The 115343-nt window shown below is 71.8% G+C and carries 82 protein-coding genes and 1 riboswitch (2 of these 83 cut by a window edge); of the genes, 39 read left to right on the forward strand and 43 right to left on the reverse strand.

The genetic code is table 11. The features are described from left to right. The 4 genes from WME82_RS31415 to WME82_RS31430 all read right to left on the reverse strand — a co-directional run. On the reverse strand, window positions 1-975 hold the 5' portion of the coding sequence (locus tag WME82_RS31415; protein ID WP_438038320.1) for an ATP-binding protein. Its footprint begins 777 nt before the window's first position; only the first 975 of its 1752 coding nucleotides appear in the window; it begins with the start codon at window positions 973-975; its stop codon lies beyond the left edge, outside the window. 173 nt (window positions 976-1148) lie between these two features. Continuing rightward, a complete protein-coding gene (locus WME82_RS31420; RefSeq protein ID WP_437740171.1) occupies window positions 1149-1592 on the reverse strand; it encodes a gamma-glutamylcyclotransferase family protein in 444 nt (147 codons plus the stop codon). Window positions 1593-2411: 819 nt separating this feature from the next. Continuing rightward, window positions 2412-2996 (reverse strand): DUF2378 family protein, encoded by a 585-nt coding sequence (locus WME82_RS31425; RefSeq protein WP_231864307.1) that lies wholly within the window; start codon window positions 2994-2996, stop codon window positions 2412-2414. Between the two features lie 587 nt (window positions 2997-3583). Then, window positions 3584-3829 carry a hypothetical protein gene (locus tag WME82_RS31430; protein ID WP_437740172.1) on the reverse strand — a complete coding sequence of 82 codons (246 nt, stop codon included), beginning with the start codon at window positions 3827-3829 and terminating at the stop codon, window positions 3584-3586. A 146-nt stretch (window positions 3830-3975) separates the two neighbouring features. Between WME82_RS31430 and WME82_RS31435 the strand changes: the two genes are divergently transcribed. Together WME82_RS31435 and WME82_RS31440 are read left to right on the forward strand one after the other, a co-directional pair. Then, window positions 3976-4371 (forward strand): VOC family protein, encoded by a 396-nt coding sequence (locus WME82_RS31435; RefSeq protein WP_438038321.1) that lies wholly within the window; start codon window positions 3976-3978, stop codon window positions 4369-4371. A gap of 188 nt (window positions 4372-4559) precedes the next feature. Beyond that, complete coding sequence (locus WME82_RS31440) at window positions 4560-5297, forward strand: M15 family metallopeptidase (RefSeq protein ID WP_438038322.1); 738 nt, start codon at window positions 4560-4562, stop codon at window positions 5295-5297. 16 nt (window positions 5298-5313) lie between these two features. On the opposite strand, the gene WME82_RS31445 is transcribed toward WME82_RS31440, so the two are convergent. After that, the gene (locus tag WME82_RS31445; RefSeq protein WP_438038323.1) at window positions 5314-5802 is read right to left on the reverse strand and encodes an acyl-CoA thioesterase; all 489 of its coding nucleotides are present in this window, start codon (window positions 5800-5802) and stop codon (window positions 5314-5316) included. Between the two features lie 55 nt (window positions 5803-5857). Next, window positions 5858-8746, reverse strand: coding sequence for an ATP-binding protein (locus WME82_RS31450; RefSeq protein ID WP_438038324.1), 2889 nt, complete (start codon window positions 8744-8746; stop codon window positions 5858-5860). Between the two features lie 42 nt (window positions 8747-8788). Between WME82_RS31450 and WME82_RS31455 the strand changes: the two genes are divergently transcribed. Continuing rightward, on the forward strand, window positions 8789-9964 hold the full coding sequence (locus WME82_RS31455) for a hypothetical protein (protein ID WP_438038325.1): 1176 nt from the start codon (window positions 8789-8791) through the stop codon (window positions 9962-9964). Window positions 9965-9980: 16 nt separating this feature from the next. Here WME82_RS31455 and WME82_RS31460 read toward each other — a convergent pair whose 3' ends face one another. Both WME82_RS31460 and WME82_RS31465 read right to left on the reverse strand, forming a co-directional pair. Next, window positions 9981-10607 carry a hypothetical protein gene (locus WME82_RS31460; protein WP_438038326.1) on the reverse strand — a complete coding sequence of 209 codons (627 nt, stop codon included), beginning with the start codon at window positions 10605-10607 and terminating at the stop codon, window positions 9981-9983. Between the two features lie 150 nt (window positions 10608-10757). Beyond that, entirely contained in the window at window positions 10758-12083 is a 1326-nt protein-coding gene (locus WME82_RS31465) for a penicillin-insensitive murein endopeptidase (protein ID WP_437851056.1), read from the reverse strand. A gap of 353 nt (window positions 12084-12436) precedes the next feature. Between WME82_RS31465 and WME82_RS31470 the strand changes: the two genes are divergently transcribed. The 6 genes from WME82_RS31470 to glmM all read left to right on the forward strand — a co-directional run bounded on the left by WME82_RS31470 (window position 12437) and on the right by glmM (window position 18925). Continuing rightward, window positions 12437-13195, forward strand: a complete 759-nt coding sequence (locus WME82_RS31470) for a CoA transferase subunit A (protein WP_437740179.1) — start codon at window positions 12437-12439, stop codon at window positions 13193-13195. Window positions 13196-13218: 23 nt separating this feature from the next. Beyond that, complete coding sequence (locus tag WME82_RS31475) at window positions 13219-13884, forward strand: CoA transferase subunit B (RefSeq protein WP_012238413.1); 666 nt, start codon at window positions 13219-13221, stop codon at window positions 13882-13884. Window positions 13885-13894: 10 nt separating this feature from the next. After that, window positions 13895-14752 carry an acetyl-CoA carboxylase, carboxyltransferase subunit beta gene (gene accD, locus WME82_RS31480; RefSeq protein WP_437740180.1) on the forward strand — a complete coding sequence of 286 codons (858 nt, stop codon included), beginning with the start codon at window positions 13895-13897 and terminating at the stop codon, window positions 14750-14752. After that, window positions 14749-16071, forward strand: a complete 1323-nt coding sequence (locus WME82_RS31485) for a bifunctional folylpolyglutamate synthase/dihydrofolate synthase (RefSeq protein ID WP_438038327.1) — start codon at window positions 14749-14751, stop codon at window positions 16069-16071. Before accD ends, WME82_RS31485 begins: the two co-directional genes overlap by 4 nt. Window positions 16072-16183: 112 nt before the next feature. After that, window positions 16184-17209, forward strand: a complete 1026-nt coding sequence (locus WME82_RS31490) for an SDR family NAD(P)-dependent oxidoreductase (protein ID WP_438038328.1) — start codon at window positions 16184-16186, stop codon at window positions 17207-17209. Window positions 17210-17482: 273 nt separating this feature from the next. Then, complete coding sequence (glmM, locus tag WME82_RS31495) at window positions 17483-18925, forward strand: phosphoglucosamine mutase (protein ID WP_012238417.1); 1443 nt, start codon at window positions 17483-17485, stop codon at window positions 18923-18925. 73 nt (window positions 18926-18998) lie between these two features. On the opposite strand, the gene WME82_RS31500 is transcribed toward glmM, so the two are convergent. Beyond that, on the reverse strand, window positions 18999-20006 hold the full coding sequence (locus WME82_RS31500; protein WP_437851064.1) for an ABC transporter ATP-binding protein: 1008 nt from the start codon (window positions 20004-20006) through the stop codon (window positions 18999-19001). Continuing rightward, complete coding sequence (locus WME82_RS31505) at window positions 20003-21430, reverse strand: sigma-54-dependent transcriptional regulator (RefSeq protein ID WP_437293693.1); 1428 nt, start codon at window positions 21428-21430, stop codon at window positions 20003-20005. Before WME82_RS31505 ends, WME82_RS31500 begins: the two co-directional genes overlap by 4 nt. 342 nt (window positions 21431-21772) lie before the next feature. Here WME82_RS31505 and WME82_RS31510 point away from each other — a divergent pair, with 342 nt between their 5' ends. The 4 genes from WME82_RS31510 (at window position 21773) to aat (ending at window position 27403) form a co-directional block, all read left to right on the forward strand. Continuing rightward, the gene (locus WME82_RS31510) at window positions 21773-24715 is read left to right on the forward strand and encodes a carboxypeptidase regulatory-like domain-containing protein (protein WP_438038329.1); all 2943 of its coding nucleotides are present in this window, start codon (window positions 21773-21775) and stop codon (window positions 24713-24715) included. Between the two features lie 86 nt (window positions 24716-24801). Continuing rightward, window positions 24802-25563 carry a hypothetical protein gene (locus WME82_RS31515; RefSeq protein WP_438038330.1) on the forward strand — a complete coding sequence of 254 codons (762 nt, stop codon included), beginning with the start codon at window positions 24802-24804 and terminating at the stop codon, window positions 25561-25563. A gap of 54 nt (window positions 25564-25617) precedes the next feature. Beyond that, the gene (locus WME82_RS31520; RefSeq protein WP_438038331.1) at window positions 25618-26619 is read left to right on the forward strand and encodes a glycosyltransferase; all 1002 of its coding nucleotides are present in this window, start codon (window positions 25618-25620) and stop codon (window positions 26617-26619) included. A gap of 61 nt (window positions 26620-26680) precedes the next feature. Beyond that, window positions 26681-27403: a leucyl/phenylalanyl-tRNA--protein transferase gene (aat, locus tag WME82_RS31525; RefSeq protein ID WP_437912025.1), complete on the forward strand. Its 723-nt coding sequence runs from the start codon at window positions 26681-26683 to the stop codon at window positions 27401-27403. A 184-nt stretch (window positions 27404-27587) separates the two neighbouring features. On the opposite strand, the gene rbfA is transcribed toward aat, so the two are convergent. The 7 genes from rbfA to WME82_RS31560 form a co-directional block, all read right to left on the reverse strand. Further along, window positions 27588-27962 (reverse strand): 30S ribosome-binding factor RbfA, encoded by a 375-nt coding sequence (gene rbfA / locus WME82_RS31530; RefSeq protein ID WP_437740188.1) that lies wholly within the window; start codon window positions 27960-27962, stop codon window positions 27588-27590. Further along, window positions 27959-28354, reverse strand: a complete 396-nt coding sequence (locus WME82_RS31535; RefSeq protein WP_437851074.1) for a DUF503 domain-containing protein — start codon at window positions 28352-28354, stop codon at window positions 27959-27961. The genes rbfA and WME82_RS31535 overlap by 4 nt, the downstream gene beginning before the upstream one ends. Window positions 28355-28364: 10 nt before the next feature. Next, window positions 28365-31487, reverse strand: a complete 3123-nt coding sequence (gene infB / locus WME82_RS31540) for a translation initiation factor IF-2 (protein WP_438038332.1) — start codon at window positions 31485-31487, stop codon at window positions 28365-28367. Between the two features lie 15 nt (window positions 31488-31502). Beyond that, a complete protein-coding gene (locus WME82_RS31545; RefSeq protein ID WP_438038333.1) occupies window positions 31503-32642 on the reverse strand; it encodes a YlxR family protein in 1140 nt (379 codons plus the stop codon). Between the two features lie 39 nt (window positions 32643-32681). Continuing rightward, window positions 32682-34325 (reverse strand): transcription termination factor NusA, encoded by a 1644-nt coding sequence (nusA, locus tag WME82_RS31550; RefSeq protein WP_437851079.1) that lies wholly within the window; start codon window positions 34323-34325, stop codon window positions 32682-32684. A 30-nt stretch (window positions 34326-34355) separates the two neighbouring features. Beyond that, the gene (gene rimP, locus WME82_RS31555; protein ID WP_438038334.1) at window positions 34356-34982 is read right to left on the reverse strand and encodes a ribosome maturation factor RimP; all 627 of its coding nucleotides are present in this window, start codon (window positions 34980-34982) and stop codon (window positions 34356-34358) included. A gap of 334 nt (window positions 34983-35316) precedes the next feature. Further along, window positions 35317-36606 (reverse strand): phosphoglycerate dehydrogenase, encoded by a 1290-nt coding sequence (locus WME82_RS31560; protein ID WP_438038335.1) that lies wholly within the window; start codon window positions 36604-36606, stop codon window positions 35317-35319. On the opposite strand from WME82_RS31560, the gene WME82_RS31565 reads away from it, so the two are divergent. Further along, a complete protein-coding gene (locus tag WME82_RS31565) occupies window positions 36563-37582 on the forward strand; it encodes an FG-GAP repeat domain-containing protein (protein WP_438038336.1) in 1020 nt (339 codons plus the stop codon). The two genes, WME82_RS31560 and WME82_RS31565, sit on opposite strands and share 44 nt — an antisense overlap. Here WME82_RS31565 and WME82_RS31570 read toward each other — a convergent pair. From WME82_RS31570 to WME82_RS31580, 3 genes are read right to left on the reverse strand one after another with little or no spacing between them, the layout of a single operon-like run. Beyond that, complete coding sequence (locus tag WME82_RS31570) at window positions 37539-39386, reverse strand: hypothetical protein (protein ID WP_437851085.1); 1848 nt, start codon at window positions 39384-39386, stop codon at window positions 37539-37541. The genes WME82_RS31565 and WME82_RS31570 overlap by 44 nt on opposite strands. A gap of 12 nt (window positions 39387-39398) precedes the next feature. Continuing rightward, complete coding sequence (locus tag WME82_RS31575; RefSeq protein WP_437912029.1) at window positions 39399-40043, reverse strand: hypothetical protein; 645 nt, start codon at window positions 40041-40043, stop codon at window positions 39399-39401. A gap of 15 nt (window positions 40044-40058) precedes the next feature. After that, complete coding sequence (locus WME82_RS31580) at window positions 40059-41744, reverse strand: FHA domain-containing serine/threonine-protein kinase (RefSeq protein ID WP_012238434.1); 1686 nt, start codon at window positions 41742-41744, stop codon at window positions 40059-40061. A 983-nt stretch (window positions 41745-42727) separates the two neighbouring features. On the opposite strand from WME82_RS31580, the gene WME82_RS31585 reads away from it, so the two are divergent. From WME82_RS31585 to WME82_RS31615, 7 genes are all read left to right on the forward strand, one after another. Continuing rightward, window positions 42728-44569, forward strand: a complete 1842-nt coding sequence (locus WME82_RS31585; RefSeq protein WP_438038337.1) for a protein kinase domain-containing protein — start codon at window positions 42728-42730, stop codon at window positions 44567-44569. Between the two features lie 237 nt (window positions 44570-44806). Beyond that, a complete protein-coding gene (locus WME82_RS31590; protein WP_437740199.1) occupies window positions 44807-47446 on the forward strand; it encodes a TonB-dependent receptor domain-containing protein in 2640 nt (879 codons plus the stop codon). Window positions 47447-47454: 8 nt separating this feature from the next. Next, window positions 47455-48981, forward strand: a complete 1527-nt coding sequence (locus WME82_RS31595; protein WP_438038338.1) for a hypothetical protein — start codon at window positions 47455-47457, stop codon at window positions 48979-48981. A 132-nt stretch (window positions 48982-49113) separates the two neighbouring features. After that, on the forward strand, window positions 49114-52749 hold the full coding sequence (locus WME82_RS31600; RefSeq protein WP_438038339.1) for an FG-GAP-like repeat-containing protein: 3636 nt from the start codon (window positions 49114-49116) through the stop codon (window positions 52747-52749). Between the two features lie 374 nt (window positions 52750-53123). Beyond that, window positions 53124-55835 (forward strand): vWA domain-containing protein, encoded by a 2712-nt coding sequence (locus WME82_RS31605; protein WP_438038340.1) that lies wholly within the window; start codon window positions 53124-53126, stop codon window positions 55833-55835. 154 nt (window positions 55836-55989) lie between these two features. Further along, entirely contained in the window at window positions 55990-56232 is a 243-nt protein-coding gene (locus tag WME82_RS31610) for a hypothetical protein (RefSeq protein ID WP_231864310.1), read from the forward strand. A 142-nt stretch (window positions 56233-56374) separates the two neighbouring features. Beyond that, the gene (locus WME82_RS31615; protein ID WP_438038341.1) at window positions 56375-57154 is read left to right on the forward strand and encodes a high-affinity nickel-transport family protein; all 780 of its coding nucleotides are present in this window, start codon (window positions 56375-56377) and stop codon (window positions 57152-57154) included. Window positions 57155-57200: 46 nt separating this feature from the next. On the opposite strand, the gene WME82_RS31620 is transcribed toward WME82_RS31615, so the two are convergent. The 5 genes from WME82_RS31620 to WME82_RS31640 are packed head-to-tail and all read right to left on the reverse strand — an operon-like array spanning window position 57201 to window position 62051. Further along, window positions 57201-57959 carry a response regulator gene (locus WME82_RS31620; protein WP_438038342.1) on the reverse strand — a complete coding sequence of 253 codons (759 nt, stop codon included), beginning with the start codon at window positions 57957-57959 and terminating at the stop codon, window positions 57201-57203. Window positions 57960-57963: 4 nt separating this feature from the next. Then, window positions 57964-59103, reverse strand: coding sequence for an ATP-binding protein (locus WME82_RS31625; RefSeq protein WP_438038343.1), 1140 nt, complete (start codon window positions 59101-59103; stop codon window positions 57964-57966). Further along, window positions 59103-59624 carry a Rab family GTPase gene (locus tag WME82_RS31630; RefSeq protein WP_438038344.1) on the reverse strand — a complete coding sequence of 174 codons (522 nt, stop codon included), beginning with the start codon at window positions 59622-59624 and terminating at the stop codon, window positions 59103-59105. Before WME82_RS31630 ends, WME82_RS31625 begins: the two co-directional genes overlap by 1 nt. Before the next feature lie 3 nt (window positions 59625-59627). Continuing rightward, window positions 59628-61406: an OmpA family protein gene (locus WME82_RS31635; RefSeq protein WP_438038345.1), complete on the reverse strand. Its 1779-nt coding sequence runs from the start codon at window positions 61404-61406 to the stop codon at window positions 59628-59630. A 54-nt stretch (window positions 61407-61460) separates the two neighbouring features. Further along, on the reverse strand, window positions 61461-62051 hold the full coding sequence (locus WME82_RS31640) for a hypothetical protein (RefSeq protein WP_438038346.1): 591 nt from the start codon (window positions 62049-62051) through the stop codon (window positions 61461-61463). A gap of 312 nt (window positions 62052-62363) precedes the next feature. On the opposite strand from WME82_RS31640, the gene WME82_RS31645 reads away from it, so the two are divergent. After that, window positions 62364-63320 carry a hypothetical protein gene (locus WME82_RS31645; protein ID WP_438038347.1) on the forward strand — a complete coding sequence of 319 codons (957 nt, stop codon included), beginning with the start codon at window positions 62364-62366 and terminating at the stop codon, window positions 63318-63320. Between the two features lie 28 nt (window positions 63321-63348). Here WME82_RS31645 and WME82_RS31650 read toward each other — a convergent pair whose 3' ends face one another. Genes WME82_RS31650 through WME82_RS31660 form a run of 3 tightly spaced genes read right to left on the reverse strand, consistent with a single transcriptional unit; the run spans window position 63349 to window position 66196 of the window. Beyond that, window positions 63349-64044 carry a hypothetical protein gene (locus tag WME82_RS31650; RefSeq protein WP_438038348.1) on the reverse strand — a complete coding sequence of 232 codons (696 nt, stop codon included), beginning with the start codon at window positions 64042-64044 and terminating at the stop codon, window positions 63349-63351. Further along, the gene (locus WME82_RS31655) at window positions 64041-65279 is read right to left on the reverse strand and encodes an MbnH family di-heme enzyme (RefSeq protein ID WP_438038349.1); all 1239 of its coding nucleotides are present in this window, start codon (window positions 65277-65279) and stop codon (window positions 64041-64043) included. The genes WME82_RS31650 and WME82_RS31655 overlap by 4 nt, the downstream gene beginning before the upstream one ends. 5 nt (window positions 65280-65284) lie before the next feature. Then, window positions 65285-66196 carry an MbnP family copper-binding protein gene (locus WME82_RS31660; RefSeq protein WP_438038350.1) on the reverse strand — a complete coding sequence of 304 codons (912 nt, stop codon included), beginning with the start codon at window positions 66194-66196 and terminating at the stop codon, window positions 65285-65287. Window positions 66197-66504: 308 nt separating this feature from the next. Between WME82_RS31660 and WME82_RS31665 the strand changes: the two genes are divergently transcribed. The 3 genes from WME82_RS31665 to WME82_RS31675 are packed head-to-tail and all read left to right on the forward strand — an operon-like array spanning window position 66505 to window position 70480. After that, entirely contained in the window at window positions 66505-68727 is a 2223-nt protein-coding gene (locus tag WME82_RS31665; RefSeq protein WP_438038351.1) for a TonB-dependent receptor, read from the forward strand. 8 nt (window positions 68728-68735) lie between these two features. Next, complete coding sequence (locus WME82_RS31670; protein ID WP_438038352.1) at window positions 68736-69620, forward strand: hypothetical protein; 885 nt, start codon at window positions 68736-68738, stop codon at window positions 69618-69620. Beyond that, window positions 69617-70480, forward strand: a complete 864-nt coding sequence (locus WME82_RS31675) for a hypothetical protein (RefSeq protein ID WP_438038353.1) — start codon at window positions 69617-69619, stop codon at window positions 70478-70480. The genes WME82_RS31670 and WME82_RS31675 overlap by 4 nt, the downstream gene beginning before the upstream one ends. Before the next feature lie 30 nt (window positions 70481-70510). Here the strand turns inward: WME82_RS31675 and WME82_RS31680 are convergent, their stop codons facing one another. The 7 genes from WME82_RS31680 to WME82_RS31710 all read right to left on the reverse strand — a co-directional run bounded on the left by WME82_RS31680 (window position 70511) and on the right by WME82_RS31710 (window position 80041). Then, window positions 70511-72271: a serine/threonine-protein kinase gene (locus WME82_RS31680; RefSeq protein WP_438038354.1), complete on the reverse strand. Its 1761-nt coding sequence runs from the start codon at window positions 72269-72271 to the stop codon at window positions 70511-70513. Window positions 72272-72375: 104 nt separating this feature from the next. Then, window positions 72376-73626: an NAD(P)/FAD-dependent oxidoreductase gene (locus WME82_RS31685; protein ID WP_438038355.1), complete on the reverse strand. Its 1251-nt coding sequence runs from the start codon at window positions 73624-73626 to the stop codon at window positions 72376-72378. 49 nt (window positions 73627-73675) lie between these two features. Continuing rightward, complete coding sequence (locus WME82_RS31690; RefSeq protein ID WP_437740223.1) at window positions 73676-74440, reverse strand: class I SAM-dependent methyltransferase; 765 nt, start codon at window positions 74438-74440, stop codon at window positions 73676-73678. Between the two features lie 80 nt (window positions 74441-74520). Further along, window positions 74521-75546 (reverse strand): dipeptidase, encoded by a 1026-nt coding sequence (locus WME82_RS31695; RefSeq protein WP_437740224.1) that lies wholly within the window; start codon window positions 75544-75546, stop codon window positions 74521-74523. Window positions 75547-75600: 54 nt separating this feature from the next. After that, window positions 75601-75918 carry a quaternary ammonium compound efflux SMR transporter SugE gene (sugE, locus tag WME82_RS31700; RefSeq protein WP_438038356.1) on the reverse strand — a complete coding sequence of 106 codons (318 nt, stop codon included), beginning with the start codon at window positions 75916-75918 and terminating at the stop codon, window positions 75601-75603. A 21-nt stretch (window positions 75919-75939) separates the two neighbouring features. Further along, window positions 75940-76008, reverse strand: a riboswitch (guanidine-III (ykkC-III) riboswitch). 162 nt (window positions 76009-76170) lie between these two features. Then, the gene (locus WME82_RS31705) at window positions 76171-77610 is read right to left on the reverse strand and encodes a pectate lyase family protein (RefSeq protein ID WP_438038357.1); all 1440 of its coding nucleotides are present in this window, start codon (window positions 77608-77610) and stop codon (window positions 76171-76173) included. 775 nt (window positions 77611-78385) lie between these two features. Then, window positions 78386-80041 (reverse strand): sigma 54-interacting transcriptional regulator, encoded by a 1656-nt coding sequence (locus tag WME82_RS31710; RefSeq protein ID WP_438038358.1) that lies wholly within the window; start codon window positions 80039-80041, stop codon window positions 78386-78388. 208 nt (window positions 80042-80249) lie between these two features. Between WME82_RS31710 and WME82_RS31715 the strand changes: the two genes are divergently transcribed. The 5 genes from WME82_RS31715 (at window position 80250) to WME82_RS31735 (ending at window position 91478) form a co-directional block, all read left to right on the forward strand. Next, window positions 80250-82190 (forward strand): protein kinase domain-containing protein, encoded by a 1941-nt coding sequence (locus WME82_RS31715; RefSeq protein ID WP_438038359.1) that lies wholly within the window; start codon window positions 80250-80252, stop codon window positions 82188-82190. Between the two features lie 447 nt (window positions 82191-82637). Then, window positions 82638-83174, forward strand: coding sequence for a hypothetical protein (locus WME82_RS31720; protein ID WP_438038360.1), 537 nt, complete (start codon window positions 82638-82640; stop codon window positions 83172-83174). 89 nt (window positions 83175-83263) lie between these two features. Continuing rightward, window positions 83264-84349 carry a hypothetical protein gene (locus WME82_RS31725; RefSeq protein WP_438038361.1) on the forward strand — a complete coding sequence of 362 codons (1086 nt, stop codon included), beginning with the start codon at window positions 83264-83266 and terminating at the stop codon, window positions 84347-84349. 169 nt (window positions 84350-84518) lie between these two features. Further along, window positions 84519-86006 (forward strand): hypothetical protein, encoded by a 1488-nt coding sequence (locus WME82_RS31730; protein ID WP_438038362.1) that lies wholly within the window; start codon window positions 84519-84521, stop codon window positions 86004-86006. 21 nt (window positions 86007-86027) lie between these two features. Continuing rightward, window positions 86028-91478 carry an AAA family ATPase gene (locus WME82_RS31735; protein WP_438038363.1) on the forward strand — a complete coding sequence of 1817 codons (5451 nt, stop codon included), beginning with the start codon at window positions 86028-86030 and terminating at the stop codon, window positions 91476-91478. Window positions 91479-91564: 86 nt separating this feature from the next. Here WME82_RS31735 and WME82_RS31740 read toward each other — a convergent pair whose 3' ends face one another. Both WME82_RS31740 and WME82_RS31745 read right to left on the reverse strand, forming a co-directional pair. Then, a complete protein-coding gene (locus WME82_RS31740; protein WP_438038364.1) occupies window positions 91565-92302 on the reverse strand; it encodes a pyridoxine 5'-phosphate synthase in 738 nt (245 codons plus the stop codon). A 140-nt stretch (window positions 92303-92442) separates the two neighbouring features. Continuing rightward, complete coding sequence (locus WME82_RS31745) at window positions 92443-92772, reverse strand: SPW repeat domain-containing protein (RefSeq protein WP_438038365.1); 330 nt, start codon at window positions 92770-92772, stop codon at window positions 92443-92445. A 321-nt stretch (window positions 92773-93093) separates the two neighbouring features. On the opposite strand from WME82_RS31745, the gene WME82_RS31750 reads away from it, so the two are divergent. Continuing rightward, window positions 93094-94203 (forward strand): THUMP domain-containing class I SAM-dependent RNA methyltransferase, encoded by a 1110-nt coding sequence (locus WME82_RS31750; RefSeq protein ID WP_438038366.1) that lies wholly within the window; start codon window positions 93094-93096, stop codon window positions 94201-94203. Window positions 94204-94257: 54 nt separating this feature from the next. On the opposite strand, the gene WME82_RS31755 is transcribed toward WME82_RS31750, so the two are convergent. Beyond that, window positions 94258-96336, reverse strand: coding sequence for a protein kinase domain-containing protein (locus tag WME82_RS31755; RefSeq protein ID WP_437912060.1), 2079 nt, complete (start codon window positions 96334-96336; stop codon window positions 94258-94260). Between the two features lie 532 nt (window positions 96337-96868). Here WME82_RS31755 and WME82_RS31760 point away from each other — a divergent pair. From WME82_RS31760 to WME82_RS31770, 3 genes are all read left to right on the forward strand, one after another. Beyond that, complete coding sequence (locus WME82_RS31760) at window positions 96869-101875, forward strand: hypothetical protein (protein ID WP_438038367.1); 5007 nt, start codon at window positions 96869-96871, stop codon at window positions 101873-101875. 353 nt (window positions 101876-102228) lie between these two features. Then, window positions 102229-102819: an N-acetyltransferase family protein gene (locus WME82_RS31765; protein WP_437740239.1), complete on the forward strand. Its 591-nt coding sequence runs from the start codon at window positions 102229-102231 to the stop codon at window positions 102817-102819. A 200-nt stretch (window positions 102820-103019) separates the two neighbouring features. Next, window positions 103020-104219, forward strand: coding sequence for an MFS transporter (locus WME82_RS31770; protein WP_438038368.1), 1200 nt, complete (start codon window positions 103020-103022; stop codon window positions 104217-104219). Between the two features lie 194 nt (window positions 104220-104413). On the opposite strand, the gene WME82_RS31775 is transcribed toward WME82_RS31770, so the two are convergent. Beyond that, window positions 104414-105646, reverse strand: a complete 1233-nt coding sequence (locus WME82_RS31775) for a M14 family metallopeptidase (protein WP_438038369.1) — start codon at window positions 105644-105646, stop codon at window positions 104414-104416. Window positions 105647-105754: 108 nt separating this feature from the next. Between WME82_RS31775 and WME82_RS31780 the strand changes: the two genes are divergently transcribed. Further along, window positions 105755-106306 carry a hypothetical protein gene (locus WME82_RS31780; protein ID WP_438038370.1) on the forward strand — a complete coding sequence of 184 codons (552 nt, stop codon included), beginning with the start codon at window positions 105755-105757 and terminating at the stop codon, window positions 106304-106306. 103 nt (window positions 106307-106409) lie between these two features. Then, window positions 106410-108806, forward strand: a complete 2397-nt coding sequence (locus WME82_RS31785) for a fused MFS/spermidine synthase (protein ID WP_438038371.1) — start codon at window positions 106410-106412, stop codon at window positions 108804-108806. An 80-nt stretch (window positions 108807-108886) separates the two neighbouring features. Here the strand turns inward: WME82_RS31785 and WME82_RS31790 are convergent, their stop codons facing one another. Further along, entirely contained in the window at window positions 108887-109705 is an 819-nt protein-coding gene (locus WME82_RS31790) for an OmpA family protein (protein WP_437851149.1), read from the reverse strand. Between the two features lie 100 nt (window positions 109706-109805). Here WME82_RS31790 and larE point away from each other — a divergent pair, with 100 nt between their 5' ends. Next, window positions 109806-110666, forward strand: coding sequence for an ATP-dependent sacrificial sulfur transferase LarE (gene larE, locus WME82_RS31795; protein WP_437740245.1), 861 nt, complete (start codon window positions 109806-109808; stop codon window positions 110664-110666). 19 nt (window positions 110667-110685) lie between these two features. Here the strand turns inward: larE and WME82_RS31800 are convergent, their stop codons facing one another. The 3 genes from WME82_RS31800 to WME82_RS31810 form a co-directional block, all read right to left on the reverse strand. After that, window positions 110686-111531: a pyruvate, water dikinase regulatory protein gene (locus WME82_RS31800; RefSeq protein WP_437740246.1), complete on the reverse strand. Its 846-nt coding sequence runs from the start codon at window positions 111529-111531 to the stop codon at window positions 110686-110688. Between the two features lie 101 nt (window positions 111532-111632). After that, entirely contained in the window at window positions 111633-112733 is a 1101-nt protein-coding gene (gene dnaJ / locus WME82_RS31805; RefSeq protein ID WP_438038372.1) for a molecular chaperone DnaJ, read from the reverse strand. Between the two features lie 52 nt (window positions 112734-112785). Further along, window positions 112786-114543 carry a class I adenylate-forming enzyme family protein gene (locus WME82_RS31810; RefSeq protein ID WP_438038373.1) on the reverse strand — a complete coding sequence of 586 codons (1758 nt, stop codon included), beginning with the start codon at window positions 114541-114543 and terminating at the stop codon, window positions 112786-112788. 59 nt (window positions 114544-114602) lie between these two features. Between WME82_RS31810 and WME82_RS31815 the strand changes: the two genes are divergently transcribed. Continuing rightward, window positions 114603-115007, forward strand: coding sequence for a PilZ domain-containing protein (locus tag WME82_RS31815; protein ID WP_437740249.1), 405 nt, complete (start codon window positions 114603-114605; stop codon window positions 115005-115007). Between the two features lie 48 nt (window positions 115008-115055). Continuing rightward, on the forward strand, window positions 115056-115343 hold the 5' portion of the coding sequence (locus WME82_RS31820; protein WP_438038374.1) for a hypothetical protein. Its footprint extends 1956 nt past the window's final position; 288 of the gene's 2244 nt are visible here — the first part of the coding sequence; its start codon is at window positions 115056-115058; the stop codon falls past the right edge of the window.

Here is a 115343-nt window from a genome sequence, read left to right on the forward strand (position 1 = left end):
GGGGATGTAGCTCCCGTCCGTCCTTCGAAACCACAGCTCTTTACACGTCGTCCCCTCGCCACGCGCCGCGCGAACGAGGGGCATTTCAGGCAGCATGAGCGGCCGTCCCCCTGGCTCGCACAAAAGCGCGCCTCGCCCCACATCCAGCGCCTCTAGCGGGTGCGGCCCGCCGCAGAGCTCCTGGCAGCGGCGGCTCGCGAGGAGCGAGGGGCCGCCGCGCTCGTCCAAGACGGCGATGGCGACGGGGAAGTCTTCGATCACGCTCCGCAGCCATCGCCGCTCCTCCGCGAGGCCCCACTCAACCTCACGGAACGCAGCTTCGGTGGGCTCCAGCGCGTCCGCGCCCCGGCCCCGTACGTAGTCGGCGCCCCCGGGGCGCGTTCGCGCGCTCGCAGTGGGCTCAGCGCTCGCGAGCGCGAGCGCGAACAGCGCGCAGAGGGCCCGTACGCGCGGGAGGATCTCCTGGAAAGATGCGCTGCGGCTCCCGAACGCGCAAAAGAGGACGCCGAAGAGCCGGTCTGCGCTGAGCAGGGGCGCAGACAGAGCCCAGTGGGGCCTCATGCTGGCCGCGAGCGCGCCGAGGTCGGAGAAACGCTCGCAGGCGGCCTGGTCGACCAAGGCATGCTCGATGCGGCGGCTCTCCGCGGCGCGCAGCACGAGGGACGACGTGCCCGTGAGGTCCGTGAGCTGCGCGGCGAACGCGCTCGGCAGGTTGGAGGAGGCGACCAGCCGGATCGGGCGCGCGTGTTCTTCCACTGCGGCGCCGTACAGGAGCGAGAGGTCTGCGCTGAGCAACCGGGCGGCTTGCTCGGCGACAACCTCGCGGAGCGCTTGCGGTTGAAATTTCCCAGAAAGCGCGGCGGCCGCCTCGACGACGACCTCGGCGAGCTGGGCAGCGGCGGATTCAGGCTTGCCGTCGTCGTGGCCGAGTTGGTCGTGCGCCGAGATTTCCGCCACGCTTTCCCCTGCGGCCATGCTCATAGCACCTGCGCTGGCGCGCGCCGTTCCACGAGCGACGCGCCATGCCTGCTCCGAGGGTACAGTATGCGCTGTGTGCCGAGGGAAGGCTTGTGCGCCTGCGCAGCGACGGCTCGCACGGCGCGGCGCGCGCTGAGCGCCATCGGGGTAGAGAGGAGCGCGCAGACTGGTCAGCGGGAGGTGTCGAAGCGGCGCTTCGCCCAGCTCACGAGCGGGCTGTTGTCCCGGGTCCGCACGGCGCCGGGCGCGCCGCGGCGTTTCCGCCAGTCGCCCTCGCGGACGCGCCGGCAGCCAGCGGCCTGCTCCATGGAGAGGAGGTAGGCCTGGGCTTCGCGGCCGTCGGCGAGGCGGATGGCTGCTCTCCGGTGCAAGACCGGGTGTCCGCGGTGCACGTCGAGCGCGGCCAGCGCAGCCGGAGCGATGGCATAGAGCTCGCCGGTCACGGCGATGAGCCCTCCCTGGACGAGGGCGCCGCTGGTGCCGAGATCGACGAGCGCGTACTGCGGTGTCGTGGTCGCCACACCGAGCGAGCGGGCTGACGCGAGCCATTCGTGTTGGTCCTCGCCCTTCATGAGGTTGTCGTAGACGAAGAGGACGATCTCGTGGGTAGTCATTGGCGTGGTCCTCGGGACGGCCTCTGCGGCCCGGCTCAGACGCTCGCAAAGGGAGGGCGCGAGCGCAAGGCTGGTCGGAGCGACGTCAGCGAAGCCGTGGAGAGCTGTAGCCCCAGAGGAATATTGCACCTGCGCGCCCATGGTAAGCCGCCGTTCTTGCGGAGGGCTCGCCAACTCCAAGGCACGTCCACCAGTGCCCACAGTGCCTCATGCTCGCTTGACGCCCGCGCTCGATAAAAGTTCGAGCGCAATTTTGCGCAGCAGGCCGATGTTCTCCTGCCCGGCGCGAGTGCGGCTTTCATCCAACCGAGCATTCACCTTCTCGGAAGGCGACCTCGATCCATCAACAGCGATTCTCGATCAACTCGTGTTGAAACGATGATCTCTATGGTCGCCAGGTTCGCTCAGAAGGCCGCAAGCCGACTCAAATCACCGCACTTCCATGGGTCTCGAATTGCCCGCCTTGATCCTGCACTCGCCTTACCGCAAGCGCGCACGGAAAACGCGCATCGACGTCGGCCCCCCTCGCTCCCCCCTCCCCCACCACCGTAGCGCCGGTGGGAGCGTCCACGCGGCGGGGGCGGGTGGGCGCGGCGAGCACCGACCGAGGTGCCATAAGGTCGCAGGGGGCTCCACGTCTCAGGCGCGCCTTGTGTGGCGCGCAACATAACGTCCCAGCAGGCATGGCCCGAAGGGAGACATGCCGGGCGGTGTTCTCAGCGCAAGCGCCTCGGTCCCCGTCTTGGCGGATGGCCGAGCGCCCACCCGCCCCCGCCGCGTGGACCCTCCCGCCGGCGCGGGCGACCCGCTTGCGGCGGGCTACCAGCTCACCAGGAACTGAAGCGTCTCCGCCCCTCGCACCTCGACCGAGATGGTCGGCTTGGCGCCGTACCCCATGACGAGCGCCTCGAAGTTCCCCAGCGGGTACTCCAGCGTACCGCGGTGGCTGCTGATGTCGATCTGCACCTCCGACGGCCCCAGCTGCCGCGCCCTGGCCAACGGCCCCTTCACGAGCGCGCCCAGGCTGCCCGTGTAGCGCATCAGCGCGGCGCCCGGGTCGGTCGCCAGGTGCATCGTGATCCGACCGAGCGCGCTTTCCCTGAAGGCCCCGACCTGCTGCCGCGCGAGGCGACGGTAGCCTTCCCGCGAGCTCCGGTTCGGGTGTGAGAGCCGCGCAGCCGCGTCGTAGAGGCGCAAGAAGTCGCGCGTCGGATAGTCCGAGAACGGCAGGTAGAGCCCACCCCTCGGCGGGCTCGACAACGTCGACACCACCTGCGCGAAACGCTCCCCGAGCGTCGCCGCCAGCGCGTTGAAGAACATCCCCTTCATCGCGTAGGACTCGGGGACCCCCGCCACAACGGCGTCGATGTCGATGTTGCCGAGGAGCGGATCGGAAGGACGCACCTCGAACGAAGCTCCGTTCGGCCCGACAAGCAGCCCCTCTGTGGACGGTGCGCTCGGCGGCGCGACGCTTCGGGGCACGGCGCGCATGACACCGCTCTTGGGGATGGGCGTCTCGTTCGCTTGCCGGCGCTGGTCGCTACGGACCTCTTTCATAGGGAGCTCGCCGCAAAAAAAGACTCAACACAAAGGCCGCTTGCGGCAACCACCGCAGCGAAGGGCACACGATCCACCTAGCAACGGCCATGCCGACCGCTCATTGAGCGAGTCACCGCGTGAACACGGGGTTCATGCCAGATTTCCCTTGCATGGATGAAACGCTGGTTCAGCGGTGCAACCGCGCGGAGACGACCGGGACGGTGTTCATCTCCGCTCAGGCCGGTCCACGCGTCTGCGGCGGCACACACCCGCCAGCGTCCCGAGCCGAAGGAACACCGCGTCAACGCGCCGTGAGGCCCGCGTCAATATGCCTCGCGGCTCGCCTCGATGTGCCTTGAGGTTCGCATCGATACGCCCCGAGACTCGCCTCGACGGGCCGTGAGGCTCGCCTTGACGCACCGGGAGTGCCGAGCTCGCGGAGAGCTCCGTTCTCACCACGGACGCTCCTCGGCCCAGAAGAACCGTCGAGCGGCGGCGAGCATCGCGTGCGCCTGCCCACGATGAATCGGGTGGGCGACGAGGTGGACCTGCGCGCTCCCCACGCGCTCGACCTGGACGTGGGACGCGTGCAGAAGCCGCACTTCGCCGCGCAGAAGCCGCACCTCGCCGCGCAGAAGCCGCACTTCGGCGTCGAGCGTGGGGAGCCTCTGGTTCGACCAAGCGTCGCGCTCTGCCATCGATCGAAACGTGGTGAGGGCGGTTCATGCGCGAGAGCTCCGCGCCTCGCTCGCGCCGTCCATCGAGCGAGGCTGCTGACCGGACGCTGTCAGCAGCTCCGCCCTAGGATGCCGGCGCGTGGGGCAGGACCCCCGAGGAGAACCTCATGAACACAGGACTGGGTGGCGTGATCATCTATGTGCCCGACGCGGTGGAAGCCGCGGCGTTCTACGAGCGCGCGTTCGGCTTCGAGCGCAGCTTCGTCTCCAGCGACAACGAATACTGCGAGCTGAAGGGCAGGGTGCCGCTCGGGTTCGTGCAGGAGGACTTCGCCCAGAAGGGCCTCCCGGAGCTCGCGAAGAACAGGCCAGGCGAGCGCCCCGCCGGGTTCGAGATCATCGTCACCAGCGAGGACGTCGACGCGGCGTTCGCGCGCGCCGTGAAGGCCGGCGCAGCCCCCGTGTCGGAACCCCACGACAAGCCGTGGGGCCAGCGCGTCTCCTACGTGCGCGACCTGAACGGCGTCCTCGTGGAGATCTGCTCGCCGTGGACCTCTCCATGAGCTCACCGCAGCTCACCTCATGAGCTCGCCGCAGCTCACCCCATGAGCTGACACCGACCGTGCGATCGCGAGCGATGCGGCGCGCCGTCCGCCGCGAGAATGCGCTCGTGCCCCTGACGGTGCTTCTCCTGACAGGCTTTTACGGCAAGTCCTTGCCGCGCCTGACGCGGCCTGCTTAACCTCCGGCCGTGAACGCGAACGGACGGACACGGGTGCACCTGCTCGTGGCAGCAGCGATCGCCCTGCTCGCGGCCGGCCCCTCGGGGCTCGGCGGCGGGCCCGTCGCGGAGGCCAAGGAGCCGGCCCGGGGAAAGAAGGCGAAGAGCTACGAGTGCCGCGTCCAGAGCCCGCAGAAGTTCCTGAAGCGGCGCACCTTCGTCCAGAAGGGGATGCTCAACCCGAAGAAGCACGCCAAAGCGGTCCGCTACCTCGCCGAGCACTACGGCCACGTCGAGACCGAGGAGACGCGGCGCCACAACTCCGAGAGCGCCCACTCCCAGGCGACGGGCGTGCAGTTCATGGGCCTCCCGCTCTCCGTCCACGAGAAGATCGCGCCCGCGCTCCACTGCGTCGAGAAGCGGATCCGCTCGACGTGCACCCGCAAGTCCCGCCGCTACACGCCGCGCGCGGTCGGCGGGTTCCGCACGGCGAACAGCTACCGCGGCGCCGAGATCTCGAACCACCTCTTCGGCATCGCCATCGACATCGATCCCGATCGGAACCCGTGCTGCGGCTGCGTCGACCCGTGGCCCACGAGCCCGCTGTGCCAGGAGAAGAAGCGCTCTGCCTACGAGCGCACGGCCCTGTCCCGCTGCTGGATCAAGGCGTTCGAGCGCTACGGCTTCGACTGGCTCGGCCACGACGACCTCGAGGACACGATGCACTTCGAGTTCCTCGGGGATCCCGACCGGATCAAGAAGAAGTAGCGCGCGGCGATCACGATCACGCGCCGCGGCCGCCCCCGCGCCGCGAGAGCCGCCGCGCGCGCCGCTCCGCCGCGGCCTCGGCGAGGCGGCGATCGTCGTCCGTCTCGAGGAGGATCGGCGGCACCGAGGTCGGCCTGAGCGACGCGTCGACGGCCACGAACGTCACGAAGGCCGTGACCATGGGCCAGATGGCGCCCGTCATCGCGTCCTCCCCCTCGACCGACACCAGGATCTCGAGCGACGTGCGGAAGGTCGCCGTCACCCGCGCGGCCAGACGGACGACCTGACCGACCTTGATCCCATGATCGAACGAGAGGTCGTCGATGCCCGCGGTGACGACCGCGCTGCCGGTGTGCCGCTGCGCGCAGATGGCAGCGCACAGGTCGATCCACGCGAGCACCTGCCCGCCGAAGATCGAGCCGAGCGCGTTCGCGTGCGTCGGCAGGACGTACTCGGTCATCGTCGTGAGCGACTCGGAGACGCGCTTCTCGTGCGGGGCCTTCACCCGGCATGCGTATCACGGGCGCCCCCCGCGCCAGAGCACGCCGGGTCGCCCGGCGTCAGCTGGAGGTCGAGGCCCTGCCCGGGTTCGGGAACGACGGCTCTTCGGGGGCCGGCGAGCGGCCAGGGCTCGCGCTGACCGACGACTTCGTGGGGACCGACTGGCCCGGCGGGCCCGTCGGGAGCGTGGGCTCGTCCTCCAGGCGCACCGACGTGACCTTCAGCCGCGCGAAGATCGCCTCGGCCTTCTCGTTCATCGCCACCGCCTCGCGCCGCGCCGCCATGTTCGCCACGAAGCTGCGATCGGTCGTCAGGAACCGCGCGTAGGCCTGGAACGTGCGCGCGAGCTCGAGCTCGTTCCCCGTCTCCTCGAAGATGCTCACCGAGCGCGCGAAATATGCGCGCGCGCTCTTCGTGTGCGCGCTGCCCCAGCCGCCCGCCGCCGTGATCTCGCCGAGCGTCCGTAGCGCGATGCCGAGGTGCACCTTGCTCCGGACCGAGGCGAACAGGTCCACCGCCCGGCTGATCGAGTCGCGCGCCTTCTCCAGATCGCCCCGGAGCATGTAGGCCTTCCCGAGGGCGCGCCGCGCCTCGGCCAGGCCGAGCCGGTCGCCGAGCTCGTCGCAGAGCTCCTCGGCCTGCTGCAGCACGCGCACCGCCTCGTCGGGATCGCCGCTCCGGTAGAGCGTCCCGCCGATGTTCGTCAGGATCAGCGCCGTCCGGTTGCGATCGCCGACCTGCCGCGCCACCTCCAGCGCCTCCTCGAAGAGCTCGAGGGCGTGGCGGTGATCGCGCTGGTCCTGCGCGATCATGCCGAGGTTGTTCAGGCTCATCACGACGCCGAGAAGGTCCGAGATCTCGCGCCGGATCGCGAGCGACCGCTCGAACGTGTTGAGCGCCTGCTTGAACTCGCCCGAGTCCTGCAGGGCGAGGCCGAGGTTGTTCAGCGACAGCGCGATCGAGCGGCGATCCCCCATCCGCTCGCGGCGGGCGAGCGCGTCGCGCAGCCATTTCAGCGCCTCCTGGTACTCGCCCCGGAGCCAGTGCAGCTTGCCGATGTCGTCGATCGTCGAGGCGATCCCCCGCTCGTCCCGCGCGCCCTCGAAGAGGCGGAGCGCGGTCGTGAGGTGCTTGCCGGCCTCGTCGAGCGAGCCGCTGTCGCGGTAGAGCCGCCCGATGCGGTTGTGCGCGGCCCCGCCCTTGCGCCGGTTGTCGAGCCGGTAGGCGAGCGTCAGCATCTCGCGGAACGCGGCGAGCGCGTCGTCGATGCGCCCGGCGAGCTGGAGGACGTCGCCGTAGTCGTGGAGCGCGTCGATGCGCCGGGCGACGTGCGCGTCGCCGAGCAGCGAGAGCCCGCGCGCGTAGTACTCCGCCGCCTTCGCGTTCGAGTAGCGCCCGCGCGCCACGTCCCCGGCGTCGAGCAGCGAGAGCCCCGCCCGGACCGCGTCGCCGATGCGCTCGCGGTGCGTCGCGAGCTCGGCGAGGAGCTCCTCGCTCGCGCGCACCGCCACCTGCTGCTCCAGCCACTCGGCGATCGCGTGGTGGTACCGCCGCTGGGCCGCGGCGCTCATCCGCTTCTGGAGCGCCTCGCGCTCCTTGGCGTGCACGAACACGTACTCGTCCGAGCCCGCGAAGCTCGACTCGCTCTGCTTGCGCAGGTAGCCGCGGTCGCACAGCGAGCGCAGCGCGGCGTTGATCCGGTCGAGATCCTTGTCGCTCTGCTCCTCCCCCCACAGGTCGGGGGCCTGGCTGCCGGCCCTGCCGAGGACGAACAGCGCGCCGCTCCAGAACACCGGGCCGATCGTCGCGGCCTGCTCGAGCAGCTGCCGGCCGTCGTGATCGAGCGCGGCGAGGCGGACGTTCACGGCGTCCTCGACCGTCATCGGCAGGCGCGCCGTCGACAGCTTCCCGAGGTGCACGCGCCAGCGCGGCCCGCCCGCGGAGTCGGGCGAGAGCTCCTCGATCACGCCCTGCTCGTGGCAGATGCGGACCATCTGCTCGAGCAGCGCCGGGTTGCCGTTCGCGAAGGAGCAGGCCGCCTCGACGAGCTCCGCCGGCACGCCCGGCTGGAACTGCGACTCGGGGCGCTTCACGTCCACGCCGTCGACGCCGTCGGCGACGTCGGCGACGTCGACGACGTCGACGACGTCGATGATGACGACATCGTCGCTCCCGCGCGGCGCGCAGGGCGCGAGCAGCGCCCTCGCCATCTCGGCCGCGGCGGCCTCGCCGAGCGGCGTGAGCTCCAGGAGCACGTGGCGCCGGTCGCCGACCTTGCCCCAGTCGTCCTGGCGGGTGAGCAGCTCCGGGCGGGCGGCGCAGACGATCAGGACCGGGCCCGTGAGGTACTCGATGAGGTAGCGCAGGAGCGCGAGGGAATCGTCGTGGGCCGCGTGGAGGTCCTCGAAGATGAGGCACAGGGGGCCGTGGACGGCGTCCGCCTCGAGGAACGCCTTCAGGACGGCGCGGCGGATGAGGTCGGCCTGCGCAGGATCGTCCTGCACCGCGCGGGTGAGCGGGCTGTCGCCGAACGCGAGCCCGATGAACTGGCCGAGGAAGTAGATGACGTCGCCGACCTTGCGGTCGCCCATCACGTGCGCGACCTGCGAGCGGACCTCGGCGCGGGCCGCGTCCTTGTCCATGCCGTCGGAGAGGCCGAAGCGGGCGCGCAGGAGCCGCGTGAAGACGCCGTACGCGGACGCCATGTCGCCGGTGCTGCCCGAGGTGACGCGCAGCGCGGCGGAGCCCTGGCGCCGCCGCTCGAGGAACTCGCGCACGAGCCTGCTCTTGCCGATGCCCGGCGGGCCGACGAGCGTCACGGTCCGCGTGGAGCGCTCCCGCTCCACCGCGTCGAGCGCGCGGGCCAGGGCCGACAGCTCCGCCTCGCGCCCGATCAGCGGCGCGAGCGCGGGCGGCGCCGCGCCAATTGCACTGTCCTCTCGGCTCATCTCCTGGCCTCCACGTCCCCGGGTGCCGCAGCGCCGGACACGATGTCCGGAGCCTATACCAGGTTCGGCTTCGGTGGCGTGTGCGGTAAGCTGCCGGGCGTGGACGGCGAGGGCACGGGGACGTCGGGGAGCACGGCGCATAGCGCCGCGGAGATCCGCGGGCGCATCACGGCTTGCTTCAGCATGGCCGAGCTGCGCCGCTTCGCGGAGGAGCTCGGCGTGCCGGACATCCCCTGGGAGCGGGGGATCCAGGGAGCGGCGTACGAGCTCGTCCGCCGCTTCGAGCAGCGGCGCGAGCTCGGGCCGCTCGTCGAGCGCCTCCGCGCGGCGAGGCCGCTCGTGGAGTGGCCCGACACGCCGACGGTGCCGTCCGCCGCGTCGAGCGAACCTGCGCACACCGATATCCCCAGGCCGGCGCCGCTGCCGAACCTCTCGCCGATGGTGGCCCCATCACCTCCCCTGGAGGTCGCGACGCTGGCGCCGCCGGCGATCTCGCCTACCCCGCGGACACCGAACGTCACCGGGCCGCAGCCCGCGAATGCGCGGCCGCCCGGCGCCGCGGGGCCGGCTCAGCTCCCGGCCGGCTCGCCGCGCGCCGGCGCGCCGGCGCGCCGGCCGCGCCGCATCGACTCGCGGCTCGCGCTCGCCGCCCTGGGGCTCGTGGCGGTAAGCCTCATCGTTGCCTTCCTCATCGGCAGGGCGTCGAGCGCGCCGGGCGACGACGCGGCGCGCGGGAGCGCCGCGTCCGCGAGCGCCGCGCAGAAGGGCGCCCCACCGCCAGCGGCGCGGCCAGACGGGGTCGCGTCACGCGCTGCCGCCGCGATCGACCGCAGGCTCGAGAGCCTGGCGCGGGCGTGCGAGATCCCGCCTGGCTCGGCGGAGGACGTGATGCGCCGCGCCTTCGAGCGCTGCGGGCCGCCGCCCGCCTCGGCGGGGCACCGGACGACGCCGGCGCAGCGGATCGATCCGCCTGCCGCACAGGCGCCGGGCGCGCTGCCGGCGTCTCCAGGGGCGGGGCCGCGTGCGGCGGCCGCGACCGGCCTTGCGCCCGCCGGCGGCAATGCCGGGTGCGTCGGGGCGTGCGAGCGGCGACACCAGGCGTGCAGGGCGACGCAGTGCGGTAAAGAGCCCACGCAGAGCACGCAGTACCAGCGTTACCAGGGCTGCCTGTCGGATTGTCTGGAGCAGGCGTCCAAGTGCCGCCTCGGCTGCCTCTGAGCCTCAGGGCGACGCGTCAGGGCGACGGCCGGCTGCGGCGCATCACGTTGACCGTGACGGTCGGCTCGTGCTCGGGGCAGCCGGTGCGACCGGCCTGGCTCGGGTCGAAGTCGATGCGAAAGCAGGTCTTGCAGACGCAGAGATAGGCGTCGTGGAACGCGCGGAAGTTGAGGATGTCCGCGGCGAAGAGGCTGAGGACGATGTCGCTGAGCAGGTCTTCCTCGCGCGGGCACGGCTCCCACGGCCCGAGGCCTCCGGCGCGGCGCACGCGCCCGCTGTCGATGGCCGCTGCGAGGAAGCGATCGTCCGCGGCGGGCGGCATGAAGGCGCGAAGCGAGGCGAGCACCCGGAGCCGCGCCGCGTCGACGAGCTGCTCGATCTCGGACGCATCCGGGGCCGTCGGGGCCTGATGGCCGAGCGCCACCTGCTTGGAGAAGCCCTCGGTCACGTAGCCCGGTCGCTGCATCCTCCCGGCGGCCACGAGGTGCTTCTCGAACCAGATCCCGAGCGCCGCCGCGCTCCGGGGAGGCCTGCCGACGAACGTGAGCGCCGCGAGCAGCGCGCGGCGCTCGTGATCGCTGGCGACGAGCGATACTGCGGACGGCAGCGTGGGAATCGAGGTGTGGGAGTCCTCTTGCGGCATGAACACCCCTTTGCTCTGCCCCAGTCTGCCCGAGGTCTTCTCTCGGGGTCCAGGCGTGATGGCGCCCCGGTCGGAGATTGCGGAACTTCCTGCAATGCGTCGCGTTACCGGCTCTTTGCCGCTTTTGTAGTGAACGGCGCGCAACGGATCTCAGTCCGTGATCTTGAGCACTCCGCTGTCGTCGAGCGCGCCGCTCGCGTCGGCGCCGTCCGAATCTGCCTCGATCTCCGCCTCGGACGCAGCGGGACGCAGGAACGACAGATCGAGGCCGCCCATGGGCTGCTGCGCCGCCGCGCGCGTGGCAGCGAGTGGCAGCGCCTCGGCGTCGGCAGCGGCGTGCGGGGCGGCGCGGCGCGCTTCCCGCTCAGGTCGCTTGTCGTCGCGGCGCGAGGGCTGCGCTGGGTCGCGCCGGCCGGCGCCGGGCTCGCGGGGCCGCTCCGGCGCTGGCGCCGCGGCGGCCTTCGGCGGGCGCGCGGCCTCCGCGCGCGCGGACGGCGGCGGTGTCCGGAGCGCCCTGTCCGTCTTCCTCGCCATGCGCGCGCGGGCGCGGGAGGGGGCGTTCTTCGCGAGCTCGATGCAGCTGCCGCGCATGGCCGCCGGGCAGGAGATGCGCACGTGCATGTGGTCGTCGTGCGCCTCGGCGCCCGTGGGCTGCATCATCGCGAGCTGCGCGCGGACGAGCAGCGCGCGGGAGACGCCGATCCGCTTGGCGTGCGCGATCAGCGCGGACCGGAGCGGATCGGCGATGAAGATGTGGCTCACGCGGGCGCGAGGATCGGTGAGCAGGTGCTGGACGAGCAGCCAGTTGCGCGGCAGGTCGAAGCGCGCCCCGGGCACGTTGGTCGAGGCGAGCCGGGCGTCGAACCGGAGGAAGATCGGCGCGTGGACCTGCTTGCCGCGCGCGTCGAGCGCGTAGAAGCCGAGGTCGACGTCGCGGCCGCTCTCGTGGGAGTTGTGGCGGTGGACCTCGCCGCCGCGCTGGCGCGACAGGTCGCCGACGTCGAGCACGGCGCCCGGGAAGCGCTTGGCCACGCCGCGCGCCGCGCGCTCGATCATGCCCACGAGCGCCGGTAGCCCCCAGCGGACGTCGGCGCCGGCATAGGCGGGCACGACGCGCACGTCCTTGCGCGAGGTGTCGAGCCGCACGCCGCCATCGAGGCGCCCTTCGTTGGGATGGCCGACCGACGAGGCGGGCGCCTGGGGCGCGGCCTTCTCTCTGGCCGGCTCGGACGATCGCGGGCCCGCGTCGCCGGCGCGGGGGCGGTGGCCCTTGCTGTCGTCCTTCGCGAGCCGCGCGCGCGGCGCGCGCTTCGTCGTCCCGCGCGCCCTGGCGGCAGCCGCGGCGTCCCGCGGCTTTGCTTCCGCGGTGGAGCGCGCGTGCGAGCGCGCCGGCGCATCCGGCGCCGCGGCGGCCGCCCGGGAGCCGGACAGGGAGAGCGCCAGGATCGTGAACAGCACGGAGAGCGGTCGAGGCACACCGGTGCGTTACGGGGTTTCCGCGGGCCGGGCCAAGAAGCCGGCGCCGCCAGGCCGCGCCCTCCGAGGGCCGCTCCCGAGACCTGCGCCGAGAGCGTGCGCCGAATGTGCGCTGGCAGGTGCGGTGAACGAGCGCAGGCGGACGCGACGAGCGCCTCATGCACCCCGGACACACGCGAGGTTCCCGTCGCCCGCCGGAAGCGCGGCCGAGAAGCGCGGATCACCTCGCAGCGCCGCGCCGCGGCCGGCGCCGCCCGGCCCCTGTGCCGCGCTGCGGCGCCGGCGCCACGGCATGTCGCAGCGGCAGCGGAGGCTTTTGCCTCGCGGCCAGTTGGGCTACCTCTCGGTCGGCCATGGACAAGGTCTACAAGAGCGCGCTGGATGCCGTGAGGGACATCCCGGGCGGCGCCACGATCCTCTCGGGCGGCTTCGGCCTCTGCGGCATCCCGGAGAACTGCATCGCGGCGCTCCGGGAGCTCGGCACGAAGGATCTCGTGGTCGTGTCCAACAACTGCGGAGTCGACGCCTTCGGCCTGGGGATCCTCCTTCAGAACCGGCAGATCCGGAAGATGATCTCGTCGTACGTCGGCGAGAACAAGGAGTTCGAGCGCCAGTACCTGAGCGGCGAGCTCGAGGTCGAGCTCACGCCGCAGGGCACGCTGGCCGAGCGCATCCGCGCCGGAGGCGCCGGGATCCCTGCGTTCTACACCCCGACCGGGGCGGGCACGGCCATCAGCGAGGGCGGGCTGCCCGTGCTCTATGGCCCGGACGGCGCAGTGAAGAGGTACTCCGAGAAGAAGGAGGTGCGCCAGTTCGACGGCCGCGACTACGTGCTCGAGCCCGCCATCCGCGGCGACTACGCGCTCGTGAAGGCCTGGAAGGGCGACCGGTTCGGCAACCTCGTCTACCGCCACACCGCCATGAACTTCAACCCGATGATGGCGATGGCCGCGAAGGTGACGATCGCCGAGGTGGAGGAGCTCGTCGACGTCGGCTCGCTCGACCCGGACCACATCCACACGCCCGGGATCTTCGTGCACCGGATCTTCCAGGGCGAGCGCTTCGAGAAGCGGATCGAGCGGCGGACGGTGCGCAAGGCGTCGGCCGCCTAGGCGGCGCGGGGACAGGGGACACGATGGGACTTACGCGGGAACAGATCGCGCAGCGCGCCGCGCTGGAGCTCAAGGACGGCTACTACGTCAACCTCGGCATCGGGATGCCGACGCTCGTCGCCAACTACATCCCCGCGGGGATCGAGGTGGTGCTCCAGAGCGAGAACGGGCTGCTCGGCATCGGCCCCTACCCGATCGAGGGCGCGGAGGACCCGGATCTCATCAACGCCGGCAAGGAGACCGTGACGATGCTCGCCGGCTCCGCGATCTTCTCGAGCGCCGAGTCGTTCGCGCAGATCCGGGGCGGCCACATCGATCTCGCGATCCTCGGGGCCATGGAGGTCTCCGAGAAGGGCGATCTCGCCAACTGGATGATCCCCGGCAAGATGGTGAAGGGGATGGGCGGGGCGATGGATCTCGTGGTGAGCGCGAAGCGCGTCGTCGTGATCATGGATCACGCGGCGAAGAACGGCGCGCCGAAGATCCTGAACGAGTGCGCGCTGCCCCTCACCGGGCGGGGCGTCGTCCACCGGATCATCACCGATCTCGCCGTGCTCGATGTGACGCCCGAGGGGCTCGTGCTGCGCGAGCTCGCGCCCGGCGTGAGCGCCCGAGAGGTGCAGGAGAAGACACAACCAACGCTCCGGGTCCCCTCCGACGTGAACGAGATGGACCTGCGGAGCGCCTGAGGGCTCGCCGATGACCTGGCCTGAAAAGACCCTGCCGACGACCGACGCGAGCGAGAAGCGCTCGCTGGGAGCGGGCGTGTTCCGTCGCTGCGACGGCTGCTCGCACACGCACGACGCCGCCGAGCTCGCGCGTACCTTCGAGGTGTGCTCGCAGTGCGGCCACCACCACAAGCTCGACGCCGACGGGTGGCGGAGGCTCCTGCTCGACGACGGCGAGCTCGCCGCGTGGGACGAGCACCTCGTCCCGAACGACCCGCTCCGGTTCAGCGACGGCAAGAGCTACCGGGACCGCGTCGCGGCGCTCCACAAGAAGGGCCGCGCGAAGGAGGCGATCGAGATCGGCCGCGGCAGGCTGGGCGGCCGCGACATCGCTTACGGCGCGTTCGTCTTCGCCTTCATGGGCGGGAGCATGGGCTCGGTCGTCGGCGAGAAGATCACCCGCCTGTTCGAGCGCGCGACGCGCGAGGAGCTCCCCGTGGTGCTCCTCCAGGCGTCGGGCGGCGCGCGGATGCAGGAGGGCATCCTCTCGCTGATGCAGATGGCGAAGAGCGTGTCCGCGCTCGAGCGGTACCGCAAGGCGCGGCTGCCGTTCCTGTCGGTGCTGCTCCACCCGACGACGGGCGGCGTCGCGGCGAGCTTCGCCTTCCTGGGCGACGCGAACATCGCCGAGCCCAAGGCGCTCATCGGCTTCGCCGGCCCGCGGGTCATCGAGAACACGATCCGGCAGACGCTGCCGGCGGGCTTCCAGCGGTCCGAGTTCCTGCTCGACCACGGGATGGTCGACGCCATCGTCCCGCGCCCCGAGATGAAGGCGTACATCGGGACGCTGCTCCAGCACCTCACGGCCAGCCGCCGGGCGCGGCGATGACCTCGGCGGCGCCGCGGCTGCCCGCGCTGCTCGAGGCGCTCGGGCAGCGGGCGCCGCGGGGGATGGAGCTCGGGCTCGGCCGGGTCCGCGAGGCGCTCTCCGCGCTCGGCGATCCCCACGAAGGCCTCCCGGCGGTGCACGTCGCCGGCACGAACGGCAAGGGCAGCGTGTGCGCGATGGTCGAGTCGATCGCGCGCGAGGCCGGGCTCCGGACCGGCCTGTACACGTCGCCGCACCTGTCTCGCTTCGCCGAGCGCATCCGCGTCGGGGGAGAGATGATCGGCGACGCGGCGCTCGAGCGCGCGCTCGCCGCCGCGCTCGAGCGTGTCCCCTCGCCGCTCACGTTCTTCGAGGCGCTGACGGTCGCCGCGTTCGTGGCCTTCCGCGAGGCGGACGTCGACCTCGCGATCCTCGAGGTGGGCCTCGGCGGGCGGCTCGACGCCACGAACGTGATCTCGGCGCCGCTCTGCACGGCGATCACGTCGATCGCGCTCGACCACCAGGCCGTGCTCGGCCCGACGCTGACGGACATCGCCCGGGAGAAGGCGGGCATCCTCAAGGCGGGCGCGCCCGCGGTGCTCGGCCCCCTCGATCCGGAGGCCGACGCCGCGATCGAGGCGGCCGCGCAGGCGATCGGCGCCGGGCCTCGCCTCCGCGTCGCGCCGGCGGAGCGCGGCGGGAGCGCGGGCGAGATCGCGGTGGGGCGCGGCGGACGCGGGGCAGGCACGGCGCGCGTCGCCGGGCCGGGGCGCCGCGAGATCGAGGTGGAGCTCGGCCTCCGCGGCGCGCACCAGGCTGAGAACGCGGGCGTGGCGTGCGGCATCGCGTGGCAGCTCGCCGGGCGGTGGCCCGAGGTCGAGCGGGCGCTCGCGGGTGGGCTCGCCGCGGCCCGCTGGCCCGGTCGCCTGGAGCGGATCGACGCGGGCGGCGTCCATGTCCTGCTCGACTGTGCGCACAACCCGCACGGCGCGCAGGCGCTCGCGGCGTGGCTCGACGAGGGGGGTCCGGGGGCGGCGCTCACCACCCTCGTGTTCGGGGCGATGGCCGACAAGGGGTGGGGCGAAATGCTACAGTTGCTCGCGCCACGAGCGCACCGTCGGCTCTATGTGACGCCGAAGGGCCGCGCGGCCGCGCCGCTCGATGCGCTGCGCGGGGTCGCGCCGGGCGAGGCGATCGGCGATCCGCGCGCCGCGGTGGCGCGCGCTATCGAGGCCACCGCGCCGGGCGGGCTCGTGGTCGTGGCCGGCTCGATCTACCTGGTCGGCGAGGTGCGCTCGGCGCTGCTCGGCATCGTGGCGGATCCGGTCGTCACGCTCTGAAGCGGGCGCGAGCAGCGCGCTGTGCAGGCGCGTCGCTGCCCGCCCGCGCGCGGCGGGTGGCACGGGCGATGCCGTCCTCCGCGGCATGGCGTTCAGAAAGCGGCGTTCTCCGGTGCTCTTCTCTGCGGCGGCCCTCGTGGCGGCCGCGCTCGCGCGGGCGGCGTTCCGCGCCCTGCGGCAGCTCGATCTGCGCGGCCGGGTCGTGGTCATCACGGGCGGCTCTCGCGGCCTGGGGCTGCTGCTGGCCGAGGAGTTCGGCCGGCACGGCGCCCGGGTGGCGATCGCCGGCCGCGACGCGGAGGCGCTCTACCGGGCGGAGCAGCGGCTGCAGGCGCTCGGCGTCGAGGTGCACGCGGCGGCGTGCGATCTCGGCGACCGCGCCGCGGCCGAGGCGTTCATCGACGGCGTGGCGAGGGCGTTCGGCCGGATCGACGTGCTCGTCAACAACGCCGGCGTGATCCAGGTCGCGCCGATGCAGGACCTCCGGGTGGAGGAGCTCGACGAGGCGATGCGCTCGAACTTCTGGAGCGCGGTCCACGCGACGCTGCGCGCGCTGCCGCACCTGAGGCGGCATGGGCGGGCGGCGCGCATCGTGAACGTGGTGTCCATCGGCGGGCGCGTCGCCGTGCCGCACCTGCTCGGGTACAACGCGTCGAAGTTCGCGATGATGGGCTTCTCGGAGAGCGTGCAGGCGGAGCTCACACACGGCGGCGCGAGGGGTCCGCGCGTCACGACGGTGATCCCGGGGCCGATGCGCACGGGGTCGATCTACAACGCCGCGTTCGGCGGCAGCCCGCAGCACGAGTTCGGCTGGTTCGGCCTGGCCTCGTCGCTCCCGATCGCGACGATCGACGCGCGGCGCGCGGCGCGGCGGGTGGTGGCGGCGGCGCGCGAGGGGCGCGCGGAGGTGAAGCTCGGGCTGTCGTCGTACCTGCTGAGCTGGGCGCACGGCATCGCGCCCCAGGCGACGGTGAGGCTGATGGGCCTCATCAACGCGCTCCTGCCAGCGCCCGGCGGCGGCGAGGGCACGACGAAGGGCCGGGACCTGCGCACGCCGGCGCAGGGGTCCGTCTTGCTGCGCCTGAGCAACGCGGCAGCTCGGCGCAACAACGAGGCGCCGCCGGCAGCGGCGCGATAGCGACCGCGCTGCAAAAGCGGCGCGATGGCGACCGCTGCAAGAACGGCGCGGTAACGACCGCGCTGTAACCACGGTGCGATAGCGACCGCGCTGTAAACACGGCGCGTCGCTGCCGAGCTGCAAAACAGCGCAGACGCGGCACGATAGCGGCCACGCCACAAAGCCGCGCGATGTAGGCCGCGCCAATGTCGCCGCGGCGGCGATTGGCCGTAGGCCGTCTTGGCAAAGGTTGCTAAGGGTGGTCTCCTCAGCCCCACACCACAGAGAGGGACCGTGCCGAAGCACACCAAGAAGGATCCTAGGGAGGGCGCTCCGTCGGCGACGGGCGAACCGCAGAAGCAGGCCGCAGGCCGCAAGCTCTTCGGCACCGACGGGGTGCGCGGCGTGGCGAACCAGCCGCCGATGACCCCCGAGATGGCGCTGCGGCTCGGGCGCGCGATCGCGTTCGTCGCGAGCCACGGGAAGTCGCGGCAGGTGCGGGTGGTGATCGGGAAGGACACGCGCCTGTCCGGCTACATGCTCGAGACCGCGATCGCGTCCGGCGTGTGCGCCATGGGCGGGCGCGTGATGCTGAGCGGGCCGATCCCCACGCCGGCGGTCGCGCAGCTCACGCAGAGCATGCGGGCCGACGCCGGGGTCGTGATCAGCGCGAGCCATAACCCGTATCAGGACAACGGCATCAAGATCTTCGGGCCCGACGGCTACAAGCTGCCCGACACCGCGGAGGAGGAGATCGAGCGGCTGATGGAGAGCCACGAGCTCGACGAGGCGCGGGTGGTCGGGGCGGCGATCGGCAGCGCGGTGAAGCTCGACGACGCGCGCGGCAGGTACGTCGTGTTCTGCAAGAACACGTTCCCCACGGCGCTCTCGCTGGACGGTGTGAAGATCGTCGTCGACGCGGCGCACGGGGCGGCGTACCGCGTGGCCCCCTCGGTGTTCACCGAGCTCGGCGCGAACGTGACGGCGCTCGGCGTGAAGCCGAACGGCCGCAACATCAACCGCGAGACCGGCGCCCTGCACCCGGAGCACGTGAAGGCCGAGGTGCTCAAGCGCGGCGCGGCCATCGGCATCGCGCTCGACGGCGACGCGGACCGGGTGATCATGGTCGACGAGCGCGGCGAGGTCGTGGACGGCGACGCGATCATGGCGCTCTGCGCGCTCCGGATGCTGCGCACCGGCAAGCTGCCGCGGAACACGATCGTGACGACGGTGATGTCGAACCTCGGGCTCGAGCGGGCGCTCAAGGCCCAGAGCGGGCACGTCGTGCGCACGGCGGTCGGGGATCGCTACGTCGTCGAGGCGATGCGGAACGGCGGCTACTCGTTCGGCGGCGAGCAGTCGGGGCACCTCATCTTCCTGGACCACGCGACGACGGGCGACGGCATCGTGGCGGCGCTGCAGGTGCTCGCCATCATGATGGAGGAGGACAAGCCGCTGAGCGAGCTCGCCTCGAAGGCGATGCAGCGGGTGCCGCAGGTCCTCGAGAACGCGACGTTCGCGACGCGGCTGCCGCTCGACAGCATGCAGCGGACGCGGGTCACCGTGGATCGCATCGAGAAGACGCTGGGCGACAAGGGGCGCATCCTCGTGCGCTGGAGCGGGACGGAGCCGAAGCTCCGCGTCATGGTCGAGGGCGAGGACGCGTCGACCATCGGCGCGTACGCGCTCGAGATCATCGAAGCGGCCAAGCAGGACGTCGCTGGGGCATCGGCGTAGCCACGGCTGCCCGGCCCCCGGAGAGGGTGTCCTCTGCGGGGGCCTACCGCTGTCCGAGGGACGCCGACGCTGGCTACAGCGCGCGGCGCATGAAGAGGTCTTCCAGCGTCTCGCGGCGCGGCGCCACCTCGACGACCTGCGCGCCCGCCGCGAGCGACGCCCGCAGCACCTCGCGCACGCGCGCCTCGCCCTCCACATCGACCACGACGACGTCGCCCCGGCGCGTGGTCGCGAAGCCCTTCGCGCCGAGATCCGCAAGGAGGCCTTCGCTCGCGCCCGCCAGCGTGACCTCGGTGCGCAGCACGTCGCCCCGCAGCAGCTGGCGGATCGCGCCGCTCACCACCACCTGGCCCTCGCGCAGGATCGCCACGCGATCGCACATCGCCTCGACGTCGCTCAGGATGTGCGTCGAGAAGAAGATCGTCCGGCCCTGATCGCGCTCCGCGAAGATGAGATCGCGCACCTCCTTGCGGCCGACCGGATCGAGGCCGCTCATCGGCTCGTCGAGGATCAGCATCTCCGGATCGGCGACCAGCGCGGCCGCCAGCCCCGTGCGCTGCAGCATCCCCTTCGACAGCCGGCGAACCTGCCGATCCGCCGCGTACGCGATCTTCACCTGATCGAGCACCTCCATCGCCCGCCTGCGCAGCGCCGCGCCGCGCATCCCGGAGAGGCGGCCGCAGAGCTCCACGAACTCGCGCGGGGTGAGGTAGGGGTAGACGTACGGGTTCTCCGGCAGAAAGCCGATCTTCCGGCGCGCCTCGGGCGACGGCACGCGCGCGCCGAACAGGTACGCCTCGCCGCCGGTCGGGGCGATGAGGCCGGTCAGCATCTTGATCGTCGTCGTCTTGCCGGCCCCGTTCGGCCCGAGGAAGCCGAAGATCTCGCCGCGCCGTACGCCGAAGCTCACCCCCTTGACCGCCTCGACCGCCCTCCGGCGCAAGAAACCCACCCGGAACGTCTTCAGGAGGCCGCGGACGTCGATCAGCAGCTCGCCCTCCGGCGCCCCTTCCTCGACGGAGCTGGCCGGCGCGGCACCCCGGTCGCGCGGCTCGACGATGCGCTCGGCTGCGTTGCTCATGCGCCCTCCTCCCCCTCGGGGCTCTCGCCCGGCGCGCCGTCTGCCGGCCGCGCCCGGCCGCGCGCGTTGGCCGCGCTGTACTCGTGCAGCTTGTACTGGATCTTGCGCGGGCTGATCCCGAGGATCGTCGCGGCCTTCGAGGTCGAGCCCTTGCACGCCTCGAGCGTGCGCAGGATCGCGTAGCGCTCCAGGTCGTAGATGGTGCTCCCCGGGACGCGCGGCATCGCGTCGACGGACTCGGCCGGCTCGGACGACATCTGCGCCGGCAGGTGCCGGAGCTCGATGCGCGCGCCGTCGCAGAGCACCGCGGCCCGCTCGATCGCGTTCTCCAGCTCGCGCACGTTGCCGGGGAACGAGTAGGACGTCAGCGCCGACAGCGCCTCGTCGGTGAAGCCCTCGATGCGCTTGCCGTTCTCCTGCGCATAGCGGCCGAGGAAGAACGTCGCGAGCTCGGGGATGTCGCTCCGGCGCTCGCGGAGCGGCGGGATCTCCAGGGTGACGACGTTGAGCCGGTAATAGAGGTCCTCGCGGAACACCCCCTCGGCGATGCGCTGGCGCAGATCGCGGTTCGACGCGGCGAGGATCCGCACGTCGACCTTGAGCGTCTCGTTGCCGCCCACCCGCTCGAACGTCCGCTCCTGCAGGAAGCGCAGGAGCTTCACCTGCGTGGCCAGCGGGATCTCGCTCACCTCGTCCAGGAACAGGGTGCCGCCGCTCGCCTGCTCGAAGCGGCCCTCGCGGCGGCCGACGGCGCCGGTGAAGGCGCCGCGCTCGTGGCCGAACAGCTCGCTCTCGAGGAGCGACTCGCTCAGCGCGGCGCAGTTCAGCCGGACGAGCGGCGCCTTCGCCCGCGGGCTGGCGCGGTGGATCATCTCGGCGATGAGCTCCTTGCCCGTGCCCGTCTCGCCCACGATCAGCACGCTCGCGCGGCTCGGCGCCACCTGCTCGACCAGCCGGAGGACCTTCGCCATGCTCGGGTGGCTCGCGATCACGTGCCCGAACGCGTTGCGCTCGCGCAGCCGCTCGCGCAGCCGCGAGTTCTCCTGGAGGAGCCGCGCCCGCTCCACCGCGCGCTCGACCACGACCGCGAGCACCGAGAAATCGAGCGGCTTCGTCAGGTAGTTGTACGCGCCCTTCTTCACGGCCTCGACCGCGCTCGAGATGGTGCCGAACGCCGTCATCACCACGAAGGTCGCGTCCGGCAGCGCGAGCTGCGCCTTCTCCATCATCCGGATGCCGTCGAGCCCAGGCATCTTCAGATCGGTCAGGACCACGTCGGGCGCGAACTCCTCGAGCTTGCCGAGCGCCTTGAAGCCGTCGGCCGCGGTCTCGGTCGTGTACCCCTCCTCGCGGAGGATCTCCGAGAGCGCCGCGCGCGCGTTGGCCTCGTCGTCGACGATCAGGATGCGCCCGCGGGATGCCATGGTGATGGCTTTCCTAGCATGCGCGTCCGCGGAATTGGACGGCTGCTCGGCCCCGGCCGAGCGGCGGCGGGACCGCGGGGCGCTCTGGTCGAGCACGTTTGCGACCGAGGCGCCGGCGCGGCGGCGTGGCGGCGTACGTTGCGCAGAGAAGGCCGAAAGGCTCGGCATCACCGCGCGGGGATGCCGTACTTATCGAGCCGTGCGGCGCGCCTGTCGCGGAGCTGCTGCCAGCGAAAACCGCTGTTTCACGCGCCGCCCGGAGTGGTACAACGGGCCGCGCGCGAGGTCTCCACCGTCCCGATTGGCGGGCGTTTCCTTGTTCGACCCCGCGGGTGAGGCTCGATGCATACGCTTCGGAAGGTGTTTGCCGACAGGCCCCGGCGCGCTGCGCTCACGGCGCTGCCGCTCGTCGGCTCGCTCACGCTCGCGGGCGCTGCCGAGGCACAGCAGCCGCAGCCGCCCTTCGGACCTCAGCCGATCCCAGGCCAGCCCGCGCAGCCGCCCGGCGCTTTCGGGCCCGAGCAACCTCCCGCGCAACCCGGCTCCTTCGGGCCACAGCCCGGTCAGCCCGGCCCCTTCGGGCCGCAGCCCGGTCAGCCCGGCCCCTTCGGGCCGCAACCCGGTCAGCCCGGCCCCTTCGGGCCGCAGCCCGGTCAGCCCGGCCCCTTCGGGCCGCAGCCGGGCTTTCCGGGCGACGCTCCGCCGCAGTTCGGGCCGCAGCCGGGCCAACCGCCGCCGGACGGGAGCGTCTCTTTCGGCGCGCAGGCGTCGGTCGGCGATCAGGGCCTCCAGGCCAGCGCGACGGCGCCGACATCCACCGCGTGGGACGAGGAGGAGCGGGCGCTCTCCCTCACTGCGCAGCCGAACCTGTGGGGCTCGACCGGCCTCCTCAGGACGTCGTACGCGGGCTCGGGCGCGCCGGGCACCTTCCGGGTGTCGTTCCTGCTCGACTGGTTCTCCACGAGCGGCTTTCTCTGCGATCCGGCGGAGTCGACGCTCGCCGGTCACCCGATCACGTGCGGTCCTGACGCGAAGGAGGACTCGGCGAGCCACGTCGGAGCGTTCTTCGCGCTGAACGCGACCCCCCTGCCCTTCCTCGAGGGGTACGCGTCGATCCGCACGTTCGCGAACGCGAACGATCAGGGTCGTCCGCGGCTGCTGCAGGTGCTCGGCGACACGACGTTCGGCGTGAAGGCGTTCACCCCCACGAAGATCGGCAAGCCGTTCTCCTTCGGCGGCGAGGCGCAGCTGCTCCTGCTCAACGGGACCGGCAACGTCGGCCTCGCCGGCGGCGGCACGAGCGCGGTCTTCCGCGGGCTCGCGTCGCTCGATCTGCGCAAGCCGCAGGGCAAGGGGTTCCCGCTGCGGGTGAACGTGAACCTCGGCTACAAGCTCGACAACTCCGGCGTCCTCGTGGAGGAGGTCGAGAAGGCGCGCGCGAAGGCGTTCACGGACGATCGCGAGCGGCAGCCGATCTCGCGGATCGAGCGGTTCGGGCTCGGCATCAACCGCGTCGACTTCTTCCAGACCCACCTCGGCGTCGAGGTGCCGCTGCCGAAGGTGCAGCCTTACCTCGAGTACACCCTCGACATCCCGGTGAACCGGCAGGGTTACGAGTGCCACACGAAGACCGTGTCGCGCGGCGACGTCTGCCTCGGGCTTGACGACTTCGCGTCTCCTGACCCGCAGAACCAGGGCGGACCGGGTTATGCCGCGGCGCCGTCGCGGCTGTCGCTCGGCGTGCGGGTGACGCCGTTCGAGAAGGCGTTCCGCGGGCTCTCCGGACACGCGGCGTTCGACCTCGGCCTGTCGGCGACCTCCGTGTTCATCGAGGAGGTCGCGCCTCAGGCGCCGTGGACGCTCTATCTCGGGATTGGCTATGCGTACGATACGAAGCAGAAGGAGCCGCCGCCGGCCCCGGCGCCGCAGATCATCAAGGAGCCGCCGCAGCTCGTGCCGGCGCCGCAGACCTTCGCGCGCGGCTTCGTGCACGAGCAGAACAAGCCCGACGCGGCGGTGGCGGACGCCATCGTGACGATCGAGGGCGCGGCTCAGCCGCCGTACGCGACAGGGCCGGACGGCCGCTTCCTCACACGGCACCTCGATCCGGGGACGTACACCTTCAGCATCCGGGCGAACGGGTACAAGCCCGGCACCTGCCAGGCGACGATCCTCCCTGGCGGGGCAGCGCCGGGGCAACCCGGGGCGTTCGGCCCGCAGCCTGGGCCTTTCGGCCCGCAGCCCGGGCAGCCCGGCGCCTTCGGTCCGCAACCCGGACAGCAGGGGCCCTTCGGCCCGCAGCCCGGGCAGCCCGGCGCCTTCGGTCCGCAGCCCGGGCAGCCCGGCGCCTTCGGTCCGCAGCCCGGGCAGCCCGGCGCCTTCGGTCCGCAGCCTGGACAGCCTGGGCCCTTCGGCCCGCAGCCTGGACAGCCCGGCGCCTTCGGTCCGCAACCCGGACAGCCTGGGCCCTTCGGCCCGCAGCCCGGACAGCCTGGGCCCTTCGGTCCGCAGCCTGGGCCCTTCGGCCCGCAGCCCGGACAGCCTGGGCCCTTCGGTCCGCAGCCGGGAGGGCCTGGCGCTGCGCCGAGCCCGGCACAGCCGCAGGGGCCGACGTTCGTGGACGTCGACTGCTCCCTCGAGGCGCTGCCCAAGACGGGCAACATCGTCGGGACGGTGAAGGACGCGGAGAGCGGGGACGCGGTCGCTGGCGCGACGATCCGGCTGGTCGACGCTGCGGGCCGCGAGCAGACGGCGACGGCCGACGGCAGCGGCGCCTTCCGTTTCCCCGACCTGCCGGCCGGCGCGGTGACGCTCAAGGTCGAGGCGCAGGGCTACATGAACCACGTCAACCAGGCCGACGTCCGGACGAGCGAGGACACGCGCGCCGCCCTCACGGTGAACAAGCGGCCGAAGATCTCGCTCGTGAAGGTGCTGGGCAACGAGATCAAGATCTCGCGGCAGATCCACTTCGAGACCGACTCGGCGAAGATCCTCGGCGACTCGAACGCGCTGATGGAGGAGATCGCGGACGTGCTCCAGCGGAATCCGAACATCCGCAAGGTCGAGATCCAGGGGCACACCGACAACACGGGCGGGCGCGAGCACAACCAGACGCTCAGCGAGGCCCGGGCGAACGCGGTGCGCGCCTGGCTGATCCGGGCCGGCGTGGACGGCTCGCGGCTGCTCGCGAAGGGCTATGGGCAGGATCGCCCCGTCGCGCCGAACGTCACGCCCGCGAACAAGGCCAAGAACAGGCGCGTTCAGTTCATCATCGTGGAGAAGTGAGCCAGGTCCGCCGCCGGGCGGGCCCCGCATCCGGCCGCGCCTCGGCGTCGCTTGTCGGCGCCGGGGCGCTGCGATAGGGCACGCGCATGATCAAGCAGGTCATCGCGACCGCGCTGGCGGTGGTGGCGGGTTGCGCGGCGCCCACCCCGGCGCCCGATGCCCGGCCAGCCGAGAGCGCCCGGCCCCCCTCCGTCGGCGCCGCGCCCACGGCGGCAGCAGCGACGGCAGGGGCCAGCGCGGCTGAGGTGGCGTCAACGCCTCGCCCCGAGGACGCAAGCGCGCCGGAGCCGCCGCAGGACGGGGGCGAGCGCGGGGCCGCCGAGGGGCCCGCGGCCGACGCGTCGCCAGGCCCAGGAGCGGAGCCCAGCGCAGGCGCCGACGCGAGCGCCGCGACCTCCGCCCGCGCGGACAACAAGATCCTGCCGGCGCTCGAGAGCGAGGAGCTCACGGCGCGAGCCAGGGCGTTGTTCGACGCCGTCGCGAAGAAGGAGCCGGCGCTGGCCGAGCCCTTCTGGTTCCCCAAGGAGCCGTTCATCCCGCTCAAGGACGTGAAGGACCCTGGCAAGTACTGGGACAACCTCCACGCCGCTTACGTGAACGACGTGAAGTCGATGCATCGGAAGCGCAAGAGCTGGGAGGGGGCGCGGTTCGTCAGCTTCGTGGTGGGCTCCAAGCCGAAGTGGGTGCCTCCGGGGGACGAGGTCAACAAGATCGGCTATTACCGCTCCTTTCACGGCAAGCTGAAGTACGAGATCGACGGGAAGCCGGCGAGCCTGGACGTCCACACGATCATCTCGTGGCAGGGCCGCTGGTACATCACGCACCTCGGCGACTTCAAGAAGCGCTAGGCGTCCGCGCCCGTTCTTGTGGACGCTGCGCGGGCGCACCGCCATGGTCTCCGCGTGGCGCCGCTCGTCTCCGTCTTGCTCCCGTACCGGCAGGCGGAAGCGACGATCGAGGAGGCGCTGGAGAGCGTGCTCGCCGAGCGCGCGGTCGACCTGGAGGTGGTCGCCGTGGACGACGGCTCGACGGACGGCGGCCCTGCCAGGGTCGCGCGCATCGCGCAGCGCGATCGCCGCGTCCTCCAGGTCGCGACGGGCGGTGTGGGGATCGCACAGGCGCTCTCGCGGGCGGCGGAGGCGGCGCGCGGCGAGCTCCTCGCCCGCATGGACGGCGACGACGTCTCGGTCGGCGAGCGGCTCGCGCGACAAGCGGAGATGCTCCTCCGGGATCCGCGGCTCGACGTCGTCGGAGCCCGCGTCGAGGCGTTCGCTGCCGGGCCGATCGGCGAGGGCATGCTGCGCTACGTCGACTGGCTGAACTCGATCGTCACCCCGGAGGACCACGCGCGCGAGATGTTCGTGGAGTCCCCGCTGTGCCACCCGTCGGTGATGCTGCGGCGGAGCGCGCTGGAGCAGGTGGGCGGGTTCCGGGAGGTCCCGTGGGCGGAGGACTACGACCTGTGGCTGCGCCTCGACGCCGCGGGCGCGCGGATGGCGAAGCTCCCGGAGCTCGGCCTGCGCTGGCGGCACCGCGAGGGGCGCGCCACCTTCGCCGATCCGCGGTACGCGATCGCGAGGTTCCTCGAGGCAAAGGCGCACTATCTTGCGAGGAAGCTGCGCCCAGCGCGCCCGGTGGCCGTGTGGGGCGCGGGAAAGACAGGCCGGCGGCTGGCGAGGGCGCTCGCCCGGAACGGCGTGGCGCCCGCGCGGTTCGTGGACATCGATCCGCGCAAGATCGGCCGGATCGCGCAGGGCGCGCCGATCGTCGACCCGTCGCGGCTGGAGCGCGGGGCAGAGACCCTCGTCGTCGCCGTAGGGGCGCGGGGGGCGCGCGCGCTCATCCGCGGCCACCTCGCGGCGCGCGGCTTCGTCGAGGGCTCCGACTACCTGTGCGCCTCCTGAGCGCGCGGCGGGCGACGCTTTGCAACCGCGCGCTCTTTTGGGAGGATTCGATCCCACAGCAATGCGGGTCCCGGTGCTCACGAGCAAGCTCGACTTCCCTCCGCCAGAGCGCGCGACCCCGGAGGGGATCGTGGCCGTGGGCGGCGAGGCCTCGCCGGAGCGGCTGCTGGCCGGCTACCGCCGGGGCATCTTCCCCTGGCCTCACGAGGGGCTACCGCTGCTCTGGTTCTCCCCGGATCCGCGCTTCGTCCTGCCGCCGCGCGAGGCGCACGTCCCGCACTCGCTGCGCAAGCGGGTGCGCCGGGGCGAGATCGAGGTGCGGACCGATACGGCGTTCGAGCGGGTCATGCAGGCCTGCAGCGCCGCGCCGCGCCCTGGGCAGAACGGCACGTGGATCACCGAGGAGCTCATCGCCGGCTACACGGCGCTGCACGCCGCCGGGGTCGCGCACAGCATCGAGGCGTGGTCGAACGGCGAGCTCGTCGGCGGCCTCTACGGCGTGTCGCTGGGGCGAATGTTCTTCGGCGAGTCGATGTTCGCACGCGCGCCCGACGCCTCGAAGGTCGCGTTCGCGACGCTCCTCGGGAACCTCGTCGCCTGGGACTTCGCGCTGGTGGACTGCCAGGTGTACACGGACCACCTGGAGCGATTCGGCGCCGTGGAGTGGCGGCGGCGCGAGTTCCTCAGCGCGCTGAAGGTGGCGCTCGACGCCCCGACGAAGATGGGACCGTGGCGCTTCGACCTCGAGCCCGCGCAGGCGATCGAGCGGCTCATCTCGCGGTGATCGCGCGCCGCCCGACCCCGCTCTACAGCGCTTCCGCCCACCTCTGCTACGTGCGGACCAGAGCGGCGGGCACCCGCACAGGAGACGGGCCCAGATCGGCGTTTTCGGCGCGCAAGCGCACTCCGGTGCGCTGAGCACCGAAAACGTCGAGGTGGGCCCGTATCCGAAGCGGGTGACCGTCGCTCTAGGAGCGCTCGCCGCCCGAGCCGTCCTTGATCTCTCGGAGCAGCTCCTCGATCCGCCGCTCGGCGTCCGGCCCCTCGTCGTAAAAGAAGCGCAGCGTCGGCACCACGCGCAGCCCCATCGTGCGGGCGACGTCCCTGCGCAGCCGGCCCGACGCCGCGTCTAGCCCCTTGAGCAGGGCGCGGCGCGCCGCGGCGTCCTCCGCGCCGAACTCGTGGCGCACGTGGACCTTCGCGCTCTGCAGGTCGTCGGTGATCTCCACGCGCGACACGAGCACGCCGGCGATCCGCGGGTCACGCAGATCCCGGAGCAGGTTGGACAGATCCTCACGGAGCCGCTCGGCGACCCGCGTCGCCCGCTTCACCACGCCGCTCATTCGTCGTCCTCTGCGTCCTCGAACATGTCCGAGGACGCTCCCAGATCTCCATCGTCACGGCCGAGCGCCTGCTCGATGCCGCCCTGCACCCCAGCGCCTCCATCGCCGAACGGCACGATCTCGGTCGCCCGATCCGTGAGGACAGCGTGCGGCAGCGACCCTGCCATCGCGGCCACGTCCGCGAGGACCTTGTCGCACATGACCGCCGAGTTCGAGACGACCGCGACGCCGAGCGTCGCCCGCCTCGGATCGTCGAGCACGCCGACCTCGGCGATCGACACGCGCATCCGGCTCTGCGCCCGCTCCTTCAAGGAGCGCACCACGCTGCGCTTGTCCTTGAGGGAGCGGGCCCCGACGATATCGAGACGGAGACGGAGTACACCCACGAACATCGGATGAGGCTCAGAGCTTCGTCTTGACCTCTTCGATCTCGAAGCTCTCGATGATGTCGCGCTCCTTGATGTCCGAGTAGCCGTCGAGCGAGATACCGCACTCGAACCCCTCGACCACCTCTTTCACGTCATCCTTGAACCGGCGCAACCCGGACAGGCGACCCGTCCAGACCACGGCGTTGTCCCGGATGAGGCGCGCCTCGCCGGTGCGCTTGACCGAGCCGCTGATGGCCATGCAGCCGGCGACCGTGCCCGCCTTCGTGATCTTGAAGACCTGGCGGACCTCGGCGCGGCCGAGGACCTTCTCCACCTTGGTCGCGGGGAGCAGCCCCTCCATCGCGCTCCGGATGTCGTCGACGGCGTTGTAGATGATGTTGTAGAGCCGGATCTCGACGCCTTCGTTCTCGGCCAGTGCGCCCGCCTTGCCGGCCGGCCTGACGTTGAAGCCGACGATGATCGCCTTCGACGCGACCGCCAGGTTGACGTCGCCCTCGGTGATGCCGCCGACGGCGCCGTTCACGATCGTGACCTTCACCTTCTGGGTCGAGAGCTTCGCCAGCGCGTGGATGATCGCCTCGACCGAGCCCTGCACGTCGCCCTTGATGATCAGCTTGAGCTCGAGCTGATCGGCCTCCTGCAGGTTCTTCGTGATGGACTCGAGCGAGACGCGCGAATCCTGCGGGATGAGCGTCTTCGACGCCTTCTTGCGGCGGGTCTCGGCGATCTCCTCCGCGGTCTTCCCGTCCTTGACGGCGTGGACGGGATCGCCCGCGCTCGGCACCTCGTTGAGGCCGAGGACCTCGACGGGCGTCGCGGGGCCGGCCTCGGCGACGGAGCGCCCGAGCTCGTCGGTCATCGCCCGGACCTTGCCCCACGCGGCGCCGGCCAGGAGGATGTCGCCCGTGCGGAGCGTGCCGTCCTGGACCATGACGCGCGCGACCGGGCCGCGGCCACGATCGAGCAGCGCCTCGATGACGGTGCCGCTGGCGCGCTTCTTCGGGTTGGCGCGGAGGTCCTGGACCTCGGCGAGGAGCAGGACCGACTCGAGGAGCTGGTCGATGCCCTGCCCCAACTTCGCCGACACGCTGCAGAACATCGTCTCGCCGCCCCACTCCTCGGGCTGCAACCCGAGCGCGGCGAGGTCGCGCTTGATCTTGTCGGCGTCGGCGCCCGGCTTGTCGATCTTGTTCACCGCGACGAGGATCGGCACCTTCGCGGCCTGGGCGTGCGAGATCGCCTCCTTGGTCTGAGGCATCACGCCGTCGTCGGCCGCGACCACCAGGATCACGATGTCGGTGAGCGAGGCGCCGCGGGCGCGCATCGCCGTGAACGCCTCGTGGCCCGGCGTGTCGAGGAAGGCGATCGTGCCGCGCGGCGTCTCGACGCGGTAAGCGCCGATGTGCTGGGTGATCCCGCCGGCTTCGCCCTCGGCGACCGTGGCCTTCCGGATCCTGTCGAGCAGCGACGTCTTGCCGTGGTCGACGTGACCCATGACGGTGACGATGGGCGGACGGATCTCCACCTCCTCGTCGGTGTCGGCCCCGGCCTGCATGGCCGCGCTCAGCGTGTCCTGCTCGCTGACGGCCACGTCCTCGACGCTCCAGCCGAACTCGCTCGCGAGGATCTTCGCGGTTTCGGCGTCGAGCGTGCTGTTGATGTTCACGCCCGTCATGCCCATCGACAGGAGCCGCATGAGCACGTCCGTCGCCTTCAGGCTCATCTTCGCAGCGAGCTGCTGGAGGGTGACCTGCTCCTCGATCTTGATGACCTTCTTGTGCGAGGCCATCTCCTGCGTGGAGACCTGGACCGGCTTGCGCGGGAGACCACCGCCACCCGGGCGCTGCCGCCCGAACATCCCGGGGCGGGTGTTCCGACCGCCCATGGGCCGGCCGCCTGGACCGAAGCTGGGACCACCGGGGCGTGCCTGCTGGGCGTTGGCGCGCGGATCGTAGGTCGTGCGCCGCGCCGGCGGCGTGCCGGTGCGGGGAGCCGGCATCGTGACGCCGGGGCGCCCCTGCCAGACCTCAATGCCGGTCTTCGGCGGCGAGGACGGGCGGCGCGGCGCCTGTCCCGGCGTGCCGGCCGGATCTTCCGGCTTGGCCGCGGGCGCAGGCGGCGTGGTCGGCCGAGCGCCCGGGCGGGCGGTGGCCGGAGCTGCAGGCCGCTGCGGCGCGGGCGGCGGCGACGTCGGCCGCGACGCCCCGTGCGCTGGAGCAGGCGCGGGCGCCGAGGGCGCGGCTTGCGGCCGGGTCGGCGTCTGCGCCGCGACTGCTCCGGGCGCTGCGGCTGCTCCGGGCGCTGCGGCTGCTGCGGCAGGCGCAGGCGCAGGCGCTGCGGCAGGCGCAGGGATCGGCGCGGGCGCCGCTGCGGCAGGCGCAGGGATCGGCGCGGGCGCAGCCGCCTGCGCGGGGGCGGCAGCTGGCGCCTCGGGCGCAGCCGCAGCGGGGACGGGCGCCGGCGCGGCGGCGGTGGCAGGCGGCGCCGCGACAGGCGGCGCAGGCTTCGGCTCGGGCGAGGTCACCTTCGTCTCCTCCGCGGCCGCGGACGCCGCGGCAGGCGCGGTTGCTGCGGGAGCGGGAGCCGCCGGGGGCGGCGGCGCAGGGGGCGCAGCCGCAACAGGCGGCATCGCCGGGGCAGGCGCATTGGGCGCGGGTGCGGGAGCAGGCTCGCGCGGGCTCACGGCGACGACCGGCTCGGGGGCCGGCGCCGAGGGCGCTGCGACGGGAGCGGCGGGCGGCGCAACGGGGCGACGGGGCGGCGCTTCTTCCTGAGCGGCGCGCTCGGGCGGCGACGAAGCCAGAGCGGGCTCAGCCGCAGGCCGAGAGGGCGCAGGCTCCGGAGCAGCGCGAACGGGCGCCTCCGACAGGTCAGGCCCGCGGCCTGGCGAGGACGGCTCGGGCTCGGCCCCGGGCCGTGCGCGACGCTTGACGACCGTGGGGCGGATCCTCTCCTCCACCACCTCAGGCGACTTTTGCCGCTCGAGGTGCCGCTTAACCCGCTCGACGACGTCGGACTCGACGGCGCTCATGTGATTGCGCACGTCGCCTATACCCATGGACTGGAAGAGCGCGACCAGCGTCTTCTGGTCCATATTCAGCTGCTTGGCGACCTCGTAGACCCGGACTTTGCTCATGCACCTCGCTCCACGTTAACCAATCCGCCTCACCCATCCGCGCGGGCGACGATTTGCGGCCACTCTGTCGACCGTCGAGGCGCGTCCGGTAGAACCGGACACCGCCGCCCTGCCCCCGACCGCACCGCCTCCCCCCATGCCCGGCGCAGTAGCAAGAAGCCGACCGGACCCACTCTCCGGCACCCGCCGCTCCTCGCGGCTGGTAAGCGCGCCCTCCAGGCTGCCGGGTCTTCCCCCGACATCCTCGGACGCCGAGAGAACCCCGGCCCCGGGGTTCTCGCGCTCCACGCCTGACGTCCCCGGCCCTCGGCGACGCGAGAGGCCAGCATGGCCAGGCGGCGCCTTCCGATGCTCGGGGCTCTCGCCCTCCTCCGATCGGGCGGCCGCGCTGCGCGAAGGCCGCCCCCTGCGACCGGCGCCGCGGCGCCCACCCTCCGCGGCGTCCTCGCCCCGCTCGACGCGCGCGCACGTGTCCACGACGTGCGCTGCGTTCGCGACGGCAGCGGCGATCGACGCCGCCGAGATCGCCATCACGGCCACGCCGCGCTCGCGCGGGCCGCCCGCCAGGGCGCCGAGCCCCTGCTTGCTGCCCCACGCGACGGCGCGCCCTTCGGCGACGGCGCGCCGGACCTCCGGCAGATCCGCGCCTGCCGCGGCGTCGCACGCGACCAAGACGAGCGCGGCCTCACCGCGCACGCACGACCCGACGACCGCATCGGGGCCGATCGCCGCGCTCTGGGAGCGGACGGCGGCACGGACGAGCCCGTGGAGCCGGCGCTCGGTAGCCCCTCGGATCGCCCGCGCCAGCGAGACGGTCGTGAGCGGCTCGACGCCCTGCGCCTGATCGCCGGCGCCCTCGGCGCCTCCTCCAGCGGCCCCCACGATCGCGTGGACACGTCCCTTCGCGGCGCGGGCGAGCCCCCGGGCGACCGCCGCCGAGAGGCAGTCCTGCTGCGGGTGGACGTGTGCGCCCCGCCCGAACCCGCCGTCGCCCGGATCGACCGCGACCACACCGCCGGGACCAAGGATGAGCCGGACGAGCGGACGAGCGCCGCGGACGTCGTCGACGCCGACGCGCTCCCCGCAGCCGACGCACGTGCGCACTCGCCCCTTCTCGAAGGGCTCACGCTCACCCGCGTCGCTCTGTCTGCTCACTGCTGATCCCATCCTCGGCCCTCTACTTCTCCTCGCAGCCTACGCGTGCCTCACGTCTGCGGCGCGACGAACGTCCGCCCGCGCCGCATCGAGCACCTTCTGCTCGCTTTCAACGAAATCCCGCGCCCCCTGCTTGATGGCGCGCGCCTTCTTGATGCCGAGGCCGGTGCGGATCGCCAGCCGATCCTCGTCCTCCCGCAGCACGTCCTCGACGCTGCGGTACCCGGCCTCCTCGAGCAACACCACCGTCCGATCGCCGACGCCACGGATGAACATCAGCCGCTCGCGGTCGGTGAGCGGCTCGGTGCGCGAGCTCGCGGAGCGGATGCGCTCCTGCCGCAGCCGCTCCATCGTCGTGTCCGCCTGCGACTTGATGCGATCGGCGGCCTCGACGCCGCCGAGACCCGGGATCGCCGCGAGCTCCTCGACCGAGGCCTCGCTGACCTCCTCGAGCGCGCGGAAGCCGAGCCGGTACATGGACTTGGCGATCTGCTCCGTCACCACGTCCATCTGCTGCAAGGCGGAGATCGCCTCTTCTTCCATCTGCTTGAACTTGGTCTCGCTGATGATGTCGAGCTTCCAGTTCGTCAGCTGCGCGGCGAGCCGCACGTTCTGGCCCTTGCGCCCGATCGCGAGCGACAGCTTCTCGTCCGGCACCACGAGCTCCATGCGCCCGTCGGCCTCGTCGACGATCACCTTGTGCACCTCGGCCGGCTGGATCGCGGCGATGACGTAGCGCGCCGGATCGCGATCGAACGGCACGATGTCGATCTTCTCGCCGCGGAGCTCCTGGACGACCGCCTGCACGCGCGAGCCCTTCATGCCCACGCACGCGCCCACCGGATCGACGTCCGCGTCGCGGCTGGTCACCGCGATCTTCGAGCGGGCGCCCGGCTCCCGGGCGACGGACACGATCCGCACGATGCCCTCGTAGATCTCGGGGACCTCGGCCTCGAAGAGCTTCTCGACGAGCCGGGGATCGGAGCGAGAGAGGATGACCTGCGGGCCGCGGGCCTCGCGATCGATGTCCTTCACGTACGCCACGATGCGGTCCCCGGGCCGGTACGTCTCGCGCGGCGTCTGCTCGCGGAACGTGAGCACGCCCTCGGTGCGACCGATGTCGACGATGATGTTGTTGCCCTTCTCGAACCGCCGCACGATGCCGCGGATGAGCTCGCCCTTGCGATCCTTGTACTCGTTGAAGATGAGATCGCGCTCGGCGTCGCGCACGCGCTGCAGCAGGACCTGCTTCGCCGTCTGCGCGGCGATGCGCCCGAAGGTCGTGCGGCCGTGCTTGAGCTTCAGGATGTCGCCGTATTCCTTGTCCTGATCGCGCGCCTTCTCCGCGTCCTCGGGTCGCCAGAAGACCTGGAAGCCGAGCTCCTCGCCCAGGGTCGCATCCAGCTTCAGCTTGTCCACGTCAGTGATGGAGATCTCGCGCTCCGGCTCCGTCACGGCCTCGACCACGGTCATGTACTGGAAGAGGTCGATCTGCCCGGTGTCCTCGTTGAAGCGCGCCTCGAGCTCGCGGGTGGGGCCGAAGACGCTCTGCGCGGCCTTCAAGATCGCGGCCTCGATCGTCTCGACGAGGATCTTCTTGTCGATCCCCTTCTCCTTCGCGACCTGATCGAGGATGCTGCCGAGGCTCGTCTCCGAGGTCGGCATCGCTGCCATCGTTGCCATGACGTCCCTGTCTCCTGATCTTTCTTCTCTCTACTTGCGCTTCTCGGAGCCGCGCTCGCTCCGCTTTGAGCCCGACCGCGGAGCCGCCTCCGCGAGCTGCTTCTTCTGCCCCGACTCCTTAGCCGGCTCCTTGCCCTGCCGCTGCCCCTTCTTGGGCTGCGCCGTGAGCTCGAAGACGAGGCGCGCCTCCACGACATCCGCGAACGGGACCGCGATCCGCTTGCCGTCGACCAGCACCGCGACCTGCCCCTCCGGAGCCTCGAGGAGCTCGCCCCGGAGCAACCGCTGACCGTCCGGTGCGGGGCGTGCCAGCTTCACCTTCACTGTCCTGCCGAGGAAACGAGCGAACTCGGCCGCTGTACGCAGCCGCCGGTCGAGGCCAGGCGAGCTGACCTCGAGGTTGTAATGGTTGGGTATGAGATCCTCGACGTCGAGGACCGACGAGACGTCGCGCGACACGTCCGCGCAGTCCTCGAGCGTGACCCCGCCGCCCGCGTCGTCCGCCCCCTCGCGCTCGATCGTGAACCGCAGCGTCCAGCCCGCCCGCTCCGTGATCCACTCCAGATCGACGAGCGTGATCCCATGCGAGGCCAGCACCGGCGCGACGGCGTCGCGAACGCGCCCGAGATCGAACACGGCTCTGGTCGAAGGCTCCATGGGTTGCTGCATGTGAGAGACGTCACTTTCGGCGGATCCAGGTCCTCCCAGCGCGATCGGCCCCGAGCGAGGGTGCCCGGTGCCTCTGCGCCAAAAAAAAAGAGCCGATTCCCCGAACTGGGAACCCGGCTCGCGGATCCGCCTAGTTGTCGGCGGACAACCTAGTCGAGTGCGGGCCCTCATGCAAGGGGGGATACGGGCAAACCGCCCCTGCACGGCCGGAGATCTCCCGCCGGTTCCTCCTCGCGTCCTCGCGACGGCCAGCAGCGCGTCAGCGCTGGAGCGCTCCCCGCCGCGCGGCAGTCACGCGACGCGTCCGCCGGGTCCGTCAGCGTTATGCCAGATTCGGCAGCGCGACGATATCGACGTGCAGGACCTCCTCGAACGCCGCGATTTCCTTCAGACAGGCCTCGCTCGGCCGGCCGGAGACGCGCATCTTCGTGCAGGTCGCAGTGGCCCCCTCGAAGACGGTGTTTGAAATCTCCTCGATGTTGATCCCGTGGCGTTTCATGACGCTGAGGGTGTTCGCGAGGACGCCGACCTTGTCCATCATTCGGACGACGACCGCGTAGCGGGCGGGCGACGTGGCGCAGATATTGACCACGTTGGGCAGCTCCTCCTCCGTCATGAAGGCACGGATGATCCGGGCCGTCTCGAGGGCGACCGCGCGCTGGGCCTGCTCCGTCTGCGCGCCGACGTGGGGGGTGCCGTAGACGAGCCCTCGCTCGAGGAGATGCGACTCGAACGGCGCCGAGCTCTTGTCAGGCTCGGTGGCGAACACGTCAAGGCCGACCCGCAGCCCCTTGCGCGGGATGAGCTCCTCGAGCGCGGCGTAGTCCATCACCTCGGGGCGCGCGGCGTTCACGACGATGGCGCCGTCGGGAAGCGCCTCGAGGACGCTCCGGCTGACGATACCGCGCGTCTGCGGGGTAGCCGTCAGGTGGACGGTGAAGATGTCAGAGCGGGCAGCCAGATCCTCCAAGGTCCGCGCATAGCTGACGTCCAGCTTGGCGGCGCGGCCCGGCGTCAACGAGCGCGACCAGGCGTGCGGCTCGAGCCCGAACGCGCGGGCGCGCAGGAGCACCTCACGGCCGATCGCGCCGAGCCCCGCGATCCCGATCCGCCGACCGAACAGGCCACGGGCCACCGAGTACTTCGCCTTCTCCCAGCGGCCGGCCCGGAGCTCCGACGTCGCATCGACCAGGCGGCGGTCCAGCGCGAGGATGAACGCCATCGTCAGCTCTGCCACCGCGGTCGCGTTCTTGCCGGGACAGTTCGCCACGTAGACGCCGCGCGCGCTCGCGGCCGCGACGTCGATCGTCCCCACGCCGACCCCTGCCCTCACGATCAGGTTGAGCTGTCGCCCGGACGCGATCGCCTTCGCCGTGACCTCCGTGGAACGAACGACGAGAATGCCGATCCCCTCGAGAGCCGCCGGCAGCGTGTCTCTGGTGAGCTCCGGCCGGGACTCGATCTCGATCCCGAGCACCTTGAGCTCTTCCAGAGCCGAGAGGTCCATTTTGTCGGCTACTAGCAGGCGCATGCGGACGGGAACCGTAACAGAAAAGCTCTCGCTGACGATGGGCGTTCTACGCCTCGTCTGCGTCGTCTGCGTCAGTTGCACCAGCTCATGCGCCAGCGATCATCAGGTTTCTCCCTGGGGTGCAGCGGGCAGACCGACGCTCGGCGCGTTCGTCGCGCCCCCGGACCTCGACGCTCGGCTGCACGCCATCGACGTGGAGGCCGCCGAGCTCGGGCTGAAGCTCGAGGTCGAGCTCCGCGGCGCGCTACGGCGCGGCGGCGAGGTGGTGGTGCGCGGTTACAGCGGGACCGACGCGCTCGGGCGCCGCTCGTCGGCGGTCCGCGTGGCGACGCCGCACGGCGTGGTCATCGCCGCGGGGCCCCTCGACAGCGGGCGCGTGGACCGCAGACAGGCGACCCAGCTGATACCGTCGCTCCTCCCCGGCCACGAGCCGGAGGCAACGGAGCAGCTCGGGGTGTTCCGCTCCGGGACCGATCTCAACCAAGACGGCGCTCCGGACGTCGTGCTCAGAAACGAGGAAGGCGAGCTGGAGATCTGGGCCGTGCAGCCGCTCGGCGCGGCCCGGTACGCCGTCGAGCTCGCGGCGCCGCCGCGGTTCGCGCTCGACGTCGACCAGGATGGCACCCTGGAGCTCGCCGGCCGGATCCCGCTGGACGAGGGGGATCCCATCGCGCCGGATCTCCTCGACGTCGCGGGGTTCGAGGGAGATCGCTACACGCACCGCGGCAGCGTCGCTCGGGCGTTCCATGCAACGCGCGCGGAAGGCCCCGGCGCGGAGACGGCCGGCCAGGGCAAGCAGCAGGAGCCGCCGAAGGACGACGCCGCGCGCCTGCGGGGAGCGCTCGAGCGGGCCTGGCACGCGGTGCTCGCGGGCAGGCCGGCGGCCGAGACGCTCGCGACGCTCGACCGAGAGCCGGTGACGCCAGCGCTCCGGGGCGCGTTCTCGGCGCACCGCGCGCGCGTCGCAGCGGCCGCGAGCGGTCCACCGGCGCCGCCCGGCGCCGGCGGCGTCCCTACTCGTCCGCAGGGAGCATCGGAAACGCCTGCTCGAAGGTGACGAGGATGTCGCCGGGGAGCGCGTCAGGCTCCTTGTAGCCGCGCGTCAGCGGCACCCCCCAGTCGGCGCGCATGACGACGCGGCTGAGCTGCGGGAAGAGGGCCCGTACCCCGAAGCCAGCCGACTGCTTGAGGCGCAGATCGTCGAAGCCGTCGAAGGCGTCGCCGGCGTCGAAGAAGGCCGCGCCCGCGACCTGGCACGACCAGATCTCGAGGGGCCGCGTGCGGAGCTCCAGGTTCGCAGAGAGCACGTCCTCGCCGATGAACGCCGCCGTCGGGTACCCGCGGAGCCGGGTGTCGCCGCCGAGGACCAGCTTCCTGTTCAGGTAGTTCCTGTATCGGTCGAACAGGCGCACGTCGAACACGAGCCGCCCGACGCCGAAGCTCGGCGTGTGAACCCGCGCGCGCGCCTCGATGGAGGCGTCGAAGATCTGCGAGCCGTCGAGCTCGGTGACGGTCTCGACCACGGCGCGCGCGAGGCCGTCGCCGAGCGCGACGGTGTACGCGGCCGCGGCGGAGATCCCGAGGAAGCTCCTGCTCGAGTTGAGCGCGGTCGTGACCGGATAGATCAGGATCGCGAGCTCGTGCCCCAGCCGGTAGTCCTCCTGCAACGCGAGCGTGTTGAAGTCGAGGACGCGCAAGAAGCGGGTCGAGTACGTCGCGTACTTGAACGTCGGCGCGACGCGGGTGTCGCTCACCGGCATCACGCGCTCCTCGAACTCGGCGATCGCGGCAGGGGGGAGGCCTCCGGGCGCGTCGAGGCGATAGACCTTGCGGCTCGCCTCGATGCCGACCGAGACGTCGTGCTTCACGGCCGAGGACCTCGACGCGCCGCCGCCGAAGCTGCGCGTGACGGCGTAGCCGCCCACCAGGAGATCGCTGCGGTAGCGGTACGGGACGCGATCGTCCTTCGGCGTCGCCTCCGCGTCGAAGGTGGCGAGCTTCGTGCCGACGAAGCGGCGGGTCACCTCGTCGCGCCAGGAGATCTCGAGGTCCCAGGCCCACTCCGCCTGCGTCGCGTAGAGCGGCTGGCCGTAGATGAACTCGCCGCTCGTGCCCTCGAACTCGCCGGTCTCCCGGTCGATGATCGCGTTCGCCTGGGTCCGCAGCCGCACGTGGCTGCCCCCGATGCGCGGCATCGCGTAGGTGACGCCGAACGAGAGCGCGCCGGGATCGAGCGCGAGCTGCGCCGCGACGGAGTGGTGGACGCCGAGCAGGTTCTGCTCGCTGGGCTGCAGGAACAGGTACTCGAGCTGCCCGCCGGCGATGCGGTAGTCCGAGTTGAGGCGCAGGCTCCAGACGTCCTTGGTGACGACGGCGACCCGCACCCGATCCGGAGCGCCGCCTCGCACGGCGAAGACGAGGACGAGCGACAGCTGGCTCAGGTCGCGCAGGTTGCGCGCCGACTCGTCGGCGAGCGCCTGCTCGTAAGGGCGCCCGGCCGCGAGCAGCACCTCGCGCCGGATGACGTACGGGCGCGACAGGGCGTGGAACCAGTTCAGGAAGGCCGGCGCAGGATCGCGGTCCTCGATCACCTCGAGCGGGACCACGTCGATCCCCTCGACGATCTTGCCCTCGGGGGCAGGATCGAGCGTCGCGCCGAGGCGCGACAGGACACGCTCGATGGTGGCGCTCTCGTAGCTCGAATAGCCCTCGCGCCGAGCCGGCGCGGCGGGCGCCGCCGGCCCCCCCTGCTTCCCGGCGGCCGCTGCCGTCCCGCCCTGCTGGGCTTGCGCCTCGATCGCGAGGAGCGCCCCGAGGGCCGGGAGCGCGAAGCGCACCAGGACGATCGATGCGCTACGCACGAGCCTCTCGCCTCAGAAGGACTCGTTGGCAGGGTACGTCGCCATGACGTTGATCTTGTACTTCACGTACTGGTGCGGGATCGTCCCCCAGTCGGGCGTCGGCATGGCCCGCTTCACGCAGCGGAGCAGCTCCTTCGTCTTCGCGCGGCTCACCGTCGTCGACTTGCCCACGTAGAGGTTGGTCCGCTTGCGCCGGAAGTCCATCTCGAGGACGAAGCTCACCGTGACGCCCGCCTTGCCGGAAGGGGCGCACTGGACGTTGTCGCGGATCGCGCGCGACAGGCCGTCCTCGAAGAACGTGACGTGATCGCAGCGCTCGGGCGGGGTGGTGCCCGGGCCGGGGTTCTCGCACTTGATCGTGGTGAACGGCGAGAGCGTGACCCCCTCCGACAGCTCGGCGCCCGCGTCGGCGAGCGCGCCCGCGTCCCAGGCGTAGGTGCCTGCGTCAGCCGTCGCGGCGTCCGCGGAGGGGATCGACTCGGGCTTCGGGCGCCGCCACAGGTAGAGCGGCACCGCCACCACGATGAGGCCCGCGACGAGCGCGATGATGATCTGGAGCCGCACGGGGCGCTCGCTGCCACCGCGACCGAGGTAGCGGTACGGCGAGGGCTGAGACGGCGGACTGGAGGTGGACGGGAACGGAGGCCGGCTGTTCATCGGACGCGCTCAGGCTCAATCGATGAGCGTCCGCGCAGGGCGCCCAGGCTCGCCCTTCACCAGCGTCGCGCCGAGCTCGAGCGTCTCCGGGAGCATCCCCTGAACCTGCGCGACCACCTGCTCGACCACGTGTCGGGCCTCGTCGATGCTCGGACCCACGATCGAGACCACGAACTTGAGCGGCCCCGTGCGGCCCGCGACGGCCGGCGTGAGGCTGAGCAGGAGCATCTCGGTCAGATCGATCACCCGCTGCGCCGCCTTCCGCAGGGCGAGCATCTCCAGGATGGTCGGGCGCTCGCTGACCTGGCGGTTCGGCCCGCGCAGCTCGTACCGCGCGACCTGCATCGGCACCTCGGCCCAGTCGGCGAACAGGCCGTCCTCGTCGATCGCCTTCATCAGGTGCTCGCGCACGAGCAGGCCGGTGAGGCCGTCGCGCTTCGCGAGGTACTGCTTCGCGCGTCGGTGCTGCGGCGAGTCCGGGCCGAACGTCACGAGCTTCATCCGGCACTCGCCGACCTGCACCTCACCGCCGTGCAGCAGCGAGACCTGCGACTTGCGCTCGTAGTTGAAGTCCGCGTAGCTGCCGTTCGTGCTGCCCTGGTCCTCGATGAACCACGACCCCGTCTGCCACTTCAGGATCGCGTGCGCCCCCGAGACGGTCGCCTCGGGCACGCACAGGCTCTGATCGCTGCGACGGCCGAGCGCGAGCTTCGTGTCGTGCAGCGGCAGCAGGGAGCCCACGATCTCGGGCGCGTTCGTCGCATACGTCACGAGCAGCGACTGCGCCCCGGGGGTGAAGTTCAGCTTGAGCGCGCCGCCCGGCGGCGGGCCCGGATCGAGGCGCTCGCGCGGCAGCTGGATCGGGCTCGTCGTGAGCTGCGACGGGTTGAAGAAGCGCATGTGCCGCGCCTGCGGCCGCATCGACGGGTCCTCGTTGAGGCCGCGGAAGATCTGCCGCACCTCGTCGATCGACAGGCCCGCCGGCACGTCGAACATGATCTGCTGCTTCATCGTCTTGACCCGCGGCTTGTAGCCGGGCTCGGGGACGCGGCAGGTCCACATCTCCCAGAGGGTCAAGGCCATGGCGTACACGTCGTCCTCGGGGCTCGCGCCGCCGTTGCGCAGCCGCTCGGGAGACATGTAGTTCGGCGTGCCGCCGTCGGGCGGGGCGCCAGGGCGGCGCGCCGAGGCGCGCGCGCGCTCCTGGGCGAAGCCGAAGTCGAGGATCACCGCGCGGCCCTCGGAGACCATCACGTTGCCCGGCTTCAGATCGCCGTGCACGAGGCCCTGCGCGTGGATGGCCGCGAGCCCGTTGCAGACCTCGCTCGCGATCTTGCGGAACTCGTCCGCCGAGTAGCCGCCCTGGGCCTTGCGCTTGCGGATGTGCGTGTGGAGCGTCTGCCCGGGGATCTGCTCCATCACGAGGATGGGGCCCCACGGGCTCGGCGCGAGGTCGTGCACGCGACAGACGTTCGGGTGGCCCACCGAGCGCGCGAGGAGGAGCTCCTGGCGAAGCGCCTCGTCGTCGCCTGGCATGCGCGACTCTTCGCGGACAACCTTGAGGGCCACGGTCTGCTGCGTCGAGCGATCGAAGGCCAGGAAGACCTCGCCCATGCCGCCCTTACCGAGGCTCTGACGGATGTCGTAACGGTCATTGATGACCGTTCCGGCAGTGATGGGAGGAGGGGGTGTCTTGGTCACGGCCCGCGGTGGATAAAAGGAGCGCGAACCGGAGCGTGCCCGACACCGGCTGCGGCGCACAGCGTCGTCCATCTGAACGTCAAGCGCAACGGTCGTTCGGAGGGAGAGGCCAAACCCCGCGCGGCGGCGGCCGCTTCCCCGCTGATTTGGGCCGAGATCGCACCTACGAACGTCCCGGCCGCCGGGATCTCTTGACGATGACGGCTGATTTGTTTACGCGGCTCGGCCAACCCGGCGCGACCGCCGCGCGCGGGCCGGCGCTGGCGTGAGGCGCGCCGGGCCAGCGAGCCGTTGAAGCCACGTCCCATCTACCGGACGGGCGAGAAGAGTGGCTCCTCCGCGACGGCCTGGGAACGGACCAGCGGACCGATGTTCGTCCGGGACGATGCAGGACGATGCAGACGGTGCAGAGGACGCGAAGGAAATCGTCCGACTGACGCCGTCCGAGGGCGTGAACGGGAGCGGCGACGGCGGTCGCATGCGCGCCGACAGCTCCCCGGCTCCGCTCATGGGCCTCTCGATCGCAGGCACGTCGCTCTCCCTCTCTCTTCACCGACGACGCGAACCGCATCTGGATCGGCGGCCTCGCGCGGAACGCGGCTTCCTGCTCATGGTCGCGGTCCGCCGCGGGTCGACACCCTTCCAGCCGCGCGCCGCGCAGCGCTCCGCGACGGAGCGATCCGCCCGCGAACCGCGCAGACCGAGGCGATGCGCAGGCCGTGCAAACGTCCCGCTCCTGCGCGCGATCCGTCCTACGTTCTTCACCCCGCAGCGACGCGCCGGGGTCACCGACGTTCAGCCTCGCGCGGCCCGCCTCGCCTCAACGACCGCACGGACGGCAGCGCACCACGCTCCACGCATTCCCTGCTTGTATCGTGGCACTGCAGATTGACACCTCAGAGTCGCCTCAGTCACACTGCTTCCGAGGCGGCTGCTGTGTGTCCAATCTTCACCTCCTCCCGCTGCCCGAGGAGAGGCGCGACATGCCTGATAGCCGACAGCGAGAGGTAAACGGCAGCTCGAAGGTCTCGAGGGCTGCCGCGACAGACCCGCTGCTGGGGCGTGTCGTCAACGGCCGCTTCACGATCGTCAGCGTCATCGCCCGCGGCGGCATGGGGAAGGTGTACAGGGCCGAGCAGGCGCCGCTCGGCCGCATCTGCGCGCTCAAGGTGCTGAGCCCCAAGTACGAGGGCGACCACGATCCCGAGTTCCACAGGCGCTTCTTCCTCGAAGCGTCGATCGCGGCGAAGCTCACGCACCCGAACACGGTCACCGTGTTCGACTACGGCCAGAGCGACGACGATATCTACTACATCGCGATGGAGTACATCGAGGGGAAGACCCTGCACCGCGTGCTCCGCGAGGAAGGGCCGTTCTCCGAGGCGCGCGCGGCCCACATCGCGCGCCAGATCTGCCGGTCGCTCCGCGAGGCGCACGGGCTCGGGGTCGTGCACCGCGACCTCAAGCCGGGCAACGTGCTGCTCGTCGACCACGAGGACGAGCACGACCACGTGAAGGTGCTCGATTTCGGGCTCGTGAAGGACACCCAGAGCGGCGAGGACCTGACCCAGCAAGGCCTGTTCATGGGCTCGCCCAAGTACATGGCGCCCGAGCAGATCACCGGCAGCGATGTCTCGGCGCGCACCGATATCTACGCGCTCGGCGTGATGATGTACGAGATGCTGTCGGGCCAGGTGCCCTTCGACAAGGGCGCGGGCGTCGGGACGCTCATGTCGCACGTCCACGACCAGATCCCGCCGATGCAGGCCCACAACCCGCAGCTCTCCATCTCGCAGACGATGGAGGGGATCGTCTATCGCTGCCTGGAGAAGGACCCGGCGCACCGCTTCTCGTCGATGAACGAGCTCGTCAACGCGCTCAAGTTCACCGCAGGCGGCATCTCCACGCGAGACACGGGCGAGAACCCGCCCATGCTGTCCGACACGACGGGCTACCGCGCGTCGCTGCCCTCGTATCCGTCGGCCACGCCGTACCCGTCGGCGCCTTCGTATCCGTCGGCGCCTTCGTATCCATCGGCGCCTTCGTATCCGTCGGCGCCTTCGTATCCATCGGCCACGCCGTACCCATCGGCGCCTTCGCGTCCGTCGGCCACGCCGCACCCATCGGCCGCTCCGCTCTCGACGACGAGCGATTTTCCGGGCCTCTCCACGCCGTACTCGTCGCCCCCCACGAGCTCACCCGCCACCTATACAGGCCCCCTCGCCACGGACAGCGCCCTCAAGCCGCCTGCGGCGCCCGTCTTCGTCCCCCCGTCGATCACCGACGCGATGGGGTCGCGCCCAGCGCCGCCCGCGGAGGTGCTCTCCGCCAGCCAGACCGGCGCGAGCCCAGGTCGAAAGGTCATCCCCTGGGCGCTCACCGCGGTCCTCGCGGTCGGGGTCGGCGTCGCCGCCGCCCTGCTGGCGCGCGTGCCGGTCGCCCACACGAGCGCGGCGGCGCGCGAGCAGGGCGCGGTGAGCCCCCCTCCGCTCGCAGCGACAGCCCCGGCAGCGCCGGCGCCCGCGGCGCGCGGGCTGCACATCGAGAGCTCGCCGCCCGGCGCGGCCGTCAGGGAAGGCAACAAGGAGCTCTGCGCCGAGACGCCGTGCGAGATCGTCTGGCGAGGGGCCGCGGCCGCGCTCGCGCTGGAGCACGAGCTCGTGTTCGAGAAGCCGGGCTACAAGCCCGCCACGGTGAGCGTCTCCGGCGCCGAGGAGAAGGTGCGCGCGAAGCTCGACCCGGCCGCGATCCCGGCGCCGGCGACCCCGGGCAAGCCCAGGGCGAACATCCAGAAGCCCGAGCCGTACAAGAGCAACCCCTACTGACGAGGGCGCGGACGCGCCCCGGCCGCTCTTCTGGTAGAGTCGCCGCGCTTTCGCGGCCAAGGCCTCTTACCATGGCCGCAGTGGCTTCGCGTTCGCGCAAGGAGCTCACCGGACGCTCCTCACGTGGACCCGTCGATGAAGTGTTCGGTGTGATGTGGGGAGCAGCGCCGTCAGCGCTCCCGAGCTCTCGCCGGGATCGCCGTCGCTCCCCGGCCCCGCTGAGGACAGGGCGAACTCATGTCGTCTTCCGATTCCTGCTCGCACCGCCGCCGCGACGATGTCCCGGCGCTCGACCCGACCGACGACGCCCACGCAGCGCGGCCGCGCCGCGCGACGGCGCTCCAGCGGAAGCTCCTCGCCTGCGCCGTCGCCTTCGGCGCGATGACCGCCGCGCGCGGCGCGCTCGCCGACGCCCGCACCGAGGCGCGCCTCCACTTCCGGGCAGGCATGGATCTCATCGCCCAGAAGCAGTTCGACGAGGGCATCCGGCAGCTCCAGAAGGCCAACGAGATCCTCCCGCACCCGAACGTCACCTTCAACATCGCGCGCGCGCACGCCGAGGCCGGCCACATCGAGCAGGCGCTCGCCGCCTACCGCGAGTACATCGCGAGCGACCCCGCGGACCGTGAGCAGGTGACGCGGATCGTGGAGCAGCTGGAGCAGCGCCTCGCCGCGCAGCGCGCCGCGGCGATCCCCGAGCCGAAGCAGCCGCCGGCGCCCGCGCCGCAGCAGCCGGCGCCGCAGCAGCCCACCCCAGGCGAGGCGCCCGCCCCGCCGCCCCCCGCCGGGGAGCCCGCCGCGCAGGGCGCCCCCGCGACGGCCGCGACGAAGGCGCCGGGGCCGGGCTCGAAGGCCGCCCCCGGCGACGCCGCGAGGATCGTCGGCGCGGCCCGGACCGAGGACGTCTACCAGGAGACGGTCGTCACCGCCTCGCGCGGCGCCCAGAGCCCGCTCGACTCCCCGAACTCGACGACCATCGTGACCCGGCAGGACATCCGGCTCTCCGGGATCACGCGCATCCCCGAGCTGCTCCGGCGCGTCGCCGGCATGGACGTCATGCAAATCACGGGCGGCGACGAGAACGTGTCGATGCGCGGCTTCAACAGCCGCCTCGCCAACAAGATCCTCGTCCTCGTGAACGGGCGCACGGTCAAGAACGACGTGCTCGGCTCGACCTTCTGGGAGGCGCTCTCGATCGACGTGGATCAGATCGAGCGCATCGAGGTGGTGCGCGGCCCGGGCTCCGCGCTCTACGGCGCCGACGCCTTCGCCGGCATCGTCAACATCATCACGATCGAGCCCGGCGTCGGGAAGAGCGGCTTCCGCGCGGGCTACGGGGATCACCGGCAGGGCTACGCCTCGGTGTGGGCCTCCGCGCGCGAGGGCGATTTCGCGTACCGCCTCTCCGCGGGCTACACCCGCTACCCCCGGTGGTCGCGCGAGGTCGCGGACGACCGCATCGACCTCGAGACGAGCGGCCAGAGCCAGGATCTCGGCGCGCAGAACGTCCGCATCGACCTCCGGACCTCGCAGCGGCTCGGGCCGCAGCGCGAGCTCACGGTGGGCGCCGGCTACGCCCGGAGCGAGCTCGACGTCTACGGCATCGGCCCCTTCAACGACTACAACCTGGAGGTCGCCAACGCCGACGTCGCGGTCGCGTACCGCAGCGAGAACGTCAACGCGCGGACGTACTACTCGAACCTCGACGGGTACTCGCTGCTCAACGCCGCCTACCTCGGGCACACCCTGTTCGCAGGGCGGCCGCAGCAGCACGTCGTGAACGCCGAGCTCGAGTTCGTGAAGACGCTCCGAGCGCCCAGCCCCGTCGTGCACGACTTCCACATCGGCCTCGGCTACCGGCTCAAGGCGACCTCGTGGAGCTACCTCGAGGACGACATGCCGCTCGAGCACCAGGGCTCGGTGTTCCTCCAGGACTCGATGAAGCTCGGCGAGCGCGTCACGCTGGTCGCGTCCGGGAGGCTCGACTACGTGCCCTACCTGGAGCGGCTCATCCCGTCGCCGCGCGGCTCCGTCATCGTCAAGCCGACCGAGCGCCAGGCGATCCGCCTCTCCGGCTCGACGGCGTTCCGCTCGCCCACGTCGCTCGAGGCCTACGTCGACCTGCCGATCCAGCTCGCGCTGCCCGGCCTCGAGCTCCTCTCGACCTCGAGGACGCCGGACAGCTCCGAGCGCCCCATCGATCCCGAGCAGATCATCACCGCCGAGGCGAGCTACCTGAACCAGCAGAGCGATTACTTCGAGTTCGAGGTCACCGCGTATTACAACCGCGTGAGCGATCTCATCGTGCTCGCCGAGCCGCAGCGCACGACCCTCTCGCAGCGCGCTCACGGGTCCGGGGGGCTGAACCCGGAGACGGGGAGATACACCTCCGGCTTCGGCGGCTTCGAGAACCAGAGCGACGTCTACCACGTCTTCGGCGGCGAGCTCGGCGGCCGCGTCTACCCCACCGAGGGGCTCGACATCTTCGCCAACTACGCGCTCAACCGCTCGGTGCACCGGCGCCCTGACGGGCGCGACGCGCTCGAGGACGCGCGCACCAGCCGGCACAAGGTGAACGCAGGGGTCCAGGTCCGCACGCCGATCGGCGTCGACGGTGAGGTCACGTTCCACTACCAGTCCTCGCAGGTGTGGGCCGAGCAGGTCCCGACGGGGACGGTCATCGCCACGAAGCAGTACGAGCTGCCCGCGTACACGCTGCTCAACGCGCGCGTCGGTTACCGCTTCCTGGACCGCGCCGAGATCTCCGCGACCGTGTTCAACGCGCTCGACGGGCTCGGCGACAACGCGCTGCAGATGCACCCGTTCGGCAACCGCATCGGCCGGCGCTTCATGGGATTCTTCAGCTACTCGCTCTAGGCAAGGCCATGCTCCGACCCAGCCCCCGCACCGGTCTCCTCCTGCTCGGCGCGCTCCTCGCGGCCCTCCCGGGCTGCGACGACGTGGAGGTCTTCGTCCCGCTGCCGGACCAGAGCGGCCCCGCCGGGGTGCTCGACGGCACGGTGACGTACGCCGGACCCCGGCCCTGCACGAAGGACGGCCACGTCGTCGGCGCCGCGGTCGTGCTCGGCTTCGACACGCGCCTGCTGCCGCCGCCCGAGGGGCTCGGCACCTCGGCCGCGAGCATCGACGTGATCCCCGGCGACGAGCTCTTCGGAGGCCTGGGCGCCGCGCTCGATCGCTCCGAGGACGGCGCGCTCCACTGCCCCGAGCCGGACGAGCCGCCCGTCACCGTGAGCGTCCCCTGGAGGCTTTCGCCCCTGGTCGCTGGCACCTACCAGATCCGCGGTTTTTACGACCACGACGGCAATTTTGACCCCACCTTCAGCATCGCCAACCTGCCGACCCGGGGCGACGTGGCCGGCGGCGCGATCGAGAACGCGACCGAGGTGCTCGAGGGCGCCGCCCCGCGGTACCGCGCGATCACGATCGCCGCCCCCATCCCCGAGACGGGCACGCGCGTCAGCGGCATCGCCGTCACCCTCGGCCTCCCGCTCCCGCTGGAGCGGCCGCTCTTCCACGTCGCCGAGGTGCTCGCGCCGGCGTCCGGCGTCACGCAGAGCCCGAGCGAGGTGGTCATGGCCTCCGACTTCCAGCTGGAGACGTTCAGCCCGGCCGATCCCGCCGGCACCGAGGCGTCGCTGCTGCGCCTGCGGCTCGCCGCGGGGGTGCCGGACAGCGAGGTCGCGCGCGCGGCGAAGCCCCCGCTCTCGCTGGCGGTGGGCGGCGAGCCCGCGCCGACCCTCACCTATGCGCGGCAGGACGTGAACGGCGACGGGGCGATCGACGGCGACGATCATGTCCCCGACTCGGCCCTGATCCCGGCGCTCTTCCCGATCTCGGTGTTCGCGAAGCAGGACGACAAGGAGCCGCTGACCAGCCAGGCCGCGCCCGCGGTGCTCCTCCAGGGGCTCACGATCTACGACGATCTCGTGACCACGGCCACGCTCGGCCCGGAGCCGCTGAACGAGCCGCGAGACAGCGCGCTCATCGGCGTCCGGCCCGCCGCGCTGTGCATGCACCCGACCGAGCCGGAGCGGGGGGGCGTGCTCGTGCTCAGCCACAAGACCGACAAGGAAGGCAACGACATCATCGCGGAGCGGGACGTGGCCCAGGTCGAGGCGGCGCTGAGCCGGCAGTTCGGGCGCACGATCGAGGTGGCGTTCGGCTGCCTGCCCGAGGGGAGCTACGCGCTCAACCTCATCTACGGCACCGGTCAGGCCTGGACCGTGCCCAACGAGGCCGGCGTGTGCGCGCCGTCGGAGGCCGAGACGGCCGACGTCTGCGGCGCGCGGCCGCGCCTCGCGTCGCAGAGCGTCGTGCTGCGCATCGGCCCGCCGGACGACAGCGCGTACTGCGCCGAGCACCCGACGCCGGCGGCCTGCGCGCGCTGAGCACCGCAGCGGCGTCGGGTCGCGCGCGGCGCGAAGGCCGCCTCGATCCGGGCCCGGGCGCGGTGAAAGCGCCGGTTTCCTGCTGGAGGCGGCGGTTGCCTCGCGCGCGCGAACCGATGGTAGGGTCTCGGCATGCGCTGCACTTGCTTTCCCTCGCTTGCTCTTCTGGGGGCGCTCGGCGGCGCCGCGGCGGGCGCGCTCGTTTCATCCGACGCGTCCGGCGGCTGGCCCCCGCCCCCGTGGGCCAGCGCAGCGGACATGGCCGAGCCCGAGCACTGGCCGAACGACCCGGACTACGGCACGTCGGTCACGCAGAGCGGACAGTGGGGCTTCTACTCGTTCATCCCGGCCCCGAGCGGGTACGTCCGGCCGGAGGAGTCCGCCGCCGGCATGGCGATCGATCTCGCCTGGCGCTTCACCCAGGGGGACCCGCGCGTCAGGATCGCCGTCGCCGACTCCGGGATCTTCTGGGGAGAGGGGGATCTCCTGGAGAAGGTGTGGCTCAACCAGGGCGAGCTCGCGGCCCACATGCCGCGGCGCGCGGACGGCGCGGCGTGCGGCGGCGACGGCGCGCTCGCGGGCTTCGACTGCAACGGCGATGGGGTCCTTTCCATCGCGGACTACAGGGACACGCCGGAGCTCACGCCCGCGGCGTCGGAGGGGCGACCGCAGGGGGATCGGAACGGGAACGGCCAGCTCGACGCCGGCGACCTCATCCTCCACTTCTCGGACGGGATCGACGACGATCAGAACGGCTACGCCGACGACATCGCGGGCTGGGACTTCTTCAAGAACGACAACGATCCGTTCGACGACGCCCGCAACGGCCACGGCACCGAGGGCGCGAAGGCGTCGGCCGCGCAGACGAACAACCAGCTGGGCGGGGCGGGCGTGTGCCCGCAGTGCAGGTTCATCCCGCTGCGCGTCGGTGAGAGCCACGTCGCCGACGCGCAGGACCTCGCGAAGGCGCTCCTCTATGCGGCGGACAGCCGGGCCAACGTCGTGCAGTGCCCGGTGACCACCGTCGACAACACCGGCTTCGTCCAGGCGGCGCTCGACTACGCCCACGCCCAGGGGACGCTCGTCGTCGCGTCGATGGGCAACGAGGGCTCGCGCCACCACAGCGTGCCCGCGACGAGCAACCACGCGCTGCCCGTGAGCGCCGTCCGCTACGACGGCCAGAGCGTCGCGACGTCGACCACGTTCGTCGACGCGTCCCCGTGCTCGAGCTTCGGCGGCAACAACGTGCTCGCCGTGTCGAGCCCCGGCTGCGCCAGCGACGCGACCGCCGAGCTCGCCGGCGTCGCGGGGCTGCTCTACTCCGTCGCCCTCGACCGCGGCGTGTCCCTGTCCCCGGGGGAGGTGCAGGGCCTGCTCGTCGCGACCGCCGACGACATCGCCGTGCCGGAGTCGCTGGAGCCCGGGTCGCTGTACCGCTTCTCGCAGGCGGGGTTCGATCAGCGGTTCGGCCACGGCCGCGTCAACGCGAACCGCGCCGTGGAGGCGCTCGGCGAGGGGCGCGTGCCGCCCGCCGTCGACATGACGTCGCCGCGGTGGTTCGAGGTCGTTTACAAGGATCAGGTCCAGGGCCCGGTGCCGATCGAGGGCACCATCTCGGCGAAGCGGGCGATGGCCTACGACTACTGGGTCGAGTGGGCGGCAGGCGCGCAGCCGCTCGCGGCGGATTTCAAGGTGATCCACAAGGAGACGAACGTCGCGCCGATGGTCGTCACCGGCGCCGAGGGCCCGCTCGCCTCCCTCGACGTGCGCACGATCGACACGTCTCACCTCCGCGACCCCGACAGCCCCCACGGCGAGGACGATCGCGCGATCACGGTGCGCGTCCGCGCGAGGGCCCACTACGCCACCGGCGACGTGGAGAGCGAGGCGCGGCGCACGATCCACGTCGACAGCGATCCGACGCTGGTCCAGGGCTTCCCCGTCCGCGTCGGCGACAGCGGCGAGGGCAGCCCGAAGATGGCCGACATCGACGGCGACGGCGTCCGCGAGCTCGTCTACCCCACGGCCGGCGGCGCGCTGCACGTGCTGAAGGTGACGCCCAAGGGGCCGCAGCCGCTGCCGGAGTTCCCGTTCATGACCGGCGCCACCGACGGCCTGCTCGATGAGCCGGCGTCCCCGGCCACGCCCGATTACCTCGGCGCCCCCGCGTACAGCAAGGTGAACAGTGAGCTCGGCCGCGAGCCGATCCTGAGCGCGCCCGCCATCGCGGACCTCGACGGCGACGGCAGGCAGGAGATCGCGATCTCCACGTGGCCGGGCACGATCTACGTCATCGGCGCGGACGGCAGCGGCCGGTACGGGTGGCCGAAACGCCTGCCCGAGATCCCCTCTTGCCCCCTCGATCCCGGGGCTCCGGCGAGCGCGCCGTGCATGTCGGCGGCCGCGCGGATCGCGCGCGGAGCCTTCGCCTCGCCGGTCCTCGCGGATCTCGACGGCGACGGGCGGCTCGACGTGATCCAGGCGGCGTTCGACGGCACGGTCCACGCGTTCGACAGGGATGGCAACGCGCTGCGCGGCTTTCCCGTCGAGGTGCACTACGCGGGTCCGCTCGCCGAGGAGCCGGCGCGGAGCCGCCTCCTCGCGACGCCCGCCGTGGCCGACTTCAACGGCGACGCGCTGCCGGATCTGCTGGTCGCGTCGAGCGAGCGGCTCGGCGAGGACGGCGAGGCCGGGGCGGTCTACGTGATCGATGGGCGGGGCACGACCGCGCCCTCCGGGCCCGTGCTCGCGGGGTGGCCCATCACGGTGCCGTCGCTCTCGTTCGACCCGCTCGCCGCGGAGGGGATCACGGCCTCGGGCGTCGTCGGGCGGTTCGACGGCGCGCTGGCGGGCGTCGTCCAGGGCAACGGCGCGCCGCCGCTCGTCCTCCCGGCCTCACCCGGCGAGCAGCGCGAGCTCCTGGCGACGCCGGCGGGCGCGCTGCCGCGGGCGAGCGGCGGCTCGCCGGCCGGGCTCGACCCGACGTTCGGCCCCCTCTCGCCCGCCGCCGGCGCCCGGACGATGATCCCGCTGCTGTCGCAACCTGCGCTCGGCGACATCGATCAGGACGGCACCCCCGACGTCATCGCCGCGGGCGCCTCGAAGGCGGCCGCGCTCGCCCTCGCGGGCACGCAGGGGGCGACGCAGCCGGGGCCTCACCTGCTCGCCGTCTGGAGCGGCAGGTCGGGCGCGATGCTGCCTCGCGCCCCGTTCGTGCTCGAGGACTACGCGATCTCGGGCAGCCAGGCGGTCGTCGATCTGAACGGCGACGGCTACCCCGAGGTGCTGAGCGGATCGAGCGGCTACTTCCTTCACGCCTTCGACGGGTGCGGCCGGGAGCCGCGCGGGTTCCCGAAGTTCACCGGCCAGTCGATCACCACGACGCCCGCCGTGGGCGACCTCGACGGCGACGGCACGCTCGAGATCGCGGTGGGCACCCGCGACGGCTGGCTCTTCGCCTGGCACACCGAGGCGACGACGGGCGCGCTCATCGCCTGGGAGAGCCTCCACCACGACAACCAGAACACGGGCAACCTCGACACGCCGCTCAGGCAAGGGGTCGCGCGGACGGCGCCGCGGCCGCTCACGGTGGACCTGTGCGAAGGCCCGCAGCAGGCCCCGCTCATCCTCCAGCTGGGCGGAGGCTGCGCGTGCGAGGCCGCGGGCGCCGGGCCGCGGCGCGCGTCCGGCGCTCGCGGCGCGGGCGCGGCGCTGGGCGCGGCGCTGGTCGGGGTGATGGCGCTGTGGCGGAGGCGGCGGAGGGCGTAGGCCGTGAGGGAGCCGCGCACCACCGCGCGGATCCGCGTCGACGAGGGCGGCGCGGTCCGCCGGATCGAGGCCGCTCCACACGCGCGCCTCGCCCCCTTCGCCGAGCCGCCTCGGCCCTGCAGAGCCGGAAGGCCAGGCCGCGGCTCAGCGGCGCGCCGAGTACCTCGCCGGGGAGGGGAGGAGCACAGGCGCTGCCGCGGCGCGTGAGGTTCGAGCCCCGGAACCTCCCCGCGCCGCCGCTGTCATTCCGCAGGCACGACGGACAGCCGGCCAGCGCGGCCGAGCGCCCGCCTGAAGGACGCGGATCCGCGCGTCCTCGGCGCGGATCCTGAGGACGTGAGCGCGCCGCTCCGCGCGGCGCACGAGGGAGATCTATGCCCAGCGCGAACACGACGGACGCCGGGGATGGCGGCGCCGCCACCGATCCGAACCTCACCGCCGCGAGGCAGCCCGACGCGGCGAGCACCGGCGAGGCCGAAGGCCCGGTGCGCTCCGTGGAGATCGTCATCTCCTGGGGCACGACCGTGCTCTTCGTCCAGCACCTGACGCCGCCGCGCGCGTTCGACGTCGGTGAGGGGCGCGACGACGGGCGCCCGTGCGACTGCTTCCTCCCCGAGCGCGCGCTCGGCGCGCGCCGCGCGCCGCTCCTCGAGGTCGACGGCGCCGGGCGCGTCGGCTTCGTCCTGCAGGGCGCCGCGACGGGGACGCTCACGCTCACCCCCGGCGGCGCGCCGCTGTCCGCGGCCGCGGCGCGGGAGCTGCACGCCGGCGCGGAGCGCGCGTCGATCCCCGGGGCCACGCTCGTGCCCCTGCCCGCGCAAGGGCGCGTGGACGTCGAGATCGCGGGCGTGCGGATCCAGATCCGCGCCGATGCCGCCGCAGGCGAGCGCGTGGGCCGCTCGCTCGTGAGCCGGAAGAGCCTCGCCCTCCACGCCGTCTCGGCGGCCCTGCACCTCGGGCTCCTCGGCGCCCTCGCTCGCTGGGCGCCGCCCCTCGTCGACCCGTCCACGGGCATGAGCGCGGATCGGATCGCGCTCGTGCAGCAGTACCTCGCGTCCGCCGACGAGCGCGAGCTGCGCGCGGCGATCGAGCGCGAGGGCGAGCCCGCCGCCGACGCGAAGGAGGGCGGCGCAGGGACGCGAGCCAAGGGCGAGGAAGGGTCGATGGGCCACCCGTCGTCCACGCCGCGCGCGGGGGCGACGGGGAACAGGTGGGGGGTCAAGGGCCCGAGCGACAGCCCCGATCCGCACGTGGCGCGACAGCAGGCGCTGCGCGACTCGGCCGAGTTCGGGATGATCGGGCTGCTCAACGCCGGGGGCGGCGGCGATCCGAGCGCCCCCACGGCGCCGTGGGGGCTCGACGGCGCCGCGTCGTCCGCAGGCGGCGCGGGCCTCCCCCTCGCCGGCCACGGGGGCCTCGCCGGCGAGAGCACGGCGCCCGGGCTGGGATCCATCGGGACGATCGGGCACGGCGCGGGCGCCGGGTCGGGCCAGGGGTTCGGGAGCGGCCACGGGCGCGCCGGCGCCTCCTCGCCGCCGGTCTCGGCGCGGAGCGCGGCCGCCTACGCTCCGGAGCCCGAGGTCGCCCTCGATCCGAACGGCCGCTTCGCCACCACGTACCGGCCCGGGGGCGGCCACCTGGCCGCGTTCGAGGCCGCCCTCGCGCGCGGCGTCGTGCCCGCGGCGGAGCGCGAGCTCGTCGGCGACGTCGCCGCCCGCTACGCCCCGGAGGTCCCGCTCGCCCCCGACAAGGCGCTCGGCCTGCGCGCCGACCTGGAGCGCGCCGCGCTCGGCCCGGGCGGCGGCGCCTTCCACCTGCGCCTCGCGCTCCGCTCCGCGGCGGCGGCGGCGGCGGCGCGGCCGCACCTCTCCGTGCACCTCGTCCTCGACACGAGCGGCTCGATGGCCGGCGCGCCGATCGACAGCGCCCGCCGCGCCGCGCAGGCGCTCGTCGATCGGCTCGCGCCGGCCGACGACTTCTCGCTCACCGCCTTCTCCAGCGACGCCGAGGTGGTGATCGAGGACGGCCCCGTCGGCCCGCGCCGCGCGGCGATCCGCCGCGCCATCGAGGGGCTCCGCGAGGGCGGCGGCACCAACATCGGCGCGGGGCTCTCGCTGGGCTACGCGCAGGCGAGCCGGCCGGGCATCCCCGAGGACGCCGTGCGCGTGGTGCTGCTCGTCTCCGACGGCCGGGCGACGAGCGGCCTCACCGACAGCGAGCGCCTGGCGTGGCTCGCCCTCGACGCCTTCCAGCGCGGCATCCAGACGAGCGCGCTCGGGCTCGGCGACGACTTCGACGGCCAGCTCATGAGCTCGATCGCGAGCGACGGCGCTGGCGGCTACTATTACCTGCGACACCCGGAGCAGATCGCGCCCGCGCTGTCGACCGAGCTCGACAAGCGCCTCGACCCGGTCGCGACCGCGGTGGAGGTGCGCGTGCGCCTGAAGGCAGGCGTCGAGCTGCTCCGCGTCTACGGTTCGCGCCGGCTGGACGGCGCCGAGGCCTCTCGCGTCCGCGCCCAGGAGATCGCGGCCGACGTCGCCGCCCAGTCGCGGGACCGGATCGCGGCCGACCGACGCGACGACGCCGAGGGCGGCATGCGCTTCTTCATGCCTGTCTTCGCCCGCGATGATCGGCACGCGCTGCTGCTCAAGCTGAGCGCCGGCCCCGGCGCGGGGAAGCGAAACGTCGCGACCGTCGAGCTGAAGTACAAAGATCGGCTCTCCAAGAGGAACGTGATCGAGGAGATCCCCATCGAGGTGCGTTATGCGGACAGCGACGCCGCCAGCGCGGCGTCCGTCGACGCGTCGATGACGCGCACGCTTCAGGGCTTCGCCGCGGGCGAGTCGCTCGCGGAGGCCGCTGCCCGCGTGGCGCGCGGCGATCGCGCCGGCGCCGCCGTGCTCCTCTCCGAGCGCGAGGGCATCCTGCACGAGGCCGCGACCCGGCTGAACGAACCGCTGTTCCTGGAGGATGCGGCGCGCCTGTCGCGCCTCCGCGCGCACATCGGCGCAGAGCAAGGCCTCGGCGATCCGCTCGTGCTCGCGATGTTGCTGGAGACGGCGGGGCGATCCCGCCTGCGCTGACGCGCAATCGCAGCGCGCGCACGGGCGGAGGCGTCGCCCAGGTGGTAGGCTGAGCGCGGCCATGACAGACAGAGTCTCATCGACCGGACGCGCTGCGCTGCGAGAGTCGCTGCTCCAGTTCTCCGCTTTCGCCGACGCGCTCGAGTCCCGATCCATGCGCGAGGCCATCGATGCCTGCATCACCGTCCTGGACGCTCCAGGGCCGCTCGACAAGCGCGACCTTGCCCCGTGGCTCAAGGTCGTCCACGAGCGCGCGGCCGATGTCTTTCGACGGGGTATCCGTCAGACCACGGGTGTGCTGCGCCAGCAGATGATGCACGGCCTGAAGCAGGCTGAAGAAGACGCGGTCTGGATGCAGCAGGCCATCGACGCGCTCAGTCGAGACCGCGCGAACTGACATGCTGAGCTGAAACAGCGCTTGTCGCCCCCGCGCAGACGACGGCTCGCCGCGACAGGCCGAAGCGAGCCGGCCGGAGGCGGGAGCAGGCGGCCGCGCACAGCGTGACACGACGCGCGCCGTCCGTGCTACGAGAGGGGACATGTTCGCCTCGGCGTTTCCGCTGCTGCTCCTCGGCTTCTCTCTCGGGATGCGCCACGCCACCGACGCGGACCATGTGATCGCGGTGGCGACCGTCGTGAGCCGGGTCCGGAGCCTCGGGACGGCGCTGCTGATCGGCGCGATGTGGGGCGTCGGCCACACGCTCACGCTGATGGTGATCGGCGGTGGCATCCTGCTCTTCGGGCTCGTGGTGCCGCCGCACGTCGGCCTGGCCATGGAGCTCTCGGTCGCCCTGATGCTGATCGGCCTCGGGGTGTACCACCTGGCGCGGCTCTACCGGGCGGTCCGGCGGGGCGAGCCGCCGGCGCCCGACGTTGCTCCGGTCGAGCAGGTTGCGCAGGTTGCGCAGGTTGCGCAGGTTGCTCACCACGACGGCCACCGGCACGACCTCGGCTGGGCGGACCGCGTTTTCGGCGGTTCGCGCGTCTATGCGAGCCTCCGGCCGCTGCTCATCGGCGTGGTCCACGGCCTCGCGGGCTCGGCCGCGGTGGCGCTCCTCGTGCTCACCACGGTGCGCGACCCGCGGTGGGGCATCGGCTACATCGCGCTGTTCGGCGTGGGCACGATCGCCGGGATGACGCTCATCACCGGGGTGCTCGCGCTGCCGTTCGCCTACGCGCGCGCTCGCACCAGCGGGATACACTACGCCTTCGGCGCCGTCGCCAGCCTCCTCAGCGTGGGGTTCGGCCTGTTCCTGGCCTACGACATCAGCTTCGGATCCGGGCTGTTCACCGCGAACCCGCGGTGGACGCCAGGCTGACGGCGCCCGGGTGGGCCGCGCTCGCCGAAGGGGCGACGCTCGGCGCTCACCGGCTCGCGTTCGACCAGGCGCGCTCGGCCTCGCGCGGCGACGCCGGCGCGAGGTGCGCGTCGATCTGGGTCATGAGCCAGTCGAGGAACTCGTCCTTCAGGATCGTTTGCGCCACGTGCAGATCGGTCCAGACGGGCGCGCGCGCGGCCGCCCGGTCGCTCGTCTGCACCACGACCGGGATCGTGCAGAACCTCGCGTCGTCGCGCATCGCGCGGATGAACTCCACCCCGTTCATGACGGGCATGTGGACGTCCACGATGGCCAGCGCCACGGGCTCGCGCGCGAGCAGCTCCAGGGCGTCGCGCCCGTTCTCGGCCTCGAGCACGCTGAAGCGCGGCTCGAGGATCAGCCGGTAGCACTCCCGGATGTCCGCGTCGTCGTCCACGACGAGGATGGTTACCCCCTCGACCGCGCCGAGCACGCGCTCGACGGCGGCGCGGAGCTCCCCCGCGGTGACGGGCTTGCGCACGTAGCCGGCGACCCCTCGCAGGATCGCCTCTGCCGGCTTGTTCACGACGGAGACGAGCATCACGGGCACCCGCTCGCGCGACTGCACCAGCCGGTTGAAGGCGAAGCCATCCATCTCGGGCATCAGGAAGTCCGCCAGGATGAGATCCGGCGTCCACGTCCGGAGGAGCTCCAGCGCCGCGCTCCCGCCGCGCACGCTCCGGACGTCGTACGCCGCGCCTTGCAGCGCCTCGGCCATCCACGCGAGCGTCCCCGAGTCATCGTCGACCAGCAAGAGCTTGGCCATGGCATCACCCCCCTTGCGCCCCGCTGCCACCCGCCTCGCCCGCCGCGCCGACACGCCGCAGCCGGAGCCAGAACCTCGCCCCACCTTCCGGCCGCGCCTCGTACCCGATCGCCCCGCCCCACCGCTCCACCGCGATCCGGGCGCCGTAGAGCCCGAGGCCGCTGCCCGCGCCAGGGTCGTGGCCGTGCGCGAATTTCTGGAACAGGCGCGGCGCGATGGCAGGGGAGACGCCAGGCCCATCGTCCTCCACCGTCACGCGAGCCCACCGGGGCTCATCGTGCACTGCGACGCGCACCGACCTGCGCGGAGGCGTGAACCGGAGCGCGTTCTCGACGAGGTTGGAGACCACGCGCGCGAGCCTGGGCTCCTCACCGACGACGGTGCACGGCCGCGCGCAGCCGATCTCCGGCGGCGCCTCCAGGCACACCCCCCGGCTGCGCGCCATGGGCAGGAGCGCCTCGACGACCCGAGCGACGGTGTCGCGCACGTCGACCACCGCGGCGACGTCGCCGCTGGAGGCGTCGGACGCCATGCCCTCGGCGGTGAACACGTCGAGGATCTCCCGGATCAGCTCGCGCTGCCGCAGGGCGGCCTTCAGCGCGACCGCGGCGAGCGCGCCGCTCTTCTCCGGGAGCGGCTGCTCTCCCAGCAGGGACAGCGCGCCGAGGAGGCTGTTCAGCGGGCCGGAGAGGTCGTGAACGATGCAATGGACGAGGACATCCTTCCGCTCGACCTCGCGCGACAGCGCCTCGTGCACGAGGTGAAGCTCGCGCGCCCGCTGGAGGACGCGGCGGCGCTCCTGGAACAGCGCGTCGTTCCGGGTGATCACGAGCAGCCGCGACGAGCCCACGCGGAGCGCCGTCGCCTCGAGGTGAAGCGCCTCGTCGCCGATCATCTGCGTCCAGAAGTCGGATTGCACGCCCGGCGCGCCTTCCGCGGACCAGGCCCGCTCCGCCTCGGGGAGGAACACCTCCAGAAAGGGCAGCGCGCGATCGATCGGGAGCGGCGAGTCGCGCCACGGCGGCGCGAACCCGAGCCTTCGGAACCACGGCGGCGGCTCGCCGCGGATGACGAAGGTCCCGTCGTGCAAACGCTCGAGGACGAGCTTGTCCAGCGCAGCGAGGAGCCACGTGTCCACGTCCATCAACCCCGCAACAAAGGCGCTTCGCTCGCCAGCATGGCGCGCGTCAGCGCGTTGAACGCGCCTTCGACCCCGGCGCCGGTCTTGGCGCTCGTCCTCGTGATCCAGAGGCCCGCCCTCCTCAGCCTGGCCTCGGTGGCGTCGTCGATGTCCCACGCCGCGGTGAGATCGGCCTTGTTCAGGACGACGACGGCCGGGACCTCTCCGACGATCGTCCGCGCAGCGGTGTAGAGGCGGAGCCCGGTCTCCGCCGTGAGGCGCCGCGTGCCGTCGATGACGAGGAGCCAGCCCGCGGAGCCGCGCAGGTACGATGTCTGGACGGACTGGAACTCGTCCTCTCCGCTCAGGTCCCAGAGGATGAGGTCGAGCTCGCCTTCATCACACCTCACGCGCCGTGTCTCGATCGTCACGCCGATGGTCGTCCGGTAAGACTCGGAGAAGATGCTGCGCACGAAGCGGGCGACGAGGCTTGTCTTGCCGACCCCCGTCGCGCCCAGCACGCAGACCTTGCGTTTCTCCGCCATGACTCAGTCCTTGCTCTCTGCGTGCAGGTCCACAAGGAAGATCACGCTGCGCGCGCGGCGCTCGTCCGCGCTGGCGATGCACTCGGCCCGCGCCGCGCCCCCGGCGCAGGACGGGGGCACGACCTCGCGCCGCGTTCCCCCGCCGCTCGCTCGCAGGCGATCGGCCGGGATCCCCCGCGCGACGAGCTCAGCCGCGACGTGCTCCGCGCGGGCCTGGCTGAGCGCTCGGTTCGACGCCTCCGGTCCGACGGGATCCGCGTAGCCGATCTCGCGGATCTCGGCGGTCATGCCGGCCTCGCGCGCGCGGGCGATCAGCCGCCCGGCAGCGGCCGCGACCTCGTCGAGGCGCGCAGCCTGCTCGCCGGAGAGCCGCGCGGCGCCGCGGCGGAAGAGGAGCTCCATCGCCTCGAGGGCTCGCGCCGCCGCGCGCGCGCGGTCGATCGACTCCTGCGCCGTCAGGCCCTCGCCGTCGAACCCCGAGACGCCGGGGAGCACCGCCGCCGACCAGCGCGCGCGCTCGATCCAGCGCTGGGGCGCGACCCCGCTGGCCACGACGGCGCCGCCGCGCAGCGCCAGGGTGACCCCGGGCGGCGGCTCCAGCGCGCGCGCCACCCGGCGCTCGACGATCTGCGGATCGAGCGAATAGAAGGGCTCGAAGCGCAGGATGACCTCCTGGCGCACGGGGCCGCCGCGCTCGAGCACGGCCCTCGGGTCCGCGGCGAGCGGATCGCGGAGGCCCGTGAACACGACCTGGCCGCCGCGCCGCTCCGCCGCGGTGACCAGCAGGCCGGGCTCGCGCCGCAGCGCCTCGCCCCAGGCCTCGACGCGGCGCTGCTCCTCCCGCGAGGCGCGCACCGAGAAGACGAGCGCGGTCGCGACGGCCGCGGCCAGCAGGGCGGCCACCGCGAGCACGGCCCGAGCTCGGCGCGGGACCGGCTGGCGTTGCTGCTGGAGGCAGCGCGAGAGCAGCTCGCGGGCGCCGGAGAACGGCGTCCGATCGCCGCGGAAGCCGGCGAGCTCACCGCTGTATGTGAGGTGGACGTGCTCCAGCGTCTCGGACAGGACGAGCCCGTACGCGGGCGGCGCCACGCCGCGCACGATGGACACGAGGAGCGCCGACGGGCCGTGCTCGACCCACCCTGTCAGATCGCCGACGCGGAAGCGCTCCAGCCGCGCGTCGGTCCGGAACGCGTCGTGGGCGAACGCGTCGATGGCGGTGAGCATCGCCGTGACCTGATCGGGATCCCTGTAGGGGATCTCGTCGGCGCTGAGGTGCTCGAGGACGAGCCCCGTCCCGCGGTGGACGAGGAAGAGCTGCTCGGTCCGGTAGACCATCGAGCGGAGCAGCACCACCTCCGCGAAGGGACGCCCCGTGCGGCGCGCCTCGACGCGCCAGCGCACGCTCTGCCAGGACAGGCCGAGGGCGACCGCCTCGTTGAGGCGCTGGATCATCGCCCGGAGAGCGCAGCGCACGGCCTTGCGGATGGCCGGCCCCATGGCGGGGGAGATCGCGTCCGCGAACGACCCCGGGTCCTGGCGCACGCGCTCCTGGATCGCGCTGGCGAGGAGCGGCTCCAGCGCCCACGAGAGCGCCTCACCCTTCTTGCGGCTCTCGATCACCGCCTCGGGCAGCGCCCCCGCGACCATCTCGACCATGGACTGGTCCAGCCGCTCCTCGATCCGCTGGATCCGGTGCTGCTCAGGGCCCACGAGCAGGGGGCGGAGGTCTTCGAGCGTCTTTCTCGGCGGAGGCGCCCCGCGGTGCGCTCTCGGCTCTCGCATCGTTCTTCTCCGGACCGCCGCGCCCGCTCCGGTGGCCGGAGCGGCGCGGCCGCCTCACGCTGCCTCGTCCGAGCGGCGCTCCGTCTTCTGGTACCGCTCCGACGCCGCGGCCGCCTCGCGCGCCGGCGCGTCCGGCGCGCTCGCGTCGGCGCCGTCGCCCCACACGGCGGCCAGCTCGCGCTCGAGCATCGCGCTCAGCTCGCTCCGCGTGCGCCGGGTCTCGTCGAGGAACGATTTGGACTGATCCAGCAGCTGTTGCCGGAGCTCGCGCTGCGTGCGCGCGACGAGCTCCTCCAGCCGCTGGACCCGCTGCGCGATCAGCTCGAGCGCCTCCCGCGACTCGCGCGCCGCGCTGCTGAGCGCGCCGTCGGCGGCCGCGCGCTGGGCCTCGATCGACGCGCTGAGCGCCTCGATCTCCCCGCGCACGTGCGCCTCCAGCGCGTCCAGACGCCGGCGCGCTTCGCTCCGCAGCTCCTCCGCCTGGGCGACGACCTGAGCGTCGGTGTGCGAGAGCCGGCGCGCGAGCTCGCGGAACTGGGTACCGAACAGGATGTCGCGCACCTGCTCCAGGCTGTTGGTGATCGCGGACTCCAGGTGTGCTGCGGCGGCCTCGTGCTCCGCCCGCCCGCTCGTCCTCATGGTCATGATGAAGCTCCCCTCTCCGTGCGTGCCCCGCGTGTCGCGTTCTGCGAGCCGAGCTCGCTCGTCATCGCGCTCTCGTATCGCTTCGTCGCGCTCGCGACGCCTCACCGAGCTCGCTCCCTTGGGTTTTCTCTTCCGTCTGGACACGATGTCCCTCGCTCATCACGTCACGCGCTGCGCAACATGGGTCAGCACCCTGGCTGCGGGTAGCCCTCGGGAGAGCCTCCGAGCGGCCGCGGCTCGGCCGGGGAGCCGCTCGGCTGCTCCGAGGCGCCGCGCTGAACAGGAGCTCTCGGAGCCCGGTAAGATGCTCCCATGCGAACCCCGCGAACCTCCCTGGTAGCCGCGGCCTTCCTCGCGGCCTGCGGCGCTCCGGCCGGCGGCGCTCCTTCGGCCAGCGCTCCATCCGCGAGCGCCGCCGCCTCGGGTTCCAGCTCACCCCCGGCCGCCCCGCCGCCGCCGGCCCCGCGGGCCGCCGCCCCCGCAGCCGCGGCCTCCCCTGCGCCGGCGCCCTGCGGCGCGCTGGGCTGCCTCGCCTTCGATACGCCGGCTCAGGCCTTCGCCCGCGTCCTGGAGAGCGGCCCGCGCGTGCTCGCGGTGGGCGAGGCGCACGCACAGCAAGGCTCGGAGGGCATCCCCTCGACGACCCGACGCTTCACGGAGCTCTTCCTGCCGGCGCTCGTCGGCCGCGCCTCCGATCTGATCATCGAGCTCTGGGCCGTGGACCCGCGCTGCAAGAAGGAGCAGGTCGCGCGGGTCGAGACGGAGCAGCGGACGGTCACGCAGGGCCAGGCGGCGCAGAACCAGAACGAGTTCCTCGCGCTCGGCCACGCGGCGAAGCGGCTCGGCATCCGGCCCCACCAGCTCACGCCCTCCTGCCAGGAGGTCGACGCCATCGTGCGCGCGGGGCCGGACGCGGTGACGGCCATGCTCGAGATGATCGCGCGCCAGACGGCCGCCGAGGCGAAGGCGCTGCTCGGCCGCGAGGACGCCGCGGGAAAGATGGTGATCGCCTACGGCGGGGCGCTGCACAACGACGTCGCCCCGCGCCCTGGGCGCGAGCGCTGGAGCTTCGGACCGGAGCTCTCCGCGATCACCGCCGGGAAGTACGTGGAGCTCGATCTCATCGTCCGCGAGTTCATCAAGGAGTCGGAGTCCTGGCGGGCGCTGCCGTGGTATCCCCATTTCGATAGGGAGCAGCACCCGGACAAGGCGGTGCTCTTCAACCCCGCGCCGGGCTCGTACACGCTCATCTTCCCGCGCTCGTCCTGAGCCGGCACCGCCGCGCCGCGCGGCGGCTTCAGGGCAGGATGGTGAACGTGACCGACGCGCCCGGGAAGGGACCGCCGCCCTGCACGATGCGGTTGTTCTCGAACAGCGCGCTCATCACGCCGACCGTGATCGGCGCACCGGCAGCGCGGAGCTTGTCCCAGGCCGCCGCGTCCGGCGTGTAGCTCAGCTTGGTCGTGAACACCTGGAGCAGCAGCTCGCGCTCCGCCGTCGTGAAGACCAGGAAGTAAGCGCGCCCGTTGATGGGCGTCCCGTGAGCCCAGGCGGCGCGCGCTGGCCCAAGGAGCGCCCCGAGCTCCGCGACGATCGACGCCCCCGGCGAGGCGAGCTCCCGCGCCCCCGGCGCCGCGACGGCCGCGAGCCGCAGCTCCGGCGCGGCCCGAGGCGCCATCCGCTGCGCCGCGCCCGCGACGTGGAAGGTCAGCTCCGGCGCGACGTCGCCGGGGAGCATCGCGCCGTCCTCGGGCGCGTCGAACACCGTGCCCTGCGAGGGATCGTCCTTCGGCTCCACGGCGAGCAGCGCCGCCAGGGCCTCGTCGGTCGCGCCGCCCTCGAAGATGACGTCGGCCAGGGTCGGGTCGGACGCCGTCCCGCTCGACGTGTGGTCGTGGCTGTGACCACACGCCCCGGTGTACATCGCGGCCGACGCGAGCGCCGCCAGCGCGGGCACGAGGAGCGCCCGGCTCAGGAAAGGCCTTCGGCTCACGGCGCCTCCGCCCAGGGATCCGCGAAGCGCGGGTCCTTCAGAAACTCGTCGTCCGTCAGGGTTTGCAAGAAGGCGATCACGTCCGTTCTCTCCTCTTCTGTGAGATCGAACCCGCTGATGAGCTCGCTCTTGAACTTGTTCTCGCTGCCCACACCGGCGTTGGGGAGGCCAGCCTCGATCGTGCGCCCTCCGGCGGCGTAATGGTCGAGCACCCCCTCGAGCGTCTCGATGCTGCCGTCATGCATGTACGGCGCCGTGACGGCGATGTTCCGCAGCGTGGGCGCGCGGAACCGGCCCATGTCCGCCTCTTTGTGGGAGATCTCGTAGACTCCCCCGTTGCCCTCCGGGTAAGCGCCGTTCCCGTCCGTGTTGTAGAGCCCCGTGTTGTGGAACATCACCTCCGTGAAGGTGGTGCCGTCGTGCTCCACCGAGTCCGACAGGTTGAAGCCGCCGTGGCAATGGAAGCACTCCAGCTTCTCGGAGAAGAAGAGATCCATCCCCCGCAGCGCCGCATCGGACATCCCGGAGGGGTCGCCGCCGTAACGGTAACGGTCGTAGGGCGCGCGGTAGGAGAGCAGCGATCGCTCGAACGCCGCGATCGCCTTCGTGATGTTCGCGAGGCGGATGGGCTCGTCGTCGCCGGGGAAGGCCTCGGGAAAGAGGTCCTGGTACAGCGGCTCGCCCTGTAGCCGCTCCAGGAGCTCGCCCTCCATGCCGGCGAGCCCGAGCTCGACCGGCGTCTCGCCGAACATGGGCAGGAGCGCTTGCTCCTCGAGCGCTTCGATGAGCGGATTCGCCCAGGTCAGCGTCGTGAGGTAAGCGACGTTGGCCAGGCTCATCGAGCTGCGCGAGTGCAGCTGGCCGGTCGAGCCCTCGGCGTTCGCGAGGTGGTCGGTGAACGCGAGCTCCTGGCGATGGCACGAGCCGCACGAGTACGTGCCGTTGCCGGACAGGCGCACGTCGTAGAACAGCCGCCTGCCGAGCTCGACCTTCGCCGGCGACATCGGGTTGTCCTCGGGGACCTTGGGCACCGGAAAGCCCGTCGGCAGCCCCCACGCATAGGCGCCCGCGCCGCCTCCCCCATCGCCGCCGCCGCCCTGGCCGCCGCCGCCCTCCCCCGTCGATCCGCCCGGGCCATCGTCGTCGCCACAGGCACAGCAGAGGGCCGCGAGCGCGGCGAGGGCGGAGGAGATCGCCGAGCGGCGGAGAGCGGTCATCGAAGCGAACATCGCCATGGCGCCTAGTCTATCCTGAAGAACGACTGCTGATCGGGGCGCGGCGAGCCGTCGGTGCTGTCGATGCCGAGATGGGTGAAGAGCGGCAGACACTCGGAATCCGACGGATCCGACATACAGCCGGGGATGTCGTCGGCGCTCCCCGACAGGTCGCTGTCCGCGACGAGCGCCGCATAGTCGACGAGCACCTTCGTCGTGAGCGGGTCGATGCCCTCGAAGACGATCTCGGCGACGTTGGGGCGATCACACGCGGTCACCTCGCCGCCCGCGCCGGCGACGCAGCCAGTGCTCCCGATGTGCACGAGGAACGGCTTGTCGTCCGCCGTGGAGACGCTGTCGAGGCGCAGGAACTTGTACCCGTCGTTCCAGCTCCAGAACAGCCCCGTCAGGTTGAGCGGCGACGGCGCGCTCGACGCGTCGCCGTGATTCAGGTCGAACGGGACGCCCAGCTTGAACGACAGCCCGTCGTAGTCCCCGGCCGGGACCGTCCCGCGCACCACGCCGTTCGTCTCCTCCGTCCCGTTGGCGCAGGTGCCCGATCGGTCCTCGAAATCGAGGAGCACGACGTCCTGGTACTGCCACAGCTCGTCCTGCTCGAGCGAGAGCGGCACCTCCTCGCCGTCCGCGCGGCGCAGGCGCACGTCGTGGATGTAGAGGCGGAAATCGTTCAGCCCCACGTCCGTCGAGGCGCTGCCGACAGCGTACGTCTCGCTGCAGGAGAACACGTCGTCGCGGACGCGGCCTTCGAACTGCAGCTCGACAGCGATTGTCTCAGCCCCGCCGCCCCCCCCGCCGCTCGTCGAGGTCGACGCGCCGTCGACAGGGGTCCCCCCCTCATCGTCGCCGCACGCCATGAGCGCGAGGGCCGCCCCGACCAGCGGGAACCAGAGCCGTGATGCACGAAGACCGGATTCCATGAGCGTCCTCCCGAGGAACGATGCGCGCCACGATAGGCCGCGCCGCCCCTCGCCTGAATGCGACATGTTGTCGCTATCTCGATCCGCCCGAGAGCGCGAGTCGATACGGCGTCGGAAGAGGGCTCGCGGACGGCCCCGGAGCAATCTTCGGCGGCCAGCAGACAGCGACGCCACCGACGAACACACGAACACACGAACGCGCTCGCCGCCTGCGACGTCGACCAAACCGCCGGCGCGCCCGCCGGGCGAGCGTGCGCGTCCGCAGGATAACACGAACCGAGAAAATCGTGCTACTGGCCAGCCCACCTGTGATTCGCTCCCTGAGCACGGCACTCCCGCTGCTTCTTGTCATCGCGTCCGCCGCGCCTGCGCGCGCTGGCGACGGCGCCACGCCGGCGCGCGCAGGCGACAGCGCGGCGCCTGCACGCGCCGGCGCCGCGCCTCCGCCCGCGGCCGGGGCGGCGACGTCGGCGGGCGGCGATGCCTCGGGCGGCGCCGGCGCAGCGGCGCCCGCCTCCGGCGCGGCGGGCGCCGCTGCGCCCGTGTCCGACGCCGCGCCCATCACGGTCGTGGTGCAGGGCGCGGCGCCGCCGCGCAGCGCCTCCGAGTCGGTGCGCGGGCAGGCGGAGATCCGGGCGGCGCCCCACCGGACGGCGAGCGACGTGCTGCAGCTCGTGCCGGGCGTGTTCACCTCCCAGCACAGCGGCGAGTGCAAGGCGCACCAGATCTTCTTCCGCGGCTTCGACGCGGTCCACGGGCAGGACCTCGAGATCTGGGTCGCGGGCGCGCCGGTCAACGAGGTCTCCAACGTCCACGGCCAGGGCTATACCGACCTCCATTTCGTGATGCCGGAGGTGATCGGCGAGCTCCGCGCGCAGCCGGGGTCGTACGACCCGCGCCAGGGCGACTTCGCGGTCGCCGGGACGATGCGCTTCGATCTCGCCTACGGCGAGCCGGGGATCACCGCCACCGCCTCCGCGGGCTCGTCCGGCGCGCGCCGGCTCTTCCTCGCTTACCACCCCGAGAACGCGGACGACGCCACGTTCGCGGCCTTCGAGGCGTACGGGACCGACGGCTTCGGGCCCGCCCGCGCCGCCGGCCGGGCCTCGCTCGTCGCGCAAGCCGTCTACCGGCCGGTCGCCGGCGTCTCCGCGCGGGTGATGGCGTCGGCGTTCGCCTCCCGCTGCGGCTCCGCCGGCGTCCTGCGCCTCTGCGACATCGAGTCGGGCAAGGTCGACCGCTTCGCCTCGTACGATCCCGATCAGGGCGGCGACTCGTCGCGCGCGCAGATCGTCGTCGATCTGCGCGGCTCGGGCGACGGCGCCGCCCGCGGGGAGGGCCTCTCGCTCACGCCGTTCGTCGTGCTGCGCGCGCTCCGGCTGCGCTCGAACTTCACCGGGTACCTCGCGGACCCCACGAACGGCGACGCCACACAGCAGCTCAACGAGGCGATCACGGCGGGCGCCACCGCGTCGTACCGGCTCGCCTTCCCGCTGCTCTCCGACCGCGACACGTTCGAGGCGGGCGTCGTCGCGCGCACCGACTGGATCGAGCAGTCGCAGCGGCGCCTCGCGGCCGTCGACGACAGGCCGACCGCCACGCTCGTCGACGCGAAGGTCCGCGCGACCGACATCGCCGGCTACCTCGACGCGTCGATCCGGCCGGCGCGGCGGATCACGCTGCGCGGCGGGCTGCGCGCCGACGGCCTCGCGTACCAGGTCGTCGACAATGTCGGTCAGGGGGCCCAGGCGCGCGGCGCGCAGGGCGTCCACGTGGGCGGCAAGGGCACGGTCGACGTGGCGCTGTTCCCCGGGCTCCGCGCGCTCGCCAGCGTGGGCCAGGGGTTCCGCTCGCCCCAGGCGCGCAGCCTCGGCGACGGCGAGCGGACCCCCTTCACGCGGGTGCTCTCCGCCGAGGCCGGGCTCCGCTACGCCGACGAGCTCGTGCGGGCGTCGGCGGCGCTGTTCCACACGCGCCTCAGCGAGGATCTCGTCTTCGACGAGGCGACCGCCCGCAACGAGCCCGTGCCCGCCACGGCCCGCACCGGGGTGGCCCTCGACGCGGTGGCGCACCCGGCGCCGTGGCTCGTGTCGAGCGTCGGCCTGACGTACACCCGGGCCGCCTTCACCGCCTCCGGGGGGCGCTACGCGGCGGGCGATCTCCTCCCCTTCGTGCCCCAGGTCGTCGCCCGCGCCGATCTCGCGGTGACGCCGCGCCTCGGCGCGCTCTTCGGCAGGCGCCTCGAGGCCCGCGCCGGCGCTGGCGTGACGCTGCTCCACGGCCGCCCGCTGCCGTTCGGAGAGGTCGGCCACGACGCGCTCGTCACCGACGTGACGGCGCACGTCCGCTACCACCGCGTCGAGCTCGGGCTCGACGTCTACAACCTCCTCGACGCGGCGTGGTTCGACGGCGAGTTCGTCTACCCCTCGAGCTTCACCCGCGGCGCGGCGCCCGACCTCCTCCCCGCGCGGCACGTGACGGTCGGCGCCCCACGCAGCTTCCTCGCTTCGCTCTCCCTCTACATCGGCTGAGGTCCTCGATGACATCCACCACCGCACAGACCCGATCCCGCCGGCGCGCCGCCCTCGCCGCGTCGGGGCGCCTCGCCGCGGCGCTCGCCGCGGGCGCGCTCGCCGCCGGGTGCGGCGCCGCAGGCGACGACGCGACCTCCGGCAAGCGCCTGACCCTGGCGACGCAGATCGCGCCCGACGCCGCGTCGGCCGCGCCGTTCACGAACGCGCTCGGCTGGACCATCACGCTGTCGAAGGCGCACCTGGCGATCGGGTCGCTCCACTACTTCGAAGGCGCCCCGTTCACGGCGCGGCGGCCTTCGCCGGGCGGCGCCCCCTCGCTGCTCCAGCGGCTCGCCCGGTGGGCCGTGCCCGAGGCGCACGCGCACCCGGGCCACTACCAGGCCGGCGAGGCGAGGGGCCAGATGACGCAGCCGACGTCGGTCGACCTGCTGCAGGGGACGACGGCGCTCGCGGACGCGGACGCCGTGAGCGGCGTCGCGCGATCCGCGCGCTTCACGTTCGGCGCGCCGCCCTCGGGCCCGCTCGCCGCGGCGCTCGACGGGCACGTCGTCGCCGTGGAGGGCCGCGCCGAGAAGGGGGAGCTCGCGCGGGTGTTCCGCGCGCGCGCGCTGGCCGCCGACGTGCTCGACGACGCGACCGGCGAGCCGTCGGTGGAGGGGTGCGTCTTCGAGGAGGTCTTCCTCGACGGGCCCGGCGCCGTCACGCTCGTCGTGAAGCCGGCGGTCTGGCTCGATCAGGTCGACTTCGAGGCCGTCGCCGCGAGCGAGGACGGCGCGCCGGTCGACCTCGAGCCCGAGAGCCAGGCCCAGCGCGGCTTCACGCGGGGACTCAAGAAGGGGACGGCCTACGCGCTCTCGTTTGCGCCCGGCTCCCCGGAGGAGAAGGAATGACGATGAAAGGACTGTGGGTGGCGGCGGCGACGCTCGCCGCGGCGGCGCTCGCCGGCTGCGGCGAGGACGAGGCTGGGGCCGGGAGCGTGGCGTTCTCGACGTGGGGAGAGGAGTACATCGAGCAGGAGATCCCGGCCGCCGATCTCGCGGACGGCTGGAGCATCCACTACGAGAAGTTCCTGTTCGTCGTCCGGAACGTCACCGTCGCCGATCGCGAGGGGAACGTCGGAGCGCGCATGCAGGGCTCGATCCTGTTCGACCACACGAAGGCCGGCGCCAAGCCGGTGGTGACCTTCGACGACCTCGAGGCGAAGCCCTGGGAGGCCGTCTCCTACGAGATCGGCCCGGTGGACGCGGACACCGCGCTCGAGGGCGCGACGGAGGAGGACAAGGCGCTCATGCTCGCGGCGGGAGCGTCCGTGCACATCGAGGCGATCGCGCGGAAGAGCGACGACGGCGGCGAGGTCGAGAAGCGCCTCGACTGGACCTTCTCGCTCGCGACGCGCTACGCCGACTGCAAGGGTGAGAAGGCCGGCAAGGAGACCGACGGCGTCCTCGTCACGAACGGCGGCACCGACGACGTGGAGCTCACCATTCACGGCGACCACTTCTTCTACGACGACCTCCAGGCCGCGACCGCCGCGCGCCGGTTCGCGCCCATCGCCGCCGCGGACGCCGACGACGACGGGGCCGTCACCCTGGAGGAGCTCGCCGCGGTGCGCCTCGTCGAGATCAAGGAGGGCTCCTACGGGACGGGCAGCGCCGGAAACATCAATGATCTCGGGGCGTTCGTCGCGGCGCTCTCGCGCACGATCGGGCACTTCCGCGGCGAGGGAGAGTGCGTCTCCGGAGACCCGTGACGGGGCCGGGCGCGCGCTCGCCCGCGGCGATCACTCGATCCCGACGGTCGTCGTGACGTCCTGGAGCTCGCTCCCGTCGAACGCCGGCACCCGCGCGGAGCCGAGCAGCATCTGCACGCAGCTCCCGGCCGGGGTCATCGCGACCTGCGGCTCGATCGCGATGCGCTGCACGGCGCCCGCGGGGTTGAAGAACACCCGCGCCGTCACCGCCCTCGGCCCCGCCTTGCCCTTGCAGTGGATCCGCGCGGTGGCGCCCTTCGCTTGCAGCGCCGCGTGGGCCGCGCCGCGATCGAACGGCCTCGGCGCGCTCGGCTGCGCCGCCGCGATCGCCGCCGCCGCCGGCGCGGTGCCTTCGCGCGTGGGGCGCGGGGACCTCGGCGCGGGCGCCGGCGCCGGAGCGTCGCGAGGGCCAGGCGACGGCTGCCGCTCGCCCGCGCCGTTCGCGTCGCCAGCCAGCGCCGGCGAGCGCGCGTCGCCGCCGCGGCCTGGGCTGACCACCGTCGGGTGCGCCGGCACCGGCAGGCGCTGCACCAGCCGGACGTCGCTCTGCGCGCGGCCGGCGTAAAAGGCGATCACCGCCATCGCGAAGCCACCGGCCAGGCCGCACGCGAGGAGCAGCGGCCCCCGCCGCGCGGGCCTGGGAGGGGCCTCCGGCGGCGCGCTGCTCGCCAGGACGGGCGCGGGCGTCACCGGGGGGCGCGCGCGGACGGGCGACGACGATGCGCCCGCGCCGGCGGGCAACGACCGCGCGCGCTGCGCGTCCGAGGCCATCTCGGTCGGTCCGGTCATCGACAGGCGCGAGGCAGGCCCCGCCGGGGTGAGCGCCGCCGCGGCGCTGAACGGCACCACCGAGATCGCGCCGCCCGCGGCGCGCACGCTGCGCGGGTCGAGCGGATCGACGAACAGCGCCGGGCCGAGCGCGTCGAAGGCCTCCTGCGCCGTCTGGAAGCGCCGCGACGGCTCCCTCGCGACGCAGCGCGCGAACCAGGCGTCGAACGGGTGCACGATACAGCCGGCGCGCCCGAGCGCGGTCGCGCGCACCGACGCCGGGTCGATCGGCTCGAAGAGGATCTCGCGGAGCAGCACCGGCATCGCGGTGCCCATCGGGTCGTTCGCGGCGCGCCAGTACATGCGCCCGGTGAGCAGCGCGAACGCGATCAGCCCGAGCGCCCACACGTCGGTCGCCGGCGAGATCTGCCCGCGCGGGTCGGACTGCTCGGGCGCCATCCAGAGGGGCGTGCCGAGCGACGCGGTCGCCATCGTGCTCGCCTCCGCGGCGATCTTCGCGATGCCGAAGTCGAGGACCTTGACCGACCAGCGCGCCGTCGCGCTCTGCGTCTTCGCGAGGAACACGTTCTGCGGCTTCATGTCCCGGTGGACCACGCCCGCCCGGTGGGCGGCGCCGAGCGCGTGGCAGACCTGCCGGAAGATCTCGTGCACGTCCTGCGGCGAGAGCAGCCCGCTGCGCCTCATCCGCTGCGAGAGATCCTCCCCCTCGAGCAGCTCCATCGCGAGCCAGGGCACGCCGCTGGCCGTGTCCACGCCGGCGCCGATCACCTGCACGACGTGATCGCTCTCCACCAGCGCGCCGACGCGCGCCTCCTGCTCGAAGCGCTCGCGCAGCCGGGCGTCCGCGCAGAGCTGCGGGTGCATGAGCTTGAGCGCCCGCAGCTTGCCAGTGCTCGCCTGCTCGGCGATGTACACGGCGCCCATGCCCCCGGCGCTGAGGGGCCGAACGATCCGGAACTCGCCGAAGAGCATCCCGACCGCCGGCTGGAACGGCGCGACCATGGCGGGCGATGCTAGCATGGTGACCGTCGCGGCGGTGTCGGGGCTCACGGGCGCGGCGCACGGCGCGTCTCGCTGCCTCGCTGCCTCGCTGCCTCGCTGCCTCGTTATGCGTGCGCGCCGTCGGCGCTGCCTGCGCTGCGCGCGCGCGGCGGGAGCGACGCGACGATGCGCTCGATCCCGATCCGGCCCGCGACGAGCGCGCCCGTCGCCGCCGCGCGGAGCGCGTCGCCCGCCGGCTGGGCTCTGCCGGCGAAGTGCCGGACGCCGAAGCGCAGGAACGACGGCTCGCCGAGGAGGTAACGCTCGACGCGCTCCCGCGGCGCGCCGTAGAAGGCGCGCATCACCCGGCGCCGGAAGCGCAGGTCGAGGCCCAGCAGCGATCGCTCGACGCGCCGGCCCCAGTCGTGGAACCCGAGATCGCGGGCGTCGAGCTTCTCGGCGAGGTACTCGCCCGCGAGGGCCCCGTACGCGATCGCCTGGGCGATCCCCTCTCCCAGCATCGGATCGATGCCCGCGGCCTCGCCGACGAGCAGGGCGGCGGGCCGCGCGATCACGGCCCGCCGGTCGAGGCCTCGCTCGGCGAAGCGCTTTCGCCGGTAGCGGTCCGGGTCGAGGCCGAGCGCCTCGAGCCTGCTCCGGAGCACGCGCTCGGCGTCGGGCGCGGGGCGCGCCACGCCGAGCGCGCCCTCGTGCAGCACGTAGGCCCCCCGGCAGACGAGCTCGCGCCCGTCGACGATCGTGGGGAAGTCCCACAGATAGCCGGCGAACGAGCGGTCCCGCATCTCGAAGTGCAGGAGGTCGCGCGCCCGGTCCGCCGCGACGGGCTCGGTGTCGACCTCGACGGCCTGCGCGCGCAGCCTGCCGAACGGCAGCCCCATCGCGCGGCGGACGACGCTGCCGACGCCGTCCGCGCCGACGACGACGCGACCGTCGAACACCCCGGCCGCGCTCTCGACGCGGGCGCCGTCCTCGCCCAGCGCGGCGCCGGTCACCCGCGCCCCCTCCACGATCCGGACGCCCCGCGCCCGCGCGGCGAGCGCGAGCGCGCGATCGAACTCGGCGCGCCGGACGACGCGGCCGATGCTGCCCTCGCGGAGCGCGACCTCGCCGGCCTGGAAGGCCGCGCTGATGCCGTGCACCACGACCGAGGGCACGTCGATCGTCACCCCGATCGACGAGAGCGCCCTGTCCGCTCGCTCGCCGAGGCCGCCTGCGCAGGACTTGTCCCGCGGGTAGCGCTCCTTTTCGAGCACCACGATCCTGTCGGCGAGGGCCGGGCGATGGTGGGCGAGGAAGAGCGCCGTGCTCACGCCCGCCGGCCCGCCTCCGACGATCACGACTTCATGCGCCGCCATGCGGGGGCCGCTCTAGCACGGCGCCCCCGTCGGCGGGCTCGCCGGACGCTCACCGCCGCTCGTACAGGGGCACCAGCGTCCGGTAGGGGAAGAGGTACACGCTCTTCCCCGCGAGGTCCGGGTGGTTCGCGGCCAGCTCGCGGATCTCGTTCAGGACCGCATAACGCTCCTGCAGGGGGAGCGCCGAGATGTAGCTGATCGACGCGACGCGCTCGAGGAGCCCATCGAGGTCGAGCTCCTGCGTATGGGTGAACTCGTGCTCTCCGAGCGGCGCGAAGAGGCGGGAGTCGGAGAACGTCCGGCGCCAGGCGCCGAACCTGTGTATCGGAGCATCCCGGCCGTGGCGGTCGAGGATGTGGGAGATGCGGGCGACCCAGTCGACGCGCTCGTCGCGCAGGTTGAAGAGCAGGGAGAGGCGCCCTCTCGGCCGGAGCACGCGGTGGATCTCGGCGAGCGCGAGATCACCGTGAAACCAGTGGAACGACTGCGCGGCGACCGCGGCGTCGACCGACGTCTCGGGCAAGGGGATGGCCTCGGCGACCCCATCGAGCGGGATGGCGGACGGGACCATCTGGCCCAGCTTGCGGCGCATCCCCTCGACCGGCTCGAGCGCGAGCAGCCGCGCGCCCGTGGGCACGAGGAGGCGCGTGAGCTTGCCGGTGCCGGCGCCGAGATCGAGCACCGTGCTCGTCGCGTCGATGCGGAGCGTGTCGCGCAGGAGCTCGATCGCGCCGCGCGGGTAGTCCGGGCGCCCCTTCTCGTAAGCATCCGCTGCAGTCGCGTAGCCCTGTGCAGCGAGGCGATGGAGAGTCATGGCCTGCATCCGCTCCGAGTTAAGGAGGATCTAGCGCAGCGCCGGAGGGACCACCCACCCCGACGGCCCGTCGAGAGAGGCTACGCAACCGGGAGCCGCGTTGGAAGCGGGTTGTCGCTCAAAATGCGCATCACGTTCTCGCGAAGCACCTTGGCGATCACACGCTCGCTCAAGCCAGCTCGCAGCAGCGCATCCGTCAAGAGCGGAAGATGGGCCGCATCACGCAGCTCACGAGTGGGAATGATGAAACCGTCCCAATCGGATCCGAGCGCTGGCGTGTCCTCGCCGGCAACGTTGATGATGTGCACGAGGTGCTTGACGACGGGCGCGAGCCCGTTTCCGCCGAGATAGAGCGGACAGAAGATGATCCCGGCGCACCCGCCGCGATCGGCGAGCGCGCGGAGCTGGTCGTCATCGATGTTGCGCCAGTGATCGAACGCGCCGGCGATACCCGTGTGGCTGACCATGGGTGGGCGGCGAGCGAGCGCGCATGCATCGAGGAAGCCTGCCCGGTTGATGTGCGCGAGATCGACGATGACGCCGAGGTCCTCGGCGAGGCGCACGACGTCGCGGCCGAAGGCGGTGAGGCCTTCACCATCCCTGCGGCCGCTGCCGTAGGCGGGATAACACGCCTCGTTGGCGCTGAAGTGGCAGAGCCCGAGGTAGCGCACGCCGCGCCGCGCGAAGCGAGCGAGGGTGTCGAGATCGCCTTCGAGCGCGTGCGCCCCCTCGACGCCGAGCAGCGCCGCGACGGCGCCGCGGGCCCTCGCCGCCTCGATGTCCTCGGCCGTGAGCGCCTTCACGAGGCGGCCGGGCCGCGCGCGGACGGCCTGCTCCAGCAGATCGATCTGCTCCTCGACGACGGCGGCGAGCCCGCGCCGCTGCCCGATGGGCAGCGAGACCAGCCCGAAGAACTGCGCGCCGACGCCGCCCTCGCGGAGCCGCGGGACGTCGACGTGCCCGCCGAGGGCGGCGAGCGGCAGCGGCGGCTCGTGCCGCGCCTGCAGATCGTAACCGACCCAGCGCGCCCACATGAGGCTGTCGGCGTGGAGATCGATGGCGGGGTACTGCGCGTGCAGGGCGCGGGCTTCGGGTGTTCCGTGCATGGAGGGAAGGCTAGTCGACCCGAGGCGGCCGGTCGCGCGCCGGGCGACGAGGGCTCAGGGGCTCGCCAGCTTGAGGCCGACGATGGACACAACGAGCAGCGCGAGGAAACCGAGCCTCGCGGCCGTGGCGGGCTCGCCGAACAGGAGGATGCCCGCGATCGACGCCCCGAACGCGCCGATGCCGACCCAGACGGCGTACGCCGTGCCGATGGGCAAGGTCCGCGAGGCGCTCTCGAGGAGCGCGATGCTCGTGATGATCGCGCCGACCGTGAGCGCCGTTGGCAACGGGCGCGTGAAGCCGTGTGTGTACTTGAGACCGATAGCCCAGCAGACCTCGAGCAGACCTGCCAGGAGCAACGCCAGCCAGGACATGACGACTCTCCTCGTGATGCGGCTGCGTCGTCTTATCCTGACCGGGTACGGCGCGTCTCGTCCGGGACGCTCTGTCTGAAGGAGCGCCGCGGGGAACCTAGCAGCGGCGACGGCCTGCGCAACAGGCAGGCCAGCCGGCGCCGCGTCGCGAGGCCGCATCGTCGCCGCCGCTCCCGCGCCGCTCCGCTGCGCGGAGCGGCGCGGTGTGCTGGACCACGCCGCGGCCTCTCGATCGCGCTCTCCTGGAGCTCGCTACTCGATCTGCTCCTCGATTTCCCCCTCGTCCGGGAGCATCGAGAAGCTGCCCCCCGCCTGGCGGATCAGCGCGGCGGCGAGCTCGTTGATGTACTCCTCGATCGCGGTGTATCCGGACGGCATCACCTTGGTGTGGTCGCTCGCGTTCGATGAGCTGAGGCCGTGCGCCCGCTCCCACGCGTCCGCCATGCCGTCGCGGTCGGCGTCTGCGGGGGCCGTCCCCGGGCTGAGCCCGTCCATCAGGTTGCTCACGTAGCGGGCGCCCCACGAGCCGTCGCGGCGCTCCATGTTCTTGAAGACGCCCTTCGTCACCACGTCGCGCGGCAGCGAGCCCGCCTGCGCGACGACGAGCCGAGCCGCGTCCTGCGCGCGTTGCGTCGTCACCGGGATGTACCCCGGGACATCCCGCGTGAAATTGAACTGCGTCGCCGAGCGGTACGACTCCGCCTTGTTGAGCTTGCTGAAGCTCGGGTGGAGGTACGGCTGCTTCCAGGGGTTCTCGACGGTGCCCGTGAACTTCCCGGGATCGTCGATGTAGTTGTCGCCGAGGAAGTACTTGAGCCCTGCGCCGGCGCTGCCGTCGAAGTAGAACGGGATCAGCTGATCGCTCGGCCCCTTGATGTAGGTGTTGCCCACGATGTTGAACTGGCCGCTCGCCCGGTTGTGGTGCACGAACCCGTGCCTCACGTTGTAGGCCACGTTGTTGCGGATGTCGGCCGGGCCGTTCGCGACCGCGGGGCAACGCGCCTTGTGATGCGCGAACAGGTTGTGGTGGAGCGTGATCCGGTGGCCATCAGGGCCGTTGATGAGACCGTAATTATGCATCCCCTCTGGATGCCCCGTGGTCGACGACGACTCGATGGTGGACCACTGGACCGTGACGTCATCTGCCTCATAGAGGTCCACGGTCTCGTCGACGCCCCAGGCGATCGACATGTGATCGAGGATCACCTTCGAGTTCCGCGAGATCTGCGCTGCGTCGAACTGCTCTCCGGCCGAACCGTTGTACACGGGCCGGACTCGCAAGAACCGTGCAATGATGTTGTTGACCGCGGTGGAGTACCTGGCGGTCAAGCGACCGCGGATGGTGATGCCCGCGCCGGGGGCCGTCTGGCCCGCGATCGTCACGTCGCCGTTCCGGATGACGACATCCCCTTCGATCACGCCGCTCACGTCGAAGACGATGATGCGAGGCCCGCTGGCGTCGAGGGCCGCCTGGAGGCTCCCCGACCCGCTCGTGCGCAGGTTGGTGACCTTGATGACGCGCCCGCCGCGCCCGCCGGTCGCGACGGCGCCAAAGCCCTCTGCCCCCGGAAACGACGGGAGCGCGCTGGCTGGAGCCGATATCGCCGTGAGCGCAGAAACCGCGGCGATCGCGCGACCGAAGCGGCGGAGACCCTGTGCGCCAATGGAAGAGCAAGTAGGAAGGAATGCCATGTGTCTCGTTCCCCTTTCGTACGTATCAGGCGCCGAACAAGACCGGATCGAACAAGGAAGCCCAGGGTGGGCGCGGCGCTCGGCGCGACGATGTGCCCTGATGAAGCAGGGCGACGCGGAGCAGCGACGCGCTGGGCCCGCCCTCGGCTGCCTGGTGCAGGAGGTCTCGAGCGGCGCTCTTAACCGCAAGCCGTACTGTGATGACCCTACAGGAATCGATTCATCGATGGCAATCATCAATTGCCCATCTGTGCGACAGGGCACATCAAGATCGATCTGAAAATTCCATATCGCCAGATGAAGCGATGCTGGTTATCCTGCACGAGCAGCGCACGAGCGGGCTCATGACATCCCGAGACGCACTCGCCCGCCGGGCGCGCCGAGAAGAGGAATCGTTCGGCGCTCGCCCATCGGCGTCGCGGTCGAGCGCGATGCGCTCCCCGAGGTGCGTTCAGGTCATGCGGGGCGACATCGCAGGCGATTGCTGGTCTTTCTGGTCTGGCTCCGGGCAATCGCCCATCAAGGCCGAGCCTGACCGGTCGATCGGACCTTCTGGACATGAGGCGTCGGCGACGATCAGAGCTCGACCGGCAGGCGGACGCCCACGAATCCGAGGCAGAGATCCCACGTGAAGAGCCGAACGAACGAGACATCGAGGCGCCTGCGATTGACCGGCTCGAACCTCGGCCTCACGTCTCCCTCACGTCTCTTTCACGTCTCCCTTGGCGCGCTGACCGCCTCTCGCTCCGGCTTTCTCGTTCCGGCGCCGGGTCGACTATGCCAGACGCAACTCACGGATCCTGCGCTGAAGCGCCCGCTTGGAGACCATGAGGCGCTCCACCATCGCGTCGATGTGTCCACCGCACTCCGCGTAGCAGCGGGCGACCTCGTCCGGCGCAAGATGGCTCGCCTGGCGGACCTGCGGGCAGCTCTCCACGAGCGCATAGAGCGATGTCCGCGAGATCCCGAGCTGCTCGGCAGCGGCCTTGAAATCCCACCGGCTCCGGCGGAGCGCGTCGATCAGCTCCTCTTCCCGCACGTCGGAGGGCTTGCGCCAGCCGGCGCCCTTCCCCGAGATCGCCCGCGCCGCCGTGGCGGTCTCCGGCCGCGCCGATCTCGCCGCAGCCGCGCGATCGCCGTCGGCGTGGCTCCGCTGCTCCGGGGCTGCCCGCTGGAGCAGGTGCTCGAGCGCCGGCGCCCCCTCCAGACGCGCCGCGCCCTGGCTCCCCACGGCCAGCTGCCGCGCCACGTTCCGGAGCTGACGGATGTTCCCCGGCCAGTCGTACCGCGCGAGCCGGGCCACCACGGACGCCGGCAACCACGGGGCGCCGTCGGGCCGCGGCGCGTCGAGCCGATGCGCGTCGCCCGAGGCCGTCAGCTCCTCGCGCAGGAAGTGAAGGAGCAGGCGCCCGAGATCGTCTCGGCGATCGCGGAGCGGAGGGAGCGCGATCTCGTAACCGGCCAGGCGGTGGAGCAGCGGAGCGCGAAAAGCCCCCTCGGCCACCTTGGCCTCCAGATCGGCGTCCGTGGCGGTGATCAGCCGAATGCGCGTCTTCTTCGGCTGCTGGGCGCCCACCGCCTGGATCTCGCCCGTCTCGAGGGCCCTGAGGAGCATCGCCTGCACGTCGGGCGGCGCTTCGCCGATCTCGTCGAGGAAGAGCGTCCCGCCCTCGGCCGAGCCGAAGTAACCGGGACGGTCGCGCAGGGCGCCTGTATAGGATCCGCGCTCGGCGCCGAAGAGCTCCGCGGCCGCCAGCAACGGAGGGATCGCCGCCATGTTGACGGCCACGAAGGGCTGATTGCGCCGATTGCCGGCCTGGTGGATCGCCCTCGCGACGAGCTCTTTTCCAGTGCCCGTCTCGCCGCGGAGGAGCACCGCAGTTCCGAGGTCGGCGATGCGGCGGATATGCCACCGCGTCCGCTCCAGAAGGTCGCTATCGCCAACCAGACCGAGGCGCTCCCCCGGCTCCCGCGGGGACGGATCGACCATGTGGAGCAGCAGGACGACGCGACTGGCGAGCTCGATAACGACCCCCCGCGTCACCTCGTCGAGCGAGAAATCGCGGCTCCCCTCCAGCGGGGCGCCATCCACCGCGACGTGGGAGCCGCGCTCCGCCGCGTCCAGCCGGATCCGGTCGTCGGGCAGCGCGATGATGCGCAGGGGTTTGCGGCTCAGGTGGGTATCCCCGAGCGGCGCATCGCCGATCGCCCCCGGTGGACCGAAGTACGGCTCCATTCTCGACAGCGCGACCGCATCGCGAAGCGCGAGGTCGGCGAGGACGGCGCGCTCACCGATGCGCTCGAGACGAGGATGGTAAAGGACGGACAGGGACGGAGCGAGGCGTGTGCATGCCCGCCGTGAGGGGCTCGTGTCGGGGTGCAGCGTCGTCGCGTTCGCGATCGTGGTGAGCCCTGTTCGCTCGGTCACCATGGGGGTGGGAGAATACGCGCCCACCGAAAAGACTTGCAAGCTCAGCGGAGCCGGCGTTCGGTTCCTCCACGCTCCTCCACGCCACGCGCGACACGCACATTCGAGCACACCGAACCGCTTTGGCGCCCCTCTGTGCCAACGTCGCCTGGGCGCGGACACAGTAACGCCAGTTGACACGATGTGCGCTCGCGCGTAGTAGTTTTCCTTTGTGAAGGGCCAAACGGTCGGCGGGAGATACGCGCTGCTGCGTGAGATCGGCCGCGGCGGCATGGGCATCGTCTGGGAGGCCTTCGATCAGATGCTCCGCCGGCCGGTGGCGCTGAAGCGGATGATGCCCGAGAACGTCGTTTCATTCGACGCAAGGCGCAACTTCGAGCAGGAGGCGACGACCGTCGCCCGTCTCCGCAACGAGCACATCGTCCAAGTCCACGACTACGGAATCGATGAGGGTTCTCCCTATATCGTCATGGAGCTGCTCGAGGGGGAAGACCTCGAGAGCCGGCTTCGCCGCACGCGCCAGCTCCCGGCGGCGGCCGTGCTGTCATTGCTCCGGCAGCTCAGCTCGGGCCTCGAGGCAGCGAGCGCGGCAGGCATTGTCCACTGTGATCTCAAGCCCGCGAACATCTTCCTCGCCCGGGGTGCGTCCGGCGAGTCCGTGAAGATCCTCGATTTCGGGGTGGGGTGGCGGCTGTTCGATGCGCGTGACTGGAGCGGCACGCGCATCGGAACCCCCGCGTACATGAGCCCGGAGCAGGTCCGCGGCGCCGTTCCCCACCCCCTGGCCGATCTCTGGTCGCTCGGCGTCATTGCGTACCGCGCGCTCACCGGCCGATTTCCGTTCTCGATAGAAAATCTGCCAGGGCTCATCATCAGCATCTGCACTGACCCGTTCCCGCCGCCTTCATCGCTCGACGCCGCCCTGCTCCCCGGCTTCGATCGATTCTTCGAGCGCGCCCTGGCAAAGGACCGGACCCGGAGATTCCAGTCGTCCCGCGAGCTCATCACGGCATTCGCCGCGGTGTGTGACGCGGGGAGCAAGCCCGCCAAGATCCTCATCGTCGATGACGAGCCCGACATGCAGCTCCTGCTGAAGATGCATTTTCGGCAGAACAAGAAGAGCTCCGCCTACGAGCTCATCTTCGCCGACAACGGCCAGCACGCCCTCGAGGAGCTCCGGCGACACCCGGACATCGATGTCGTCGTCGCCGACATCAACATGCCCGTCATGGACGGGATCACCCTGCTCGAGCACATCCCCGAGGTGAACCCGCTCGCGAGGACGGTGATCGTCTCCGCGTACGGCGACATGACCAACATCCGTCGCGCCATGAACCGGGGGGCGTTCGACTTCCTGTTCAAGCCGCTCGATTTCGCCGACCTCGAGACCACGCTGGAGAAGTCCCTCCGCTCCGCGGAGCAGCAGCGACAGAAAGCCCAGGCGAACGAGGAGAACGATATCCTGCGGAAGTTCACGAACGCGGCCCTGGTGGAGCGGCTCCGGGCGCTCGGGCCCGCGGGCGCAGCCGCGAGCGAGGCGCTGGAGGCGACCGTCGCGTTCGTCGATGTCTTCCGGTTCACCCGCGTGGCGCAGGAGAGGCCGCCCGCCGAGGCCACGCGGCTGCTCAACGCCAACTTCGAGGTGATCGTCCCGGAGCTCCTGGCGCACGGAGGCATCGTGGACAAATTCGTGGGCGACGCCGTCATGGCGGTGTTCCACGGGCCGGAGCACCTCGACCGGGCGCTCTCGGCGTGCGTCGCCGTACGCGAGCAGCTCGAGACGGTCGCTCGGCGTACGGGGAACGATTCGCCTTACGCTCACGGGGTATGCGCGGGCGTCTCGACCGGCAGCGTCCTGGCGGCGGAGGTCGGCTCGCACGCGTGCGCGCGGCTCGGCTACACGGTGCTCGGGCAGGCCGTGAACGCCGCCTCCCACCTCGCGCGCGCAGCGCTGTCCGGGGAGATCCTCGTCGACGAGGCGGTCTGCCGGGCCGCCCGGCAGGAGTTCAAGTTCGAGAGCGCCGGCGCGCGGAGCATCTGGCCCAGGGCCGAATCGACGACCGTCTACAGGGTGGCGGGGCGCGACGTGACGCGGCCGCTGCTCGAGGGGGAACAGACGGTCCAGATCTCCCTGGAGCCCAGGCCGGCGTAGGCGCCGCGCTGACATCGTGTCGGCCGGCAGGGCGCCGCACGGCGCCGGCACGTCCGCCTGCACGGCACCGGCACGGCGCCGAGACCTCGGCCGGCACGCCCGCCGACACGTCGGCCGACACGTCGGCCGACAGTTTGCCGCACGCGCTCGACGGAATGCCCGCGGCCGCCGTCACATCCCGGCCCGGAAACGCCCGCATCCCCGCACGTCGGCCGGGCGGCGGACATGCACCCACGGCTGGTACGCGCCGTGCAATTCCCACTCGCAGACGGTTCGGCTCCACCCCGAACGTGTTTCTTGACCGGATCGAGCGGCTTGGAGCAGGCGATTCTTTCCAGCGAACGACGGCCCCTGAGAGCTCGCAGAGCACGCGACTCACCGGGCCGCGCGCACCTGCTGCGACGCGCGAAGCGCCATTCAACTACAGCACACGAGGAAACAACGACGATGCCCACAGAGACAACGAAGTATCCGCCCGGCGTCCTGTCATTGCTCTATCACTTGAGGCACATGGGCCTCAGCGTGAACACAGACAAGAACAAAGTACTGAAAAACTTTCGCTTGAGCGCTACCGAGAAGCCGGTGTTCGACAAGTGCGGCGACATGGGGCACCCCGACGATGACTGCATCGCGAACGTCCTCTACCTCACGAAGGATGAGGTCAACGCGAGGCTCTTCAAGAACGCGAGCGACGAGGCGCCCGCCCCATCGGCGAGCGGCGCGGCACGCAAGCCGGGTCTCCTGTCCTTTCTTTATCATCTGGTGCACACCGCGGAGGTCTACAATCGCTTCCACCCCGACGATGATGCGCACAAGAACGAATCCAGGAACTCGCTGATGAGCGAGTTCAAGCTGAGCGAGCGGCAGATGAAGAAGCTCGACGACCACATCGCAAGGGGCCCGTCCGACGACGATTCGATCAAGGCCCTGCTGGATCTCGTCGTTTCCGAGCTCAACGGCGACAACTGGTACAAGGCCTGGTGAGCCGGTAGCCTCCGGCTCTGCTCGAAGGCCGACCGCGGCTGTCGGTGGTCATCACGCCGGCACGGCCCGGCAGGACGAGAGGTCGCTGCATGATCGTTCGGTCGATGGAGAAGACGCTGCAGCTCGTCGAGCCTCATGTCCCGCCGACGCTCGTGTCACCGCGAGATTGGCGCGCCTTCAGCCGCTGCGCCCCGGCCCTGCTGGACGCCGCCTCCGTCCTGACCCTCGAATGTCATCTGGGGGCGACCGCACCGCGGATCGACTTTCTTGCCTGTATTCTGGCGGAAGGGAGAGAGCTCCTCGCGTCTCGGCTCCCGCGCTCGCGCCGCGAAGGTCCGGTCGCCCCCGGCGGCCTTCCGCCGGTGGAAGGCGCCGATCCGCTCCGGGGCCCTCCAGGGCGTCTCCTCGCCGCGTGGACCACGCCCGGCACCCTCCTGTTCGAGCAGGTTCCCCTGCTCTGGTTCGAGTTCGATCAGCCGGCCGCGCGTCGTGGTCCGGTCGAGCCGTCCGTGCTCCTCTGCCTGGATCCGAGGCCCCTCACGAACCTGGAGGCCCCGGAGGCAGAGCGCGACTTCAGCCCGAGCGGCCGGCTCCGGCTCGTCGAGGCGGCCCTCTCCGTGCTCCTCGATGGGCCAGTCCCGGCGGCGACCCAGGCCGCGCTGCTCCGCTGCTTCACCCTGTTGCCGGACGGCGGCCACGTCGTTCATCTGTCCGTCATGAGCGCCAGGCAGCCTGCGACGCTCAAGCTCAACGTCTCGCTGCCGCGCGACCGGCTCACCGGCTACCTGCACGGGGTAGGCTGGCCGGGCCAACCCGGTGAGGTGGAGGAGCTGCTGAGAGTGCTGCGCGTCGATGACGAGCGCGTCACGATCGACGTCACCATCGGAGACAACGTCGCTCCTCGGCTCGGGATCGAGCTCTTCGATCTCGCGACCCGGAAGCTGGACCCGGGCCGGAGCGCGACGCTCGAGCGCCTCTCGTCGCTCGGCCTCTGCACGCCCTCGCAGCGCGACGCGCTCACCGCATGGCCCGGGTCCTCGCGCGAGCGCTGCCGGGAGCACGAATGGCCGTCCCGCGTGCGCCGCTGGATCGACCTGAAGATCGTCCTCGGCCCGGATCGAGCGCTGTCGGCCAAAGCCTACCTTGGTGTCTTACGTTGCTTCTCCCTCGCCTGAGAACCGACACACACGCTGTATTCTGGAGCGTCGCACAATGAAACGCCATTCGTCCTCCATCTACAGATCGGCTTCGATGATCCTGGCGGGCGCGGCACACCTGTCGTGCACCGCGACAGTCCAGCTGCAGAGCTCCTCTCCCCCGCCCTCCCCTCCCGAGAACACGGGCGTGTCCTCACCGGTTGACGACGAGACATGCCGGGCGGAGCTGTGGAGCAAGTTCCCGAGCTTCACCGACAAGCTGTGCTCGGCCCTGCCCCGAGACATCGATCCCGAGCTGCAAGAAAGAACCATAGGGAGGGGGAAATACGCAGAAGGCAACCGTCTATTCGACATCCTGGCATGGCAGTCCTTCATCGCGATGGCATGGCCGGTGACCAAGGACGGCCGCGCGCGGCCTCGCCTCGCGGACGATGGCGCCCATGGGTGGGATACCTGGAAGACCAGTTACGACATCTTCAAGCCGGACGGCGGCCCACCTGATGCATGGAACCCTGCCGAGCAGCAGGCCAGGCGGAGCGCTCCGGACGCGAGCTTCGCGATCAATGCCTCCCGCACGCTACAGGACGACAGACAGGCCGATTCGTTCATCCTCTGGGACCAGAACGGCAACAAGGTGTATTACGAGGTGCTGTACAGCGAGCGTTTGTTCAAGTACCTCAACGACAACGAGCTGTACAGCATCGATGGACAGATCGCCTACAGCGCGGAATACTGCGCCACCCCCGAGGAAGACTGCACCAACCCCGACGCGCCCTGGGGCAACCCGCGGAACGAGGATCAGCTGCCCTCGATCGCGCTCAAGCTCGCGTGGAAGCTGCTGGACGAGAGCGACAGGCACCTCGAGGGGCGCTTCATCCTCCGGAAGGCGTACGTCCGCACGGGCGCAGGCCCGTCGCTGCAGACGTTCGGCCTCGTGGGCGCGAACGTCATGATCAAGACGCTCTCGGCCAAGAAGCAATGGGTCTGGGCTGCGTTCGAGCACATCGACAACGTCGATGTCAACCCGCTCGAGACGCACAATGGCAAGCCGCTCAAGCCCTCGTTCAACAATCCGGATTGCCCGCTGTGCCCGGTCAATGAGCCGCCGGATGAGCGCGTCTGGCCGCCCTCGGGGGGTCCGTGGGTCAGCCGCACGCAGGTGCACCGGCAGCAGCCGATCCGGGAGGATACAGCCGCCCTGAACAGCCAGGTCCAGGCGCAGCTCAAGAAGAACCGCTCTGCCCTGCAGTTCTACGAGCTCGTCGGCACGCAGTGGCCGACGGACGGCGGGGGCGAGCCGCCGCCGTCGGACAAGCTCCCCGATGCCGTCGCGAACGAGTCCGGCGGCCGGCCGTACCGACCTTACCTCGTGAACACTGTCCTGGAGACATACATGCAGAAAGGCAACACGGTCGCCGCCGACGTGAACCGCGCTCTACGCCCCAAGACGACCCGGATATTCCACACGTCGAGCTGCATGGGCTGCCACTCCGACGCGCAGATCGCCAGGGGAAGGTCGCAGGATAAAATCACGTGGGGAGAGCGCGGCAGCGGTGATTTCTTGTGGAGCTATGCGAAGAAGGCCAGACCGAAGGCCGCCCCGGCGGGCGACGGGCAGGCCCATGGAATGACGAGCGCGGCCGCGGCCGACGCTCAGCCGAAGCAGCGGAAGTAGCTGAACGCGAAGGGCGAGCTCATGCAGATCCTCCTGGGCTACGATGTGACCGCGACCGTCGTCGAAGAGACGCGGACTGCCACCTATCGAGCCATCCGATCCGCCGACGGGCAGCCAGCGCTGATCAAGGCGCTCCACGTCGCTTACCCGACCCTGCTCGATATCACGCGCATCAAGCACGAGCACCAGCTCGCCCAGATGCTCGACAGCCCGTACATCCTGAAGGTGCAGCGGCTGGAGAAGCACCAGGGCGTACCGGTGCTCGTCCTCGAGGATTTCGCGGGTGAGCCGCTGCACTCCGCCATCCCCGCCGAAGGGCTGGACATCGAGCTGCTCCTCCGCGTCGCGATCCAGCTCTGCCGAGCGCTCGAAGCCTTGAATGAACGGGAGATCACCCACAAGAACATCCATCCGGGAAGCATCCTGTTCGACCGGGAGACCGGCCGCGCCAAGCTCACGGATTTCAGCATCGCTTCCCGGCTGCCTCGCGAGAGCCAGACGATCGAGAGCGTCGCCCGGATCGAGGGGCCCCTGGCCTACATGTCACCCGAGCAGACCGGCCGGATGAACCGGGCCCTCGACCATCGCACGGATTTCTACTCGCTCGGGGCGACGCTGTACCAGATGCTCACCGGCCGGCCGCCGTTCCTGGCCACCGATCTGCTCGAGCTCGTGCACTGTCACATCGCCCGGCGGCCGACGCCGCCGGAGGACCTGCGGCCGGGAGTGCCTGCCCCGCTGTCGAGCGTCGTCATGCGCTTGCTGGCCAAGGCGGCCGAGGACCGTTACCAGAGCGCGCGCGGGCTGCGCATCGACCTCGAGACCTGCCTCGCCGGGTGGAGCTCCGCCGGCGAGATAGCGCCGTTTCCGACAGGCAGGCAGGATCGCTCGGAGAGGCTGCAGTTCCCGCAGAAGCTCTACGGGCGCGACGCGGAGGTCGCCGCCCTCACGGGCGCCTTCGAGCGCGTCGCCCGAGGCGCCACCGAGATCGTGCTCGTCCACGGCTATTCCGGCGTCGGTAAATCGACGCTGGTCAACGAGCTCCACAGGCTCGTCGTCGGCCAGACCGGCAGCTTCCTCTCCGGCAAGTTCGATCAGTTCAATCGGGGTCTACCCTACAGCTCCCTCATCGAGGCGTTCCGGCAGAGCATCCGCCAGCTGCTCACCGAGGACGAGGCGCGGCTCTCTGTCTGGAGGACGCGGCTCGGACGCGCGCTGGGCCCCAACGGCCAGATCATCGTCGATGTGATCCCGGAGCTCGAGCTGGTCCTCGGCCAGCAGCCGGCCGTGCCCCAGCTCGGCCCAGCGGAGTCTCAGAACCGGTTTCGTCAGGTCTTCCAGAGCTTCATTCAGGCCTTCGCCCAGAGGGAGCACCTCCTCGTGCTCTTCCTCGACGACCTGCAGTGGGCCGACGCTGCGTCCCTGGATCTGCTCCGGTACCTGAGCGAAAACCCGGCCGGCGGCTACCTGCTGCTGATCGGCGCGTACCGAGACAACGAGGTCACGGACGGCCACCCGCTGGGCCGCGCGTTCGAGCGCCTCCAGGTGGAGGCGACGAGGGTCACCCACCTCGCGCTGGCGCCGCTCTCCCAGGACGATCTCACGGGGTGGCTCGTCGACGTCCTCTCGTGCACGGCAGAGCGCGCGGGGCCGCTCGCGTCGCTCCTGGCCAGCAAGACCCACGGCAATCCGTTCTTCGTCATGGAGTTCTTGAAGACGCTCCATCAAGAGCGGCTGCTCGTGTTCGACCCGGCGCTCTCGGACGAGCGCGGCGTGGGCGCGTGGCGCTGGGACATGGATCAGCTCAGGTCCGTCGGGGTCACGGACAACGTGGTCGACCTCCTGGTCGGCAAGCTGCAGAGGCTCCCGCTCGCGGCGCAGAGCGCGGTGAAGCTGGCGGCCTGCGTCGGGAGCCGCTTCGACTCGAACATCCTGTCCATCGTGTTCGAGCGCTCACCGCGGGAGACGGCCGACGCCCTGTGGGAGGCCGTGCAAGCGGGCCTCATCCTGCCCACGGATCAGTCGTACAAGCTGCTGCTCGGCGCCGAGCCGGGAGATGCCTTCGATGCGTCGCTGGAGGAGCTCGCCGTCCCGTACGAGTTCCTGCACGACCGCGTGCAGCAGGCAGCCTATTCGCTCATCCCCGACCAGGACCGGAAGAAGACCCACCTCGACATCGGCCGCCTCCTCCGGCGGCGCCTCCCGGCCGAGCGCGTCGCGGAGCGGCTCTTCGAGGTGGTCAATCACCTGAACGCAGGCGCCGAGGTGGTGCGCGACACGACGGAGCGCCAGGAGATCGCGCAGCTCGATCTCACCGCCGGTCGCAAGGCAAAGGCGTCCGCTGCCTACGAACCGGCGCTGCGCTACCTCGCCGCTGGCACCGAGCTCGTCGGGGCGGAGGGGTGGAGCCGCTGTCATGAGCTGACGTTCGCGCTGCACCTCGAGAGGGCCGAGTGCGACTATCTCATGACCCGCTTCGCGGACGCCGACGAGAGGTTCGCGCTCCTGCTCCGCAATGCCCGCGCCGACGACGAGCGGGTCGCCGTGCATACCGCCCGTGTGACGCAGCTCCTGCACCTGTGCCAGTACGAGCAGGCCGTGGAGACCGGCTTGCTCGCGCTGCAGCTGCTCGGCATACGGCTGTCGTCCAAGCCGCACATGGGTGAGGTGCTGCTCGAGCTCGCCCAGGTTCGATGGAAGCTGCGGGGCAGGCAGATCAGCGAGCTCAGCGAGCTGCCGGACCGCATGACGCCGGAGATCCGGGCGGCGATGGGTCTGCTCATCACCCTCTGGTTCCCTGCCTACCTGCTGCAGCGCGAGCAGCTCATCGGGCTCATCATCCTCAAGCTCGTGCAGCTGTCGCTCACCTACGGCAACACCGAGGCCTCCTCGTTCGCGTTCGCCTGCTTCGGCATGTTCAACAGCTCGGTGCTCCGCGATCCCAGGACGGGCGCGGCGTACGGCAAGCTCGCCCTGGTCCTGGCGCGCAAGTTCAATGATCCATCGGTGACGTGCAGGACGCTCTTCGTCATCGCGAGCTTCCTGGAGGTGTTCTCGTCCCACCTGCGCGAGGCGCTCGATCTGCTCGCGGAGGCGATCCAGTGCGCCGTCGACGCCGGCAACCTGGTGCAAGCATCGTACTGCATGTGCCTGAGCATCTACTGGACCTCTCTGGTCGACACCCCGATCGCCGAGGTGACCGCGCAGGCTCGCCGGTATCTCGAGTTCGGACGACGGACCGACGCCCAGAAGGTGGTCCAGTGCATGCAGATCACCCTGCGCTGGACGCGAGAGCTGCAGGACGCCGACCCCTCCGCGCTGCGCTCGAACGAGCACTCGCTCGAGCCTGACGCGTACGTCACCGAGGACATGCAGCGCGCGCAGCACCTGCTGCTGGCGCTCCAGATCGGCTACCTGTTCGAGCGTTATGACGAGGTGGTGGAGATCGCGTCGCGGCTCGAGGCCTACAAGGACATGCTGGACCCGAGCTCGGCGTTCGTTCCGCACCACGCGTTTTACCGGGCGCTCGCGGCGCTCTCGCTGGTTCCGGACGCGGACGGCGCGGACAGGCGCCGCCTGCGCGGCGCGATCGACAAGGCAAAGCGGATCTTGCACAAGTGGGCCGAGCACAGCGCGGTGAACGCCCGCCACAAGGTTGCGCTGGTGCTGGCCGAGGAGGCGCGCGTGGAGGGCCGATCCAGGCAGGCGGCGAGGCTCTACGACGACGCGATCTCCGCAGCGCGGAAGAGCGAGTACCTCCACGATGTGGCTTTGGCGTGCGAGCGCGCGGCGCTGTTCCATCTGAACAGGGGCAAACCGCAGCTGGCCGGCTCGTACCTCCAGGAGGCGCGCGGCTGCTATCTCACCTGGGGCGCGCACACCAAGGTCCGCGCGCTCGACGAGCAGTATCCCGTGCTCCTCATGCGGTCGTCTCCGGCGCAGGTGAAGCATCAGAGCGGCACCGCCGTGACGGTGTCGCCGACGCCCCAGGACCTCGACTTGACCACGGTCGTCAAGGCGTCCCAGGTGCTCTCCAGCGAGATCATGCTCGGTCGGCTCCTGGACAGGATCATGCAGATCATGCTCGAGAACGCAGGCGCAGAGAAGGGAGTCCTCCTCATCAAGGAAGCCGGCCAGCTCGTCATCGAGGCCAAGGGGACGATCGCGTCCGGCGAGGTCACCGTGCTGCAGTCGATCCCGATGGATCAGAGCCCGGATCTCCCGCACGCGCTGGTGAACTACGTCGCCAGGACGCGGGAGAGCGTCGTGCTGCGCGACGCGGCGCGGGATGAGCGGCTGGTCAGCGACCCCTACGTCGTGCGTTGCCAGCCGAGGTCGGTGCTCTGTGCCCCGCTCGTTCATCAGGGACAGCTCGTCGGTGTGCTGTATCTCGAGAACAACCTCATCACCGACACCTTCACCTCGGATCGGCTGAAGGTGCTCCGTCTGCTCTCGTCGCAGGTCGCGATCTCGATCGAGAACGCGCGGCTCTACAACGATCTCGAGCGGAAGGTCGACGAGCGAACCGAGGAGCTCAAGCGCAAGAACATCGCGCTGGCGTCGACGCTCGAGCACCTCCAGCAGACCCAGCAGCAGCTGATCCAGGCGGAGAAGATGGCGTCGCTCGGCAACCTCACCGCGGGAGTCGCTCACGAGCTCAAGAACCCGCTCAATTTCGTCAACAACTTCGCTGAGCTGTCCGTTCGATTCGCGGATGAGCTCGTCACGCTCTCGACCGAGCTCCATCTCGACGACCCGCACAGCGGCGAGGTCATGGCGAAGATCAGGGAGGTGCTCCCGATGCTGAGGATCAACGCGAACAAGATCGCGGAGCACGGCAAGCGCGCGAACGCCATCGTGAACAACATGCTGCTGCACTCCCGTGTCCTGTCGGGCGTCCGAGAGCCGGTGAATTTGAACGCGCTGGTCGAGAAGTCGGTCGAGCTCGCGATGGTCGGCAAGCTCGCTGCGGCGCCCGCCCTGGACGTGGTGGTCGAGAAGGAGTTCGACGCTTCGCTCCCGCCGGTCGAGGTGATGGATCAGGAGCTCGCTCGCGTGATCATCAACCTGGTCAACAACGCGCTCTACTCCGTGGGTGAGCGGGTGCGGGCGGAGAGGGGCGCCGCGGCCGAGCCACCTCGCATCCGGGTGTCGACGCGCCGGGTCGGGTCGATCGCCGAGATCCGGATCTGGGACAACGGCACCGGGATACCGGAGCTCATCCGTGAGCGGATCTTCGACCCATTCTTCACGACCAAGCCCAACGGGCAGGGCACCGGGCTAGGGCTCTCCATCTGCTATGAGATCGTGCGTCACGGCCATGGAGGCGCGATCCGGCTCGGGAACACCGAGAAGGGGCGCCACGCGGAGTTCATCGTGGAGCTGCCGGTGCGTGGCCCCGCGTCCCGCCCGTCCGCGGCCGTGCCGGTGGATGACGTCGCTGTCGATCCGCTGAGCAAACACCGGAGCTGACCAGGGCTGGCGCCGCCGGCGGCGCGATCGCGGCGGGGCGAGCTCGGCCGGCGCAGCGCTGACCGGCGCGCTCGGCCGGCCCTCCGCTACTGCGCCGGCGCGGGGCGCCCCTCGACCGCCGCGAGGTAGTCGCGCACGGATTGCTTCATCCCGACCTCGAGCGCATGCGCCACGAGGTGGTGACCGATCGACACCTCTTGAATCTGCGGCGCCTCGCGGACGAGCGGCGCGAGGTTCTCCACGGTGAGGTCGTGCCCCGCGTTGATCCCGACCCCGGCCGCCACGGCGGCCCTCACGGTCGCGACGATCTTGTCGAGCTCCGCGCGGTGATCGCCGCGATCGAACGCCTGGGCGTAAGGACCCGTGTAGATCTCGATGCGATCGGCCCCGATCGCCGCGACCACGGGCACCACCGCCGGGTCGGCCTCGACGAAGAGGCTTGTCCGGATCCCCTCCTCCTTGAGCCGCTTCACCACGGGCTGGAGGACGAAGCGCCATTTCGCGACGTCCCAGCCGCGGTGCGAGGTGAGCTCGCCCGGCGTGACCGGGACCAGCGTGCACTGCGTCGGCCTGAGCTCGAGCGTGAGGTCCAGGAACTCCTCGCGGAGATCGCCTTCGAAGTTCGTCTCCACCGTGGTGATGTGGCGAGTCACCGCCCGCGCGTCGTCCGGCGTGATGTGCCGCCGGTCCGCTCTCGGATGGATGGTGATGCCGTGGGCTCCGTAGTCGACGATCTTCCGGGCGAAGGAGAGGACATTCGGGGCATCGTGTCCCCGCGAGTTCCGCAGGAGCGCGATCTTGTTCACGTTGACGCTGAGCTTCATGGGACATCCTCTCGCCGGCTCGTGCGCGGCGCTCGCGACGCCGCTATACACGATCGACGCCGCGAGGCGAACACGCCGCGCGCCGCCAGCGCGCAGCTGGGGGAGCGCCGTCGGCGCTCCCGCCGCCGGCCCTTCGGCGCCTACACGCGCGGCGCGGTCCGCGAGCCCCGCACCGCGACGTCGGTCGCGAGGAGCGACACGACGAGGATGCCGACGGCGACGAGCGCGTTGTTCCACACCGTCGCCATCAGCAGCGCCGGTATCGTCCAGGCGCTGACGAAGAGCCACACCGCCAGGATCGCGGTGGCGTAACGCGCCCTCGGCGCCCAGAGCGCGATCAGGGCGAAGACGACGCACAGCGCGCCCACCACCCAGGTGTTGGTGAACTCGTCCCGGCCGTGGCGCCAGAGGAACGCGGAGATCAAGAGCCAGATCCCGAGCGCGATGTTGATGCCACGCAAAGCCGCCATCCGATGCTCCATTGGCCTCCCTCCCTCGCGGATCGCCGTGCCGGCGCCTCCGCCGCGCGACGCCCTGGCTCCCTCGCTCTGCCCGCTCGCCGCGGCCTCGGGCCAGGCGTCCTGCCCGAGCGGCCTCGGCCCGCCGAGCGCGGAGCCCGCTCACCCCACCTGCCGAGCGCCGGCGTCCCTGCGCCCGGTCCACACACCCCAGAGCTCAGCGAACGCCGTGCGAATCCAGTGCCACGCGCCTCGCCCCGGGAGCGGCCGCGCGGCCAGAGGCCGCGTTCGTGAGGGCCGCCGCGCGGCGGTTCGGCTAGAAGCCCCGTCGCCATGGACTTCTTCGCGACCGCCGCCAAAGGAACCGAGCCCGCCCTCCGCGACGAGCTCCGCGAGCACCGGTTCCGCGGCGTCCGCGCGGATCGCGGCGGCGTCCACTTCTCCGGCCCGCCGGACGAGGGCTTCCGCGCGTGCATCGAGCTCCGCACCGCCGTGCGCGTGCTCGTCGAGCTCGCCTCGTTCGACGCGCCCAGCGGGGACGCGCTCTACGAGGGCGTCTCGCGCGTCGACTGGGCCCCTTACCTGAGCCCGGTCCACACGCTCGCCGTCCGCGCCTCCTGCCGCTCGAGCGCGCTGACCCACACCCAGTTCATCGCGCAGCGGACCAAGGACGCCATCGTCGACCAGATCCGGCGCCGCGTCGGCGCCCGCCCGTCGGTCGACCTCGACGACCCGGATCTCGCCCTCTTCCTCCACCTCGTCCGCGACCGCGCGACGCTCTACGCCGACCTCGGCGGCGCCGCGCTCCACCGCCGCGGCTACCGCACGCACATCGGCGGCGCGCCGCTCAAGGAGACGCTCGCCGCCGCGCTGCTCCGCCTCTCCGGCTGGGACCGCGCCCGCCCGTTCGTCGACCCGATGTGCGGCGCCGGCACCATCGCCCTCGAGGCCGCGCTCTGGGCGCGGGACATCGCCCCCGGCCTGCGCGCGCAGCGCTTCGGCTTCGAGCGGTGGGCGTGCCACGATCAGGCCGCCGCGCGGCGCACGACCGAGCTCCGCGACGCCGCCCGCGCGCGGATCCGGCCCGAGGGCCCCGCGATCGTCGCCGCCGACATCGACCCCCGCGCCGCCGAGATCACCCGCGGCAACGCCCGGATGGCCGGCGTGCAGCTCGAGGTCCGCTGTCAGTCCATCACCGCGCTCGCCCCGACCGCGCCGCCGGGCCACGTCCTGACCAACCCGCCGTACGGCGAGCGCCTGCCGGGGACGCTGGCCCTCTACCGCGACATGGCGGCGGCGCTGTCGCGGCTCGAGGGCCACCGCGTCGCCATCCTCGCCGGCACCGAGGACATCGAGCACGCCATGCGCAGGAGGCCGGAGCGCTCGCTCACCGTGTTCAACGGCCCGATCGAGTGCCGGCTGCTGACGTACGACATCCCCTGAACCGGCGCGCGGTGTCGGAGAGGGCGCGCCGCGCGGGAGGGCGCGTGCGAGACGTCAGGAGAGCAGGCGCATCACAAGGAACATCGCCAGCGCCGTCAGGAGCATCCCGGCGACGAAGCCGATGATGAGCCCCCGCTTGCCGGCGAGCCAGCTCGGCTCCCGCGCCTGCGGAGGCGCCGGCGCAGGCGCAGGCGGCGCCTGGGGCACGACGACGTGATCGGGCATCGTCGCGCGGCGCTCCAGCACCGTGCGCTGCTCTGCGATGGTCGTGGCGAGCTCGAACGGCAGCGACGCCGCCGGGGCTGCCGGCGAGGCGCTGTCGGCCGCGGCCGGCGCTCTCCGTACGACCGCCGCGGAGTCCCCGGCGGTCTCCGCGCTCGCCGCGCCGAACCCCATCGCCCCGAACCCCTGCGGGCTCGCCGCCTGGAGCTCGCCGGGCGTCACCGTGGGCATCTGGCTCTCGGCCGGGGGGTGGGACGAGACCAGCCGGAGCGTGTTGGCGGCGCGCGGCGATCTCCTGTCCCACGCCCCTGCCGCCCCCCCGTCGAGCGGGCTCTGCGGCGTCGCCGGGACCGGCACGGAATCGACGCGCACCAAACCGACCTCGGCCCGCTTCTCGGGCGTGCCCAGCCCGAAGTCCTCGGCGGAGCGGAGCGTCGCCTTCACCTCGCGGCCAGGAGGCGTGATGTCGAGCTCGTCGCCCTCGTCATAGGCCGCCGTGTGGACTCGCACCCTCGCCGGACCGAGGAGCTCGTCGCGACGGACCATGGTGAGCGTGCTGTCGTCGTCCCCGCTCGCGTCGTCGTACGCGCCCGGCTCGGCCAGGCCGTTCCCCGAGAGCAGCGCCTCGCTGGCGCCGTGGGACCAGGACGGGAGCTGCAGCGAGATCTCCGGCACCGACTCCCCGGCCCAGCGCTGCGGCTCGGCGCCCGCCCCCGGCGCGACCGCCTGAGGATCGAGCGTCTGCGGGAGCTCCGAGGGCGGCGGCGCGTGGTGAAGCACCACCGGCGGCGGACGCGCGACCTCGGCGCCCGCCCCCCCGCCGGAGACGAGCGTCCGGGCCGACTCGATCGAGAGCTCCGCCCTGGGCGCCTGGCCGGAGATCGGCGCCGACGTCGAGCTCGGCAGCGACGTCAACGGCGGGAGCGACATCGGCCCCCGCTGCAGCGACGCGTCCCGCGAGAAGAGCGAGCTCGGCTGCCGGCGCGAGATCGGCCCGAGCCCCACGGCCGTGTCGGGCAGCTCGGCCAGCAGGCAGTGCAGCGTGTACCCGAGCTCGCGCGCCGTCTGGTACCTGTCCGCCGGCTCCTTGGCGAGCGCCTTCACGATCAGCGCCTCGAGGCGCGGGTGGATCCCGGGCGCGCAGCTGCTCGGCGCCGGCACCGGCGCATGGATGTGGAGCGTCGCCGTGTGGAGCGGCGTCTCGCCCTCGAACGGCAGCCGCCCCGTGACGAGCTGGAACAAGAGGACCCCGCAGGTGTACAGGTCGGCCCGCTGATCCACCGGCAGCAGCCCGCACTGCTCCGGAGCCATGTAGGCCGGCGTGCCGACGAACGTGCCCGCGCGCGTCACGACGGACAGCGGGTCGGCGAGGAGCTCGGGCGCCTCGCCGGACGAGCCCGTGTCGAGGATCTTGGCGATCCCGAAATCGAGCACCTTCACCCGCTCGCCGTGAGGGTGCATGGGGTCGGGGACCACCATGACGTTCTCGGGCTTCAGATCGCGGTGCACGACGCCCATCTCGTGGGCGACCGCGAGCGCCTCGCACACCTCCGAGAGGATGCGGACCGCCCGCGCCTGGCCGATCGCGCCGTGGCGCTCGAGGAGGACGTAGAGGTCGTCCCCCGAGAGCAGCTCCATCACGATGTAGCTGAGGGCGCCCTCGACCCCGTACTCGAAGATCTTGACGGAGTTCGGGTGCTTCACCCGCGCCGCGGCCTTCGCCTCGCGCTGGAAGCGCCGGATGAACGCGCGGTCCCCGGTGAACTCCGGGTTCATGATCTTGATCGCCACCCGGCGGGGCTCGGCGTCGCGCTCGGCGATGAAGACGCTGGCCATGCCGCCCTCGCCGAGGAAGCGGGTGATCGTGAACCGCCCGGCCACCTTGCGGCCGAGGAGCGCTTCATGCCTCATGCGCCCGGCACCTGCCGGCGTCTGCCCCGCTCGCCCGCTTCCGGGCGGCCGCACCGCATGCCCGCCCCAGGGCGGCCGTGCCCCTCGCGCAGGAGAGCGCTGCGCCCATGGCTGTCCGCGCGCCCGCGCGACCCGCGCGTCCGATGCGAGGGAGAGTGCACGCGGCGACCATACCAAAGAACTCGACAGCCGACGACTTGTCGGCCCCCGGCGGCGCGCGGTGCCCCTTCCGCGAGCGCGCGCCGCGCGCCGCCGCGCCCGCGCCCTCGACCGTCCCGAGCACTGCTCCGACCGCCGTCACCCCGGAGACGGGCGCCGGTCGCAAGCTCGTCCGGCAACAGTTAACTCTTTAACGCCACCCCCGATGCGCATGTGCGACAGGTGCTTAACTTATCGAAAGAGCTCGCGTTCGAGCGTCGGCGAGCGTTGGCAACGTTCTTGCCTTGGGGGGACTACCTCGCGCTGCGCCCTGTGCGCCGTGAAGGGTCAGCTTGTGCGTCGATCTCGACAGGCAGCTTCCGGAGGATCGTTGATGAATCGAATTTTTAGGCGTGCGGTGCTCCTCGGCACCGTCGCGCTGACCGTCGTGGGGGCGGGCTGCGCCGAGGAGCGGCCGTCCATCAGAAGGGTGCAGAGCGATGCGCTCGCCAAGTCCTTCTTCGTTGGAGGGGACCTCAAAGACATCGTCGATGACCCCGAGTTCTACATGCGGGGTACGGTCGTCGACGTCGGGTACGGCGCCGCCCAAGATGGCCTCTTCACGTCGACCTACGCCCAGCCCGTCTCCCGGATCAAGTGGGAGATCACCGAGCGCCAGCTCAACGCCCGGCTCGCCTACGAGCGCATCGAGGGGACCGACGGCAAGGGCAACAACTATAACGGGCTCACCAAGAAGACGACGAACGACGGCCAGATCGTCGCGAGCTACGCGATCGAGTCGCATTTCGACATCGTCCGCGACTACAACCCCTCGACCGGCGAGGAGTCGAACGTCATCGTCGAGAACACGAGCGACCGGCTCTGGTACGAGCGCGAGTACTTCCGCGTCGACTGGTCCCGCAACCTCGCCACCGACGCCTACAACTTCGACACCCTGTCGCAGGTCGGCCTTTACGGAGGTGTCGAGTACGAGCCGCTCGCCTATTACGTCAGCGATCCCGCGTCCGCCGACGCCCCGCGGTTCGACAGCAAGAACGGCTACTTCGACGTCACGACGAAGGCGTTCGCCAAGCCTGTCCTGCTCGACCTCTCGAGCCTCGGCTGGGGCATCGACAAGTTCCCGGCCTGCATGCTCCCGGGCGACTTCGCCGGCGGCACCGACCCGTACGGCAACTGCAACCCGGTCGAGATCACGATCCGGCAGTCGTTCAAGAAGGTGGTCGACAGCGACTACGAGCCGGTCGACGTCGACGGCGTGAGGTTCCAGGCGTTCGGCAACTTCACCGCCGATTACCGCTATGGCTACGACCGCAACTACGGGATCGTGGACAACCAGTGGCGGCGCTTCGCGTCCCGCTACAACCTCTGGAAGCGCAGCCACTTCTACGACGACCCCGAGGCGATGGAGGGCGCGATCGCCTGCGCGACCCGGGAGACGGCCCCGGATGGCGACGTGACCGCCGATCCGAACCTCGACGAGGACAAGGACGGCACCGCGGACGTGTGCGCGGCGGCCGGCGCGGGCTCGCAGTGCGACGTGTACAAGCAGAAGTGCACGCTGCCCTACGCGGACCGCGAGGCCGTCGTCATCCCCTGGTACGTCGGCGGCAACACGTCGGAGGACATCTTCGAGGCGACCCAGTGGGCCGCCGAGGAGTGGGATCTCGCGATGAAGACCGCGATCCAGACGTCGCGCCTCGTCGAGTGCCGCAAGACGGGCGGCCAGGACTGCGACGCGAGGTTCCCGATGTGGAAGGGCCAGCAGGACGACATCGACGAGGCCGTCGCGATCTCGCGCGCGCTGAACGCGTGCCGCCGCACGGAGGGCTGGGACGCGCCGGCGTGCGACGATGCGGCCAGGGGGGCCGTGGAGCAGCTCTCTCAGCGGCGCGGCGGCGACCAGGCGACGCTCGCGATCGGAAGCGTCGTCACGCAGCCTTCGGTGATCGTGCTCTGCCACAACCCCATCGTGGAGGGCGACCACCCCGCCTGCGGCGACACGAGCGTTCCCCTCGAGGAGCGCGTCGCCCCGCGGCTCGGCGATCTCCGCTACAACAGCGTGCTCATCGTCGACAAGCCCCAGACCCCGTCGCCCTGGGGCATCATGGCCGACGCGGACGACCCGATCACGGGCGAGAAGGTGGCCGCCAGCATCAACATCTGGAGCCACGTCACCGACTCCGCGGCGCAGCAGCTCGTCGACATCGTCCGCTACATCAACGGCGAGATCCCGACCTCCGAGATCACCGACGGCAAGTACATCCGCGACTGGGCGCAGGCGAGCCGCGTCTCGGGCGGCGGCCAGGGGCCCACGATGACGAAGCAGGAGGTCACGTCGCGGCTCGCGAGCGCCACGAAGCTCGACGCCGAGGCGTACAAAAACCTCGTCGCGCAGGGGGTCTCCCCCCAGCTCGAGGCGATCATCGAGCCGATGAAGGCGAAGGTCGCCGACGTCGCGGTACGGGGGGACGTCCCCTCCCCGCAGCAGGCGGTCGTGGGCGCCCGCATGAAGGCCGCGCGAGGCAGCCTCGCCGAGTCGGAGCTCATGAACCCGGCGATGCTGAAGCGCGCGGGCGTCCCCGCCGGCCTGCCCATCGAGGGCCCGCTCGCCGACGCGGCGTCGCCGTTCGCGATGAACAACCCGAAGATGCACTCGCAGCTCCGCCGCATGCACGACAACGCGCTGGCCGAGCGCGGCGCCTGCATCCTGCACGAGGCCCCCGAGGCCTCGGCGATGACGGGCCTCGCGGACGCGCTCCGCGAGAAGTTCCCCGTGGGCGACAAGGAGACGGCCGACGAGAAGCGGGGGCGCTACGAGCAGATGTTCAAGTACATCCAGCGCCGCTACCAGTACGCGGTCATCGCGCACGAGATGGGGCACTCCATCGGCCTCCGGCACAACTTCGTGAGCAACACCGCCGCGCTCTTCTTCCGGCCCCAGTACTGGCAGCTCAGGACGAAGAACGGAAAGATCAAGGCGGCGTGCGCCGGTGAGGCGGGCGAGAGCCCGGAGGAGTGCGTCGGCCCCCGCTACTTCGACGCGATCACGGACGAAGAGCAGAAGAACATGATCTGGATGTTCCAGCACTCCACGGTCATGGACTACCCGGGCGACGTCTCGCAGGACCTGGTCGGCCTGGGCGTCTACGACTTCGCCGCCGCGCGCTTCTTCTACGGCGACAACGTGAGCGTCTACGACAACGGCGATCGCAACTACCTCGCCGGCGGCAGGATCGGCGGCGGGCTCCTCGCCGCGACGGACACCTTCGGCGGGCTGGCCGGCATCAAGTACGGCATGTTCGCGAAGCGCACCGCCACGGCCGAGCCCAGGGTCAACGACTTCCACTACTCCCGGCTGCAAGCACAGTACGAGGTCATCCGCGACTGCTACGACGTGCAGGCGACCCCGCCCGCGACGTGGAATGAGGCGCTCGACGGCAAGTGGCACCCGCTCCTCGACGGCGGCATCGTCACGGTCGGCGACGAGACGAAGCGCTGCCGCCAGCAGCCGGTCGACTACGTCGGCTGGAAGCAGCTGCGCAAGCCGGTGGACAACGAGACGTCGCTCATCGCCTTCCGCGGCGGTCCGGCGATCGACGCCCAGAACCGCGTCCGCGTGCCGTACGGGTTCGCGACCGACAACTGGGCCGACACCGGCAACGCCTCGGTCTTCCGTCACGACAACGGCGCCGATCCGTACGAGCAGCTGATGTTCCTGATCACCTCCCAGGAGAACAGGCACATCTTCGACAACTTCCGGCGCAACCGCACGACGTTCAGCGTCCGCGCCGCGGCGGATCGGTCCTACAGCCGCTACAACGAGAAGATGCTCGGCATCGCCGGCGGCATCGGGTTCTACGGGACGATCTACCAGGATCTCGCGACGAACCAGGGCGCGTCGTTCGACACGCTGTGGCCGCTCCTCATCGACGGCGGCCTCCAGGAGAACGTCGTGGCCGCGACGGTGGCCTTCGATCACTTCGCCAGGCAGCTCGCCCGCCCGGAGGAGGGGCCGCACTACCTGCGCACCCGGGAGGCCAACGATCCGAGCAACCCGTGGTCCGAGTGGAACGTCCTGCGCTCGAACCTCGACGGCGACGACTGGGGCGCCGGCGATGGCTTCGGCGAGTTCGGCGGCACGACCAACACCCCCGTGCTGGTGCAGATCCCGAACGGCTCGACCGGCTACCTGAAGGACGTCGGGTTCGGCGGTCACCCGCTCGAGAACAGGAACTCGGAGGACCACGGCGACTTCGACACCGATTACTCGTTCAACGCGGGCAGCTACTACGACAAGATCCACGCGGCCATCCTGCTCTCCGAGTCGGAGGACCGGTTCGTCAGCAGCTCCCGCCGCGACTTCTACGACGCCCGCTTCCGCGCGGTCGGCATGGCCGACGTGCTGCCCGAGGGCTACCGCCGCGTGCTCGCCAACGCCTTCACCGGCGACCGCTCGCTCCTCGCGCCTCGCCTCGAGGCCGGCGCGGACGGCCTCCCGGTGCTCGACAAGGAGAGCAAGGATCCCGATCCGCTGGCGAAGGAGTTTCCGGCGCGCCCGATGGGCTGGGTCAGCTGGTGGCCGAACGAGGGGCCGAAGGTCTGCTTCCCGACCGACGGGAAGAACGTCTGCACGAACTACACCGGCGGCGACTTCAATCCGGCGACCGTGGACCGGACCCTCGCGGTCGATCCGCAGATCGGCTGGGAGGTGCAGAAGTTCCTGATCGCGTGGACACTCGCGCACATCCCCGCGAACGGCAAGACGAACTGGCTCGACATGATGCGCATCTACCGGCTCGGCAGGGACGCGGACCCGGGCTTCGAGCAGCGCATCGAGTGGCAGGACCCGACGTCCGGGCAGGTCTATTACGCCCGCACGTACGGCATGGAGTGCCTCTTCGGGGCCGGCAAGAACAGGACGGCCTGCGAGGGCTCCGGCGGCAAGTGGGTGCAGAAGGGCATCGCGGCCCGCGTGCTCGAGTACGCCAACGCCCTCACCGCGAATGGCTACCAGCTCGACCCGAGGCACGAGGCGCAGCCGGGCAACCCGACAGACAGTATCCCCGCGGATCCCGCGTACGTCGCCGACTACGGCCCCGGCTTCAACAAGTACGGTCGCGCGATGATCACGTACCACCCGGACGGCACCGCGATCATCGTCCCGGACCCCGCGATCAAGGACGTGCCCGCGACAGGCCCGTTCAAGGACGTGCCGGCGTGCGATCAGAACATCAACGAGAACTGCACCCAGCTCACCATCTACAAGAACCACTACGCGTACGAGCTGAAGGGCTACAAGTCGGTGCCTGACTACCTGCTCAAGATGATGGCCCAGTTCGGCCTCGCCGACCCGGAGCAGCTGGGCATCTTCCCCGACTGATCCACGCCTCCCCACGCCGGGGCCCCGCGCTCCCCCTCATAAGCGTTAACCAAGCTTCACGCCGCGTTCTCCTACATCCGAACGTGAACGTGGTCGTGGTCGTGGTCGTTCACGACCTAACGTTGACGACCACGACCACGACCACGACCACGTTCACGTTCACGACCACGTAAACGTTCACGTTCACGACCACGTAAACGTTCACGTTCACGTTGGTGACGCCCTGCGCGGCGCCCGGCCGTCCGCGCCCCTCCGGCCCGAGCTCGCCTGGCCGGCCCCGCCCTGCTGCCGTTGGAGGTCGCGCGGGCGCCAGGGCGGCACTACGCTCGGCGTGGCGCTGCGCGCGCCGCGGCATGATCCCCTCCCCCGCCCTCCACGCCATCGCCCCGGCCCACCGCTCGGACGCGCGGGCCTTCGCGGCCTACCTCATCGAGCACGTCGCCGAGTCCGGCCGGCGCGGAGTGCCCCATTTCGCCATCGCGACGTCGCTCGCCCCCGACGAGGTCGAGCACAGCGCGCGCGACCGCTGGGGCAAGGGGCTCGACGAGCCGCTCTGGGGGCGGGCCTGGCTGCTCCGGTCGAGCGAGCCGCGGGCGCGCATCATCGGGCACATCGAGCTGCGCGGCGGCCGCGTCTGGTCCGAGGGCCACCGCGCCGTCGTCGCGATGGGCATCCTCGGCCCCCACACCGGGCAGGGCCACGGCCGGCGCCTGCTCGAGACCGCGATCGCGTGGGCCCGCGACGAGGCGGGCCTCGAGTACCTCGACCTCGGCGTCTTCGCCAACAACGAGCGGGCCAGGCGGCTCTACGCGGGGATGGGGTTCGTCCCGATCGGCACCCGGGAGGACGCGTTCCGGGTCGACGGCGCCATCCTGGATGACATCCAGATGACCCTCGCGCTCCGCTCTCCCGACCCGCGCGCGGTCGCCCCGTCGGAGCGCTGAGCCACGGCGCGGGCGTCCCCGGGCCCGCCCGCGGCCCGGCCCGTGCCCCGCGCGAGCGCTGGACGCGCGCTGGAGGGTACCCGCCGCGGCGCAGATGCGTCATGAGGACAACGCCGTCCAGGCGCCCGTCCGGAGGCCCGGCCATCGCCGGCCCGGTCGCCGGCGGCCGTCACCGCAGTCCATCGCCACCGAAAGCCATCATGCTCCGCTCGCCGCTCCTGCCGATCTTCCTTACCGTCTTCGTCGACGTCCTCGGCCTCACGCTCGTCCTCCCCCTCCTCCCGTTCTACGCCGAGCACTTCGGCGCCAGCGAGCTCGTGGTCGGCGTGCTCGCGGCGAGCTACGCGGTCTGTCAGCTCGTCTCCGGGCCGATCCTCGGCCGGATCTCGGACCGGGTGGGCCGCAAACCCACGCTGCTCGTGAGCCAGACCGGCACGTTCCTCGGGTTCCTGGTGCTCGGCTCGGCGAGCTCGCTCTGGATGCTGTTCCTCGGGAGGATCATCGACGGGCTCACGGCCGGGAACCTGACGATCGCGCAGGCGTACATCAGCGACGTGACCCGTCCCGAGGAGCGCACCAAGGCGTTCGGCCTGATCGGCATCGCCTTCGGCTCCGGGTTCCTGCTCGGCCCGGCCATCACGGGGGAGCTCGCGAGCCGCTTCGGCTACGGCGCGCCGGCGTACGGGGCGGCGGCGCTGTCGCTCCTGTCGGTCCTCCTCACGGCCACGCTGCTCCCGACGAAGCCGCCCGTGCCGGCGGTTCAGGACGGGGCGACCGCCGCGGCCGCCCGGCCGGCGTCGCTCGGCCGCGGAGACGCCTTCCGCCGGTACTTCGACCGGCCGCTCCCGCGCCGCCGGCTGCTCGAGTTCTTCGCCTTCTCTCTCTCCTTCTCGACGCTCATCGGCGGCCTTGCGCTCTTCCTCGAGCGGCGCTTCGCGTTCGGCGTCAAGGAGACGGGCTATCTCTACGCCTTCTCCGGGCTCATCGGCGGCAGCATCCAGGGCGGCCTGATCGGCCGGCTGGCGAAGCGGTACGGCGAGGAGCGGCTCGCGCTGCTCGGCTTCGGCACGATGGTGGTCGGCTACGGCCTGCTCGGCGTCGCGTACACCTTGCCCGTGCTGCTCACGCTCGTGGGGATCGCGGCGTTCGGCGCGGCGGTGGTGAGGCCGGCCGTCACCACGCTCCTCACGAAGAGCGTCGGCCGCGACGAGCAGGGCGCGGCGCTCGGCGTGAGCCAGTCGCTGGCGAGCATCTCGCAGATCATCGGCCCCATCGGCGCCGGCTGGCTGATCGAGCACCGGGCGCTCGCGGCGTACGGCCTGATGGCGGCGAGCTTCGCCGCCCTCGGCGTCCTCCTCGGCCTGCAGAAGATCCCCGTCGGCGAGCCGATCGAGCTCTGAGCGCCGCGCCCGGTTCCTCGCGGAACCACATCGGTCTCCGCCCCCCTCTGCACCAAGCAGAGCCGCAGCAGAGCGGCGGTCACCCGCACAGGAGACGGGCCCAGATCGGCGTTTTCGGCGCGCAAGCGCACTCCGGTGCGCTGAGCACCGAAAACGTCGAGATGGGCCCGTATCCGAAGCGGGTGACCGCCGCTCTAGGCGCGCGCACCCTTCACAAAGGGTAGGAGGGCGTCGACGAGCGGCGGCGTGGCGTCGTCGAGACGCCGGGGGTTGTGCCAGGCGAACGGCTCGACGAGGCGCGACGGCCGGAGGCCGAGCTTGCCGCGCGAGCACTCCACGAGGAGCGACAGCGCCCCGTGACGATCGTGGAGCCAGTCGATCTCCAGGCCGGCCTTGCGGACGCCCCAGGCGAAGCGGACGTAGGGCATGGCGCGGTACGGCCTGCGGTCCGCGGCGCGCGCGATGCGCAGCGCGAAGGCGCGGTGCTCGGCAGCGTCGGCCACGGGCCAGAGGCTGTGCGCCGGCGGGTACAGCACGGCGCCGCCGGCGCTGTGCAGCGACAAGGCGCGGTCGATCCGGCGCGACGACAGCGCGTGCGCGATGGCCTCCACCTCCGGCTCGCTGGCGGGGCGGCTGCCGGGCGAGAAGAGGAGCCCGATGAAGCGCTGGATGAGGCCGCGCTCGTACCATCCCGCGTCGAAGTTCCGGTTCAGGTCGACGCCCCGGGCATTGCCCCGCACGTACCGGTGTCGCCCGGCGCGGAGGTTCATCTCGACGCGGAGGAGCCCATCCGGGTTCACGATCGGGACGGCGAGGATCGACCGGCCCCCGAGGTCCTGGGTCGCGAGGCGATCGAGCAGCGCGAGGTGGGCCTCGATGCCGATCCACTCGAGGGGGTGGATCCCGGACAGGATCACCGTCGTCCGCACGCGCTCGCGCGACCCGGCTCCCGTCGAGGGGCGCAGGCTGGCGCGCTCGGCGCGCTCGGTCAACTGAGCGAGGGCGGCGTCGCTCGGCGCCGGGTCGTCCGCGCCGCCCGGCGCGCGGCTGCCATCGGGATCCGGCGTCCCATTCGACGTGCCATCGAGCGGACGGAGTGAGACGCCGTTCGCAACGCTCTGTCCTCCCTGGGCGCTCGGCGCCAGGAGGCCTGCGGTTTGCTTCTCGCCGCGCGCAGCGGCCAGGCTGGCTGCGCCGAGGTGCACGGCGAGCAGCGGCTCGCCCCGGATCGAGCGCCCGATCAGCGTGACCTGCGCGCCGCGGTCGGCGAGCCGCTCGATCGCCTCCAGGAGCTCGCCATACCCGCGGTAGGGACCGAGCCCGCGGCGAGCGAGCAGACGGGAGAGCGGCGCGCGTCGGTGTATAAAGAGGGCCGCCCTCAGGGCAGCCCGGCCTTGCTCTTCCGACGCCTGATCGGACTTCGGCATGCAGGGCTCACCTTTACCCTAGATGGCACGAACTATAGACCACCGGCCGCGCGTTCGTGCGATCCGGACCAGGTCAAACCAGGGATTACCGTGGCAGCGGGCGCGCATATGGAATTCGACGGCAGCGGGTGGGCGGAAGGACGTATCGAGCTGCTGCCTCCGAGCCAGGGGTGGTCGCTGCTGTCGCCGGAGCCCGAGGCGCGGATCGACGAGCACCGCTGGGCACATCAGGCGCGCGTCTTCTTCGGGGCGGAGCTCACGCTCGTGCAGAAGAAGGCGTATCCGTCGGGGAGCACGCCGATGGCCGACGCCGTCGAGGTGGACGTCGCGCGCACCTCCTCTTCTTCTACTTCCACACCGCGCGAAACGAGCCGCGTGCTCGTCATGACGGTGCCGCTGGATCGCGCGCCGCTCGTGCGAGCGGCGGCCGCGGCGGGGGTGCGGGCGATCGGCGGGCGCGGGTTCGACGCGCTGCTCGCGCGGGCGCGGCGGGTCTGGCAGGTGCGAGAGCCGCCGATCGCCGGCGACGACGCGCGAGCGCCCCTGGTCGTCACCGCGGTGCTCGCGGCGGTGCTGCTCGCGCCCGTGGTGCCGCCCGGCGAAGAGACGATCTTCGGGGTGAAGGGGGCCAGAGAGCGGCTGCAGCGGCTCGGCTGGTGACGGGGCGGCGCGTCGCGCCCGCCCTCGGCCGCCTGCCGAGGGATGTCGTGCTCGGCGCTCTGAGGTGCCTGCTCGTCGGGCGCCTGTACTAGCGTGCGCGCCCGTGCGCTCCCGCTTCCCGCTCGTGGTCGCCCTGTTCTTCGTCTCTGGCGCGACCGGCCTCCTCTACGAGGTCGCCTTCTCCAAGCTGCTCGCCTACGTCTTCGGCGCCACCGCGTATGCCGTGAGCACGGTCCTCGCCGCCTTCATGGGCGGCCTCGCCCTCGGCGCGCACCTCGGCGGACGCCACGCCGCGTCCGCGCGCCGCCCGCTCGTCGTCTACGGCGCGCTCGAGGTGATCGTCGGCGCGATCTGCGCCGTCTCGCCGTTCCTGTTCGAGGCGCTGACCTCGGCCTACGTCGCCGTCGCCCGCGCAGCGCCCGACTCGCTCGCGCTGCTCACCGCGGCGCGCGCCGCGCTGACCGCGCTCGTGGTCGTCGTCCCCACGGTCGCGATGGGCGCCACGCTGCCGGTGCTCTCGCGCATCCTCCGCGCCGGCGCCGCGCCGGACGGCGGCGCGCCTCCCGCCGAGCACGACGCCGCGCGCCGCCTCGCCTCGCTCTACGCCATCAACACGGCCGGCGGCGCGGCCGGCGCGCTCTCCGGCGCCTACGTGGTCCTCCCGCACCTCGGCATCCGAGGCGCGCTCTGGTCCGCGGCGATCGCCAACATCGTCCTCGGCGTCGTCGCGATCTCCGCCGGGCTGCGCGGCCCGGCGCCTTCTGCCGCCGCCCCCGACGCGTGCTCCCCCGAGGCCCGCACCGCGGACGCTCCGCTCCCCGCGGCCGCAGGCCGGGTTGAACCGCCGTTCCTGCTCCTGCTCGCGTTCGCGTCGGGCTTCCTGGTCTTCGCCGCCGAGGTGGTCCAGACCCACCTGCTCGCGCTGCTCATCGGCAACAGCGCCTACGCCTTCGGGCTGATGCTCGCCGTCTTCCTCGTCTGCCTCGCGGCCGGCGCCGCGCGCTCTCCTGCCCTCGCGCGCCGCCACGGCGAGGGCGCGCTCTCCCGGGGGCTCGCCGCCGCCGCGCTCTCGCTCGCCGCCACCGTCCCGCTCTGGGACCAGCTCCCGCGGCTCTTCGCCTTCGCGGGCAAGCACGTCGACGGGTGGGCCGGCCGCGAGGCGTGCCGCGCGCTCGCCGCCCTCGCGATCCTCGCGCTGCCCACGCTGTGCATGGGCACCACCTTCCCCCTGCTCCTCGCGCGCGCCGCCGCGCACGCCGACGTCGCCGCGCGCGTCGGCAGGCTGACCTCCGCGAACACCCTGGGCACGATCGCCGGCTCCATCGTCACCGGCTACCTCATCCTGCCCGCGCTCGGCTCCGAGCGCGCGCTCCTGACGATCGCGCTCGCCTTCGCCCTCACGGCCGTCCTCGCCGCCGCGCGCGCCGGGGCGGAGCTCCCCCGCGCCCTCGCGCTGGCCGCGGCGGCGGGGGCGCTCGCCGTGCTCGCGCCCCGCTGGGACATGGCCCGCCTCACGAGCGGCGCGAACGTCTATTTCGCCATGGGGCCGCGCCCCGAGCGCATCGACTTCGTGCGCGAGGACGTGCACGGCGGCGTCACCACGGTCGCGCACCTCGCCGGCGTCACGACCATGTACACGAACGGCAAGTTCCAGGGCGACGACGGCCCCGAGATGACGGCGCAGCGGCGGTTCGCGCACTTCCCCTCGCTCTTCCTCCGCGACACGCGCGCCGCGCTCGTCATCGGCCTGGGCACCGGCACGACGACCGGCACCATCGCGGCCTACCCCTTCGAGCGCATCGACGTCGCCGAGATCTCGCCCGCGATCGTCGAGGCGTCTCGGCGCTTCTTCGCCGGCCCGAGCCTCCGCGCGCTCGACGATCCCCGCGTCCGCCTCTCGCTCAACGACGGCAGGAACGAGCTGCTCGTCGCCGCCCCGGGCCGCTACGATCTCATCGCCATCGAGCTCACCAGCGTCTGGTTCGCGGGCGCCGCGAGCCTCTACAGCCACGAGTTCTACGAGCTGGCCCGGTCGCGGCTCACCCAGGGCGGCGTCTTGCAGCAGTGGGTGCAGCTCCACCACATCCGGCGGCGCGAGCTCGCCGTCGTGGTGAGGACGATGCGCAGCGCATTCCCGCACGTCGCGCTGTTCGTGGGCGGCGCGCAAGGCATCCTCGTCGCGAGCGGCGCGCCGCTCGTCGCCTCGGGGGCGCGCCTCGCCGGGCTCGACGCGCGCCCGTCGCTCCAGGCGACGCTCGCCGGCGCGCGGCTCGAGGACCTCCTCGACGCCCTCGTCACCTCGGGCGACGATCTCGATCGCCTCGTCGCCGACGCGGCCGAGGACGGCGGCCCGATCCTGTCCACGGACGACAACCTCTACCTCGAGTACGCCACGCCGAAGGGGAACGTGCTCCCGTACGGCGCGTCGCTCGACGCGACGCTCGCGCTCCTCGAGCGTTACCGGACGCGGGCGCCGCGCACGCGGCACCTCGCGCCCTGAGGTCGCTCAGCCCCCGCCCGCGGGCGCCTCGCCCTGAGGTCGCTCAGCCCCCGCCCGCGGGCACCTCGCCCTGAGGTCGCTCAGCCCCCGCCCGCGGGCGCCGCGCCACCCTTCGCGGGCGCGCTCTCCTTGGCCGGCGCGCTCGGCGCGGGGGGCTCGCCCTCCTGCGCCTCCGACGTGGCCCGCGGCTTGACCTGCACCGGCTTGATCTCGTCGCCCGTCGCCACGAAGCCCTTGCGGGGCGGAGGCGCCTTGAGCTGCGCGGCCTGCTCCGCGCGCTGCTTGCGCTGCTCGAGGCTCAGCACCTCCAGCGCCAGGCCGCCCCTGTACGGATCCTGCCCCAGGAAGGGGCGCCCGTTCACCTCGGCCACGTGGAACTCGACCCGGCGGTTCTCGCTGCGGCCTGCCGCGATCTCGTTCGGCCCGAGCGGGCGCGACTCGCCGAAGCCCACGGCGATCAGCCGGTCGCTCTCGACCTCGTGATCGACCAGCCAGTCGGCGACCGCGAGGGCGCGCCGCGCGCTGAGCGCCTGGTTGTGCTCCTCGCTCGACTGCGCGTCCGTGTGCCCCTCGATCCGCAGCCGCGTCACCTCGGGGTGCTCCTTGATGAACTGGAGCAGCGTCTCCAGCGTCTTCTCGCTGCCCGGCCGGATCGTCGCCTTGCTCGTGTCGAAGACGATCTTGCCCTCGATGTAGACCTGGCTCTCCCCGCCCTGCTCCGACCAGGGCTTCTCCGGGTACCATCGCGGGAGCGCCTGCTGCTCCTCGGCGCGCGGCAGCTCCCGCGGCGGCAGCCGGTTGTCGCTGCACCCCTGGCCAGCAAACGCGGCGGGCGCGAGCGCCGCCGCGAGCGCGAACGGCAGGGAGGTGCGGGCGGCCTGCTTCCTCTTCGGGTCCATCTGGCCCTGCAGCGTGTCAGAACCGGCGCTCGGACCGCAAGTAACCTGGCGGACGCCGGGCCGACCGGCGCGGAACGCGGCTTATGGTAAGAGGATCGCCATGTCCGCGCTGTCGTCCACGCCCGAGGGCTCGCCCATTGATGCCAAGCTCGCCGGGCTGCGCGCCCGGCTCCGGGAGCTCGGATCGGTCCTCGTCTGCTACTCCGGCGGGGTCGACAGCGCCTTCGTCCTCGCGGTCGCGCACCAGGAGCTCGGCCCGAGGGCCGTCGGGATGACCGCGGTCTCGCCGAGCCTCGCGCCGGCCGAGAAGGAAGAGGCCACCTCGATCGCCCGGCTGATCGGCGCCGATCACCGGCTCGTCGAATCGTCCGAGATCGACGATCCGCGTTACGTCGCGAACAACCCGGATCGCTGCTTCCACTGCAAGAGCGAGCTCTACCGGATCGCCGCGCGAAGGCGATCCGAGTGGGCGCTCGCGGCGATCGTGAACGGCACCAACACCGACGACCTCGGCGACTACCGCCCCGGGCTGGAGGCGGCGCGGGAGGCGGGCGTGCTGAGCCCCCTCGTCGAGCTCGGCTTCAGCAAGGCCGATGTGCGCGCCGGCGCGGCGCGCGTCGGCCTGCCTATCTGGGACAAGCCGGCCGCGGCCTGCCTCTCCAGCCGGATCCCTTACGGGACCAGCGTCACGCGCGAGCGGCTCGCGCAGATCGGCGGCTTCGAGGCGGCGCTGCGCGGCATCGGGTTCCGCCAGGTCCGCGTCCGATACCACGACGACCTCGCGCGCATCGAGCTCGACGCGGGCGAGCTCGCGCGCGCCGCCGAGCCGCCGGTGCGCGCCGAGATCGTGGCCGCCGGCAAGCGGCACGGCTTCCGGTACGTGACGCTCGATCTAGGCGGGTACAGGACCGGCAGCCACAACGAGGTCCTCGTCGGCCGCGCCCTCAAGATCGTGAGCTGATCTCGCTGGAGCCGCGGCCTCACACGAGCGAGGAGCGCACGACCTTGGCGCGCTCGTCGCGCTCCTTCAGGTGCTCGAGGATGATCACCGCCGTCTCCTCGATGGCGCGCTTGGTGACGTCGACCACCGGCCACTCCGGGTGCGCGGCGAAGAGACGGTTCGCGAAGTCGAGCTCCTGCCGGACGTGCTCGCGCATCGCGTAGTTGGTCTCGGAGGGCATCCCGAGCTGGCGCAGCCGCGCCTGCCGGATCTCGCAGAGCTGATCGATCCCGATGGTCAGCCCGACGACCCGATCCTGGGGGGCCTCCATCAGCTCGAGCGGCGGCGGGACGCCGAGCACCAGGGGGAGGTTCGCGACCTTGAGGCCGCGCTGCGCGAGCAGCGTCGACAGCGGCGTCTTCGACGTGCGCGAGACGCCGACGAGGACGATGTCGGCCCTCTTGAAGTTCCGCGGCTCCTTCCCGTCGTCGCTCTTCACCGCGAACTCCACCGCCTCGATGCGCCGGAAGTACTCCTCGCTCAGCGGGAGCATCGCGCTCGGCAGGTTGATCGGCTCCCGGTCGAGGAAGGTGCCGAGCCGGACGATGAGCGAGCCGATCAGATCGATCGCCTCGATGTTCAGCTCGGCGGTGGACGCATGCAGGAACTCGCGCAGCTCGGGGCTCACCACGGTGAACACGACGAGCGCGCCCTCCCGGGCCGCGCGCTCGAGCACCGGCCGCGCGACCTCCGGCGTGCGCACCCGGGTGTGGAGGCGGATCTGCACCCCCGCGTCCGGGTACTGGAGGAGCGCGGCGCGCACGGCCTTCTCCGCCGTCTCTCCGGTGGAGTCGCTCAGGACGTCGATGAACTTCGCCTTGTCCATGTCCGATCCCTCCGTCGCCATGTCGGCTCAGGCGCTCGAGGCAGGGCTCGTGCCTCGGCGTTCAGCAGAGCGCGAAGGATCGCGCGCGGCCGCGCGCCAGGTCAACCAAACAGCCCCTTCAGCTTCTCCATGAAGGTGGCCTGCTGAGGCTGCACGTTCTCGCCGAGCTCCTTCGCCAGCTGCGCGATGAGCTCCCGCTGCGTCGCGGTGAGCTGCGTCGGCACCTCGACGCTCACCTCGACGAGCTGGTCGCCGCGCCCGCCCACGACGCGACGCGGTATGCCCCTGCCCTTGATCCGGAGCACCGCGCCGGGCTGCGTGCCCGGGGGGATGCGGAGCCGGCCCTTCCCCTCCAGCGTCGGGATCTCCAGCTCGCCGCCGAGCGCCGCGCGCGCGAACGAGATCGGCACGGAGCACACCACGTCGTCGCCGACGCGGCGGAAGAGCTCGTGCGGCGAGACGCGGATGGTGAGCTCCAGATCGCCCGGCCCCCGGTCGGAGCGGACGGCGTTGCCGCCGCGCTCCACGAGCCGCGTCGCGCCGTTCTCCACGCCCGGAGGGATCGTCACCTCGATGGTCTTCTGCTTCGCCGCGAGGCCGGCGCCGCGGCACGTCCTGCACGGGTCGGTCACGATCCGCCCCGTGCCGCGGCACCGCCCGCAGGGGCGCTCGATCGCGATGGGGAACATCCCCTGCTGCATCCGGACGCGGCCGCGGCCCGAGCACGCCGAGCAGCGCTCGGTCGACGCGCCCGGCGCGGAGCCCGAGCCGGCGCAGTCGCCGCACGGCTCGACGCGATCGTAGGTGATCTCCTTCGCGCAGCCGAACGCCGCCTCCTCGAAGGTGATCCGCACCTCCTTCTGCAGCGTCCCGCGGTCGCCGACCCGGATGCCCAGGGCGCCGAGGAGATCGCCGAAGATGGCGTCCAGGTTGAGGTCCTGCATGTCGAAGGGCACGCCCGGGACCCCCGAGCCGGCGGAGGCGCCGACGGCGGCGGGGCCGAACCGATCGAACGCCGCGCGCTTCTGCGGATCGCTCAGGATCTGGTAGGCCGCGTTCAGCTCCTTGAAGCGGACGTGCGCGCCCTGATCCCCCGGGTTCTTGTCGGGATGGTGCTGGCCGGCGAGCCGCCGGAAGGCGCTCTTGATTTCATCCTGCGTCGAGGAACGCTCGACGCCCAATACTTCGTACGGATCCCGCACGACGTGCGAAATAGCATCGATCGCCCTCCCGGGACAGCGGCTACCGGGCCGCCTAATCCGCTGATTTCCCTTCGGGCCCGGCGAGTTCGCACTTCATCACCTTGCCCGTCGGGTTGCGCGGCAGCGCGTCGACGAAGACGACCTCGCGCGGGACCTTCGGGCCCGCGAGCCGCGCGCGGCAGTGCGCCCGGATGTCGCCCTCGCTCGCGGTCGCGCCGGGGCGCAGGGCGACGACCGCGCGCACGCGCTCCCCGAAGGCGCGATCCGGGACGCCCACCACCGCGGCCTCGGCGACCGCCGGGTGCTCGTGGAGGACCGACTCCACCTCGGCGGGGTACACGTTCACGCCCCCCGAGATGATGAGCTCCCGCTTGCGGCCCTCGAGGTGGTAGCAGCCGCGCGCGTCGCGGCGGGCGAGGTCGCCGACCGAGAAGTAGCCGTCGCGCGTCGACTCGCGCGTGGCGCCTGGGTCCCTGTGGTAGCCGGAGACCAGCAAGGAGCTCCTCACGTAAAGCTCGCCCACCTCGCCGTCCTGGCACGGCGTCCCGTCCTCGCGCGCGAGCAGCAGCTCGCTGCCGGCGACGGGGCGCCCGATGGTGCCCGGCGAGGCGCGAAGATCCCCGGGGCCCGCGATCGTCACGATGCCCGTCTCGGTCGCGCCGTAGAAGTTGAAGAGCCGGTCGCCGAACGCCGCCATCACCTCCGCCGCGAGCGCCGGCGAGAGCGGCGCGCCGCCCACGAAGATCGCGGTGAGCGACGACGTGTCGTAGGCGCTGAGCCGCGCCTCGCCGAGCTCGAGGACGCGGTGGAGCATCGTCGGGACGACCGCCGTGGTGGTCACGCGGTACCGCTGGATCGCCTCGAGGAAGAGCTCGGGCTGGAACTCCGGGAGGATCACGATCGTGGCGCCGACGATGAGCGACAGGTTGACGAAGCCGAGCGCCGTGAGGTGGTAGAGCGGGCACACGGCGAGGTGCACGTCCCCCGCGCGCATCGGGGTCGCGCCGATGGCCCCGAGCGCCGGCAGGACGATGCCGCCGCCGAAGCCGCGCACCGCGCCCTTCGGCTTGCCGGTGGTGCCGGACGTGTACATCACCACCGCGGCGCGCTCGCTCCGATCCGGCGAGGCGCCCCGCTCGGCGGCGAGAGCGTCGAACGCGGCGAGGAGGTCGTCGAGGTGCGAGAAGCCCGGGGCGCGCTCGCCGATCGCGATCATCTCCTCGGGCGGGATCCCCTCGAGCCGCGGCGCGGCCTCGCGGATCACGCCGGCGATGTCGGAGTCGAACAGGAGCAGGCGCGCCCCGGAGTGGCCGGCGAGGTAGGCGAGCTCCGCGGGGGTCGATCGCCACGAGGCCGCCACCACGGACGCGCCGACGCGGGCCAGCGCGACCTGGCACATCAGGAACTCGGGGCGGTTCTTGAGCGCGAGCAGCACGGCGACGCCCGGGCCGACGCCGCGCCGGTCGAGCGCGGAGCCCAGCCGATCGATGGCCTCGTTCAGCGCGAAGAAGGAGTAGACCCGATCCTCGGCCGGGGGCCCCGCGCCTCGCTCCGCCGCGCGGGGCGCGAGGCTCGCGAGGCCCAGCGGCTCGATCACCGCGATCCGGTGGGGGCTGTTCTCGGCGTGGAAACGGAACAAGAGCGACGGGTTCGCCTTGCCTCTCGCGAGCTCGCGCGCGAGCACCTTGAGCCCCGGCCAACGCAGCGCGGCGAGCAGCCCCGCCTGCGTCACTGCCCGCCCGGCGGCGAGCGTCGCGTCGATCGTGCCTCGCCCGCTCGCCAGCGCGGCCCTGACCCCTCCGAGTCGCATGGCCGGCGACTTTACTCTGGTCCGCATTGGCCCGCATGCGCCGTGGTAGGGTGGGTCCCGTGACGGATGCTGACCGCCGCTCGGCCCATCGCGCCGCGATCGAGCTGAGCGTAGAGTACAAACGGCTCAACACGTTCTTCGCCGACTACACGCGCAACATCTCGAAAGGCGGGACGTTCATCCGGACGGATCGCCCGCTCGCGATCGGCACCGAGTTCGTGTTCGCCCTCTCGATCCGGAACCTGGCCGAGCCGCTCCGCCTTCGCGGGCGGGTGAAGTGGATCGTCACGACCGCCGAGGCGACAGAGTCGGCTCCGGCGGGGATGGGGATCGAGTTCCAGTACACGAGCGAGGCGGAGCGCGCCGCCACCGAGGCGGTGGTCGAGCAGCTGATGATGAGCGAGCTCGGCGAGACGCTCGCCTCCAAGCTGCTCGGCCGCAAGCTCGGCGACGGCTCGCGGTAGCGCCTCCGAGGGGTGCGCTCACGCTCCCCCCGTGTACACTGGCTCGCAATGTCGCTGCCGCCCCTGTTCCCTCGGCGCCGTCTCGCTCGGGGTCTCGCCGCGCTCGCCCTCGCGCTCTCTCCCGTCGCCTGCGGGGCCTCTGGCTCGCCGGGGGCGAAGGGGCCGCCAGGCGCCGAGGGCCGCGTCGCTGCCGTCGAGGTCCGCGACGCCGATTTCTCTGCCAGCCTGTTCGCGATCGTGCGCGACGGCAAGCAGAGCCCGCAGCGCACGGGCCTGCTCATCGGCGTGGTCCGCAGGCAGCTCGCGCACGCCGCCGGGCGCTTCAACGCAGGGCAG

This window comes from Sorangium sp. So ce128 (assembly GCF_051525245.1).
In the GTDB taxonomy this organism is placed as follows: Bacteria; Myxococcota_A; Polyangia; order Polyangiales; family Polyangiaceae; genus Sorangium; species Sorangium cellulosum_B.

What these genes read in the sequence shown, in the direction of transcription:
- WME82_RS31595 (WP_438038338.1), top strand. Translation starts at nt 47,455, where the DNA reads ATGCTCCGACCCAGCCCCCGCACCGGTCTCCTCCTGCTCGGCGCGCTC.
- rimP (WP_438038334.1), bottom strand. Translation starts at nt 34,982, where the DNA reads ATGGAGCCTTCGACCAGAGCCGTGTTCGATCTCGGGCGCGTTCGCGAC.
- WME82_RS31455 (WP_438038325.1), top strand. Translation starts at nt 8,789, where the DNA reads ATGTCCGGAGCCTATACCAGGTTCGGCTTCGGTGGCGTGTGCGGTAAG.
- nusA (WP_437851079.1), bottom strand. Translation starts at nt 34,325, where the DNA reads ATGGCAACGATGGCAGCGATGCCGACCTCGGAGACGAGCCTCGGCAGC.
- WME82_RS31505 (WP_437293693.1), bottom strand. Translation starts at nt 21,430, where the DNA reads ATGGCATCCCGCGGGCGCATCCTGATCGTCGACGACGAGGCCAACGCG.
- WME82_RS31430 (WP_437740172.1), bottom strand. Translation starts at nt 3,829, where the DNA reads ATGGCAGAGCGCGACGCTTGGTCGAACCAGAGGCTCCCCACGCTCGAC.
- WME82_RS31635 (WP_438038345.1), bottom strand. Translation starts at nt 61,406, where the DNA reads ATGCGAGAGCCGAGAGCGCACCGCGGGGCGCCTCCGCCGAGAAAGACG.
- WME82_RS31590 (WP_437740199.1), top strand. Translation starts at nt 44,807, where the DNA reads ATGTCGTCTTCCGATTCCTGCTCGCACCGCCGCCGCGACGATGTCCCG.
- rbfA (WP_437740188.1), bottom strand. Translation starts at nt 27,962, where the DNA reads ATGAGCGGCGTGGTGAAGCGGGCGACGCGGGTCGCCGAGCGGCTCCGT.
- WME82_RS31470 (WP_437740179.1), top strand. Translation starts at nt 12,437, where the DNA reads ATGGACAAGGTCTACAAGAGCGCGCTGGATGCCGTGAGGGACATCCCG.
- WME82_RS31645 (WP_438038347.1), top strand. Translation starts at nt 62,364, where the DNA reads ATGCGAACCCCGCGAACCTCCCTGGTAGCCGCGGCCTTCCTCGCGGCC.
- WME82_RS31710 (WP_438038358.1), bottom strand. Translation starts at nt 80,041, where the DNA reads ATGGTGACCGAGCGAACAGGGCTCACCACGATCGCGAACGCGACGACG.
- WME82_RS31780 (WP_438038370.1), top strand. Translation starts at nt 105,755, where the DNA reads ATGGAATTCGACGGCAGCGGGTGGGCGGAAGGACGTATCGAGCTGCTG.
- WME82_RS31655 (WP_438038349.1), bottom strand. Translation starts at nt 65,279, where the DNA reads ATGGCGATGTTCGCTTCGATGACCGCTCTCCGCCGCTCGGCGATCTCC.
- WME82_RS31605 (WP_438038340.1), top strand. Translation starts at nt 53,124, where the DNA reads ATGCCCAGCGCGAACACGACGGACGCCGGGGATGGCGGCGCCGCCACC.
- WME82_RS31615 (WP_438038341.1), top strand. Translation starts at nt 56,375, where the DNA reads ATGTTCGCCTCGGCGTTTCCGCTGCTGCTCCTCGGCTTCTCTCTCGGG.
- WME82_RS31765 (WP_437740239.1), top strand. Translation starts at nt 102,229, where the DNA reads ATGATCCCCTCCCCCGCCCTCCACGCCATCGCCCCGGCCCACCGCTCG.
- WME82_RS31475 (WP_012238413.1), top strand. Translation starts at nt 13,219, where the DNA reads ATGGGACTTACGCGGGAACAGATCGCGCAGCGCGCCGCGCTGGAGCTC.
- WME82_RS31435 (WP_438038321.1), top strand. Translation starts at nt 3,976, where the DNA reads ATGAACACAGGACTGGGTGGCGTGATCATCTATGTGCCCGACGCGGTG.
- WME82_RS31725 (WP_438038361.1), top strand. Translation starts at nt 83,264, where the DNA reads ATGATCGTTCGGTCGATGGAGAAGACGCTGCAGCTCGTCGAGCCTCAT.
- WME82_RS31620 (WP_438038342.1), bottom strand. Translation starts at nt 57,959, where the DNA reads ATGGCCAAGCTCTTGCTGGTCGACGATGACTCGGGGACGCTCGCGTGG.
- WME82_RS31420 (WP_437740171.1), bottom strand. Translation starts at nt 1,592, where the DNA reads ATGACTACCCACGAGATCGTCCTCTTCGTCTACGACAACCTCATGAAG.
- WME82_RS31760 (WP_438038367.1), top strand. Translation starts at nt 96,869, where the DNA reads ATGAATCGAATTTTTAGGCGTGCGGTGCTCCTCGGCACCGTCGCGCTG.
- WME82_RS31460 (WP_438038326.1), bottom strand. Translation starts at nt 10,607, where the DNA reads ATGCCGCAAGAGGACTCCCACACCTCGATTCCCACGCTGCCGTCCGCA.
- WME82_RS31745 (WP_438038365.1), bottom strand. Translation starts at nt 92,772, where the DNA reads ATGGCGGCTTTGCGTGGCATCAACATCGCGCTCGGGATCTGGCTCTTG.
- WME82_RS31585 (WP_438038337.1), top strand. Translation starts at nt 42,728, where the DNA reads ATGCCTGATAGCCGACAGCGAGAGGTAAACGGCAGCTCGAAGGTCTCG.
- WME82_RS31535 (WP_437851074.1), bottom strand. Translation starts at nt 28,354, where the DNA reads ATGTTCGTGGGTGTACTCCGTCTCCGTCTCGATATCGTCGGGGCCCGC.
- WME82_RS31500 (WP_437851064.1), bottom strand. Translation starts at nt 20,006, where the DNA reads ATGAGCAACGCAGCCGAGCGCATCGTCGAGCCGCGCGACCGGGGTGCC.
- WME82_RS31735 (WP_438038363.1), top strand. Translation starts at nt 86,028, where the DNA reads ATGCAGATCCTCCTGGGCTACGATGTGACCGCGACCGTCGTCGAAGAG.
- WME82_RS31740 (WP_438038364.1), bottom strand. Translation starts at nt 92,302, where the DNA reads ATGAAGCTCAGCGTCAACGTGAACAAGATCGCGCTCCTGCGGAACTCG.
- WME82_RS31750 (WP_438038366.1), top strand. Translation starts at nt 93,094, where the DNA reads ATGGACTTCTTCGCGACCGCCGCCAAAGGAACCGAGCCCGCCCTCCGC.
- WME82_RS31625 (WP_438038343.1), bottom strand. Translation starts at nt 59,103, where the DNA reads ATGGACGTGGACACGTGGCTCCTCGCTGCGCTGGACAAGCTCGTCCTC.
- WME82_RS31660 (WP_438038350.1), bottom strand. Translation starts at nt 66,196, where the DNA reads ATGGAATCCGGTCTTCGTGCATCACGGCTCTGGTTCCCGCTGGTCGGG.
- WME82_RS31755 (WP_437912060.1), bottom strand. Translation starts at nt 96,336, where the DNA reads ATGAGGCATGAAGCGCTCCTCGGCCGCAAGGTGGCCGGGCGGTTCACG.
- WME82_RS31485 (WP_438038327.1), top strand. Translation starts at nt 14,749, where the DNA reads ATGACCTCGGCGGCGCCGCGGCTGCCCGCGCTGCTCGAGGCGCTCGGG.
- WME82_RS31770 (WP_438038368.1), top strand. Translation starts at nt 103,020, where the DNA reads ATGCTCCGCTCGCCGCTCCTGCCGATCTTCCTTACCGTCTTCGTCGAC.
- WME82_RS31695 (WP_437740224.1), bottom strand. Translation starts at nt 75,546, where the DNA reads ATGCACGGAACACCCGAAGCCCGCGCCCTGCACGCGCAGTACCCCGCC.
- sugE (WP_438038356.1), bottom strand. Translation starts at nt 75,918, where the DNA reads ATGTCCTGGCTGGCGTTGCTCCTGGCAGGTCTGCTCGAGGTCTGCTGG.
- larE (WP_437740245.1), top strand. Translation starts at nt 109,806, where the DNA reads ATGTCCGCGCTGTCGTCCACGCCCGAGGGCTCGCCCATTGATGCCAAG.
- WME82_RS31610 (WP_231864310.1), top strand. Translation starts at nt 55,990, where the DNA reads ATGCGCGAGGCCATCGATGCCTGCATCACCGTCCTGGACGCTCCAGGG.
- aat (WP_437912025.1), top strand. Translation starts at nt 26,681, where the DNA reads ATGCGGGTCCCGGTGCTCACGAGCAAGCTCGACTTCCCTCCGCCAGAG.
- WME82_RS31565 (WP_438038336.1), top strand. Translation starts at nt 36,563, where the DNA reads ATGGGCGTTCTACGCCTCGTCTGCGTCGTCTGCGTCAGTTGCACCAGC.
- infB (WP_438038332.1), bottom strand. Translation starts at nt 31,487, where the DNA reads ATGAGCAAAGTCCGGGTCTACGAGGTCGCCAAGCAGCTGAATATGGAC.
- WME82_RS31810 (WP_438038373.1), bottom strand. Translation starts at nt 114,543, where the DNA reads ATGCGACTCGGAGGGGTCAGGGCCGCGCTGGCGAGCGGGCGAGGCACG.
- WME82_RS31675 (WP_438038353.1), top strand. Translation starts at nt 69,617, where the DNA reads ATGACGATGAAAGGACTGTGGGTGGCGGCGGCGACGCTCGCCGCGGCG.
- WME82_RS31450 (WP_438038324.1), bottom strand. Translation starts at nt 8,746, where the DNA reads ATGAGCCGAGAGGACAGTGCAATTGGCGCGGCGCCGCCCGCGCTCGCG.
- WME82_RS31775 (WP_438038369.1), bottom strand. Translation starts at nt 105,646, where the DNA reads ATGCCGAAGTCCGATCAGGCGTCGGAAGAGCAAGGCCGGGCTGCCCTG.
- WME82_RS31630 (WP_438038344.1), bottom strand. Translation starts at nt 59,624, where the DNA reads ATGGCGGAGAAACGCAAGGTCTGCGTGCTGGGCGCGACGGGGGTCGGC.
- accD (WP_437740180.1), top strand. Translation starts at nt 13,895, where the DNA reads ATGACCTGGCCTGAAAAGACCCTGCCGACGACCGACGCGAGCGAGAAG.
- WME82_RS31510 (WP_438038329.1), top strand. Translation starts at nt 21,773, where the DNA reads ATGCATACGCTTCGGAAGGTGTTTGCCGACAGGCCCCGGCGCGCTGCG.
- WME82_RS31705 (WP_438038357.1), bottom strand. Translation starts at nt 77,610, where the DNA reads ATGGCATTCCTTCCTACTTGCTCTTCCATTGGCGCACAGGGTCTCCGC.
- WME82_RS31685 (WP_438038355.1), bottom strand. Translation starts at nt 73,626, where the DNA reads ATGGCGGCGCATGAAGTCGTGATCGTCGGAGGCGGGCCGGCGGGCGTG.
- WME82_RS31800 (WP_437740246.1), bottom strand. Translation starts at nt 111,531, where the DNA reads ATGGACAAGGCGAAGTTCATCGACGTCCTGAGCGACTCCACCGGAGAG.
- WME82_RS31720 (WP_438038360.1), top strand. Translation starts at nt 82,638, where the DNA reads ATGCCCACAGAGACAACGAAGTATCCGCCCGGCGTCCTGTCATTGCTC.
- WME82_RS31575 (WP_437912029.1), bottom strand. Translation starts at nt 40,043, where the DNA reads ATGAACAGCCGGCCTCCGTTCCCGTCCACCTCCAGTCCGCCGTCTCAG.
- WME82_RS31515 (WP_438038330.1), top strand. Translation starts at nt 24,802, where the DNA reads ATGATCAAGCAGGTCATCGCGACCGCGCTGGCGGTGGTGGCGGGTTGC.
- WME82_RS31680 (WP_438038354.1), bottom strand. Translation starts at nt 72,271, where the DNA reads ATGGTCGCGCCGTTCCAGCCGGCGGTCGGGATGCTCTTCGGCGAGTTC.
- WME82_RS31670 (WP_438038352.1), top strand. Translation starts at nt 68,736, where the DNA reads ATGACATCCACCACCGCACAGACCCGATCCCGCCGGCGCGCCGCCCTC.
- WME82_RS31640 (WP_438038346.1), bottom strand. Translation starts at nt 62,051, where the DNA reads ATGACCATGAGGACGAGCGGGCGGGCGGAGCACGAGGCCGCCGCAGCA.
- WME82_RS31690 (WP_437740223.1), bottom strand. Translation starts at nt 74,440, where the DNA reads ATGACTCTCCATCGCCTCGCTGCACAGGGCTACGCGACTGCAGCGGAT.
- WME82_RS31600 (WP_438038339.1), top strand. Translation starts at nt 49,114, where the DNA reads ATGCGCTGCACTTGCTTTCCCTCGCTTGCTCTTCTGGGGGCGCTCGGC.
- WME82_RS31790 (WP_437851149.1), bottom strand. Translation starts at nt 109,705, where the DNA reads ATGGACCCGAAGAGGAAGCAGGCCGCCCGCACCTCCCTGCCGTTCGCG.